We start from the raw sequence: 93,438 nt of genomic DNA, 5'->3' as shown, positions 1-93,438 counted from the left end.
CCCCCCCCCCCCCCCCCCCCCCCCCCCCCCCCCCCCCGCCCCTCTTTAAGAGGGGCTACCGGGGAGGGAGCCGCCCCTATGGGAGATTCAAGGTCGATCAGACGATGTGGCTCTTCTGAACGTAGACAGGGAAGCTCTTGGTGCCGCTCAGCTTCTTGTCGGCGGTGATGCGGACGTTCTTGTCCGTCACGACGCAGTCAAGCTCGACGCCAGCCTCCACCACGGTGTCCTGCATCAGGACGCAGTTCTTGACGACGGCACCCTTCTTGACCTTGACACCGCGGAACAGCACACAGTTCTCGACGGTGCCCTCGATGACGCAGCCGTCGGCCAGCAGGGAGTTGCTGACGTTGGAGCCGGTGACATAGCGGGTGGGGTTGTCGTCGCGGATCTTGGTGTAGACGGGGCTCTTCTTGGGGAAGAGGGCGTTCAGGTTCTTCTCGTCGATGAGCTTCAGGTTCTCGTCGAAGTAGCTCTTCATGTCGCAGACATGGGCCACATAGCCGGTGTATTCCAGAGCATGGATGTTCAGGATGTTGACGTTGTGGGCCAGAATGTCGCGCTCAAAGTAGATGAGGCCGCGGGCAGCAGCGTCCTTGACCAGCTTGATGAGGGTCTGGCGCTCCATGACGTAGATGTTCAGGTCGAGGTTCTGCTTGCCGGGGCGGTAGTCGTTGAACAGCAGCTCAGTCACGCGGCCATCGGCATCGACGGTCAGGGTGTAGTTGTCGTTCTTGCGGCCCTCGGGGATCTCGGTCTTCTGGTAGGCCACGGTGACGTCTGCGCCGCTGGCCTGATGGGCAGCCAGCAGGGCATTGAAGTCATAGTTGATGGCGATGTTGGCATCGCTCATGACCACATAGCGCTCCTTCTGGTTCTCGAGGAAGCTCAGGATAGAGCCAAGAGCCTCGACGCGGCCCGAGTAGATGCGCACACCCTTCTCTGCAAAGGGCGGGACGATGTTCAGGCCGCCATGACGGCGGGCCATATCCCACTCGCGGCCGGTGCCCAGATGGTCCATCAGAGAGTGGTAGTTCTTACGCACCACGATGGACACGTTGGAGATGCCGCAGTTGGCCATGCTGGACAGGACAAAGTCCACCATGCGGTAACGGCCTGCGAAGGGGATCGAGGCCATTGCGCGCTCGGTCACAAGCTCAGGGACGGTATTATCATAGCTGTTGGGGAAAATGATGCCCAACGCATTGTTGTTCTGGCTCAGCATACTTCCTCGCCCTCCTTGACGGAATCAAATACTTTGGCGCCCTCTTTGACGGTAGCGCCTGCGCCGATGGTCAGACCGGTGCCGACATGTGCGATGGGGCCGTCGCCGCCGACCTTGGCACCTGCGCCCACCACGACGTTCTCAGCGAGGATGCAGCGCTTGACCACTGCGCCTGCCTTGACCACGACGCCATCCATCAGGACGGCATCCTTCACCGTTGCGCCCTCTTCCACCACGACGCCGGCGCTCAGGACAGAGTGCTCGACGCGGCCGTAGATCTGGCAGCCCTCGGTGATGAGGGAGTCCTGCACCACGGCGCGGGGGCCGATCTTCTGGGCGGGCAGCACGGGGTTGCGGCTGTAGATCTTCCACTTCTCGTCGAAGATGTCGATGCCGGAGTTCTCGGGGTCGAGGACCTCCATATTGGCTTCCCACAGGCTGTCGATGGTGCCCACGTCACGCCAGTAGCCGTTGAAGTGGTATGCATACATCTTGCGGCCATCCCGCAACAGCGCGGGGATGATGTTCATGCCGAAGTCGTTCTTGGAGTTGGGGTCTGCCTCGTCCTCTTCCAGATACTTCTTGAGGACGTCCCAGTTGAAGATGTAGATGCCCATGGAAGCCAGATTGGACTTCGGGACAGGGGGCTTCTCCTGGAACTCGGTGATCTTGTCGTCCTCGTCTGCGACCATCAGGCCGAAGCGGGATGCTTCCTTCCAATCGACCTCCATGACGGCCACAGAGAACTCTGCGCCCTTCTCCTTGTGGAAGCGGAGGAAGTCGGCGTAGTCCTGCTTGCAGATCTGGTCGCCGGACAGGATGATGACGTACTCCGGGTCATAGCTGTCGATGAAGCTGATATTCTGGTAGATGGCGTTTGCGGTGCCCTTGTACCAGTCGGTGCCCTTTGCCTGCTCATAAGGAGGCAGGGTGTGGACGCCGCCGTACAGACGGTCGAGGTCCCAAGGCTGGCCGTTGCCGATGTACTCGTTCAGCTTCTGGGGCTGATACTGGGTCGCAATACCAACGGTATCGATGCTGGAGTTTACGCAGTTGGACAGCGGGAAGTCCACGATGCGGTATTTGCCGCCGAAGGACACCGCCGGTTTTGCCGTTTTCTGTGTCAGCGCGTACAAGCGCGAGCCACGTCCGCCGGCAAGGATCATTGCCACGATTTCTTTAGCCATAGCTTTATTCTCCCCTTTAAACATTTCCTGATATTTGGTGGAAATGGTTCAACAATGTTGGTCGGTCCGTCTGCCTTATTTTTCGGCCTTATCCGCCTTTTTGGCGCGGGGCTTGCGGGCAGGCTTTGCCTCCTCTGCCTTCTCGGCCTTGGGCTTCCGGCCCCGCTTTGCCGGGGCCTTTTCCTCTGCCGGGGCGGCCTCGGTCTTGGGCTTGCGGCCCCGCTTGGCAGGAGCTTTCTCTTCTGCCGCCGGGGCTGCCTTGGGCTTGCGGGTGCGCTTGGCAGGGGTCTTCTCCTCTGCCTTTTCGGCCTTGGCGGTCTTCGCGGTCTTCTTGGATGCGGCCTTTTCGGTCTTGGCCTCAGCCTTGTCCTCCGCCGTCTTGCGGGTGCGCTTTGCAGGCACCTCAAAGTAGAGCACGCTCATGGGGGGCAGCGTGATGGTGATGCTCTGCTCGAAGCCATGGAGCGGCTTCTTCTTGGAGCGGACAGCCTTGTTGTGGACGCTGCCGGAGCCGCCGAACGCCTCGTCGTCGCTGTTCAGGATCTCCTTGTAGGTGCCGGAGTTCGGTGCGCCCAGCGTATAGCCCTCGCGCAGGACGGGGTTGAAGTTGCAGACCACGAGGATCTGCTTGCCGCTGGCGTCCTTGCGCAGGAAGGCCACGACGCTCTGCCGCGAGTCGTCGGGGACGATCCACTGGAAGCCCTCCCAGCTGTAATCGATCTGCCAGAAGGCGGGATTGTCCTTGTAGAATTTATTCAGGGTCTTGACGTAGGTCTGCAGCTCGGTGTGCTTGTCGTAGCCCAGCAGCATCCAGTCCAGCGGCTTGGCCTCGTTCCACTCGGTGAACTGGCCGAACTCCTGACCCATGAACAGCAGCTTCTTGCCGGGGTGTGCCATCATGTAGCCGAAGAAGGTGCGCAGGTTTGCGAACTTGGCCTCATAATCTCCGGGCATCTTGTTGATGAGGCTCCCCTTGCCGTGGACGACCTCGTCGTGGCTGATGGGCAGCACGAAGTTCTCGCTGAAGGCATAGAAGAAGCTGAAGGTGACTTTGTTGTGGTTGCCTGCGCGGAAGAGCGGGTCGGTCTTCATGTAGCTGAGCATATCGTTCATCCAGCCCATGTTCCACTTGAAGTTGAAGCCGAGGCCGCCGTCCGAAGCAGGCTTTGTGACCATCGGCCATGCGGTGGACTCCTCCGCGATCATGTACTTGTGGGGGTGGCGGCCCAGAACCGTGTTGTTGAGCTTCTGCAGGAAGGCCACGGCCTCAAGGTTCTCCTTGCCGCCGTTCTTGTTCGGCTCCCACTCGCCCTGCTTGCGGTTGTAGTCCAGATAGAGCATGGAGGCCACGGCATCCACCCGCAGGCCGTCGATGTGGTACTGCTCCAGCCAGTAGAGGGCGCTGGAGATGAGGAAGCTCTGCACCTCGCTGCGGCCGAAGTCGAACACCATCGTGCCCCACTCCTTGTGCTCGCCGCGCTTGGGGTTCGGGTCCTCATAGCAGGCCTCGCCGTCGAAGTTGTACAGGCCGAACTGGTCTTTCGGGAAGTGGGCCGGCACCCAGTCCATGATGACGCCGATGCCCGCCTCGTGCATCTTATCCACAAAGGCCATCAGGTCCTTCGGGGTGCCGTAGCGGCTGGTGGGGGCAAAGTAGCCCGTCACCTGATAGCCCCAGCTGCCGTCGAAAGGATACTCCATGACGGGCAGCAGCTCGACGTGGGTGTAGCCCATCTCGGTGATGTAGGGGATCAGCTCGTCGGCCAGCTCGGAGTAGTTGTAGGGCAGGCCGCCCTCCTTCATCTTCCAGCTGCCGGCGTGCATCTCGTAGATGTTCATCGGCCCGTTGATAACGTCCATCTTCTTCTGGGCGCTCTGCCATGCCGTATCGTGCCAGACAAAACCGTTCAGGTCATAGACCTTGCTGCCGTTCGAGGGGCGGGTCTCGGCGTGGAACGCATAGGGGTCGGCCTTGTAGACGAGATCGCCCGAACGGGTGGTCACGCAGTATTTGTATACGTCATATTCCTTCATGCCCGGGATGAACAGCTCCCATACGGAATCGCCGTCCACCTTGCGCATCGGGTGGCTGCCCGGTTTCCAACTATTGAAATCACCTACCACGCTGATGGCCGTCGCGTGCGGTGCCCAGACGCGGAACACCACGCCCGTCTCCCCGGCCCGCTGCTCGATGTGTGCGCCAAAATAGCGGTATGCTTCACAGTTGTTGCCCTGCTTGAACAAATACACCGGAAGATCCGATGGATTGCTGTGGGTCTTTTCCTCAGTCGGTTTCATAAACAGCTCCTCCCCGCACAGGCCGCATGGGCAGCGCTGTGCCTTTTACTCTCTTATATTAAAGAATTTCGTCGGATTTTTCAAGGGTTTTCTTGGAAAATATACCATAATCTTTTCGTTGATATTTTTCTTATATATACAACATCTCCAATTTTAGACAAGAATTATCAGCAAACATGACAGATTCCGGGCAAAAAAGAAGCATCCGCCCCGGTTTTCGCGCATTTGGCACAAAAACAGAGCGGATGCTTTTCCATTCTTTTACTTCAGTTTTTCTCTAGGCCCATCAGCCCACGACATAGACGTTGACGTTGATGGCGCCGTTGATGACCGACTCCGCGTAGGTCTCGTAGAACAGGTCCACGAGGATGCGGCCATCCTGCACGGCGATGCCGGTGTCCGTGGCCACAGCGTAGCCATAGACGAAGCTGCCGTCGGTGGAAGTGATATACAGCAGGGTGCCGTAGGGGATGACACTGGGGTCAACGGCCACGGTGCCGTACCCCAGACCCAGACCGGAGGAGCCTTTGCCGGACTTGGAATAGTAGCCGGTGGCCTTGCCGGTGAGGACTTTGCTGTAGCTGGCGGGGGCGTTGGTGGTGCCGTCCGGGCCGGTCAGGGGCGAGACGGGCGCACCTGCGCCGTAGGTCTTGACCACATGGTCGGTCGGCTCCACGGTGGTGGTCACATCGGTGACGACGCTGTTCTCCAGCTCCCCATCCACCCAGCGCTCGCGGGTAGTGACGGTCTGCTGGCCCTCCGCGCCGTGCTGCATCGTGGTGGCGCGGCCGGTGTTGCGGAAGTAGAGGCTGGTGTAGACATATTCGGTGTCATAGGGGACGGCCTGCGTCTCCACCTTATCCTGATACTCGACACGGTGGACTTCGATCTTGCTGCCCGCCGTGACGCGCGCACTCAGCGCCGGCTCGGTGTAGTCGTCCGCATCCAGCGTGATGCCGGCGCGTTCCAGCGCGTCGGCCACCGTGCCCATCACCATCCGGACGGGGTATTCCTGCCCGTCTGCCTCGATGGTGACGCTGAAGGCACGCTCGATGTTCAGGGATGCCAGACTGCCGGCGAAGGCAGTGTAGTAGACTTCGTCTCCCTCCTCGGCCTCGATGCCGGAAAGGCTCATAACGCGGGCGGGGTCGCTCTCAGAAGTGAGGACCACCTGCCGCGCACCGTGGGAGTCTGTGACGTAGGTCAGCCGCAGATTCGCGGCGGTCACGGCCAGCGTGAACAGAAGGCACACAGCCATGACGCAGAACGCCAGCACACGGGACGAGGCTGCACGGGTGCAGCCAGACAATGCTTTTTTAAATTTGACGGAAGCGATACGAGACAACTCCTCTCTTTTCAGATTTTGGAATGGACAGCGGGCCTGTATCTCAAGGCCCGCCAAACTGTGCGCAGTTACCCCGCACAGCGGGCGCCGCAAATGCGGCTTTTCACTTCACCGTGATGAATTTTATGCGCTGCAACGTGTGTTGAGCGGACGTTATTTTAGCAGACCGGAGCCGTTTTGTCAAATCGGGGGCCTCGGGTTTGATAATTGCTTCACATAGTTTTTTGTGCAATCTGTACATAGTTTTCACTCGATTTCATGAAATTCAATGGTTTCTCTCCGATTTTTTCGCAATTTTCGGCTCTTATCCGTTCATATATTTTTAACATTTCCACCGCGCTTTCCGGGCCGTTTTTTGCAGTATCGCAGAGCATCTTTGCGGCGTCAAACCGGCCTTGACAGGCCCATTTCCGACACAAATTACGGGCTGTTTTTCCCTTATTTTCCGGCCAGAAACAGGGGGTAATTTCTCCCCGAAAATGCCGTTTGGCAAAATGCCGAACCCACCAAATTCCAAATAAAAAAGTGTACTCTCCCACGCCTTGCCGCTCTGCGCTACAATCAGGCCAGATGCAAAACCAAACGAAAGGAGTTTTCACCATGCAGATCAACATTACTGCCCGGGACTTCGGCGGCACCGAATTTCTCGCCCAGCCCCACCGGCTGCATCTGGGCGCGCAGAAGGCCGAAGGCGTGGACTGGCTGGAGTTTGCCCTGCCCCGGCAGTGGGCCGGGTGCATCGTCACCCTCCACATCCGCCACGCCGACGGCACACTGGCCGAGCCTTTGGAGCTGGACGAAGCGGGCCGCGTCCGGGTGGGCCGCAGCTTCACCGGCTGGGCCAGCGGCGAGTGGATGCTGGCCGCCGCCAACGGCGAGGGCTACACCGCCTACACCCGGCCCGGCCAGTACGATGTCCACGACATCCTCCCCACCGAGGGCGGGGGCGAGGAGCTGACGCCCTCGGTCTACGAGCAGTTCATCGCCCGGGTGGTCGCCAGCGCCAACGCCGCCGCCGAGGCCGCCAAGCGGGCGGCCTCCGGCGAGGAGAACGCCAAGCAGAGCGCCAGCGAGGCGGCAGCCTCGGCCCAGCAGACCGCCGCCAGCGCCACACTGGCCGCAGGCTATGCCGAACAGGCAGAGGCCGCTGCCGAGCGTGCGGCCTCCTACGCGCCCAGCGAGGGCGCTGTCCTGAGCGTCAACGGCAGGAGCGGCGCGGTCCGGCTGAACGCGCTGGACGTCTGGGCGACGCCCCGCCCCGTCCTGCCGCAGGCGGGCCAGCTGGTGCGGGTGGTGAAGGTGGATGCCGCCACCGGCGCACTGACCACCGACACCGTGAGCGCCGACCGCCTCAGCGGGCTGGGCAGCGAGGAAAAAGCCCTTCTGCTCAAGCTGCTGGACGCCGCCCACGCCCCTGCCTGAGCCGGACATCATCCCCGTCCAGAAGGTGGCTCTGAGCCAGCACACTCTGGAGCTGCCCCGGCTCAGCTCCGCCGACCTCAGCGTCTCCATCACGCCCCCGGACGCCACCGACCAGACGGTGCTCTGGAGCGCTTCGCCGGAGGGCGTCGTCTCGGTGGAGGCAGGCCGCGTCACCGGCCTCAAGAAGGGCACCGCCGTCGTCACCGCCGTCTCCGACACCAAGAGCGACAGCTGCACCGTCACCGTGACCCCCGCCGTCTACCGCATCGAGACGGCCCACGACGCCAGCGGCAGCATCCCCGCGTGGGACGCCGCTCCCTCCCACGCCGAGTTTTCCATGCCCCTGACCGCCAAAAAGTCCGGTCTCCTGCTCCGCGCGCTGGAATTCCGCATCAAAGGCTTTGTGGCCGGAAAGATGCGGGCCATCCTGCGCCGGTACGGCTCCACCACCCCGCTGGTGGACCTCTCGCTGGAACTCATCCGAGGCTACAACGATGTCGTCCTCGACATGGGCGGTTTTCCGCTGGAAAAAGGCGTGGAGTATCAGCTGTACCTGTCCGCCGTCAACAACTTCTATCCGCCCTCGGTGGAGGCCGGGTGGGTGGAGGAAAACGACTTCATCGACATCGCCCACGGCAGCTCCTACTACGACGGCGACACCACCCTCATCTTCGCGGGCACTGTCGTGCTGCGGGAAGCCGACTGACAACAACACACATATCATGAAATCAGAAAGAGAGGTACTCCCTATGACTCATCACAACATCTCCGCATCCACTCTGGCCCGCACCGCTGCGCTGGCTCTGGCCCTGACCAATCAGGTTCTCAGCGCCGTGGGCAAGCCCATCCTGCCCATCGAGAGCGCCCAGCTGGAGCAGCTCATTTCCAGCGGCCTCACCGTCGCCGCCGCCCTCGCCAGCTGGTGGAACAACAACAGCTTTACCCCCGAGGCCATCGAAGCCGACGACTTCATGACCCGCCTCAAGCAGCAGAAACGCTGAAAACGCAGCAGCGCCCCGGAGCGGTCGGCCCCGGGGCGCTGCTTTTTTATTGGAGAAAGTTATCCCATCCGAAAATGATCAGGTTCGGGAGCCGCTGCCCGTGCCGCTGTCCAGACACTTTGCAAAGACGACCATGTAGTCTTCGGCCTTTTCCTGCGTGTCGGTCAGCTTGGTATCGTTCATGACATCAAAGCCGACTTTCAGCGTGTCGTTGCCATCTTCATCCTTTTCGATGCATCTATTAAGACTATAACTATAAAGAATCGCATCAGCCGGATAACCCCATTTTGTGGAATCCTTTGCATTTTGGGGCATCTTGAGAACGATAACCCGATAATCAGTTTCTTTATAGGTCACACTTGTACTGATGTCAGAAGAGCCTTCCGTCTTCCGCAGCTCATCTATGTCCCAAGCTTTTCCCTTTTCGTTCTTAAAAGCCTTGAATATGCCGCTGGCCTTCTTGCTCAAGCTGTCGCTCTCAGAGACCTTGACTTGATACAAATCGCCCACTGTCTGCAATGCCTTCAGCATCGCATTCTCTTTCGCGGCATCCCCGAGGGCACAGCCGGTCAGCAGGGACAGTGCCATCACACCAGCCAGTGCGGCGGCCGCGAGCTTCCTGAACAGTTTCATGGAAAATTCCTCCTTTATCTGCGTTTTCGTCCGTTGTGGACTGCCTTTTTCGGGCAGTCTCTCTTGTCCGCATTCTACACTTTCTGACCAAACACTGTCAATATTTTTCCGCAGATTCGGAGTTGCGCACAGTTCTCCAAGATTTTCTTTGGCATTTTGACGAAAGCAGAAGCTTTTCGACTCTATTCGTCGCAACTGTGAGGCGTTTTACATAACAATAATACCACTGCCATCATCTTCAGTTACTTGCTTTGTCAGAAAAATGATATATGTTTCGCCCTTCTGGTCATCACTCATCTTGTAATTATGGAGAATTTCAATATACACTCCCAAGTTTCGATCATCTGCGCTACCCCAGAAGCGCCACATCGCCGGCAGCATCTGCGTGCATATATTTTTCCAGTCAATCGTTCCTTTCGGCAACGTGCAGACAGCCGCTCCATAAAGATTATAATCTTCATCATAAAGCTCGATAAAGTAGTCTTGTGCATTCTTTCCACTATTCACATCGTAAACTCTGCCATTTTCTGCTTTGAACAATGCAAGGATCTTGTCGCGTTCGGATGCCAGTTCTTTATTCTCATAGATTCTTGTGTTTCCTTCGGCATCTTCCACCTTATGTGCTTCACCGGCCTGAGTCATCGCATTCAAAACATCCTTCACGATTTTTGCATCACTCTTACCGCATCCCGTCAGGACAGACAGTACCAGAGCTCCCGCCAGAAGCAGGGCCGCAAACTTCTTGAGCTTCTTCATAAGACATCTTCCTTTCGCTTCGTAATATTGGCGTTTCGGGTGCCATTCCCTTCGCACCTCCATCATACCATGTTACCCCCCCCCGGCAATCTTCATTCACGCAGGTTTCACCCCCATTCACGCAGGAAGTGAAAAGACAATCGCTGATTTTTATGGAACTTCCACAAAGCAAAGCTCTCTCTTCGCCTCTCTTATTTTTGAAGAATGAACCACTCAGACGTTCTGCTGAACGTCCTCTGCTGCCACATAGCCCTCCTGCACGCTGATGACAGCGGCGTGGGTATCAGCGGCCTTTGCAGATGCCTTCGGGAAAAGGCCCGTATAGATGGTCATGCCTGCCATCATCAGAACAGCCAGTGCAAGACCGACCAGACGAATCATCAGACTATCAACATTCTCGTTCATGATACCTTCTCCTTTTCCTCTTTTGCGGCCCGGCAGACACCTTTCTGCCGTGGTCCCACATTCCAGTTTTCTTCGCTGCGGACCCCCTCTATCGGCCCGCAGCGAGGCATTTCCCAAGACATTCCAAAGAAAAAAGCCTAGGGTGAACACACCCCAGGCTCCATTGTCTGTCTACTGGCTATAATAGCCTCTTTTTTCGCTTTTGTCAAGAGAGGGAAGGAAGGAAGTTCGATTTTTCTCTTTTGCCCCGCTTCGACAAGGTCTGCGTTCCTTTTGCTGCTGTGTTATACTGGTATCGCTGCCCTTCTCCAAACTGGCATCAGAGAGGAGGTGAGCGCCATGAGTTCACTTATCTGCAACTTCCTCGTAACTGTCGGAGCAAATGTAGTTTCGTACTACATCTGCAAGTGGCTTGACAGCTACCGCAAGGGTAAGTAAGCCCAAAAGAACCCCCTCGGAACGCAACTCCGAGGGGGTTCGCTTTTTGTGAACGTCATGAGCTCACCAGTCAACTTCCTTTGACTACCTTCATTATATGCCAAACAGCAAAAATATCAAGCCATCTGGAAAAAAGTTTACTTTTACGGACATGACAGCCCTACTAAAACCGCATCTCCGGGCAGTCTTCCCCGGGTTGCGGTTCCCAGCGTCTATTTCGGCCCTTGAGCGGGCCTCATATCCTGCTGGCCGCAGCCCCAACAGCTCCTTCCTGTTTCCGCCGCTGGCGGCGGTCGTCGCTGTTGCACTTGCTGAACTGGGGTGCATCGCTGGGGCGGCCCCGCCGCCCACGCGATGCTTGAGCAACGATTTGAAACGCGCGTCTGTCTCGCCCCTTCGGGGCAACCGACAGACCTGCGCAGTCGTGCCCCCCAGTCCAGCAGGAAAAGCACCTAACAAACAAAAACGGCTCTGCCGAAGCAGAGCCGTAAAATCGCAGTATCGGTAAAATCAGCGCTTGCTGAACTGGGGTGCACGACGTGCAGCCTTCAGACCGTATTGCGCGAGTTTTTGAGCTGTTTTCCCTTGATACTCCGGGCTTTTCCGGCTTTCTGCCTCTCAGTTATCCGGTGTGCGGACCATAAAAAACGGTCTTTTTTCATTCAGCAATAGCCTGCTGAAACGCACCATTTACTACCCCAAACAGCTCCTCTGGTTTATTGTACTTCACTTTTGCATAGATGTCCATAGTTGTTTTGCTGTTTTCGTGTCCGGCAAGGTATTGGACGGTCTTTGGATCAACACCAGCATAGAGAAGATTGGTAATGTAAGTGTGCCGCAGCTGATGCGGGGTTACATCAAAGTCCAGCGTATATCTGATTTTGGGTTGATTTTTCTGGGTCATGCCCAGCGTTGGGGTAACCGTGTATTTGATGCTCTGCCCATTCACATACTTATAATAGTTCCGGGGCTTAGTGGAGCGGACAACGACATACTGCCACACTCTTTGAAACTGCGAAGCAGCCAGCGGCTCCCCTTTGCTGTCAGCAATCACATAATCTGATATGGAATTTTCTTTCGTTTCTCTCAGACAATCCACCAAACACTTCGGTATCGGAATATCCCTTTTTGCCGCCGGAGTCTTTAGCACCGTAGAAATCACGGGTCTGTTATGCTCTGTACGCCATGCCCGCCTCACCGATAGATAAGGTGTATCCTCGTCCAGAAATACACAATCCCATTGCAGTGCAAGAATTTCTTCCCGACGCAGACCGGAATACAAACCGAGCATAATAAACAAATATGGAGGAAGTCCCTTGACTGTATCCAGAAGCACGGCTACCTGCTGATCTGTCAATGCTTCCTTCTTTTTTGTCGGTTTTCCGCCTTTACCGGATATTCCCGCACAGGGATTGTGTTCAAGAATTTGATTTCTCTCTGCCGCATAAAAAATGCACTTGAGTAGCATATTGACCTTATTGTATAAGCCTTCCGATTTCTTTGACAATGGAACAAGCGCCAGCCGAATATCGTCAGCAGTCACTTCTTCCATATACATCTCTCCCAGAGGTTTGATGATATAGTTTGTCATATCCCTCGTATAACCTCTGAGTGTAGACGCAGACACCTTTGCCGACTGCATCAGCAGCCACTTCTCGCCATACTCGGCTACTGTCGGATGCTGCCGGTGAAAGATAATTTCTTCCACCTGCTTCCGGGCCTCTAACTGCTTCTCATACAATTCTTCACAAGTTGCGGCATACAAACTCAACTCTTTGCCATCTGCATCCGTAATCCTGGTTCTGTAATACTGGATTCCTTTCAATGTAATGGTCCCGTACTTCGGGATCTGTGTTTTCTTTTTTGCCATCTTTGATCGTCCTTTCTTGATAATGTGTAGTCTCCGTATCTACACTCTCTTTTTATCAGAAAGCCCCGATTTAATCAAAGATACGGCTGAGGTAAAACAAAGAGCGAGACATCCTTGCCTCGCTCCTTCTTCATTTCCTATTTGTTATTACTGTGCTGCATCCCAGCTTGCAAACGCACAGTTCATTGATCTGACCAGCTCATCTGGTCTGTTGTACTTAACCTTTGCATAAATGTCCATGGTAATCTTGCTGCTTTCATGGCCTGCCAGGTATTGAACCGTTTTGGGATCTACCGATGCATGAATGAGATTGGTAATGTAAGTATGCCGCAGCTGATGGGGTGTTACTTCAAAGTCCAGACTGTAAACCACTTTTCCGTTATGAGCAGCCTTTTCTCCCAAGACAGGTGTGACAGTATGCTTTACTCTTTTTCCATCTTCATACCGATAATAGCTCCGCTCCTTGACCGTCCTCGTAACAATATACTGCCAAAGTCGCTTAAACTGCGTGTAGGACAGCGGTTCGCCATCCCGGTTTGAAACCACGTACTCCGAAGTCGAAGTTTCCTTTGCTGCTTTCAAACACTCAGCCAAGCAAACAGGAAGGGGGATATTTCTCTCCGCAGCCTTGGTTTTCAATTCATCCGAAATCACCGGTCTGTTGTGTTCTGTATGCCATGCCCGCCTTACCGTCAGATATGGAGTATCCGTATCCAGATATACTGAATCCCATTGCAGAGCAAGAATTTCTTCCCGGCGCAGACCCGCATACAAACCGATCATGACAAAGACATAAGGCGGCAAATCTCGGATAGCATCCAAAAGTCGCTCCACCTGTTCATCTGTCAAAGCCTGACGCTCCTCTTGAGGAACACCGCCACCTTTTGTTGTCAGATAAATCGTTGGGTTATGGTCAATGATCCTGCTTTCCATCGCTGCGTGAAAGATAGACTTGTAAAGGATCACCACAGATTTATAAACCGATGCAGATTTCTTGGAAACCGGAACAAGGGCAAGTTGAATATCATCCAGACTAACCTCTCCCATCCGTTTATCTCCCAATTCCGCTATAATATGCCGCCTGACCTTTGAGGTGTAATCCGTCAAGGTAGTGGCTCGTACATGAACCGACTGCATCAGCAGCCACTTTTCACAATACTCTGCAACTGTGGGCGTTTTCCGATGAAAAGTAGCATTCTCAATCTGTTCCAACGCAAGCGTTTCTTTGTTATATAGTTCTTCAGGTGTTTTTGCGTAGATAGCTACGAGCTTACCATTCGCGTCTTTGATTCTGGTCCTATAATATAGGACACCTCTTTTCATGACTGTGCCATATTGAGGAAGTATTATTTTTCTATTTGCCAATTCCTCCACCTCCTAAGAATAATCTCCAGCGCTGTACCTTTGTTTTATCAGACCTCTCTGATTCCATCAAGGATACGGACCGGCTCACGATCTTCCGCTTCGAGGTTTACGGTAAGTTGCGCTTCTCTCAACTGGTTTTGCTCTGTGCGTGCATTTTGCGATATACTCCTGGAGACCTGCCGCAGTAAAATACACACAGCCATTCTGAACATACTGCACATAAGAGATCAAGCCGTTGTTACGGGCGGCATCCAGCGTTGCTATGCTGATTCCTAAGATTTCAGCAGCTTCTTTTCGTGTAATGAGCTTTTCCATAGACTATATTCCCTCCAATCTGTCAAGGTTATCATCGTGCTTTCAAAATCACATGAATACGCTGGCAGCCGAAACTGCCAGCGCATGGTATCTGATTTTGAATAGAAAGCGGCCACCCAAAAGAGCAGTCGCTTCCTATTTCAATATGACTCAATTCTCGTCACATTTGCCACGCAACCCTGACGATGGGAACATAACAGGTCTCCGCTGGCGCGGTTGTCATAACTCCGCGGCGTCGTTTTACTCGTGCGCCGCAGGGTTCCCCCCAAGTCTTTGGCGGGCCGTGAGGAAGTATCTTTAAGCCCCCATGCAGTCATCGCGCCGAATCTGCCACAATCCGTTTTATGAAATCGTAGATCGCTCCGAAGCAGTTCTTTCATCACCTCCCTGACTGCTCCATCTTCGCGGCGTTTCATATTCGCTCGTACATGGGTTATGTACCTGTTGTGCTGTCTATTCGATTGTCAATGTACTGATGAAGGAGGAAAACTTGTCCTTCTTATTAACACTGACAAAAAAGGCAAAAAACAGGCGTATCAAATGAAATTTTATCAAAAATATTTTACAAGCTGCTTTAATCCACGGCGGATACTGTCTCGGACACGGCTTGGGTCTACACCTTCTACTTCGGCAATTTTATTTACCGTCATTCCCAGATAGTATCGGGCATAAATCCTCTTTGCCTGTTTCTCCGGCAGCTTCATCACAGCGGCATAGACCTGCTCCTGAAACTGTTTTTCCTCCAGAACCATCTCCGGTGTCTGCGGCTTCAACAACACCGCATTTTCAATGCCATTCTCGCAATCCAGAGAATACTGTGCTTTATAACGATACATCTTTCGCTCATACGCAGCCTCCGCACGTTCAGCTGCTCGAATAGTCTCCATTACTTCCTCTGTCACATCTACAAAAAAGTCTGTTGTATAAACATCAGGATAAAGTTCCCGAAGGTTAATTTTCTTCATTATGTACCTCCATTTCGATTCACGGGTGATTGACGGGTGAATCGAATGGAGGTGGAGACCGACACCGGCAGACAACCGGGTCATCTCCGAAAAAATGGCAACAAAAAACGCCAGATTTCCGTGGGGGAAAACTGGCGCGCCAAGAACAGCCATTATTATACCGAATTACATAGAACGATAATGCCGATACAATATTATACTTGCCCGGAGGAGGAGCAATGCTTTTTTTAACTGATGTAGATCATGTGAGCTTTGAAAAAGCAAACGGGACACGGTAAATTAACCTCCAATCGGCTACCGTGTCCCTGCAAGTCGTCATTGGTTTGTGCAATCGCAAAGAAACGGCGGCTCTGAAAATCAAAGCCGCCGTTTCAAATGGGCGTGTTGATAGGCTGCTGTACGACGGCTTTTTTTCTTTTGCCGTCGTGCGGCAGCTTGTTCCTTTTGCGCTTATCTTAACAAGCAATCCTCACAGAAATGTCACTGACACACGCTATTTCGACAGAATAATGGGCTGAAATCTCACGAACCTGTGAGATTTGAAAAACCGGGAGAATAATCTCCCGGTTTTCATCGCAAATATTTAATTCTGCCGCAGTCTCTCTACAACGCTTTGCTTAACATTTTGCATGAAAGTTATGACGGGGGTTGCCAAGCAGACCAGCAAAACAATAGCTGCGACAACCAACAGAGAAATTACAGGATAGTGAAAAGCTGCATAAGGAACCATTCTTCTAAAGGCTGAGTATATTGGAATATATATCGCTGTTCCCAGTGTGGCAAGCAGTAGGAAAGAAATACTCCAATAATACACGCCTTCCCAAAGCAATACATTTCTAATTTGCTTTTTCGTCATTCCTATACTTTCAAGTGTTGCAAATTCATGTTTCCGAGTATTTACACTAACAACCATTGTGTTAATGAAATTCATAATTCCTATCAGCAAAAATACAGCGGACAACCCTGCGGCTATAATCCTTGAGGTCAGCAAATATCCGGCCATTTCTTGCTGCTTTTCATATCGTGACAGAATCGTAATGCCCGGTGACGAAGCAGTAATGGATTGAAGCTGCTCCATAATCCCTTTGTCATAACTGCTATCAATCGTATCAAAAGCAATCCGAAAGATTTTGGTTTCTCCAGACAACTTCTCTATTGCCTGCTTACTGATATACAAATCAGGGGCAGTACCTCTCTCATTTCCTCGACCACTCTGAAAATCAGCGTCCAGAAAGCCAGTTGCCACTGTAAAGACCTGTTCCCCGGACTCACCGACAACGGTGATTGCTTGCCCTGGCTGAATCAATAGGTTTCCCTCATCATCCGTCATAGCGGACAAAACCACCAACTCTCCCTTTTCAAAGGCGGTTAAGTCAATAGGCTTATCAAGCGTTTTATTAAGTTCTTCGATATATCTGGAATCTATTCCGTAAACGCCGCTCCAAAAATTATCTGTATAGTTTTTTCGTGTTTCCGCATTTGAAAAATCAAGACCTGATACGCCATCCAAGGAATCAATATATTTCCCGAATACATTTTCGTCGTAAATGACATCCATAGTGGGCCACGGTGAAGCAGAATAAGTGACGCGCAGATTTTCAATTCCCTGCATTGTTTCAATTTGCTGCAACATTTCATCAGAGAGCAGGTTTCCTTCTTCGGAAATGCTGTAAGTCAATGCGAAATCACTTTCTCCCCATTGATTTACAAAATTGTCGGGACTTAGGCTTGATAGTAGACCAGCAGAAACCAAAAACAATATTAAGCCTAAAAATAAGGACGCAAAAGTAAGGAAAGCGCTTTTAGGGTTTCTAAAAATATTATCTCGTGCCATCCGAGATAATTTTGTTCTATGGCTCTTATGATCTCGGTAACTCCTTGTATTTGCCTCCGTATAGCGTGAAGCCGCAACAGGAGAAATACTTGCAGCTATTTTCGCTGGTTTCATGCTGCCGATGATTGCAGTAAAAAATGTGAAGATTGCGGCACCCGCAAAAATAATGGGGGAAAAGGACACTATCTCCCCAAGGTCTGTATCGCTTGAGTACATCATATTCATGGCAAACGGAACAAGTCCAAGCGAAACAATACCACCGACAATCAGGCCGCTGGGAATACCGATCACCGCCGTTCTGAATATTTGAGAACGCACGATCCGCTTGATTTGTCTTTTTGTCGTGCCTATCGTTTTAACAAGACTTGCCGGGTCAAAACAATCTGTGGATTTTTCATCAGAATTTTCAAAAGTCGATATTCCAGTGGTGTGAATGTAAGTGGCTTTCCTGATAGAGTAGCACTCATTTCTGAAAAATTGATGGTCAGTATGTCATCCTCATAAGTATCACCACCATATTGTTTTGTCAGCCTCCCTAGCACTACCGCCAGTTTCTTTTGAAAGACACTCATAGGGAAAGGTTTTGTCACATAATCTTCTGCACCCAGCTCATACCCTTTGAGCATATCGCTTTCCATATCATTTGCGGTCAGAAAGATAATAGCGGTATCGGGACGGCGTTCTTTTACCTCCCGGCAGAAGTCAAAACCGTTCCCATCCGGCAAATTTACATCCAGCACAATTAGGTCATAGTCCTGCTCTGTCAAGAAACTACCGGCCGCTGATTTTGTCAGCGCAGAATCCACCGCATAGCCCGCAGTATTCAAGTTATAGCATAAAGTATTATTCAAAAGTCGATCATCCTCGACTACTAAAATTCGCATGGTATCACACTCCTTCATTTTCAGTGTATCACCCAAATGTCACAGAAACCTCACTGAGATTTGTTTTCTTTTCTCCGCCTGTCTACTGGCTTCTCTGCATTTTTAGGAATAAGCCAAATCGTCGCCATTTTTACAGCACCGGGGATGCGCCCAGATGTACACAAATAATTTATCTGGCGCGGCGTAACATTCCATTTTTGGCTTGCCTCTTTTAATGTTATGTAGTCCATTTTGCACCTCCTAAAATATTATATTTCGTCTTCTCGAAGAATACAAGTTTATCCCTACCTATTACTCTACAAAAATCAGCATAATCTTACCGTTCATCAGGCATAATTAGGTTATTCCTTTGCACAAACCAGAACGATACAATGTTATTGAGGTGAACGATTATGCCGATTGATGATTTAACTGCTTTAGGGCAGAAAATGCGGGAAGCCCGAAAGAATAAAGAGCTAACACAACAGGAGCTATCTGATTTGAGCCATGTTTCTGTAAAGCAAATCGCCAATATCGAAAAGGGGAAAATGAATCCTTCTTATTTGATTTTGAGAGCATTGGCCAAGGTCCTGCATATCTCTTTAGATACACTTATAAATCCAGATGTTTCTCTGGAGGATGAAGGTGTCAATCAGATGAAAATGCTTTATTCCAGCTGTCCGCCAGAAATGCGTGACACCCTGCTGCATCACACCCAGGAAACGGTGAAAGAACTGACAGAGTTGTCAAAAAAATTTGAAACGAATTGAGCCAGTGAGTGAAATTTAACGATTCTCTCACTGGTTCTTTTCATTTTCGGAGAAAAGAGGCAAGCAATGCCTGTGTTAATACACACAGGCCCGCAGAGAAGAAAATCCCTCCGTGATTTTCCTCTCCGCTTGCTTGTTGAGGGCAGCGCCCCCAAGCCCCTTTGAACACAGAATTTCATTCTGTGGCTGCGCGTTCTGCGAACGCTTTTGACCAGGACCAGCTTACCGCTGGCCGTGGTCTTTTTCTTTTTCAACATCCTGTTCTACCTCCATTTTCAGCACTCGATCTACATTTGCTTTTGCAGTCAAAAGCTCCCTCATTTCTTCACGGGAGCGCCGATACTCGGAATAAGTCTTTTTCTTTTCTTCCAGCAATTTTGCGTACTCTGTCTGTAACTCTTTGACCTTTGGCAGCTTCTTGACGCCCATCTCATCAAAGGCATTCTTAGCAGCCTGGTGGAGCAGGATTTCTTCCTCATGTGCCTCCCGGAATTTCTTAGAGTAGCCCGCCTTGCGGTATGCCACATAGACCTCACGGGTCTTGGCATAATTTACGATGTGAGTACGCAGAACAGCAATCTCTGCCATGCGCTTTTCAGCCGCTTTGATGTGCGCCGAAAGTTCATTGTGATGTGCCGTGGCAGCCGCAGCCTTTTCTTCCAAAACCGCATACTCCAGCAGGTTATTCTCTGACAGGTAATTCATGGTCTGCGCCATTTGCTTCAGATTGAAAACTTTAGCCCATCGCGCATAGCCAGCACCTTTTCCAGCCTGCAATTTTGCCTGAATGTCCACCAGCAGATTGACCTTCGGCGGCTCTGCCTGTGTGACTGTTTTCTTTCGCGGGGTATGTGCTTTCTTCCCTAAGAGAACTGCCCGCAAATCTTCCAATCCATATCCTTCGCCCAGACTGTCCATGCGGGCGGCTTTCTCCCAACCAGAGAGTTTCAGTCGATACGATTTTCCGCGCTTTGAGACTTCACAACCATATTCTCGCAACAGCTTCAGCAGTTCTTCAAAGTCAGCAGGACTTTGTGATAATGCGTTGTCAATCGCCACACGAAGCAGCTCTCGGTGAGATGGATTTGCCTGATCGCCCAGCCATTTGTTATAGCTCTTTCCGTGAAGTTTCGGATTCTCTACAATGGACAGTCCATTCTCAATACAGATCCTCCATAATAGAATAGCCAGACAAGGAGAAGGTCGGCAACGAAGTCCGGCAACGGGCTTCAAAAAACCTCAAAACCATCTCTGTCTGGCGGTTTGGTTACAATTTATATTTTCTTTTATTTTTCTGTTGCTTTGGTTGCTGATAGGGGAAAAAGCCCGCAGTTACGGGGCTTTCCCCGGCAACCAGCCCGGCAACGGGAGTGCAACAAAGTCGGCAACGGGGTTGGATTTTCAGAAAGGAAGCTCCATCTGCTCTGTGACCTCCACAAATCCCTCCGGGATTTTTTCGGCTCCGCCCTCGGTATTCGTTGCCGGGGCTTCACGCTCCCAGCCCTTTTGCCTGCCGTATTCCGGGAACATCCGGGGATTGGAAAAGTAGTGCCAGCCTGTGACACAGTGGTTCATAATGTCGTTGACCTCCCGGATTTCCCATTGCTTCGGCTCGTCAAAAGGGTGGTTCAGGGCTTCCCGGAAAAGCTGCTTGGAACACACCATGCTGCCGGTATAGCGGTCAAGGTAGGCTTGGATCATCCCGGCCTTGGTATCCTCCGGCATAAAATCCCGCTGGTGTTCTTTGAGATAGCGTACCATTTCGGGGCTGAAAGACAGCTTAAAATCCCCGCTGCGGTAAATGGTCATGGCTTCCGCCCATAGCTGCTCAATGTAGGCTCTGGAAGCGGCTTCATCATCCAAAATGTGAACTTCCGCCTGTTCCGGGTACACCATGACCGGCAGAAAGCGCCGGTTGCCGGATCGGTCAAGGGGCAGGAAGTCAAGGGCATTGGAAGTGCCGCCGAACACGCATTGCCGCAGCCTGTCCTCCGGGTGGGTTTCGTATGGGATTTTATAGACCTCCTTCTGTCGGCTCAAAAAAGACTTGATTTCCTCAATGCTCTTGGCGTTTGCGGTGGCAATCATCTCCGACATCTCAATAATCCAGTGGCCTTGCAGTTTGCGGTACACATTGTCATCGTCCAGCTTGCGAAGGTCATCGGAAAACCACTCGTCTTTCACGGCCAGCAGCCGGAAAAAGGTGGATTTCCCGGCTCCCTGACCGCCCACCAGACAGAGCATGACCTCAAATTTGCAGCCGGGATGAAACGCCCGGTGGATGGCTCCCAGTAGGAACAGCCGCAGGGCTTCATAGGTGTACTGGTCGCTGTCGGCTCCTAAAAAGTGGTGCAGACAGGTACGGATACGCTCGGTTCCGTCCCATGAAAGGCCGTTCAGGTAGTCCCGGATGGGGTGATAGCCGTTTTCATTGGCAGCGATCCCGATGGCGGCTGCAATCTTCTTTTCGCTGGTCAGCCCATAGGTTTCTTCCAGATACAGGAGCAGATAATTCATATCCGTGTCCGTGATGGCGGTGCCGGTACGGTGGTAGCCGATGGGCTTAATGATGTCGGTACGCTCGGTCAGCAGATTTTTGGCGATTGCTCCGGAAAGCAGTGGGTCATTCTGAAAGACGGTCAGGCAGTTGCGGATACTGTTACGGATGCCGCCTTTCTCGGTGCTTTCCAGCATGGCCTTAACTTCCTCAACGCTCCGGGGCGGCGGTGCTTCTTGTATGGTCTGTTCTGCGGCCTGCCGTATCTTCGGCGGCAAGCTCTGCCATTCGTCTTTCAAGATTGCTCACTTCCTTTCCACAGTCGATGATAAGGGCTGCCCGTTCCTCCATGTCCGGGGAGAGCAGCACATCCAGCAGATAGTCCACATAGTCCTGCTTTTGCAGGGCTTCCACAAATAAAGGGTGGAAATCCTCGTCTGGCGTCTTGGGGGCATAGTCCCGTTTCCAGCGGCACAGCAGGTTTCGGTAATCACACAGCACCCGGAAGCAGTAACGCTCCATACGGCGGAACCGCTGTTCCGGGGTTTCCTGCCGGGGCTTCCTCTGGCTTCTGTGGGATAGCTCCTTGTCCTCATAGGGGACGGAAAACGCCTGTGCCAGCATGAGGGCGGCTTCCTTTGGGCTGACAGCTTCCAGACGGGAAACAAAGTCGATCACATCCCCGTCTGCCTGACAGCCGAAACAGTGAAAGCGCCGGTCAACCTTCATACTTGGGTTTTTGTCGGCATGAAAGGGACAGACGCACATCCCGTTCCGTCCCACCCGGATTCCGAAATGCTCAGCAGCCTGCCGGGTGGTAACAGACTGCTTGACAGCTTCAAATACATTCAACTAAATCCTCCTGAAAATAAGAAAAGCGCCTGTCATTCTCGAAAAGAAAATGGCAAGCGCCTGTTAGAGTTCCATATCCTGTTTTTTCTCTGTGTGGGGCTGCTGGCGTTTCTCGGCCTGTTCCTCCCGGATACGCTGTGCCCGGCCTTTGACTGCCTGCTGGATGGATGGTTTCTTGCCCGGCTCGGCAGTCTGGCGGTACTGCTCGGACGGAAGCACCTGATTAAGCCAGTGGCGCACATCCCGGAGAATCTTCACATCCTCCTGCACCGCTGACAGGCGTTCCCTGTACTCGGCCACCTCTCCGGCAAGCTGCGTCCGTTCTTCGTTCAGCTTTTTGGTGCTGTACTTGGTTCCCTCCAAATGCACCTTGAAATAGCGGACAGCGGCATTGTAGGCGTCCAGCTCGTCCCGATGGGCGGCGGCAAACTGTTCCTTTGGTTTCTTAAACCGGATAGCGGCATATTCCGCATGAACCGGCTTGTGAGCTTCAAAGTTAGCGATATGGGAAAGCATGGTGTCAATCTCCTTCATACGCTTTTCCTTCGGCTTCATCTCTGCCCGGATGGAAACGGCCTGCTCACTGACGGTATCCAGATAGGTGTCAAGGCTCTCCACGGTGGACAGCTCCTTTTCCCGCAGATAGCGGATGGCGTCCATAACCTTGTTGAAGTCGTTCACAGTGCCTTTGAGCTGGCCTTTGCTCGTCCAGCCGGTGCGCTCCTCCCGGCGCAAATCCAGATATTTGCCCAGCAGCTCCGGTAGGGTGGGTTCCTTCGCTTCCTGCAAGGCTTCCAGCAGGGCGGCCTTTTTCTCCTTCAGGTCTGCAATCCAGCCTTTCAGGTGGCGCACCATCTGGCGGATTGACTGCATGAGCCGGTTGGCAGCGGTAATGTCCCGGTTCAGGTTGCCGATGTTGGTCTGTATCCCTCGTTTTTCCATCTGGCTGACCGCTGGCCCCATGTGGACGGTGGGGATTTTATCAAGCCCCTGCCGCTCATAGGAACGAAGGTCGAGGCGTTCTGGGCGGTCATTGGCTTCCAGATAGCGGTTGGCGGCAGCCGCCCAGCCCTGCCGCCACATCTCGCCGTACTTCTGGTCGTTCCAGTCTACAGTGTCCTCCTTGTGGCTTTTCCAGTTCCCGGACGGGAGCCGGATACGCTCGCCGTTCTCGTCAAGGTCATAAACCTTCCGGCTCTTGGAAAGCCATTTCCCGGTTTCGTCCATTGCCCGCATGGTCAGCAGGATGTGGGCGTGGGGATTCCCATCCTCCTTATCGTGAATGGCAAAATCGGCAATCATGCCTTTGGAAACGAAAAACTCCCGGCAATAGTCCCGGAGCAGGTCGGCGTGCTGCTCCGGGGGAATTTCCCTCGGTATGGCAAGCACGATTCTCCGGGCAAGCTGGGAGTTCCATTGTTTCTCAATCGCTTCGGCGGCGTTCCACAAGGTATTGCGGTCTGCGTACTCCGGCGGGGCATGGGGCGGCAGCATGATTTCTGTATGGACGATCCCTCGTTTCTCGGCATAGTATTTCTGCTTCTGGTCGTACTCGGAAAACAGCCGTTCGCCGCTCTGGTAAGCTGCGGCGGCTACGGCTGACTGGCGGTTGCTGCGCTGGACGATCTTTATATCATGGTGGGGACAGGGCATAACGGCTTCCTCCTTCCTGTGGCTGATTGGATGGGGTGGTGGTTTGCCACCTCATTTTGGGCAAAAGAAAAGCAGGAAACCGTTTCTGATTTCCTGCTCGGTGGTGCCGCCGGTGGGCGGCTGGTATTCAGTTTTGAAAGTTCGGGTCAGGTTGGCCCGATGATGGAGAGATTGGCAAACTGGAATTTGTAAACTAATTAGTACAAATCACCTTTGAAGATTCATCATTCACAATAATTGCCTGATGATTGCTAATTGGGCAAATGTTCAAATCTGAAAACTCAGCTAATATCTTTTCAGTAACTTTCTTAAATGGTGCGGTAAGATAATGTGGGAGGATATAATAATCAACAAAACTGAGTCCCTTATCATCTTCTTGTGAATAATCTTCTGGTTTCTTATCCATTTGTTCAATATATGTAATTGTAGGAGAACATATAATTGCCCCAGCCGACTCACCAATCATCAGTTTTCCATTCATAATTTCTTTCTTCAGCAACTCATCAATACCCGTTTTTCGTAATTGGTCAATCAGAAAAAATGAATTACCACCAGTAAAATAAATAACATCCGCTTCTTCAAAAGCAGATTTTATCGTCAAATACTCCTCCTTTGAAATATCCATTTCTGTTAAGATTGCTCCTAATTTCTTGAATAATTTCCTGGCAGAATTCACATAACCCGTATAACCTTCGTGAATTGAAGCTGTCGGAACAAATACGACCTTCTTATTTTCAACTTCTTCTTTTATCAGATTTCCTACACTTGAAAAGTGTGAACATAAAAATAATTTCATTTGTAATCTCCTTTATAAATTCTGATTTGTCATTGCTTTCATTATACTTCATCAAGCCGGGTAAGTATAGGATGATTTTGTAAACTTGTCGGACGGGAACAGCCTACCCCGCAAGGTGTTCCCGGGCGGCAAGTCCACAAAGGGGTAGCTGGCGGCAGCCAGCGCAGGGGAAGCGTAGCGTCCCCTGTGATGATTGGAAGCAGCCGCAAGTGTGCTGGCAATCATCCGCTTTCCGCAGGAAGCCCCCGGCAGGGCGCAACGCACCGGCTTGACCGGTGTATAGTTGCGCCCTTACTCCGTAAGGGGTTCCCCGGCTACCCTCCGTTTCACGCTTTCCGCAACAGTTTCCTTCATGCCAGTTTGGGAAAATGCCTGTTTCAGAATGTCCATCACATCATCGTCCGTCAGCACTTCCGGCCTTATCAGAAAACTTTCCAGCATAGCCCCTCTGGTGCAGAGCCGGTGCGTCCGTTCCTTCCGGGTAAGCTGCTTCATTTGGTGTTCCAGTATCTTTTCTTCGTGCTGCGCCCGTCGCAGTCTGGCTTCGCCTTTGGCAAGCTCCCAGTTGAGCTTTTCCAGCTTTTCATTCATCACGGCAGCCCTCCTTCTTGGGGAGCAGCGTGTAAATGCGGTTCGGTTCTCCCACACCCCGGCGCACCCGCAGGATCAGTCCGGCGTCCTCCAATTCTTTCAAGGAACGCTTGACGGTTACGGAGCTTCGGGACAAGGCCGCCGCCAGCTCCACAATGGGGAAACGGACAAACAGTATCCCGTTGGTATCCTCCGTACCCACCGTAAGGGTGGCGTCCAGCAGGCGGGCATACATGACCTTTGCGGTGCTGCTGACCGGCAGCCGCAACATGGCGGGGGGAAGTGGCATACAGGGCGGCAGAACGGTGTCTGCGGTCATAAATTCAAAATCCATTTAAGTGATTTTCTCCTTTCGCTTGGCTCGTTTGGACAGGTAATGGGGGCAGTCGATCACAACAGCCCGGAAGCTCTGTTTGCACTCATGCTGACACTTCCGGCACAGGTCGTTGTAGGCCACACGCCCCCGGTCATTGAGGAAGAAGGACAGCTCCAACTTCCGTTTTTTGCTCATTCTCGGCATGGTGCCTCCTATCATAGAAAATCCGCCCATTTCAGCCGTAACGGTGGAGATGGGCGGATAGCGGTTTTTGGTGTCATGTTTCGGGGCGATTTTCAAGAAAAATACGGCCATAGAGCCGCTTGGAAAAGCCCCATAGTATCACGGACAGGGCAGACTACGCCCTGCCGATTTGTCGTGTTTGGGTAGCGTTTTGGTGTCAGTTCTGCCGGGTTTCCCTGATGTCGTTCCTGCCCCTGAATCTCACAGCAGCGTTTCGTTCCCGTTGGTACGCTCGCTGCGGTCAAGGTTCCTCCAACTCCTTGCCGCAGGTCGTTGCACTACATCGCCAGGGAGCATATCCCATCAGGCCGGTCATTCGATTGGAATAATCCATCGATGAACTGACTTAATCATAGCTCATTTTTGAACCCTTTCCCGTATGTCCAGAAAGTAGGAATACCGCCCCAAAATCGAAAATTTCCACGATTTCGGAACGGTATGGTATAATGACTATATATGCTCGAAAACCACATGGGAAGGGAGTGGCAAACCGATGAAAGACCATGTTTCCTTACAGGAACGCTTGAAAGATTTACGGGTGGAAAAGGGTTTGAAACTGGAAGAACTGGCGGAAAAGACCGGCATTTCAAAATCTGCTTTAGCCAGCTATGAAAATGAAGAAAACCGAAATAAGGAAATCAACCACGGCAACCTTATCACACTGGCAGACTTTTATGAGGTGTCCATCGACTATCTGTTCTGCCGGACGGAAAACCGGGAGCAGATCAACACCCCGCTGTCCGAACTGCATTTGACCGATGAAGCCGTGGCGCTTCTGAAAAGCGGACGGATCAATACCCGGCTGTTGTGCGAGATGATGTCCCACGAAAAATTTACAGAGCTGATGGCTGACGCAGAAATCTATGTGGACGGAATGGCCACCATGCGGTTCCATGACATCAACAGTGCGCTGGCCGCTGTCCGGGCAATGATACTGGAAGAACATCCCGAAGCTGCCGCAGACCGTTCCCTGAAAATTCTGGAAGCCGGTCAGATAGAGGAAGAAGATTTTTTCTGCCATGTGACACACAAAACATGGGACGCTATCCTTCACGATATACGCAAAGCCCATGAGAACGACATGGAGAGTGCGCCGGATACCACGCCCGCCGATGAACTGATAAAGGAAGTCCGAAAGGCCATGCAATCCACCGGCGACAGGGTGCAGGAATTTCTGGAAATCTTCTGCAAGGCGTTCCAGCTAAAATACAAGCGGCTCACAGACGAAGAAAGAACAACCCTGAAAAAGCTGTTCAAAAGATCGCCGCTGATTAAAAATTCCGGAATCAACTTCCGGCGCAGACCGTGGAAATGAAAACAGCCGTTGCGGGATCGGCTCCTGCAACGGCAGCTTTGAATCATACATGAATTTGGAAATCCCGAAACTCAAACAATCCATTTCCCTGTTTGAGTTTTCCAGCTCTCGATAATTTTGCAAATCCGGCTTCAATGTCAGCTATCAAAGAAACAGGAATATCCAACTGGTGGTGTCCGGGCAGAACTTTTTTTATTTTGTATTTCTGTATCCGCCTTATGGATTGATAGAATAACTGCGGGTCGGTAGTTGGGTAAAATGCATCAAGGCTTCCCTTGTATATCAAATCCCCGGAATACAAATAGTTTCGTTTTGGTTCGTAAAAACAACAATGTCCCGGAGAATGTCCCGGCGTGTGAATAACCTGAATTTCTCGCTCGCCTAAATTTAAAAAATCGCCATCATGTAAGATTCTTTGTGGCATACCTTGAAAAATCTGATAAGCGTTAATATCAAAATCTTTTGGGAAATCACAAGGAAGCCTTGTCAAATTATTCTTCACAACTTGCAACGGTATCGGAAACCTGACTGATAACCAGTCCTTTTCCTCTTCATGTACGGCGATATTATCAAAATACTTATGCCCGCCAATGTGATCCCAATGAACATGAGTAGTAACTGCCATAACAGGCAGCTCTGTTAGACTGTCCACAATTTTTCTGATGTTGGAAACGCCTAAGCCTGTATCAATGAGAATAGCGCATTTTTCTCCACATAATAGATAGCAATGTGTTTCTTCCCAGTGTTTGTATTCGCTAATAGAGAATGTATCACGGTCTATTTGCTCAATGGTAAACCAATTATCCATTCTGCATAATTACCTCCAACAACTAAATTTCCCGGCTAAAACCACTTTGCGTTTTCATCTCTGAAATGTGGTATAGTGCCATCTTTATAAGGGTCATATCGATTTTCATTGCAACCAAATTCTTTTAAGAGGGCAATCTTGTCATCTGGTGTCCATTCAATCAGTGATATTCCATCAAACGCTTCTACATTACCGTCGTCCATTTTATTCTTAAAATACCATTCAACGATAGTCTGATTGTCTTTATGGAAAAACTGTTTGATGTCCCATTGTAAGACGGTTCCCCGGGTATTCCATTCCTCAAACCAAAGTATTATCTTCTTTATTTCGTGATATTCCGGCCCCCAGCTTTCAATATAGATGGCATTATTTGAAAAAATATCGGATATACCTAAATCTTTCTTTGTAAGCCACATATCAAACCAAAGTCTGATAATTCTTTCTCTATTGTCCATTTCGCAGAACCTTCCTTGTTAATTTGATATTTCAGCTTCTTCGTCATGCTCTAATTCAATCACATTCAAAATTCCACAGTTCAATGCTTTGCAGATACGCAGTAGTGTTTCCATACTGATATGCTTTCCCTTGCCCATGTTGGCAATCATATTGGTGGTCAGACCGGCGGACAGCCGCAAGTCCTCTTTCCTCATGCCACGTTCTTTCAAAGTGTCCCATAGCGGTTGATAGCTGATGTGCATAGGCTCCCGCCTCTCTTTCCATCGTCAAATGTTCTGTACCCATTATAGCAGAAATCTTGCGTTTCCACAATATTTCTTGACCGCACCGCCGGTTCCGTCTGGATTGTGCTTTTCCTTTCTTCACTTTTATTACATTTAATTAGCCATAAGCTGCTTCATGCCCTGAGATTTAGCGCCAGGGTTGTCGTTGCCGTAACCTTCCAGCAGGTTGATGACACCCCAGATACCAAGACCAGCGCCCAGAGCGATAACGAGAGTCTGAAGAACGGTAATTGCCTGTTCAAAAAATGCCATATAGTTTGTTAGCCGGAATCTGATTAAAAAATAGGTTTGTCATGTTTCATAGGCATACAAAAGCCGGAACAATCTGCCCTCGATATATGAGAGCCTGATTCCGGCTGTCCTCCTTTTTCATTATTTTGTTGATGATTGCCCGCTTTGTACGCCAATGGCCTCAACAGAGGCAGTTGCGGCAAATAGATACGATCACTCCTTTCTCAGCGGAACCGTATTACACGCCCTCCGTGTCTACTTCATATACATCGCAGACCTCATCAGGCTTGAGTTTTAGTCTGGCAGACAAAAATGCTTCAATATCAAAGGTATTTCGCTTGTCTGCATCAGCTGTGTATTTGAAATTAGGGTGTCTGGTAATGTCATACTTGTCTGAAAGAAACGGACGCACACCGCGCAACTGCAAGATGCACTTGCCGCCATCCATAACTGCCAGCTCGTCCTGGCTCATCAGCTCTTTGCCACAATGTCAAGTGATGAATTAAAAAATGGCAGCCACGATCAAAGAATTCCTTTTTGTGGCTGCCATTCTGATAATTATTAGCTTGACTTGTACTGCTTAACTTGTTTTATTCGAGAGTACGAATTATAATATGGCAGTACGGAGGTGCTATATGGATTACATGACTTTGAAAGAAGCAAGCAAGATTTGGGGAGTAACACCCCGTTGGATAAATTACTACTGTTCCGCAGGACGTATCCCAGGAGCGGAAAAAATGGGAACCGTCTGGCTTATCCCTAAGAATGCTACGAAGCCATTGGATGGGCGAAGAAAATCTGCCGGGCAATCAAGAGGAGAACATCATGATTGAAGTTTATTATGCGGAAGATGACGAAACGATTGTGGCGTTCAACTTTCTCTATATTTTCTTGTGCATTTCTTTCCCGGCTTAAAGTCGAGGATGTGTCCCTCAACAACACGGGCATACCGCTTGATTTTGATTTTCCGGCGCTGCTGGTCTTGGAGAGCATTCTGATAGCTGTCCTCTGCAAGAAACAGACGCATTTCATCACCTCTGCTCCCGTAAGCACTACACGGATGGAGAACAACAAACTCAATCATCCATCGGGTGCTGTCCTCAAAGCGTTCCACGGCAAGAATGTTATGTCCTTTCAGCTCCCTTGCTGAAATATCTTTCATAGGCGGCTCCTTTCATCGTTCCTGGTCTCTCTGACGCTTTTTCTGCCATGCCTCCAGCAGCTTGATGATGGTTTCCTGCATCCGCTGGGGCGTATAGCTTTTAGGAAAATACTTCCGCAAGGTGTCAGAGGTAAATGTCACTCGGTCCAGATCGCTTTTCTTTTCCTCACCCATGATGACACGCATCATATCGAGGGTCAGATGCCCCTCCTGACTGTATTTCTTGAGCCGCTGGGCTTGAGAAAGAGAAGGGGTAGCCTGTTCGCTGTCCATCGCGTCCAACAGGTCTACCTGTTCCTCCTTTTTGAGAAAGGACAGCTCATAAGCAGGATTTAAGGCAATTTTCTTTTCATCCACCATGTCCAGCAGTTCGGGAATCAGCTCGGTCAGACGGATAAATCTCTGAATTTGATTCTTACTCTGTCCAACCTGTTCAGCTAAAATATCTCTGGATTTTCTACCATCGGACTTGTGCCCAACTTGGGCACAAGTTAAATCCACTCGCTCTCCCTGGTGCTTCATAGCCTCCAACTTCATTTTATAGGCAAAGGCCCTCTCACTTGGAAGCAGGCTTTCTCGTTGCAGGTTGCTGTCAACCATAATAATTGTGGCAGCGTCATCGTCCAGATCACGGACAATTACCGGCATGGTCTCTTTTTCTGCCAGTTCACTTGCTCTGTGCCGTCTGTGTCCGGCCACCAGTTCATAACCACCCTCCGGGTCAGGGCGGGCAATTGCTGGAACCAGCACACCATACTGCTTGATACTGTCTGCGGTTTCCATCATTGCTTCGTCATCCTTGACTTTGAATGGATGCCCTTTGAACGGGTGCAGTTCCGACAACGGGATTTCTACTACTTTTTCTCTCTGAGCATCGGCACGGCTCTCCTCCGTAGAAAACAGATCATCTACCGATGCCAGCTCTACTTTTTTCGCGCTGCTTTTCAAGTTTCAACACCTCCTTCGTCAGATTTCGATACCCCTCTGCCACCTTGCCGCCAGGGTCATGGGCGAAAATACTTTTTCCCTCTGCACTGATTTCCTTTGCCCGGACAGAATGGGGGATTTCCGTTCCAAAGACTTTGATTTTACTTCCATAGGTGTCCCGCAGCAAAGCAGCAATCTCTTTGGCAAAGTTGGTGCGGTTATCCACCATCGTCAGCAGGATACCGTCAATCTGGAGCTTTGGATTGATCTGCCGTTTCACCTTACTGACCGTAGATAGAAGCTGTTCCAGCCCTTTGGCGGGCAGATACTCTGCCTGAACGGGAATTATGATCCTGTTCGCAGCCGCCAGCGCATTGACCGTAAGCATCCCCAACGAAGGCTGACAGTCAATCAGGATATGGGAATATTGTCCCTTCAGTGTGTCCAGATATTGCCGTAAAATCGTTTCACGGCTCATGGCGTTTACCAAAGAAACCTCCATACCGGAAAGCTGAATATCCGCAGGCATCAGGTCAACGCCTTCTGCATGATGCAGAATACCTTCTCCGGGGCGTATAGGCTGATCCATCAGAATTTTGCCCATTGCATCCGATAGTGTAAATGGCAGCTTGTCTGGTTGCGGATTTCCCAAGCTGATTGTCAGGCTTCCTTGCGGGTCCCCGTCGATCAGAAGCACTTTCTTTCCGGCCTGTGCCAGACCTATTCCCAAGTTCGCACAGGTTGTTGTTTTGCCAACGCCGCCTTTCTGGTTGGCGATGGCGATGATTTGTGTGTTCATGACTTCACCTCATTTCTGATTGTTGCTGTTGTTTCTGGAAATAGAAAAAGCCGCCACTTCAAAATTAACAGTGAAGTGACGGCTCTTTCTATCGCCGGAATACGAGTTCCTGAAATGAAAAAAGCACCCAGCATTTATACTGTGTGCTACATCAAATTCATATTCAATTATTCAAATTAGCTCAAACTATGCCAAACTGCCACAGCCAAAAAACGAGGGGAAGGAGGGCTGAAAAGCACCCCAAAAATCGGCTCTCGGTTAACCACTTTGGGAACCACTTTCCCCTCTTTTTGCCCTATTTTTAGCCAGTTAACCACTTGCGGACCACTAAAAATTGGAGGAAATCGGCTCTCGTTTTGCCAAATTTGGTCAAACCATATCAGCCCGTTTAGATATAGCAAAAGCCCGGAAAACCTTGATTTTCCGGGCTTTTTGAACCATTTTAATATAGTCTGAGCAGTCGATTATCGCTTGCTGAACTGCGGAGCGCGACGAGCTGCTTTGAGACCGTACTTCTTGCGCTCCTTCATACGAGGATCGCGGGTCAGGAAGCCAGCCTTCTTCAGGACAGAGCGGTTCTCATCGCTCTGCTGCAGCAGGGCGCGGCTCAGGCCGTGGCGGATAGCGCCAGCCTGACCGGAAACACCGCCGCCGGAAACGCGGACGACGACGTCATACTTGCCCTCGAGGCCCAGCAGGACCAGCGGAGAGCGGACGATCAGCTTCAGGGTCTCCAGACCGAAGTAGTTGTCGATGTCACGGTCATTGATGGTGACCTTGCCAGTGCCCTGATAAACGCGAACGCGGGCAACGGAATCCTTACGACGACCAGTGCCGTAGAAATAAGGTTTGGTTTCGTACATGTTCGATTGCCTCCTTCTTAGAACTCGATCTTCTCGGGCTTCTGAGCTGCGTGAGCGTGCTCGGCACCCTGGTAGCAGTGCAGGCGGGTCAGGGCCTTAGCACCGATGGTGTTGGAAGGGATCATGCCCTTGACAGCGTAGGTCATGGCCAGATCGCTGTTCTCAGCCATCAGCTTGCTGTACTGGACCTTCTTCAGGCCGCCGATGAACTTGCTGTGGGTGATGTGGAACTTCTGCTCGGCCTTCTTGCCGGTCAGGACAGCCTTGTCGCAGTTGATGACGACGACGTAATCGCCGCAGTCAACATTGGGGGTATAATCGACCTTCTGCTTGCCGCGCAGCAGAACAGCAGCCTCAGCAGCGACGTGGCCCAGGCTCTTGCCGGCAGCGTCGAGCAGATACCACTTGCGCTCGACTTCAGCGGGCTTGACGAGAGTAGTGCTCATATCTATTTCCTCCTGATAAGTGTTTCAACGGTTCAATGCGCCTTTTGGGGGCGCGAGTGTTAGTATACATCCCCGGGAGCCGCCTGTCAACAGCATTTTTCGATTTTTTCGGCTCAGTTTTTTGAATCTCTTATTTTCTCTTATTTTCTCTCGAAATCTCATGTTTTCTCGAATCGTATTTTCAGTCTGCTTTTTGCGGCACGGCGCTACAATTTTGGCGCTGAGTATGTTATACTAAAAAGGATACAGCCCCACCCCGGGGCCGACCCCTACTTTTATAAGGAGGATACCCCCTCATGCCGAAAGACATCCACCAGCGCGACAGCGCACAGCAGCGCTCTTTCCGCCTGCTGCTCGCCATGGGCATCATCGTCCTGCTGGGCGCACTGGCCTATTTTGTTCTGACCCTCGCGGTCAACCGCCGCACCCCTGCTTCTCCCGACACCCGCTATACCGCCGAAAACGGCATCTCGGTCTATTATGAGTCCGCCGTCTGGCCAGTCTGCGAGATGACCGAGGACGCCACCCTTGGCCGTGCGCTGGAGCTGGCCTCCGCCCAGAGCAGCGACGACGCCAACTATCAGGTCGTGCTGCTCCAGAGGGGCACAAAGGACTCCTACGAGGACTTCATCGGCCAGTCGGAGCGCGACCTCAAGCAGGCCTACGGCGTCATCAGCCCCCGGAAGGTCAACCTGAACATCGACGGTGCAGCCGTCACCGCCGTGCGCTGTGACATTCAGGCTTACTACGCCGTTCTGGCCACCATCGAATACGACACCGGCGACGTCATCTATGTCTCTGCGCTGACCAAGCTGGCCTCCATCAGTGACATCGTGAACCTCGTGGAGAGCGTGAGCCTGTCATGAGCGGCACGAAAGCGATGCAGCGGCTCTGCGGCCTGATGCGCAAAGCCGTCCAGCAGTATGAGATGCTTTCCCCCGGCGACCGCGTCCTCGTGGGCGTTTCGGGCGGCAAGGACAGCGTGGCCCTGACGGTGGGCCTTGCGCAGCTGCGGCAGTACCTCGGCTTTTCCTTTGAGGTGACAGCCGTCACCCTCGACCCCCAGTTCGGGGGACAGCCGGTGGACTACTCCGCGCTGGAAGCCCTTTTCCGGCAGTACGGTGTGCCCTACGAGGTGCGCCGCACCCTCATCGGCCCCATCGTCTTCGACTACCGAAAGGAGAAAAATCCCTGCTCTCTCTGCGCCAATCTGCGCCGGGGCGCCCTCCATGCCGCCGCCGAAGAGCTGGGCTGCAACAAGGTGGCGCTGGGCCATCACCTCGACGACGCCATCGAGACCTTTTACATGAATCTCTGGCGGGAGGGCCGCATCGGCTGTTTTTCGCCGGTGACGGAGCTGTCCGACCGGGGCCTGACCCTCATCCGGCCGCTCCTCCTCGCCACCGAGCAGGAGGTGCGCACTGCCGTGAAGGAGTCGGGATTCCCCATCGTGAAAAGCCGCTGCCCCGCCGACGGCGTGACCACCCGGGAGGACACCAAGGACTTCGTCCGGGAGCGCTGCCGCACCGACCGGGCTTTCCGGCAGAAGACGCTCCACGCCTTGCAGGAAAGCGGCATCGACGGCTGGCGTCCCCTGCACCCGGCCCGCACATCAAATAAGGAGGACACTGCCCATGCAGACACCACTCTTTGAAAAACACGTCTGGGCCGAGATCGATCTGGATGCCCTGCGCCACAATTTCCGTATCGTGAAGTCCCGGGCCGGCGAGATGCCGCTGTGCGCCGTCGTCAAGGCGGACAGCTACGGTCACGGCGCAGTGGAATGCGCCAAGGTCTTCGCCGAGGAAGGGGCCGCATGGTTGGCCGTAAGCTGTCTGGCCGAGGCCCGTCAGCTCCGTCAGGCCGGGCTGCGCCTGCCCATCCTCATTCTGGGCCATGTGGAGCCGGGCTGCGCAGCGGTCCTGATGGAGCAGAACATCACCGCCGCCTGCTACTCCCTGTCGCAGGCCAAGGCCCTCAGCGAGGCAGCCTCCGCCGCAGGCGGGACGGTGGATGTCCACCTCAAGGCCGACACCGGCATGGGCCGCATCGGCTTTGCGCTCCGCACCGACTTTGACGCCGCGCTGGCCGGGATGCTGGAAGTCTGCCGCCTGCCCGGCCTCCGGGTCACGGGCCTGTTCCAGCACTTTGCCGTTGCCGACGACGACACCGCCGACAGCATCGCCTACACCAGCGGGCAGCACGCCCTCTTCGTCCGGGCCTGTCAGGGCCTCGCCGAGGCCGGGTTCGAGCCTGCCATCGTCCACTGCGACAACTCCGCCGGGGTGATGCTCCACCCCGACTGGCCCGCCGGCCTGCCCCGCACCCGCTGCATGGCTCGTCCCGGCATCATCCTCTACGGCTTCGACCCCAGCGACGAGGTGCGCTTCGGCGTTTTCCGCCCGGTGATGAAGCTGAAGACCATCGTCAGCATGGTAAAGGAGATGCAGCCCGGCCAGTCGGCCAGCTACGGACGCCGCTTCACCGCCGAAAAGCCCACCAAGGTCGCCACCCTCTGCGCCGGGTACGCCGACGGCTACCCCCGTCTGCTGAGCTGCGGCAAGGGCATCGTGGAGATCAAGGGCAGGCCCTGCCCGGTGCTGGGCCGGGTCTGCATGGACCAGCTGATGGTGGACGTTTCCGCCCTGCCCGACGTGCGGGAGGGGGATGAGGCCACCCTCTGGGGCGGCACGGTGAGCGACAGCGCCGAGACCATCGCCCGCAAGACCGATACCATTTCTTACGAGGTGCTCTGCGGCGTTTCCCGCCGGGTGCCCCGCGTTTATCTGGAAAACGGCGGCGTCAAGGCCGTCGAAGACTGGATCTTATAAATTTCGGAGGAACTACATGGCAAGAGACAACATCCGCAACTTCTGCATCATCGCGCACATCGACCACGGCAAATCCACCCTGTCCGACCGCATCCTCGAGCTGACCAAGAGCGTGGACGAGCGGACGATGGAGGACCAGATCCTCGACAACATGGACATCGAGCGGGAGCGCGGCATCACCATCAAGGCCCGCGCCGTCACCATGAACTACACTGCCAAGGACGGCAAGGTGTACGAGTTCAACCTCATCGACACCCCGGGCCATGTGGACTTTGCCTACGAGGTCAGCCGCAGCCTCGCCGCCTGTGAAGGTGCCATCCTCGTGGTGGATGCCACGCAGGGCGTGGAGGCCCAGACCCTCGCCAACACCTATATGGCGCTGGAGCACGACCTCGAGCTGGTGCCCATCCTGAATAAGATCGACCTGCCCTCGGCCCATCCAGACGAGGTGGCGCAGGAGGTGGAGGATGTCATCGGCCTGCCCTGCCTCGACGCCCCCCGCGTCTCGGCCAAGACCGGTCTGAACATCGATCAAGTGCTGGAGCGGGTGGTCAGCGACATCCCCGCCCCCACCGGCGACCCCGACGCCCCCCTCAAGGCCCTCATCTTCGACAGCATCTATGACAGCTACAAGGGCGTCATCGTCTATATCCGCGTCTTTGAGGGCACGGTGAAGCCCGGCGACACCATCCGTCTGATGGCCACCGGTGCACAGTTCACGCTGGTGGAGGTGGGCCACATGGGTGCCACCAGCCTGACCCCCTGCGCCCAGCTGCAGGCCGGCGAGGTCGGCTACCTGACCGCCAGCATCAAGACTGTGCAGGACACCCGCGTGGGCGACACCGTCACGCTGGCCGACAACCCCACTGCCGAGGCCCTGCCCGGCTACCGTCAGGTCAAGCCGATGGTCTTCTGCGGCATCTACCCCGCCGACGGCGCAAAGTACCCCGACCTGAAGGACGCGCTGGAAAAGCTGCAGCTCAACGACGCCTCCCTGACCTTCGAGCTGGAGACCAGCGCCGCGCTGGGCTTCGGCTTCCGCTGCGGCTTCCTCGGTCTGCTCCACATGGAGATCATCACCGAGCGTCTTGAGCGGGAATTTGACCTCGACCTCATCACCACCACCCCCAGCGTCCGCTACCGCCTGACCCTCACCGACGGCACAGTGGAGCTGATCGACAACCCCTCCAGCTACCCCGACCCCTCCAACATCGTCAAGCAGGAGGAGCCGTTCGTGGACGTCCACCTCTACACCCCCAACGAATATGTGGGCAGCCTGATGGACCTGTGCCAGAACAAGCGCGGCGTCCTCATCGACATGAAGTATCTGGACGACGTCCGCGTGGACCTGCACTACGCCCTGCCGCTGGGCGAGATCGTCTACGACTTCTTCGACGCCATCAAGAGCCGGAGCCGCGGCTACGCCAGCTACGATTACGAGTTCAAGGAGTACCGCGAGAGCGATCTGGTCAAGCTGGACTTCCTGCTCAACGGCGACCCCGTGGATGCCCTGTCCATGATCGTCTTCCGGGACAATGCCTACGCCAAGGGACGCCGCATCTGCGAGAAGCTGCGGGACAACATCCCCCGCAACCTCTTCGAGATCCCCGTTCAGGCTGCCATCGGCGGCAAGATCATCGCCCGCGAGACGGTCAAGGCCATGCGCAAGGACGTGCTGGCCAAGTGCTACGGCGGCGACATCTCCCGCAAAAAGAAGCTGCTGGAAAAGCAGAAGGAAGGCAAGAAGAAGATGCGCCAGCTCGGCTCTGTCTCCCTGCCCAGCGAGGCTTTCACCGCAGTCCTCAAGCTCGACAGCGACGACGATTGATCCACGCACCCTTCCCCTCCCATCCGGAGGGGATTTTTTTGACGGCTTGGCTAAGATTCTTATCCACGAGTATTGACCTTTGCATCAAAATTGTGTAAAATATACATATCATTGAAACAAATTGTCATTTTTTGTCACTTGTAGTAAAATATTTCCACTTTGTATTCCTAGAATCATACATGAAACAAGAAAGAGTTGATGCAACTATGCGGATCGCTATGGTAGGGCACAAGCGGGTGCCCTCACGGGAAGGAGGGATCGAGGTCGTTGTAGAGGAGCTTGCCGCGCGGATGGTGATGCACGGCCACAGCGTCACCTGCTACAACCGCACCGGCCATCACGTCAGCGGAAAAGAATACGACATCGAACACCTCGACGAATACCGTGGCATCCGGCTCAAGCGGGTGCCCACCATCGACCGCAAGGGCCTTGCGGCGGTGACATCCAGCTTCTTCGGCTGTCTTGCGGCGGCGTTCGGCCCCTATGACGTGGTCCACATCCACGCAGAAGGGCCTGCCATGTTCTCCTGGCTCCCCCGCCTCACCGGCAAGCGGGTCGTCCTGACCGTCCACGGTCTGGACTGGGCACGGGACAAATGGAAAGGCTCCTTCGGCTCGTGGTATATCCACACGGGCGAAAAGACCGGCGTCCGGTTCGCCCACGAGATCATCGTCCTCAATCACAGCACGCAAAAGTATTTTCAGGACACCTACGGCCGTGCCACCCGCTATATCCCCAACGGCGTCAACCCTGTGGCCCCTGCGGCCCCGGACATCATCCGGGAGAAGTACGGCCTCGAGAAGGACTCCTACATCCTCTATCTGGGCCGGATGGTGCCGGAAAAGGGCTGTCACTATCTGGTGGATGCGTTCAAGAAGCTCCACACCGACAAAAAGCTGGTCATCGCGGGCGGCTCCTCCGACACCCACTGGTACATCGACCAGCTGAAGGAGCAGGCCGGCGGGGACGACTGCATCATTTTCACCGGCTTTGTGGACGGTGCGCTGCGGGAAGAGCTTTATAGCAACGCCTACCTCTTCGTCCTGCCCAGCGACCTTGAGGGAATGCCCCTCTGCCTGCTGGAGGCCATGAGCTACGGCAACTGCGTCATCACCTCCGACATCGAGGAGTGCTACAATGTCATCCACGACAACGGCATCGTCTTCCGCAAGGGCGATGTGGACGACCTCGCCCAGAAGCTCACCTACGCCCTCGAGCATCCCAATGCGGTGCGGATGTTCAAGTGGCTCGCCGCCGAGTACGTCTGCACCCGCTTCCCGTGGGATAAGATCGTGGTCGAGACGCTGAAACTGTATCAGAAATAACGAAAGGCTGCTGCACAAAACGTGCGGCAGCCTTTTTGGTTCTCTTTACTTTTTCTTCATCCGGCGGTCGCGGCCACTGCGCAGAGTCTGGATGAGGTCGAAATAGGCCAGCGCCAGCCGGTAGTGCCCGCCCTTCAGGATGCACAGGCCCACCCACTGCCAGCTTGAATCCGCCATCTCCCGGCGGCTCTCGGCCAGCCACTTCGCCGCCCGGGGCCGCTCACAGGCCTTTCTCAGCCACTGGATGCGCTCGGCGTTCGGCATCGTGTCCCGGACGAAGGAGAGCTTGCGTGCTGATTCCAGCACGACACACAGTGCCTCCCGTCCGATGAGGTCGTCATACTCTCCGGGCGTCGGGGCATGGCGGCGCACCACGTCGTCGAACTCCGCCCGCCGGGCCGCGGCTTCGTCGCCGAAGTAGGCCTTCTGGAAGCTGGTCATGGTGGAGGAAGGGCGGATATTATAGATGTAATAGGCGCTGCGGAGATAGACGATTCGCCGGAAAGGCGCGTCCAACAGCTGGGTCAAAAAGTGGGCGTCCTCACCCACCCGCAGCGAGGTGAAGCGGATGCTGTATTTTTGCAGGTAGTCCCGGCGGCACATCCGCACCCAAGGTACGGACTCATATTTCGCCTTGCGGAAGTTCTGCCAGAACTCCTCGTAGGTGTACGCGCCGCTGAGGGCGGGCAGATTCGGCCCGCTGCGCTGCTGGGCGTTTCCCTCGCCGTCGAGGAGCTGCTTGTAGTAGCCGTAGCAGACGATGTCAGCGTCCGCCTCCCGGGCGGCGCGGAGGGCGTCTTCCAGCAGATTCGGCAGCACCTCGTCGTCCGAGTCCACATAGCAGATGTACTCGCCCTGCGCGTGGTCGAGGCCGAGGTCGCGGGCCGACCCTTGGCCACCGTTTTCCTTATGCAGCACATGGATGCGGGTGTCCTTGGCCGCAAGCTCGTCGCAGAGCGGTCCCGAGCCGTCGGTGCTGCCGTCGTCCACCAGCCAAACCTCGAAGTCCTGCCACGTCTGGGCCTGTAGGGATGCCACACAGCAGGGCAGCAGCGTTTTAATGTTGTATACCGGGATAATGACCGAAACGTCAGGCATAGCGGACTCCTTATCTCTTCTCGTACACCTTCAGAAAGCGGTCGGCGAGGGCGTCCCATGTATTCTCATGGATGACCGTCTCATAGGCTGCCTGCTCCATCCGAGCCTTTTTCGCCGGGTCGGCGGCGACGTCCAGCAGGGCCTCTGCCCAGCGGGCCGGGTCCGATTTTTCCAGCACGATGCCGTTCTCGCTGCTGCGCAGCAGCATATCCGCGCCGCCGTTGGGGGTGGTCAGCACCACCCGGCGGAAGAACATGGCCTCTAGCAGCACCATGCCGAAGATCTCGTACTCCGTCGGCAGCAGGAAGAAGTCTGCCTGCTGGTAGACCCCCTTCATCTGGTACTGCGGGGCTTTTTTCTGCCAGAAGACCCAGTCCGTCAGCCCCTTTTCCCCAATGGCCGCTTTCACGCTGTCCCGATACGCCTCGTCCCCGTCGCCGATGAGGTAGAGGCAGGCGTCGGGGTCGCTTTTCCGCACCTCGGCCAGCACATCCAGCAGGAAGAAGGGGTCGCGGCGCGGCTCGATACGGCCGATGTAGAGCAGCTTCAGGCCCTTTTTCTGGGCGCGCATCTTCCCTTCCAGCTCGGTCTGCCCGGCGTCCGGACGGTCGTGTAGAAGCTCGGCGTCGATGCCGACGCCCACCGTCGTCACCTGCTCCGGCGAGAGCCGTTTTTCCAGCAGGAACTTCCGGGCCAGCTCGCTCTTGGTCAGAAACCGGGTGCCCCGGCGGCGGTAGCGCCCCACGAAAAAGGCGTCGAACACCCTGCACATCCGGTTATAGTTCTTGTTGAAGGGCGAATAGTAGGGGCCGTGGTAGATGACCGTCTTTTCGGGGTACTTCCCGGCCAGATGCCATGAGAACATCTGATTGTACTCGGCGGTCTGTAAAACATCGTACTGAGCAAAAAGTGCATCCTGCCCGCTGAACCAGACATTCTTGAGCAGGACTTTCCCGTGGCGGTAGAAGACCCGGATGGGCTTGCCGCCCTCTGCCTCCACCTCCACGGTCATCTCATCCCCGTCGGTCCAGAACAGGATGTCGGTAGAGTGGCCCCGCTTGACCAGCGCTTTGGCCAGCCCCACCTCCTGAATGTTGTAGGTGTTCTTGGTCACGTCCAGCAGGCTGGGCCACGGACGAATGATGAGTATCTTCATCGGCTTCTCCCTCACTGTCTGAGCTGGCTTGCAAGATCGGCGTCCACGATCTCCTCGCCGGACTTATGGCGCAGCTGCTCCTGCGAGGCGGCGCTCAGGCCGTTGTTTACCACACAGTTGAGGTCGCAGGTGGAGCAGCGGTCCAGCTCCTCCTTCGTCACCCTGCCGTCGCGGTAGTCGCGGCAGACCTTCAGCTCGTACATACTGTAGGGGGTCTTGGTGAAGAGGGCCTTGAGCTTATGGGTCAGCACCCAGAAGCCCGGCTTCCAGATGTACTTGTGCATGGCGGGCGAGACCGAACCGATCATCCAGCAGGCGCGGTCGCAGTGGCGCACCTTGGCGCGGACCGCGTCGGCCTCGGGGCTGCTCCACAGCTCCTCCCAGCTCTGGGTGTTCAGGTTGCCCATGACCTCCTTGTCCTTGGTGCCGTTGCAGGGCATGACGTCGCCGTAAGGGTCGATGAAGAAGGTGTCGAAGCTCATATCACAGGGCAGCAGACGCTTCTGGCCGTAAAGATAGTTGATAAGTCCATGGTTGAAGTAGGCGCGGAACCACTTCTTGGGCGAATTGCTCCGCAGCAGCTCGTTGATGAGGGCCTCGAAGTTCTTGGCCACCATCGGGCGGTCGTGGATGATGTTCTTGGCCTCCACGAAATAGAAGCTGTTGTGCAGGGTGGCGGTGGCAAACTCCATCCCCATCTCATCCGACAGGCGGTAGAGGGGCACGAGGTCGGGGGCGTTCTTGTCCTGCACGGTCATGCCGAAGCCCACGTCCTTCATCCCCATCTCCCGGAGCTTTTTCAGGGTGGTGTAGCCGCGGTTGTAGCCGTCGGCGAGGCCGCGGATCTCATTGTTGGTCTGCTCGAGGCCCTCGATGGAGATGCGGATACCGATGTCCGGGAACTCCCTGCACAGGTCGAGGATGCGGTCGGTGAAGAAGCCGTTGGTGGAGATGACGATGCGGTCCGACTTCTTCCGCAGCTCCCGCACGATGTCCTTCAGGTCGGTGCGGATGAACGGCTCGCCGCCGGTGATGTTCGTAAAGTACATGGGCGGCAGCTTGCGGATGGTCTCGAGGCTGATCTCTTCCTCGGGCTTCGAGGGGGCCTTGTAGCGGTTGCACATGGTGCAGCGCGCGTTGCAGCGATAGGTGACGATAACGGTTCCGTTCAGTTTCTTGGTTGCCATGATTCCTTCTCCTCCATATTACCCTTGGTACAGGCGCATCAGCTTTTCCGCATACGCCTCCACGGTGTCGAAGCGGGTCTTGCCGCAGGCCTTTGTGTAGGCGTCCAGTCTGGCGCGGTCGCCCCAGAGTGCTCTTATCTTTCCGGCCAGCGCATCGGCGTTCCCGCTCTCGAACAGCTCGCCGTTCTCCCCTGCGTCGATCAGCTCCGGGATGCCGCCGATGTCAGCGCCCAGCACCGGCGTGCCGTACATCAGCGATTCCATCACCGAGAAGGGGCAGTTATCGTAGCATTCCGAAGGGCAGAGCGTCAACCTTGCCCCGGCGATGAGCTTTTGGAGCGCCTCGCCCGACTGGAAGCCCACATTTTTCAGGTTCGGGATACCGGCCAGTTTCCCTTCCAGCGGGCCGCTGCCCGCCGCCACAAAGGAGATGTCCGGCAGAGCTTTACAGGCTTTTGCAAAGGTTTCGACGCCCTTTTCTTTGGAAAAACGACCAAAGTAGAGCACATAATCCTGCTTTTCCACATCCGGCGCCTTTTTTGTGGAAATAAAGTTGTGCAGGGCCACCGTTTTGCCCCGCAGGTCAGGGTTGGTATCCAGCTTCTTTTTCAAAAATGCCGAACAGCAGATGATGACGTCCAGTTTACGGTAAACTTTTTTCCACTTCCAAAACGTCGCTTCTGCACATCCGATGATAGAACGCGCCCGGGAGCCGTGAATGCACCGATGCTTGATGCAGTTTACATAATGTCCACCCAGACACTCTTCACACGGGTGTCCTTCTATCCCCTGATAACACAGATGATCCGGGCAGACCAACTGATGGTCGTGGGCGGTGTAGAGGATGCGGCAGGACTGTCCGCTCTTCCGCCGCCACTTGTCCGCCTCAAGGAGGACGCTGGGCGTCAACTGATAGTTGAAATTGTTGAGATGGATAACATCTGGTCGAAAATCATCCAGCACCAGCCGCAGCTTCTGCCGGGCCTCGGAGGAATAAATGGTCTTGAGCGGGTATGTAAGCTTCGCCAGCCTGCTTCCGCTGTGGAAATCCATGCTGCTGGTGTAGGCCTCCACCCGGTTGCCCACACAGCGGCCCTCGTGCTCCATCCCGAAATACTGCACCTCGTGGCCCATCTTTTCCAGTTGCTGCCCTAACCCAAACATATATGTCTCTGAGCCGCCGTTGGGGTAGAGGAATTTGTTTATCATCAGTATTTTCATTTTATCCGCTCCTCACTATTACATACAGATATGAAAATCGCTCTTTGCCTTTTCCTGCACTTTCCACTTGTTGTTCCCCTTCTGCCGGTGTCCCTCTTGTACCGCCTTCAGCGGCTGCATCTCCGAATCCAGCAAATCGCTATTCTCCGACACCTCGAGACACCACTCCATGATGGCCATACGGTAAAGTACATTGATGGCGTAATAAAACAGGGTGTTATCCGTCAGATAAGTTCCGAACACATACAGGTTCATGGACATCAGCGCATAAGCCGGTATCTCCGTGTAGCGCTCTTCTACTCGATGGATACGGAAAGCCAGTTCAAAAAGTATCCATATCCACCAGCACCAGAACCCGACCTCGATATACGTTTCCATATACACATTATGCAATGCCGTCACTGCAAGATGGTAACTGGGGTCTTCAGTACAGTAGGTATAAATAAATCGGATACCCCTTCCTATATAAGTAGGCACTAGCTCAAAGAAGTCGCTGAAGTAAGTATAAATTATATCCCGGTACATCAGATTGATTTCCAGTTCATTTGCCAGTTTCACAAAGTTGCCGGACTTTATAAACCAAAGATAAAAAAAGATACCTCCGCCTGTCGCCAGCGCCACAATATTGGCCAGTGCCCGGAGATGTTTCGGCTTCCACAGACAAAGAACTATATATAACATTGCCGCACCGACTACAGCAGGGACCGCAATACGTTTGAAGCCCATTGTAAAAAACAGCCAGCTCACCAAAAGGCAGAACACCTGTTTCTTCACATTCTTTTCTTTATGGATTATATAGTAGAGTGCACAGACACCCCAGCCATAGACCATATCGTGCAGCTCCATCGCACGCATTGCTCTACCGGTATCGTCCGCAAAGGTGACGAGCAGACGGATGTATTCCGAGATGAAAGTCCCGATGCTTGCCCAAGCTATAACTTCCAGCGCCACAAGCATATTCGCCAACGCCATACCTATCAGCGTCAGGAGCATGGCATTCCCACCGAACAGATAAACCGCCGCAGCTGCAAAAAGAATGTTTGTTACCATGTAAAAGATGTTCAGCGAACCGCGCAGAATGTAATCAAAAGTCTGCGATTCTGAAATCCAGATAGCTACTGACCACATCCAGAACATCAGGTACGGGAAAAAGAAGAGCGCAAGAAAGCGCATACAGAAGACGGCCCGGTTGAACATAGGCCGGATAAAAAACATCAGAAGAGCCCAGCCCGCCATCATCAGATTGATGCCGTATTTTAGGCCGACAGGCAGCCGATAGCAAGCGCAGTAGAAGCACAGCATTGCAAGCAGGATATAAAATGCTGCACTGGCTAATTTCAAGGGTTTGCTTTTAAAAACATCCATTTGTCTTCCTCGCCGTGGCTCAATTCACATCCACGACCACCAGTTCCGGCTGGTTGAAGATGCGCGGGAACGGCTCCGAATCGCCGAGGCCGCGGCTGATGACCACCTGTGACTCCCCCATCTGGTTGACCCCGCTGGTGTATTTGGGCAGAAAACCCTGACTGGTAGACCAGAGGCCTTGACTGCCGATGCGCACCTGTCCGCCGTGGGCGTGGCCGCTGAGCACAAGGTCGAACTGGTACAGCTCCAGCGATGTGTCCAGAACCTCCGGGCAGTGGCAGATGAGGATGGTGCAGACGTCGTCCAGCTCGTTCGTCTCGCCGTTCATGGCGTCGGCCACTGCGCGGGAGTTTTCCCGTTCCAGCTGGGCGCGGGGCCACTCGAAAAAGCCGCCGATGCGCAGCTTCCTGCCCTTGAATTCCACGTCCTCATAGCTGCCGTTCAGCCAGTGGACGCCGGTGGCCTGAATGTCGTCAAAAAGGGCGTCGCTGCCGCCCGCATACCGTCCCCCCCACTCGTGGTTGCCGGGGGCATAGTATACCGGCGCAATGTCCACCAGCTGGTGCATCAGGTCGAGCACGACATGGTAATCGGTGTCCGTGTCGATGTTCATATCGCCCGCCACCGCGATGAGGTCCGGGGCAAGGTTCTGTATCTTCCGCACAAGGTCGGCGTTGTCTTCGCCGTACTCGTGGAGATGCAGGTCGGACAGCAGAACGATGCGCAGGTCTTCTACCGGCTTATCCACCGTGACCGAATAAAACGTCGTGATGAAGCTCTTATTCATCTGCAGATTGTACAGCAGGATGCCGCCCAGCACAAGCACGACGGCCAGCAGCCCTGCCAGAATTTTTTTACTCATCTTTCCCATAAATCACTCTCAGCTTTCGCTCTTCAGCGGCGACGACTCAGCCGCCTTCCTTGCATTTTCGGCCTCCTGACGGGCCTTTGCGTCCGCGCAGCGGCGGATGGCCAGCCGCAGCAGAGCGCGGATCTCGTAGGCGTCATCCTTCGCCGAGTTGGAGACGCCCACAAAGACGCAGGGGCCAAACACGGCCAGCTCGGTCTTGGCCAACAGATTGCTCAGGCGGTCGACGCAGTTCCTTGCCAAGTCGATGCTGCAATCTTCCAGCAGGACGATGAAGTGTCCCGCGCCGTTGTAGCCCACAAAGCCCAGCGTCCGGAAGACGTATTGCAGCTGGTCGCCCAGCGCCCGCAGCGCCTTGTCGCCGTCGTTGCGGCTCATCCCCGAGAGATCGACCTGAATGTGGATGACGGTGAACTGGCCGTTCAGACGAACGGTGCTGTAGCGGTCCACCATGGCGTCGCACCGCTCGCGGTTGGGCAGGCCGCTCTTTTTGTCCACATAGAGATAGTAGTCCACAAAATCGCCCAGACGTCCGAGGAAGATGGCGCAGAAGCAGCCCAGAAAGAGGAACAGTATCACCGACAGGGCCGCATAGAGCTTCAGGTTGAGCTTCGCGTTGACCACGATGCTGTTCTTCATCTTGATGTTGTCCGCGCCGTTGACCTGATTGAACTCCTCGACGGTCTCGATGGAAAGCTCATACAGGCTGGTGAATTTCTGCACCAGCTCGTCGATGCGGTCGCTGGCCCACAGGGCCTCGGCGCTGGCGGGGTCGGTGTTCCGGGTCACATCGGCGTAGGCGTCCAGGATCTCCTGTGCCTTTCCCTGCGCGATGGCGGCGTCGATGCGCTCAGCGTGGAGGTCGGCGTAATGCCGGATAAGCTTATCGTAGGTGGTGGTGACATCGCCGGAGGGTTGGGTGGTGTAGTCCCGCACCACATCGGTGATGATCTGGGTCTCGCCGCCGTCGGCGTTCCGGTTGGCCGAATAGACCGCTGCGCCGTCCAGCGTCTTGTCGCCGAACTGGTCGATGATGTCCTTGGCCTCAGAGATGTTGTTGTTCAGGCTGTCGATCTGAAGCTGGTAGCGCAGGATGGCGTTCTTCTTGGTGTTGACCAGAAGGTTGTGGTCCCGCACCAGCTTATTGTTGATAACGTAGGCGTAAAGGTCGTTCAGGGCGTTCTGGGTCAGATATTCATACTCCGATACGAGGTCCGAGAAGGAATAGCCCGACTTCACGCTGTAAAAGCCGTATTTCTCTTCTGCCTTTTTTCGCAGAAAAGCCGCACTCTCGTTGGCGTTGTTGCGCAGGATCTCCACGCAATCAATATACTCGTAGTTCGCCACCGAGACGTTGCTGGCATTGTTCGGGAAAATATCCGCGTCCACATGGGTCTCGCTGTAGTACTGAAAGTAGTTCGTCAGCACCGAGTCCAGCACATTGCGGGCGTAGTCGGTGGCGTCCTTGCTGTCCACCGTGAAGGAGACCGCGTAGGTCGTAGGATAATACTCGTATTCGTCGCCGTTGGAAAGAGCCGTCTCCTTTTTGGTCTCTTCGTCCTCCGGGATGACCTCCTGCACCGAGATCCGGGGGCGGATGGACTCGGTGCTGGCCGTCAGGCCCAGATCCTGAATGGTCTTGTTGATGACCGATGCCGAGGTGATCTCGGAAGGGTCGATCCTTGTTCCGTCGGCGTTCAGGCCCTCGCTGACGTTGGGGCCTGCGTACTGGATAACGGCTGTGGCCGTGTACGACTGCCGCGACGAAATAAACTCATACACGCCCAGACAGCCCACTGCCGTGACGAGCATGATGACGAACCACCATTTTTTCAGGTAGCGCAGCAAATCAAAACTTTTCATTCTTCCTCCATCCTGTCCCAGAGACGGATATTATTCGTTCTCCATCCGCTGGCGCTGGCGCCGGACACACACTTGGACGACTGCGCCCAGATAGCAGACCGCACAGACCAGCGCGGCCAGCATCACGCTGCGTTTCACGTTATAGCGCTGCATGAAAGACCTCTGCGGCTCACTGAACATAAGATAGCTGTGGATGCGCTGGGCGTAGCAGTCGGCGTCCAGCTCCCGCGTCGCGCTCACGATGTCCGCGAGTTGCCGGGTGATGTTGTCCACCATGGCCTGTGCCATCTGCACCTCATGCGACTCGGTAGACTGTTCCAGCGCCGTGACCTTGGAGTTGTTGGTGGCGATGCTCTTCTGGGCCTCCACCGCCGAGCTGAGCAGCTCGTTGGCCTGCAGGGCCAGATCGTCGATGCCGATCTTGGTGCGGGACATATAGAACGCACCGTCGTTGTCATAGGTGGGGATGAGCACCGAGGAGACCATCTTGTTGTTGTAGTTGTCCAGAATGGTCATGTAGATCGCGCTCTTCTGGGAGTCACTCATCTCGTCCCACCGCAGGGTGCGGTTCAGCTCGTTGAGGTCGTCGATGCAGCGGAAATTGTTCTTGGCCACGCCTTTTTCCCAGATGTAGCTCTGGTATTCCCGGAGGGTATAGCCCTGCAGGTTCTGTACCTGTTTCTTGATGGCGCTGTAGCTCTGGCCGCTGGCGGAGAGATAGGAGCCGTCCTGATCGTTGCGCACCGTGAGGTAGTTGTTGACCCGGTCGATCATCATGCTGAAGTAGGAGCCGATCTCCTCGTAGTCCATGTCGCTGTAGTCATCGTCGATGTCCAGCGAGGTGGCGTTGACCCGGTAATCTGCGGTGAACCGCTTGAGGTATACTCGGCATATCTCATCGAGGAAGTCCTGCACCGTGATCTTCCCCCAGAGCGTCCACGGCAGCTTGACCGAGAGATAATAGGACGAGCTGATGTAATAATCGTCCTCCTTGGTCACGATCCGGCTGGTGGTGGGGCTGATGGAGATGCAGTCCGCGAGGTCGGCGGTCGTCAGGTCGTCCTGCAGGCCGGTGGCCTGTAAGATGGCCTCGAGATACTCCTGCGTCAGGAACTCCGACTCGCTGAAGCGTGCGCCGTTGGGCGTCTTGCCGGTGACACTCTCCTCGTAGTTCAGGGACATGGTGGTGCTGGCCCCAAAGCTCTTGACGGTGGTAAGTACAAACATGAACCCCAGCGTGCACACCACGCCCACGGCAAAGAGCCAGCGCACCTTCTGCACGAAGACCTCGAACAGAAGGCGGAAGGAGAGAAGGCTGTTGAGGAAGTCGTGAACGGACGAAAAGGCCGGTCTCCTCTTCAGGCGGTGCTTCCAATGTCTGCGGAAGCGTCCTCGCTTTTCCCGGGGGGCTTCTGTCTCCTCGGCTTCGCTGTCCTCTTCCGGCTCGTCGCCCTCTTCGACGATGTTCAGCTCTGCCCAAGCGGCGCTCTCCTGCTCAGGCGGACGCGCCGACCCAGAGCCGCGCCCCTGTCTCTCTTCCGGGCCGACTTTTCTCTCATGCTTCGGTTTTCTTCCCGCAGATCTCATTCGCAGTTTTCCTTTTCACTCTCTTTATGGTCACGCCCTGCTGACAGATGCGTATAATTCAACTATTATATAATACCGCAATTCGTTCTTAATTACAACTACTCCGGAATTTTTCACCTCCGTTCTGCCGCATTTCAGGGCATTTGCGGGGCCGCCGACTGTCTTATCGCTGAGCTTCATGACGCCGTCGATCAGGACATCGCCGCCGCAGTTGGAGAAGAAGGTGCCGAGAACGAGGAAGCAGCCGTCGGGAGCGCCGGGCAGCGGCAGCAGGCCCCCGAAAAAGAGTCCTGAAGCGCACAAAAAGCACCGGCTTTCTCACGAAAACCGGTGCTTTTTCTCATAGTTCTATTCTACGCCCGCGCAGGCAGAGGAAGAGCTCCTCAGCTGCGGTACTCGGCGGGCAGCTGGTCCATGCTCTGCCACTTGGCTATGGCCTCGTCCAGCTTCATGCCCTTGGCCACCGCGTCGCGGCGGCAGGCGTTGACGGCCTGGATCTCCTTCATCTTCTCGCCGGTCAGGGTGTAGCCCTTCATGGCGATGAGGGTGGCGGCCCAAGCCACCATCGGGATGATGCAGAACAGCACGATGACCACCCAGTTCATGCCGGGGGTGTAGGGGTCGTACTGGGTGGGCAGGCTTTCGAGGCCGATGAAGCTCACCGCGATGCCCACGACGGTAGCGGACAGGCTGGACACCAGCTTGTCCACGAGGCTGAACAGGGTGCCCATGATGCCGGGGATGTAGTTGCCGCTGCGGTAGGTCTCATAGTCCGAGCAGTCGGCGACCATCGGGATGGGCATATCGGCGGTGGCGTAGTATGCGCCGTAGCCGATGCCGAAGAAGGCGATGAAGAGGATGGTGTACAGGTTGATGGACAGGCCGTTCTCTCCCATGATGGACAGGGTGAAGGCGTCGCTGCGGCCCCAGAGCAGCAGCAGGACCAGCACGCCGATGTAGCAGATAAATGCCACGCTGACGTACTTCATCAGGCTGGCCTTCTGGCCCTCCTTCTGGCTGGTGCGGACGGTGAGCAGGAAGAAGGGCACGCTGAAGACATAGCCCAGCACCATCATGGGCAGGTAGAGGCCGTCGTAGTTGCCCATCATGCAGCCGTACAGCATACAGAGGACGGTGGTGTTGGTGGCGATGGAGAGGGCCAGCTTGCAGCCGGCACCCGCCACCATCAGGCGCTGCATGGGGTTGTTGTTCTTGATGATCTGAACGTACTCGTGCAGCTTGACCTTTTCGCTGGCCTCGCCGCCGATGCCGAAGTACTTGGGCTGGTCCTTCTCCCAGATGCCGACGATGGCCAGAATGGTGAGCAGGATAGAGATGACGATGCCCACAGGGGCCAGTGTGCGGAAGAAGCCTGCGGAGGCGTAGCCGCCCTCATAGTTCTTAGCGAGGATGGGGGCGAAGAACTGCATCGCGCCCATGCCCAGCAGGCTGCCCACGGTGTTGAAGATGGTAAAGAGGGGGCGCTGCTTGGGGTCGTTGGTCAGGACGGTCTGACCAGAGCGGGTGCAGCTGGTCTGGAAGGTATAGCCGATGACCCAGACCGCATACAGGGCCACAAAGGCGGCGTAGCGCAGGCCCATCGAGCTGGCGGGGATGAGAGGGGTCAAACAGTACAGCACGAGGATGCTGGCCGCCATGATGAGGTTGCCGATGACCATGAAGGGCCGGAACTTGCCAAATCTGCCGTTGGTGCGGTCCATCAACGCACCGATGATGGGGTCGGTAATGGCGTCGAACAGGCGCATTCCCGTGACCATGACCGAAGCGAAGATCATGGACAGGGCCAGCACCTTACTGCCGAAGGTGGCGATGTAGGAAAGCACCAGCACATAGTACACGTTCGTCGCGCCGTTGTTCAGCGGGAACAGCACCAGCTGGTAGGTCTTGGCGCGGTTCAGGCCCGACGCCTTTGCGGTTTGTTCACCCATTTGCGGTGTCTCCTTTTTTACAGAAAACGGCAGCCTGCCCGCCGATTTTGGGGGACAGGCTGCCGTTGGTCTTAACAGTTGCGGAACTCTGTGGGGGAATTACTTCTGGTTCGCTGCGGGAGCGGTATCGACCATACCCTTCTTGGCCTTGGACAGCTGCCATGCGCACAGGATGGTCAGGACGGCCATCACTGCGATGAGCGCATAGATGGCAGTCTGCCACCACGGGGTGACGGTCTTCAGGGTATCGGTGGAAGACCAGCCGTTCATGGCGTTGGAGTTGACCACGGTGTAGAGGATGTGGTGCATAGCGTTGCGCATCTGAGTGACGATGTAGGCATCGTTCTCATAGTTTGCAGCCTTGGTGGTGTGGATCTTGGGCGTCGGGCTGTCCCAGATGTCGGAGCCGGCGATCAGGCCGTCCACCAGATCCATGTACTGGCTGGAGCCGGAGTAGTCGGTGATGCACATGCCGCGCATCCCCAGCTCGCCGCGCAGGTAGCCGGTCAGCAGGTTGGCGTTCGTGCCGCACCAAGTAGCGCCCCAGCGGTTGAAGCCGGTCATGACACACCAAGCCCCACCGTCGGTGATGGCCTTGTCGGCGACTTCCAGATAGATCTCACGGGCGGTCTGCTCGTTGAGCCAGGTGTTGACGCCGCGGCGGCTGGTCTCGGAGTCGTTCAGGGCCACGTGCTTCAAGTAGACGTAGACGCCCTTGGACTGGATGCCCTGCACCTCAGCAGCGCAGATAGTGCCGGCCACGAACGGATCCTCGGAGTAGTACTCGAAGTTACGGCCGGAGTAAGCGGTGCGGTGCATATTGATGCCGGGGCCGTACAGGCCGGAGTAGCCCATTGCAAGGCAGTCCTCGCCGATGCAGCGGCCGACCTCGTTGATGAGGTCCGTGTTGAAAGTTGCGGCCATGACGTCCTCGGAGGTGTAGCACATTGCGGATGCACCGCCGGTCAGGGCAGCGGTCAGACCCTGCGGGCCGTTCTCGTCCTTGGTGGCCGTCTTGCCGATGGAGGCAGCAGCTGCGGTGTTGTGGAAGCCGAGGGTGATGGTCTGGACCATCTCGCTGTAGGTCAGCTGGTCGAGCAGGGTATCCCACTCGGGATCGTCGAAGCTCTTGCCGATCATGGAAGCGAGGGTCAGGCCGTTCTTTGCGCCCAGAGTGGGCATCTCGACGCTGTTGGCCTCAGAGCCGTCGTACTGGGTGAAAGCGAGGCTTGCAGCCAGATGCTCGTTGGCGGTCAGCTGTGCAGGAGCGGTGGGGAAGGTGCCGGTCCAGTCAGAGCGGCTCATCCAAGTGACACTGCCGGGAGCGTCGCTGCTCTTGTTGGGGTCGGACTCGTCAAACAGGTTGGTGATGGCAGTGCCGTTTGCGCTGGTGGCGAAGGTGGTGGTGTCGAGGGTGTCGTTGGTCCACTTCCAGACCAGAGACTCGTCGCCGTTCTCGGTCATGCGGCCGTTGGTGTTCTCGACGGTGTAGCCCTTGGCAGCCAGAATGTTGTTGACTGCGTTGTGGGAGTCGGTGGCAGCAGTGAAGTAGTAGTCACCGGCGTCCACGATGTAGGTCTTGGCGTTGTTTGCGTCGTAGGTGCGCAGCTCGCTCTTCGGGACAGTGATGGTCACATCCTCCGAAGCGCCGGGAGCCAGCACATCGGTCTTTGCAAAGCCGCACAGCTCTGCAGCGGCCTTCTCGATGCCGTTGGCCTTGTCGTAAGCGGTGTAGGGAGACTGGAAGTAGATCTGGACGGTCTCCTTGCCGGAGAAGGTCTTTCCGGTGTTGGTGACCTTCAGGGTGACGGTGAAGGCATCGTCAGACTCGGTCACATTGAAGTTGGAGTATGCGAAGGTGGTGTAGCTGTCGCCGTAGCCGAAGGGGTAAGCAACAGTGGTAGCCCAGTTGTAGTCGCCGGCCTTGGCGGTGCCCATGACGACGTCCTCGTAACGGGTCTCGAAGTAGCGGTAGCCCAGATAGATGCCTTCCTGATAGACGCTGTACATGCCCTGCACGTCAGCACCCTCGGTCAGCAGGTTGTACTCTGCTGCGTTGGGGTAAGCCTGGGTGTAGAAGTTGTACATGGCGGGGTTGGCCATGTTGTCGTACAGGTAGGTATCGACCAGAGAGCCGGAGGGGGTGACAGCGCCGGAGAGCAGCTGGCCCACGCCGTTGATACCGGTCTGGCCCACGTCACCGATCCACATTGCAGCGTCGATGCCGTAGTCCTCACCGCAGATCGCGGGGTTGAGGAAGTCCAGCTCGATGGCGTTGGAGCTGTTGATCAGGACGATGATGTTCTTAAAGGTGCCGTTGTCTTTCAGAGCCTTCAGGTTCTGGAGCAGCTCGATCTCCTCAGCGGACAGGGCGAGGTAGTTGCCGTCGCCCTCCTGACCGGAGATCCAGCTGTCGTTGGTGCCGTTGGCACCGCTGGGGAGGTCTGCGCCCTCGCCGCCGGAGCGGGAGAGGACCACGATGGCAGCGTCGCCGTACTCGGCAAAGCTGCTCTCAGCGCTGGACAGAGCGCTCCAGGGAGCCTCGTTGACCGCATACTGGGTGTTGGCTTCCAGCGTATCAGAGATGGAAGCAGGGGTCATGCGGCTGTACTTGCTCATCATGCTGTCGGACTTGTACAGGTCCCACAGGGTCTGGTTGATGGTGATGCCCTGAGCCTCCAGAGCATCCTTCAGGCTGGGGGCCTTGCTGGTATCGACCGAGCCGGAACCGGTGCCGCCGTACATCAGGTCCACGGAACCGTGGCCGAACAGGCTGACCTTAGCGCCGCTTGCCAGAGGCAGGGCGTTGTTCTCGTTCTTCAGCAGGGCAGCGCCCTCGGCCTCGACCGTCGCGCACAGTTCGGCCTCGTAAGCCTCACGCTCCTCATCGGAAGCAAAGCCCTTCTTGAAGTATTCGGTATCTCCGGTGGTTTCGCCCTTGATGATCTTGTAGGTAGATGCATTCAGGGCGACGTTGAGGGTGGTAGCGTACTGGTTTGCGATGATGTTGCCCACGATGGCAGCGACGGTCAGGATGGCCGTCAGACCGGTGAGAACAGACCACAGCCGTACTTTCGGTTTGGTGTTTTTCACGGATTCTCCTCCTTATTTTCTATACAACAACCGCCAACCGGCGGAATGTTTCACGGAACATTATCAGACCCAGTTTGCGCTCTTGGATTTGGTCTTGACCAGCTTGTAGCTGGGGTTCGGGGTGTCCACATGGCGGAAGGACGCGGTATCGATGCAGTCCCCGGCCACGGCCTTGACCTCGATGCTGCCGGTGAGCGGCACACGGAACCGGAAGACGTGCTCGCCCGTCTGCTCCGAGAGCTTCTTCCCGTTGCAGTAGAGGGCGACGGACTTCTGGTTGGAGTAGACCTTGACCTCGATCTCGCTCTCGGTGCGGTCAGTGAACCGCTTGGAGCAGATGTGGACGAAATTCTCTTCGCTCCACCATGCTTTATAAAGGTAGAAGCTGTCCTTCTTGGTCTTCCGGTCGAAGGTGACGAGGCCCTTGTGGTTCATGCCCGGCTCACCGCCCTGATCGCGGGCGTCGGCTGCAAAGTCGAACATATTCCAGACGTGGGTGGCCCACATCCACTTATGCCGGTCGAAGCAGCGGAGCATATATTCGTGGTAGACGGCCTGATACTCCTCGGTGTGATCGCCGCGGCGGGGCTTCGCGCTGTGGAGGTTCGGCATACCCTCGGCACCGTACTCGGAGAAGCCCAGCGGACGGTTGGGGTAGACCAGATGGAAGAAGTCCATCCACAGGTCGTTCAGGAACAGGCCCGGCACATACCAGCCGAGGTAGAGGTTCCAGCTGACGAGGTCGGTGATGTGGGCCACTGGGTTGAAGGGACCGCACATGGCATAGCAGGCCAGCGTGGTCAGGCGGGTGGGGTCCATCTTGTGGCACAGGTCGTTCAGCTCCCGGTGATTGTCGAGCATATCGGCCTTGTCCTTGGTGGAGATGGTGATCTCATTGGAGACGCCCCAGCAGACGATGCAGGGGTGGTTGTAGTTCTGGCAGATCAGCTCTTTCATCTGGCTGATGGTGTTGGCACGGCCATTGGGCAGATGCTCGGAAATATAGGGGATCTCCGCCCAGACCACCATGCCGTACTGGTCACAGAGGTCGTAGAAATACTGGTCGTGCTGGTAGTGGGCCAGCCGGACGGTGTTCGCACCCAGCTCCCGGATGAGGGCCATATCCTCGTCGTGCATCGCGCGGGTGATGGCGTTGCCCACGCCCTTGCGGTCCTGATGGCGGGAGACGCCGTGGAGCGGGTAGGGACGGCCATTGAGGAAGAAGCCGTTCTTGGCGTCCACCGAGAAGGTGCGCAGGCCTACGCGGGTGGACACCTCATCCACCACCCTGCCGTCCCGGCTCAGGCGGACGACGCAGGTGTAGAGGTAGGGGTCCTTCACGCCGTCCCAGAGGTGGGGCGTCTCGAGGTGGAGCTTGGCGTCTGCACCCTCGGCGGTGGCGACAATGTTTCCGGCCGCATCCAGCAGCTCAACGGAGAGGACGCCCTCGCCCTCGACCAAGGTCTCGACCCGGATGTCGGCCTTGCCGTCCTTGAGGGCCGGGGTGATCTTCACGCCGGTGTCGCCGAAGTGGCCCAGCGCGATGTGGTCTTTCGGGACCACCATCAGGCTGACGTCGCGGTAGATGCCGCCGTAGAAGGTAAAGTCAGCCTTCTGGGGGTAGATGCGGTCGTTGATGCTGTTGTCCACCTCGACGGTAAGACGGTTATCCTTTTCCAGCAGCTCAGAGATGTGGACACGGAAGGTGGAGTAGCCGCCGTCGTGGGCGCAGATGGTCCTGCCGTTCAGCAGGACCTTGGCGCTGGAGTTGACGCCCTCAAACTGGAGCCAGACCTGCTGCGAAGCCGCGTCGAACGCCGGGGCGGCGAAGGCGGTGCTGTAGGTGCAGGTGCCGCGCCAGTAGTCGTTGCCGCCGTCCTGACCGTCCTTCGCGTTCCATGTGTGGGGCAGCACGACGGCTGCCGTGGAGCCGTCCGGCCCGGTGAACTGCCAGTTCTGCATAAGCTTGGCAATGCTTCGCATTCGTTTTCCTCCCGTGTGTATCGTGGTGTTTTCTCTGTTGTGCGGTCGTTTTTTGATTTCGCTATTATTTTATCAAAGACTCTTTCTTTCGCAAGAGCGTTGCGATAATCGGTCGGATGGCGGGGATATTCGGTTTTGCGCTGCCAAATCAAAACTAATATATTTGTGCATCTCTCACAAATAGATGGATACAACAGTTCAACACGAAACTTTGCGGCAGAACAAAAAAAGCCTCTCCCTTTGGGAGAGGTGTCAATGCCCTGCATTGACGGAGAGGGCAAGCCTGTTATAAAAGAGTCTCCATACAGCGATGAGCAGGGCCTTTCGCAGATGGAGAGCATATCGCTGCGCTCTATGCTCATGGTCAGCGGCCTTGCCCTCTCAGTCTCGCATTCGCTCGCCAGCTCTCCCAAAGGGAGAGCCTTTACGAGTGGATGGTCGGAAAAATGATCTTCACCGCAAAGAAGCCGTTCTGGCTCTCGGTGGTCAGAGTACCTTTATATTTCTGGACGATGCGGTTCGTCACTTTGACGGCGTAGTGGGTGGCGCGGGTGTCAGCGGCCTCCGGCGGACGGTCGGGGCTGATGACGTTCACCACCACGAAGCTCTGACGGGTGCAGACCAGCAGGTCGATGCAGCGGCGCTCCGGCTCGGGCACCTGCACGGCGCTCTCGATGGCGTGGTCGAGCATATTGGCAAAGAGGGCGTAGAGGTCGCTGGCTTCAAAAAAGCCCAGACAGCTGCCGTCCGTCACCGCATTGAGCTGGATGCGGCGGGATTCGCAGAGCAGCGATTTTTCGGTGAGCACCACGTCCAGCACCTCGTTGCCGGTGTTGCGGCTGGCGTCGTAGAGCTGTGCCGCCTTCTCGGCCTCGTCGATGTGGGCCTTCAGCTCCGGGTCGGGCGGGTCGGACGCCGCGCCCGACATCTGGCGGAGGGCGGCGATCTGAAGCTTCAGCTCATGGCAGCGCTTGTTGATGATCTGGACGTTCTGCCGCGCCACCTGATACTGCTCCCGCTGGCGCTCATATAAAAGGTTGAGGGTGTCCATCTCCTTCTGCATGGCCGATTTCTTGAACACCTCGGTCTGGAAGTAGAGCAGGGTCAGGAAGTAGAACTGTCCGATGAGCACCGTGCCCGCAAGGCTGGCGGGCATCTCGAACATCTCTCTGCTGCTCAGCAGCGCAGCTTGGAACATGAAGAGGATGCCGATGAAAAAGGCGCTGGTCAGCTGGCGCGGGCCGATGTGGTACTCTCCTTTATAAGACATCTTCCGGGAGAGGGCGTTACAGATGACAAAATAAAAGACCGCACCTGTGGTGAGCTGGGCCAGCCGGACCGGAAGCCCATCGATGTCGAGGGGGGTGCCGCGGCACTCAAAGAACACCTCCGCCAGCCGCCAGCCCTCATAGGCCGTCTGGGAGGTGAGCAGGCTCCACACCGCGCAGTAGAGTGCCCCCTTCCGGTCGATCTCGACGCAGGCGTAGATCATCATGCCCAGCAGGACGAAGAAGGACACATAGAGCGCCAGCAGCGAGAATTGAAGCTCGTGGAGGTTGGTGCTCTGGGCCGAAGGATCCAGCACATAGGTCAGGCCCATCAGCGGCAGCAGCATCCCCAGTGCACGGAGGCGGAAGCCGGGCCGGTGTTTGAGCGGCAGACAGAAGGCCAGCGCCGCACCCCAGCGCAACAGCGCCCGGAAGATGACATGGTGGAAAACGATGCTCACAGCACACCTCCGATGTAGGACGCCACCGCCGTGAGGAAGGCCGCGCGCTGGCGGCGGCTGATCTCCAAGCGGTCGGTGTTGACGTGGACGAAGTCGTTCTCCACGGCCTTGACGTATTGCAGGTTGACCAGATAGCACTGGTTGCAGCGGGAGAAATGGTACTGTGCCAGCTGCTTTTCGGCGCTGGCGAGGCTGGCCCGGACCGAAAACTCCCCTTTTGCAGTGTGATACCAGAGCAGCCGGTCACGGGTCTCCAGATAATAGATGTCGTTGGTGGAGAGCACCTGCATTCCGCCGCCTGCCAGCTGCAAAACGACCTGCCCGCCCCGGCGGCGCTCCACCCGCTGGACGGCCCGGGAGAGCTTGGTGCAGAACTGGTAGTAGTTCACCGGCTTGAGCACATAGTCCAGCGCATCCACCTCATAGCCCTTGATGGCGTACTGCGCCATGTTGGTCACGAACACCAGCACGGCATCCCCGTCCACGGCCCGTATCTTTTCCGCCGCGCCGAAGCCGTCCAGCCCTGGCATCTCCACGTCCATAAAGATGATGTCCCAGCCCGGCTCGTAATGGGCCGCGATGACCGCCCCGTCCTCGATGGGCACGGCCTCCACCTGCAGGCTGTTTTCGGCGGCGTACTTCCGGATGAACCGGCACAGCTCATCCCGCACCTCCTGCTGGTCTTCGACAACCGCGATCTTCAGCATCCCGCAGCCTCCTTTTCCCCGTTCTGACTCATTTTTATCGCAATTTTCAAAAGCAGTGCCTATCAAAACGGCATATTTGCGATATGCAGTTTGCGGATGTTGCTTGTGCATTCAAAACGCAAACTGCTATTCACTACTTTTTATTGAAACATACTTTCGGGCGAAATGCAACGGAGAAGACGCAAAAAGCCCCCGGCTTCTGAAAACAGAGACCGGGGGCTTGTCATGCAATGGTAGCGCAGCTGCGTTTTTATTAGCCGCCCAGAACAGCGGGCAGGAATTCCGCCAATCCAGGGATAGTGAAGGTCAGAATCGCCATGAGTGCCACCGTGCCGATGACGTACAGCGTATCGGGAAAAGCCTCGTCCACCTTCATGCCCAGCACACGGCAGGAGGTAAACAGGTTGACCGACAGCGGCGGGGTCAGGCTGCCGACCATCAGGGTCATCAGCAGGGCGATGCCGAAGTGGAGCGGAGTCAGGCCGACCGATACCGCGATGGGCAACAGGATGGGGGTGGTCAGGATGATGATGCAGACCGTCTCCATGAACATACCAAGGATCATCAGCAGCAGGAAGATGAAGGCGAGGATAAGGAACTTGGAGTCGGTGATGCTCATCAGCCAGCTTGCAAACATCTGGGGCACCTTCTGAGTGGACATGAGCCAGCCGAAGGGAGAAGCGACGGAGATGATGAGCATGATGACGCCGGTGGAAACGACAGCGTCAGCAGACACCTTGAAGAAGTCCTTCAGGGTCAGCTCGCGGTAGACGAACACGGCGAGGAACAGCGCGTAGACCACAGCCACGACAGCGGCCTCGGTAGCGGTGCACAGACCGGAAAAGACGCCGCCCAGAATGGCCACGGGCATCAGCAGGGGCAGCAGAGCATCCAGAATGATCTTCATGCGCTCATTGACGGTGTACTCGTGGGGGTCCTTGTTCTCCTTCTTCTGCCGACGGACAGCGAAGAAGCTATTCAGGGCGATGAGGGCGATGATGGTCAACAGGCCGGGGGCCACGCCGCCGAGGAACATATCGCCCACGGAGACGCTGGCCGACTGGGCGTAGACCACCATGACGATGCTGGGCGGGATGATGCAGGCCATCGTGCCGCCGGCTGCGATAAGGCCGGCCGTCAGGCCCTTGGGATACCCCTCCTCCAGCATGGAGGGGCCGATGATCTTGCCGATGGCGGCAGCAGAGGCGACACCGGAACCGGAAACGGCACCGAAGAAGCCGCAGGCAGCCATAGCCGTTGCACCCAGACCACCGGGGAATTTACGAAGCAGCATATTCGCCAGCTTTATCAATCGCGGTGTACTGCCGTAGACCATCAAGGCACCGGCAAAGATGAACATGGGCATCGCCAGCATGTTAAAGCTCTTTGCGCCGCTGACCATGCGCTGCAGCAGAATGTCCATCGAGGGGCCGCCGTTGACGCAGAGCAGAGTCATGCAGCTGATGCCGATGGAGAATGCGACCGGCACGCCGATGAGGAGGCAGACCGCCAGCGCAACAAACATCAGGATCAATCCAGTATTCATCGATTCAATTCCTCCTCTTCCTTAGAGGTATCCCTGCCCATCAGCTTCATCAGGTGCAGAATGGCCCAAACCACATAGAAGACGATCATCAGCACGCAGCCCAGCAGGATGGCCAGATAATTGATACCCTGAGGCAGACGGAGGGCGGGGGTCTGCATGGACCAGCTGGTCAGCATCTGCTTATAGGCAATGGTGGACACGATGACAAGGAACACGATGCAGATGACGTCGTCGAGCAGTTCGAAAGCGTTATACACCGGGGTCGGGAGCTTGCGGATAAAGAAATCGATGCGAGTATTGCCGTTGTTGATGGTAGCCATTGCCGCGCCCAGATAGGTGATGAAAACCATCGCCATGCTGGCCACTTCCTCCACCCAAGTAAATGAGTGGTCAAAGAAGTTGCGGTTGATGACCTGCATGAACACGATGACCACCAGCAGGCAGATGGAGACGCAGCTGATGAGCCGCAGCAGGAATTTGATGGTATCGAGAAGCTTCTTTGCCAAAGTCTATTCCTTCCTTTCTCTCGGAGGCCGACAGGCTCTTATCTTTACTTATTAAAAGAGGTGGCCAAGTCGATCCAGCTCTGGCCGTCGGCGTACTGAGAGGCGTAATCGGCCCATACGCCGTCCATTTTGGCCTGGAAGGCGGCCTTATCGACCTCGTTGACCTCCATGCCTGCTTCCTTCAGCAGGTCGAGGTACTTGTTTTCATCGTTCTCTTCCAGATCGATCTCACGGGCGTTCTTGGCCTCTTCCATCAAGATTTCCTGATACTCGGTGGGCAGGCTGTTGAACCAGTCCATATTGCAGACGAAAGGAGCGGCGTCATACATGTGGCCGGTGAGGGACAGGTATTTCTGCACGTCCTGAAGAGAAGAAGAGTAGATGTTGGACAGCGGGTTCTCCTGACCATCGATGGTGCCGTTCTGCAGGCCGGTGTAAACATCAGAGAAGGCCATGATGACGATGGAAGCGTCCAGTGCGTCGTACATGGCGACCTTCATGCTGTTCTCGTTGGTGCGGAACTTGATTCCCTTCAGATCCTCGGGCTTTTCCAGCGGGCGGGTGTTGTTGGTCATGTGACGGTAGCCGCTCTCCCAGATGGACAGGACCTTGAATCCCATGGGCTCAATGAGCTTCTCGGCGAACTGAGCGCCGAAATCGCCGCCCCATGCATTACGAGCATTGTCCAGACTGGTAAACAGGAAGGGCAACAGGGCCACGTTGACCTCTGCGTTGATGCCCTCGAAGTTTGCAGCACCCATCTGCATGCAGGCCTCTGTGGAACCGCCACGCACCTGCTCAATCAGGTCGCTCTCACCGCCCAACGCGCTATCAGTGTAGATCTCGACCTGAATGCCGCCGTTAGTGCGCTCCTCAACAGCCTTTTCAAAGCTCTGCAGCGCGACGATGGAGGGGTGAGATGCACTCATGACCGAGCCGATATTCATCGTATAAGTAGTGCCGGGAGCTGCCGCTGCGGCAGTCGATGCTGCGCCGGAGACAGCAGCGCTGGTGGAAGAAGAACCGCCGCAGGCTGCCAGAGCGCCTGCCATTGTTGCAGAGCCAAGAACCTTCAGGAAATTTCTGCGAGAGATTTTCATAATCGATGTCCTCCTAAATTTTCTTATTCCTTTTTGAACCTGCGGAGTCTTTCTCAACAGGTCGGGTTCAGTGTATTTGCTGCGCGCAGGCTATATCTCGCTCTAAAATTTTAAATTTTTAGGTAAATATTAGAGCGAAAAGACCCTTTTCTATTCAGGTCTCCTGCATTTGATCCAAAAATAAAAATCAATCTGTATCAAACTTCGTATTTTGCTTTCAGCGCCTTGATACGGGCAGCCTTGGCACGGCATTCGTCATCGGTGGCGTAGTCGTCGGTGGCGCGGGCGATGTGGCGGGTGACTGCATTGATGAAGCGGGCAGAGTCTGCAGCCGCGATAGCATCCACGATGGCCTGATGCTCCATGAGGTTGCACTCCAGTGTACTCAGCTTGAGCGGAGTATGGTTGACACCGAGATAGGCCAGAAATGTGATGCGGTTGGTCCCAAGGTCTTGGTGCATTTTGACCACACGGGCGTTGCCGCAGTAAAGCATATAGCAGCGATGAAACCGCACCTCATTTGCGACCCAATCGGCGTTGAAGTGTTCGCCGCGCTCCGCCACCAAACGGCGGGTCGTTGCCATCACTTCCTTCAGCTCCTTCACCAGCTCAGGGTGTCCTTTTGACATCTCAATAATCGCATCTGCGTAAAAAATCTCGCACATCATGCGAGCTTCCAGCGCATCCAGCAGTTCGGCGTTCGTGTAGGTACGCACCACCATGCTACGGCGGGGCAGCGCCTCCACATAGCCCTCGGAGATGAGACGGTTCAATGCATCCTTCACTGGCGTATGGCTCACACCAAATTCCTCGGACAGTTCCCGGACGATAAGCTTCTTGCCGGCCTCATACTTGCCGGTATAAATATTCTGCCGGATCTTGTCTGCCACCACATCTACTAAAGAGGTATTGACCAGCAGGCTGAGATCCGTAACGCACTCGATGTTCTGTACTGTGTTCATGAAACTTCCCCAAATTTACCTAAAGATTTTGCTGGCCTTATCATATCACACTTTCGCGCAGTGGCACAAGATGTCTTTTTCACAAGAAAATCGAAAATTTCTTGTGGATATTGCCAATCCGACGGCCTCCTTCGCGTCGTTTTGTGCAAATCGCTTCGAGAAAGGCCACCATTTTGAGCGTTTTGCCGCTTGCGTTTTGTCCTGCAACTTGCTACAATCAATTCAGGATTTACCTAAAAATTTTTGCTTCCATTTCACGTTTCATTGCCGGGCCTCCCGTCCGGCCCTATCCTGTGCCTTTTCTGTCTTGTACTCGCGCGCGGCGCGTCTTTTATGGTATAGTATAGAAGGGCACCGAAAAAGAAAGAGGCTACTTTTATGAACCATACTGGCTCTGTACAGCTTTTTCTTGATACCTGCCACCTCATCCACGCCAAGGGGCTGGTCAGCGGCTCCGGCGGCAACATCAGCCTGCGCTGCGACGACGGCATACTCATCACCCCCTCCGGCCGGAGCTTGGAATCCTTAAAGGAAGAAGACCTCGTCCTGCTGCAGATGGACGGAAGCTACACCTGCCCCAACGGTGGCATCCCGTCGAAAGAGTGGCGGATGCATCTGGCCTGCTACCGCGCCCGCCCGGACGTCTCGGCCCTCGTCCATGTCCACAGCAGCAATGCTGTAGCCGTTTCCTGTATGAAGAATGCAGACTCCTCCTGCGCTATCCCGGTGTATACCCCCGGCTACAGCATGCGCGTGGGCGAGCTGCCCATCCTTCCTTATATGACGCCCGGTTCGGTAGAACTGTGCGACCACGTCTTCCCTCTCATCGCAGAGCGCAACTCGGTGCTTCTGGCAAATCACGGTCCTTTGGCCGTGGGCCGCAGCATGGAGGAGGCGCTGAACATCATCGAGGAGATTGAGGACGAGGCGAAGCTTTTCCTGCTTCTGGGTGACCGTGGCATCGCTATGACGAAAGCACAGCAGGATGCTCTGCCCTCCCACGGACTGCGCTTTTGATTGGTAAAGGAGGAGAGCCACGGATATGACTCAAAACGAAACATTGCTGCTGGGCATCGACATTGGCACTACCGGCACGAAATGTGCGATCTATGACCTGAAGGGTGAGCTTGTCGCCCACGCCTATCAGGAGTACTCCATGATACACCCTCAGCCGTCCTGGACCGAGCAGGATCCCCATCGCTGGTGGAACGCCGTCCAGACGAATCTGCACAACTGCTTTGAGCAGCAGGGCATCGACAGCAGCCGCATCGCCTCCATCGGCCTGAGCTGCACCAACGCCATGACGCTGGTGGACGAGGCAGGCGAGCCGGTGTACAACGCCATCGGCCACCATGACAAGCGCGCCGACCCGCAGGTGGCGTGGCTGCGTGAGCGTGTCGGTGAGGATCTCGTCCTCCGCGTTACGGCGAACAAACTGGACAAGGGCTCGTTCTGTCTGCCCTCCCTGCGCTGGCTCATCGACAACCGCCCCGAGTTGGTGGCTCGGGCGTATAAAATGCTGATGCCCAGCGGCTACATCATCCAGAAGCTCACCGGAAAGTTCTCCATGAACCGCCCCCGGATGAGCCTCACCTCGCTGTCCGACATCCGCACCGGCGAGTGGAGCCGCGAGATCGCCAAAAAGGCGGAGATTCCCTTCTCGCTGCTGCCTACCCCTTACGACCCCTGCGACATCGTGGGCGGCGTCACCGAGGAGGCTGCCCACATCACCGGATTAAAAGCCGGTACACCGGTGTCTGCCGGTTGTCTGGACAGCGTAGTGGCCACATTGGGCGCAGGCGCTGTGCAGGAGGGCGATGTCGCCCTCACCATCGGCAGCAGCGGCCGCATCTGCTACATCGGCAGCGAGCCCATCTACGATAAGCGTCTGCTGAACTGCCGCAGCCCCTATCAGGGCCTGTACACCATTTTGCAGACCACCGACAACGCCGGCATCTCCCTGCGCTGGTTCCGTGATGTCTTCGGCGACGCCGTCCAGCAGAAGGCCGAGGCTGCGGGCCTGTCCGTCTACGATTACATGAACACGCTGGCTGAGAAGGTTCCCGCAGGCTGCAACGGTCTGGTCTATCTTCCCTATCTGGCCGGTGAAAAGTCCCCCATCTGGGACTCCGACGCCCGGGGCGTCTTCTTCGGCATGAGCCTTTCCACCGATTACGGTGCTTTCGTCCGCGCCATCATGGAGGGCGTCGCACTCTCTATGCGGGACTGCATGGAAATTATGCCTGCTGCCAAGAAGTCTATTTCCCCCATTCCTCTGGGCGGCGGCGCAGCCAACAGCCGCGTCTGGTGTCAAATTTTCGCCGACGTGCTGAACCGTCCCATCGTCCGCCTCAAGAGCGGTGAGACGGAAACTCTGGGCGATTTTATCATCGCCGCCGAGAGCGTCGGCCTTACCGACGTCACCCGCGACTTCGGTAAGAAGCTAGCCGCTGAGAGCGAAGTCCTCTACCCCGATTCTGCGGCGGCATCGGTCTATGATAAGGCCTATCAGAAGTATAAGGCTGTTTATCAGAACACGAAAACGCTATTCTAAGTTACCTTCTTCATTTTTCATTCTCCCTTTTCTCCTTGCCCCGGCTTTCTGCGCAGATGCAGGATGGCCGGGGTATTTCTTTGTACAAAAAGGACTCCCCGGGGGAGCTGTTCCGCTTCCCGGGGAGTCGATTCTGATTCAGTTTAAGAGTTTTTATTCAGCAGAGACCCGAACCATGCGCGGGCCTCCTGCTTCTTCTGAAGCTTATTGTGCATTTTGACGGTCTTTTCGTAGACCTTCTCGCTCATCTTGTTGCTTGCAGTGGTGGCGGCAGCCTGCTTTGCTTCCTTCGTATCGGCAGCAGCGACAGCAGCCTTCATCTCTGCAAACTCCTCCATGATGTCCTTCTGGAGGGCGGCATAGTCTGCCTTGGCCGCAGCCTTGTCCTTCTCGGAGACATCGCCGTAGGTCAGCAGGTTCGACAGGGCATCCCGTGCGCCGTAGAAGGACTTGGTCCAGTCCTCCGGGTAGGTGTAGTATCTGCCCTTCTGGTCCTTGTACCAGACGCCCTCGGTGGGCTGCTCGTCCGAGCGGACGACCTTCGCGGGAGAGTACTTGTATACATCTGCCGTGTCGGTGGTCAGCAGCGGATAGTACGGGACGAAGGCGTTGTACACGTCGTCGTCAAAGGCCGTCCACTCGACGATGGCAGTATCCAGCTCGCCGGTGGAGCTGACCTGAAACAGGTGGGTCTCGACGTTGTTGGTCTTGCCGATGGGTTCGACCTTAAAGAAGTTGAGCGCGTCTTCGACGCCGAATTTCTTGGTCAGCTTGATGTTGGAGTAGAGCGGGACGATGCCGCCGTCTCCTCCGATGTTGCTCATCGCGTAGTCTGCTTCGGTGTAGTTGTCCTCGGTGTAGGTATCGACGCCGTTCAGATAGTTCAGGCCGGCCGGCATCCGGGCGTTGTCCTCGTTGTTATAGGAGGCGTTCCAGTCGATGACGTTCGCCGCTGCATCGCCCACGAAAGTCCCGGCCTCCTGTGCGACGGAGATGGCATCTGCCGATGCGATGACGTTATCCGTGTCGTCGAGGTCGATCTTGCCGATGGCCGAGACGTTCGGCTGCATAAACACGACGCTGTCCGGAAGCTTGAGGGCGACGTAGGTGTGGCCCGTCAGGTTCTCGACGAACCACGTCTCATTCTGGTCGCCGATGAAAATGCCGGAACCACCGGCTGCACCGGCGTTTTCATAGATGGATGTCAGCAGGGCGACGCCTTCGCGGGCCGTGCCTGCCTCGCTGAGCAGGACCGTGGTGATCTCGGCCTCCTCGATGCCGTCGTCCACATAGGGGTCAACCGCAAGGGCAGCGTCCTTGCCGTACAGCGACTCGGTGGCAGAGACCATGACGCCCTTCTCGTTGGTGCCAGCCTCCTCATACGGCGTGTGGTCGTGGGTGCCGTCACAGTCCGGGCAGACGCCCGAGGTATTGTCGTCACGGCGCGCGGTGTAGCTGTAGCTGTCGTGGGTGAAGGTGTAGGTGAAGCCGTAGCAGCCATCGTAGACCTCGCCTGCCTTGTGATTCCCGGCTGCGCTGACATAGAACAGCTTGTTGTTGTCGTTGGTTCCCAGATCCTCGATGCGGCCGAACATCGTCGTGCCGTCCTCCGTGAGGTCACTGCCGACGTAAAGCGCCGTGCAGGCAAAAGCCGAAGGCACTACGGCCAGCGTCATGGCAGCCGCCATGACCGCCGCAGCGATTTTCTTAAAAGACATCATGTTCCAATCCCTCTCTCGTTTATTGTCGGCGTATGACGTCGATAGAGGGATAATACACCTTTTGCGCGAAAAATGCAAGTATATATTCGCATTTTCTTAGCTTTTATTCGCATTTACTAGAATATATGCATAATACTGGTTATGAATCAGATCTGACCCGCCGGGTCTGCCGATACTCGGATGCACGACCGCCCCGCAAGACCGACGGCGTTCTGCTGGAACCAGAAATACCCCCGCATATGCGGGGAAAAGTCGGGTCAGGCCCCATCCAATCAGAAGCACCTTTGCAGGGCAAAAAAGCGGCAGCTTCACTATCCTCTGTCCCGCTTACTGCACCAAAAATACGCCTCTGTCCTTCTGCTGTCAATGGCCCGGCACAAATTCGTCAAAGCCCCAAAATCGTGCCTTCTTTTTTGTGCAAAAACGCCCCGGCTTCCTGTTGCGGAAACCGGGGCGTTTATAATATTTTATTGAGCCTTATGCTCTCAGCGCCTCACGCAATCACTTGCGGGGGTTCTTGATCGCAGCCTGCGCAGCAGCCAGACGTGCGATAGGCACACGGAAGGGAGAGCAGCTGACGTAGTCCAGACCAACATTGTGGCAGAACTCGACGCTGGAGGGATCGCCGCCGTGCTCGCCGCAGATGCCCAGACCCAGATCAGCACGGGTCTCACGGCCATCGTGGGCAGCCATCTTGATCAGCTTGCCGACGCCGACCTGATCCAGATGCTGGAACGGATCGCTCTCGTAGATCTTGTTCTCGTAGTAAGCGCCGAGGAACTTTGCAGCATCGTCACGGCTGAAGCCGAAGGTCATCTGGGTCAGGTCGTTGGTGCCGAAGCTGAAGAACTCAGCCTCCTTGGCGATATCACCGGCAGTCAGAGCTGCACGGGGGATCTCGATCATGGTACCGACCAGATACTTCATGTCAACACCGGAGGCAGCGATCAGCTCGTCAGCGACCTTGACGACAACGTCCTTGACGAACTTCAGCTCCTTGACCTCGCCGACCAGCGGGATCATGATGTGCGGGGTGATGACGTAGCCGGTCTCAGCAGAGACGTTCAGAGCTGCCTTGATGACAGCGCGGGTCTGCATTGCTGCGATCTCGGGGTAGGTGACAGCCAGACGGCAGCCGCGATGGCCCATCATGGGGTTGAACTCGTGCAGAGAAGCAACGACATTCTTCAGGTCATCGAAGGTCATGCCCATATCGGCAGCCAGCTCCTTGATGTCCTCGTCCTTGGTGGGCAGGAACTCGTGGAGAGGCGGATCCAGATAACGGATGGTCATCGGGCGCTCACCCATGATGCGGTACATCGCCTCGAAGTCGCTCTGCTGGAACGGCTCGACCTTGGCCAGAGCAGTCTCGCGCTCCTCCACAGTACGGGCGCAGATCATCTCGCGGACAGCCTTGATGCGGTCCTCTGCGAAGAACATATGCTCGGTACGGCACAGGCCGATGCCCTCAGCACCCAGATCCACTGCCTGCTGTGCGTCGCGCGGGTTATCCGCATTGGTCATGACCAGCAGCTGACGAGCAGCGTCTGCCCAGCCCATAAAGCGGTTGAAGTTCTTGTTGCCGGTAGCGGCGACGGTTGCGACCTGCTCGCCGTAGATGTTACCGGTGGAGCCGTCGATGGAGATCCAGTCGCCCTCGACGAACTTGTGGCCGTTGATCTCGAAGGTCTTAGCCTCTTCGTCGATCTTCACCTCGTTGTCGTTGCCGCAGCCGGAGACACAGCAGGTGCCCATACCACGGGCAACAACGGCTGCGTGGCTGGTCATGCCGCCGCGGACGGTCAGGATGCCCTGAGACACCTGCATACCGACGATGTCCTCAGGAGAGGTCTCCAGACGGACCAGAACGACCTTCTTCATCTTGCCGGACTTGACCATCTCCTCAGCCTCCTCGGCGGTGAAGACGATCTGGCCGCAGGCAGAACCGGGAGAAGCTGCCAGACCCTTGCCGACGACCTCGGCAGCCTTCAGAGCAGCAGCATCGAACTGGGGATGCAGCAGGGTATCCAGCTGCTTGGGCTCAACGCGCAGGACAGCCTCCTGCTCGGTGATCATGCCCTCGTCCACCAGATCGCAGGCGATCTGCAGGGCAGCCTGAGCGGTACGCTTGCCGTTACGGGTCTGCAGCATATACAGGTGGCCGTCCTCGATGGTGAACTCCATATCCTGCATATCGCGGAAGTAGTTCTCCAGACGGGTTGCGATCTCAACGAACTGATCGTACACCTCAGGCATCTGCTCGTGCAGGTGGCTGATGGGGGACGGAGTGCGGACACCAGCAACGACGTCCTCGCCCTGTGCATTGATCAGATACTCGCCCATCAGCTTCTTTGCGCCGGTGGCGGGGTCACGGGTGAATGCGACGCCGGTGCCGGAGCGGTCGCCGGAGTTGCCGAAGGCCATCTGCTGGACGTTGACAGCGGTGCCCCACTCGTAGGGGATCTCGTTCATCTTACGGTAGACGTTTGCACGGGGGTTGTCCCAGCTGCGGAAGACAGCCTTGACGGCCTCGATCAGCTGATCCTTGGGATCCTGCGGGAAGGGTCTGCCCTCGTTGTCCTCGTAGATCTTCTTGAAGGTGCCGACCAGCTCCTTCAGGTCCTCGGCAGTCAGGTCAACGTCGTTCTTGACGCCCTTGGCTTCCTTCATCTTATCGATCTCGACCTCGAACAGGCTCTTCGGGACCATCATGACGACGTCGGCGAACATCTGCACGAAGCGGCGGTAGCAGTCGTATGCGAAACGGGCGTTGTTGGTCTTCTTGGCCAGACCCTCGACTGCCTCGTCGTTCAGGCCAAGGTTCAGGATGGTGTCCATCATGCCGGGCATGGACTGACGTGCGCCGGAGCGGACGGAGACCAGCAGCGGGTTCTCGTTATCGCCGAAGGTCTTGCCGGTGATCTTCTCGAGGCCCTTGACGTGCTCGAAGATGTCAGCGGTGATCTCGTCGTTGATCTGACGGCCGTCTGCGTAGTACTGGGTGCAGGCTTCCGTGGTGATGGTGAAGCCCTGCGGGACCGGCATACCGGCTGCAGTCATCTCAGCCAGACCAGCGCCCTTGCCGCCCAGAATGTTCTTCATGGTGACCTTGTCGCCGCCAAAGGCATCGTTGCCTTCGCTGAAGTAGTACAGATACTTTTTGCTCATGCGTGTTTACCTCCCAAATGATGGCCCCCGGCGCGATGCTCCGGCGGTCTTATCGATGCTCTGTCTTGTCATACGATAAACATTTCTCTGTGAATGCTAAACTATTATACCAGAATTTCGCGCCCATTCCATCGGGCAAATCACCGAATTTGTTTGATATTTTTTGTGCAAACTCTTGCATTTTACTCTCTTTTTCGGTAATATAAAATGGGAAAGATTTGAAGAGGATTTTCGAGTTTTGACGCCACTTTTGGGCAGTTGGATACAACTTTCTATCCATTAAACTCATTGCCCCTTTTGTTTGTCTTTCTTCTTTTCGAGTTTCTTTTATCTTGGATACAACAATCCCTCTTCCGCAGAGGCCGTCGCAGTCTGTTTGGCTTCTGCGAAAGGCAGAGTTGGAGGAGGTTTTTCCTTATGCAGAATATCGATGCATCCGCACTGGCCGCCGCAAAGGCCAAGCTCGACGCCGCCGAGGCACAGCGTGAAGAGGTGCTGCTGCGCCACATCGCAAACGGCGTGGACATCCGCAGCCGCAGTGTCGAGATCGACCCCGAGGTCGTCATCGCCCCGGGCGCTGTCATCCTCGCGGGCACCATCCTGAAGGGCCGGACGGTCATCGGCGCAGGCTGCGTCATCGGCCCCAACACCCTCATCGAGGACAGCACCGTGGACGAGGGCACCTCCGTCAACGCAAGTCAGGTCTACAGCAGCCATCTCGGCCCCCACAACAACATCGGCCCCTTTACCCATGTCCGCATCAACACCGTCACCGGCTACGGCGTGCATCTGGGCGCTTATGTCGAGACGAAGAACTCCAGCTTCGCCCGGGGCAATACCGTCAGCCACCTGACCTACATCGGCGACAGCGATGTGGGCAAATACTGCAACTTCGGCTGCGGCACCGTCACCTGCAACTACGACGGCAAGGATAAGTTCCGCACGACCATTGGCGACTACTGCTTCATCGGCTGCAACACCAACCTCGTGGCCCCCGTCACCATCGGCGACGGAGCCTACACCGCCGCCGGCAGCACCATCACCAAAGACGTGCCCCCGCAGGCACTTGGCATCGCCCGCGAGCGCCAGACCAACCTCGACGGCTGGGCCGAGCCGAAGATGGAAGCGTACATTGCAAAAAAGCAGAAACTGGAACAGGAGCAGGGCTGACCCCCGCTCCCCACGCCGCCGTGTCGCCCGCACGGCGGCTTTTTTGCGCTTTTTGTGTATCTTTTTGCGCGCGCGTATGTTATAATAATATACTGTTCGAAAAACAGCTCAGACACAAAAAGGCAGAATACAGTATGAATACCAATGACATCTGGCTCATTGCCGGCCTCGGCAACCCGGAGCCAAAATACGACGGCACCCGCCACAACGCAGGCTTTTCCGCGCTGGACGATCTGGCAGGCAGATGGGGCATCTCCGTCTCCAAGACCAAGTTTCAGGGTCTGTGGGGGCAGGGCGAGGTGGACGGCCATAAGGTCGTGCTCCTCAAGCCCCTGACCTATATGAACCTCTCGGGCGACTCCATCGCCCCGCTGGCGGGCTTCTTCAAGATCCCCGCCGACCACGTCATCGTCCTCTGCGACGACATCACCCAAAGCCCCGGCAAGCTGCGCATCCGGCCCTCCGGCTCGGCAGGCGGCCACAACGGCCTCAAGAGCATCATCGCCCGCCTCGGCGGCGAAAACTTCCCCCGCATCCGCATCGGGGTGGGCGCAAAGCCCCGCCCGGACTACGACCTCGCCGACTGGGTGCTGGGCAAGTTCCCGCCCGACGACGCCAAGGCCCTCGCCGACCGCCTGCCCGACCTCGAAGCCGCCGCCAAGCTCATCATGGACGGCAAGCTCGGTCTGGCGCAGAGCAAGTATAACGGATGAATCAAAGGCTCTCCCTTTGGGAGAGCTGGCGCGAAGCGCCTGAGAGGGCAAGGCCGCGGGCAAAGAGGCACGAACGCAGCGATAGCCTCTCTCTGACAAAGAGCCTGCTTGTCGCTATGCAGCGGCCCTATCGTCCCGTCCTTGCCCTCTCCGTCACCTGCGGTGACACCTCTCCCAAAGGGAGAGGCTTTAACCAGAAAGGAGGTCTCCCATGTACGAAGCGCTCCTGAAAAGCACCCCCGAATACCAGAAGATCGCGGCCAGCCTTGCGTCGCCGGGGCCGGCAGCACTGTTCGGCCTGCCTCCGGCGGGCCGGGCGCTGCTCTACGCCTCCCTCCAGAAGGACACAGGCCGCGTCCTCTGCATCGTCACCCCCGGCGAGGCCGAGGCTACCCATTTTGCCGACGACCTCAAGACGCTGGGCCTTTCGGCGGCGGTATTCCCGCCCCGGGACTTCATGCTCCGCCCCGTGGAGGGCGCGGGCCGCGAGTACGAGTACCGGCGGCTGTCGGTGCTGGGCGCACTGGCGGGCGGACGGCTGCAGGCCGTCTGCGTCCCCGCCGAAGCCCTGCTCCAATACACGGTGCCGCAGGATGAGTTCCTGAAAAACACCCTCACCCTCAAGCCCGGCATGGTCTATAACCGGGAAGCGCTGGTGGAGCGGCTCTTCGCCGCCGGGTATGTGCGGCGCAGTCAGGTGGACGGCCCGGGCCAGTTCAGCGTCCGGGGCGACATCGTGGACATCTACGCCCCGGATATGCACCAGCCCGCCCGTGTGGAATACTGGGACGATGAGATCGACTCTCTGGCCTCCTTCGACCTGCTGACCCAGCGGCGGGACGGCGCACTCGAGAAAATTTATCTTTCCCCTGCCCGTGAGGTGCTGTTCGGCAGCACCGCCGACACGGCGGACGCCCTCCGCGCCGCCCAGAAAAAAGCCCGGGGCAAGCACCGCACCGCCCTTGAAAAGGCGATGGAGGCCGACCTTGCCCAGCTGGACAGCGGCGTCATGCCCGAGGCCATGGACAAATACTACGGCCTGCGGTATGAGACGCCCGCCACCCTCCTTGACCATCTCCGCAGCCCCATCTTCATCCTCGACGAGGTGGGCGGCATCCGGGACGCCCAGAAGGCCACCGAGTTCCGCCGCAGCGAGGAGCTGACCGGCCTGCTGGAAGAGGGTGTCCTCTGCCCCGGCCTCGATGTGCTCTACCAGACCATGGACGACCTCGCCATCGCAGCCCAGAAACAAAGCACCCTGCTCTGCGAGAACTTCCTGCGGGGCATGAATGAGTTCAAACTCAAAGACCTCATCAACGCCGAGGCCTTTGCTGCCCCCAACTGGGGCGGCGACCTTGCCTCCCTGCGGGAGGATCTCGACCCGCTGGTGGCGCAAGGGTACGCGGTCGTCCTCTTTGCCGGTACGCCCAAGGGCGCGGCGGCCCTCACCCGGGACCTCGCGGACAAGGGCTACGCCGTCAGCATGAGCCGGGACGTCCGGCCCACAAAGGGGCTGGTGCAGGTCCTGCCCGGCCACCTCACGGCAGGCTGCACCTTCCCCTTCGCCCATGCCGCCGTCCTCTCGTCCCGGCGCCACGGTCTGGGCGACGAGGCCGCCGAGGCCAAAAAGCGCAAGAAAAATAAGAACGCCCTCTCCAGCCTGTCGGACATCAAGCCCGGCGACTATGTGGTGCATCAGAGCCACGGCATCGGTATGTATGCGGGCATCCAGCGCCTTGAGGTACAGGGCGCGATAAAGGATTACCTCAAGATCCAGTATTCCGGCTCGGACGTGCTCTATGTGCCCGTCACCCAGCTGGACCTGCTGAGCCGCTACACCGCCCCCGGCGACGAGGAAAAGGTGAAGCTGGCCAAGCTGGGCGGCACCGAGTGGCAGCGCACCCGCGCCAAGGTGAAAAAGGCCACCGAGGAGATGGCGCAGGAGCTGATCGAGCTTTACGCCCGCCGACGGCAGGCCACGGGCTACGCCTTCCCTGCCGACGGCGACTGGCAGAGCGACTTTGAATCCCGCTTCGAGTACGACGAGACGGACGACCAGCTCAACGCCACCGCCGAGATCAAAAAGGACATGGAAAAAGGCTGGCCCATGGACCGCCTGCTCTGCGGCGACGTCGGCGTCGGCAAGACCGAAGTCGCCCTCCGGGCGGCCTTCAAGTGCGTTATGGGCGGCAAGCAGTGCGCCATCCTCGCCCCCACCACCCTGCTGGCGTGGCAGCACTACAACACCATCATCTCCCGCATGGAGGCTTTCCCGGTGAAGGTCGGGATGCTCTCCCGCTTCCGCACCGCAAAGCAGCAGAAGGAGACGCTGCGGGGCTTACAGTCCGGCAGCGTGGACATCGTCGTCGGCACCCACCGTCTCCTCTCCAAGGACGTCCGCTTCCACGACCTCGGCCTTGTCATCATCGACGAGGAGCAGCGCTTCGGCGTCAAGCATAAGGAGAAGCTGAAGGAGAACTTCATCGGCGTGGATATGCTGACCCTCTCGGCCACCCCCATCCCCCGCACCCTGAACATGGCCATGAGCGGCATCCGCGACCTTTCCACCATCGAGCAGCCCCCCATCGAGCGCCAGCCTGTGGAGACGTTCGTGCTGGAATATAACGACGTCATCCTTGCCGAGGCCATGAAGAAGGAGCTGGCCCGGGGCGGTCAGGTCTACTATCTCCACAACCGTGTGGACAACATCGAGTCCACAGCCGCCCATGTCAGCCAGATGGTGCCCGGTGCACGGGTGGGCATCGCCCACGGCAAGATGACCGAGGAGGAGCTGAACCCCGTCTGGCAGCATCTGCTGAACGGCGAGATCGACATCCTCGTCTGCACCACCCTCATCGAGACGGGCATCGACGTGCGCAACTGCAACACCCTCATCATCGAGGATGCCGACCGGATGGGCCTCGCCCAGCTGTACCAGATCAGAGGCCGTGTGGGCCGCTCTGGCCGGAAAGCCTACGCCTACTTCACCTTCCGGCGGGACAAGACCCTCACCGACATCGCCCAGAAGCGCCTTTCCGCCATCCGGGAGTTCACAGCCTTCGGCTCCGGCTTCCGCATCGCCATGCGCGACTTACAAATTCGCGGCGCAGGCAGTCTGCTGGGCCACAGCCAGCACGGCCACATGGAGGCCGTGGGCTACGACCTCTATGTCAAGATGCTGGGACAGGCCATCGCCCGGGCCAAGGGCGAACCCATCCAGCGGGACAAGAGCGAGTGCCTCGTGGACCTGCGGGTAGACGCCTTCATCCCCGAGAAGTATATCGCCGACGGCCCGGGCCGCATCGAGGCCTACAAGCGCATCGCCGCCATCCAGACCCCCGAGGACGCCGCCGACGTGCTGGACGAGCTGATCGACCGCTACGGCGACCCGCCCCCCTCGGTCAGCGACCTCGTCAGCGTCTCGCTGGTGCGGGTCCAGGCCGCCGCCGTGGGCGTCTACGAAGTCACCCAGAAGAAGGACACCCTGCTCTTACAGGTCGAGACGCTGGACGTCGGCATGATACGCGGCCTGCTCATCGCCTTCAATGGCCGGGTGACGGCAGGCGCGGGCACCAAGCCCTACCTCTCAGTGGTCCTTCAGCCCGACGAAAAGCCGCTGGAACTGCTGCAAAGCATCCTCCGGGCGATGGCGGACATCCTTGCCGCCCCGCAGGAGGAAGCCTCCGGCAAAAAATAAACTTTATCAGGAGTACACTTATGAAAAAGAAACTCATCGCGCTCGTCTGCGCCCTCGCACTGGCCGTCGGCCTCGTGGGCTGCAGCCTCTCCACCCCGGATTCCGTCGGCACCATCGGCGATGTGGACATCCCCTCCGGCCTCTATCTGCTGGCCCAGTTCGACGCCTACCAGACCGCCGCCGACCTCGCCTCCGACGAGCAGGATGCCTCCAAGGTGTCCAGCTTCCTCAAAGCCACCATCACCGTCGATGATGCCACCGGCGAGACCGCCGTGGTCAGCGACTATGTGGCCCAGAAGACCCTCGAGAACCTCGAGTCCTACGCCGCCATCGAGACCCGCTTCGACGCGCTGGGCGGCGTGCTGACCCCCGACGAGGAGGCGCAGGCCGACAGCTATGCCTCCCAGCTGATGGAGCAGAACGGCGACCTCTATAAGGCCAACGGCATCGGCCTCGACACCCTCAAGCGGTTCGAGCGCATCCTCATCAAGAGCAGCGACCTGCTCACCCTCTGCTACGGCACCGACGGCGAGACCCCCGTCTCCGACGCTGAGCTGACCAGCCACCTCGAGGACGATATGGTCTACATCCGCTACACCGTCATCCCGCTGTACAATACCAGCACCTTCGCCTTCGCCGACGACGACCAGAGCACCCAGATGCTGGAGCTGGCCCAGACCGCCGCCGAGAGCTACAACGCCGCCGTCCACGCTGACGCCGCAGCGCAGACCTCCGCCTTCGGCGCTGCCGTCTCTGCCGCTCTGCCCGACATCTACGCCGTGCTGGACGGCACGCCGTCCTCCGACGCTGCTTCTCTCTCCACCGCCCTGCTGGGTGCTGCCGACATCGACTCCACCTTCTCTGAGGAGGGCGCTGCCGACGCCGTCCGTGCCCTGAAGCCCGGCGAGGCAGCTGCGGTGCAGTACTCCGGCTATGCGCTGATGCTCCTCGTCCGCCTCGACCCGCTGGAGGCCGACACGCTGGACGCTCTCCGCGCACAGGCCCTCTCCGACATGAAGAGCAGCGAGCTGCAGGACAGCATCCAGTCCTTCGGCGCTTCGCTGCCTCATGCGCTGGACACCGCCGCCACGAAGAAGCTTCCGGCCTCCAAGATCAAGAACACCCAGAGCGACCAGTAATTTTTCCGGAATAAGATGCAAAAAACTCCGAGGGCATTCCGGCTCCCGGAGTTTTTTTGCTGTCAGGATACGACTTTTTCAAATTCCGCTTCCAGCGCCTCATTGACGGCCCGGATGGCAGCGGCCTCGGGCTTGATGGCCCGGCGGTCGTAGGTGAACAGGCCGTTCACCTCATCCTCCACATCGGTCAGCTGCGTGTATACCAGCGCCGAGAGGCCCTTTCTCAGCTGGGGCAGAATGGTCTTGAGCTGCAAGTCACGGTAGCGTCCGGTCAGCTCGGCCCGGCTTCTGACTGTGCCGTAGCCGTAGGTCTTCCGGGGCGGCTCATGGCCGGGCATGGGCCACGCGATGCCGCCGTACTCGCTGAGGGCCACCGTCCGCGCTTTCGGGCGGATGCGGAGCGGATAGAAGTAGTTGTGGATGGAGTGGACATCTCCCCCGCCCCGGTCGAACCAGCCGCTGGCCTCATCCACCAGACGGGTCGGGTCGAGGGCGCGGAGGGCCTTCGTCGCTTTCTCTGCGTCGAACTGCCCCCAGCCCTCATTGAAGGGCACCCAGCATCCGATGGAGGGGTGCTGGCCCAGCGCGGCCACCGTGTCGGCCAGCTCCCGGCTGTACTCCTCCCGGCTGCGTGCGCTGCCCCGGCCCAGCAGGCCCCAGAGCAGCTTCCCGTCCGGGGCATAGCGCAGCAGCGGCTGCAAAGCGTTCGTCAGATAGGTGACGTACCACATGGGGTAGGCCCCGCCGCCGTTCACCATGTCCTGCCAGACGATGATGCCCAGTTTATCGCAGTGGTAATACCACCGCTCCGGCTCGATCTTGGCGTGCTTGCGCAGCAGATTGAAGCCCAGCTCCCGCACAGTGTGCAGCTCGTGCTCCACTGCCCCGTCGGAGGGCGGCGTATAAAGGCCCTCGGGCCAGTAGCCCTGATCCAGCAGGCCGTTGAGGAGGATAGGCTTTCCGTTCAGGAAAAAGCGCTTGATGCCCCGCCTGTCCTCCCTGCACTCCCACTTGCGGAGGGCGAAGTAGCTGTGCACGGTGTCGAACCCCTCCTCTTCGCCCTGCGTCGTGCCCACGGTCAGGTCGTAGAGGAAGGGGCTGTCGGGACTCCACGGGAAGAAGTGCTCCTCGGAGATATTCAGGGTCACTTCGCCGTCTTGGTCGGCCTCGTCGCTGCCCCAATCCTCGGCGATGGTCACGCCTCCGGCCCGGACAGCCGCCCAGACATTTACCGCGCCGCCGGGCTTCGTGGTATGGACTCTGACCGTCACAGTCCGGGCGTCATAGTCCGGGATGACGGTGAGGCTTTCGATATAGTTTTCCGGCACCCGCTCGAGCCAGACGGTCTGCCAGATGCCGCTCTGGGCCGGGTAGAACATCCCGCCGGGCTTGAGGGTCTGCTTGCCTCTGGCCTGCGTGCCCGCACCGGTGGGGTCTTGGACTGCCACCCAGAGAGTATTGTGCCCCTGCGGGCGGAGCAGGTCGGTGATGTCCAGCGTGAAGGGCCAGTAGCCGCCTCGGTGTCCCCCGGCCAGACGGCCGTTGACCTCTACCGCGCAGGCATAGTCCACCGCCCCGAAATGGAGCAGGACCCGCCCGCCCTCGCCCGCCGGGGGCGTGAAGCTGCGGTGGTAGTGGAGCCACTGGCCGGGCTGCAAGGTGCGGCTCACACCGGAGGCCCTTGCCTCGGGCGAATAGGGCACGAGGATGCTGCCGTCCCACCGGGCCGGAAACTCCGGGCTTCTGGTGATGGCGTAATCCCACAGGCCGTTCAGATTCAGATAGCTGTCCCGGCGCAGGCTGGGACGGGGATATTCGGGGAGCGGATGCATTTTATTTCCTCACTTATAGGCCGCAGCCAGCTTTTCCAGCGCAGGCAGGCTGCGCTCCACCTTCTCGGTGTCGATGCAGTAGGCAAAGCGGACATAGCCCTTGACGCCGAAGGTGTCGCTGGGCACCAGCAGCAGGTCGAACTCCCGGGCCTTGAGGCAGAAGGCATTGGCGTCCTCTTCCAGCGCCTTCGGGAAGATGTAGAAGGTGCCGCCGGGGCGCTCCACCTCGAAGCCCAGCTCTGTGAGCTTGTCGTAGAGCAGGTTCATGTTCGTCTCGTAGACGGAAAGGTCGCTGGTCACGTCGAGGCACTGGGCCACGGCGCGCTGGATGATGCTGGGCGGGCAGTTGTGGCCGGTGAAGCGGGAGATCTGGGCCATCATATCCACCAGCAGCTCCTCGCCCTCGCAGCCGGGCCGGACGGCTACATAGCCCAGACGCTCGCCGGGGAGGCTCAGGCTCTTGGAGAAGGAGAAGCAGGTCAGGGTGTGGGGATAGAATGCCGCCGGGTAGGGCACCTTTCTGCCATCAAACGCGATGTCGCGGTAAGGCTCATCGCTGACGAGGAAGATCGTGTGGCCGAAGGCCCTGCTTTTCTCGGTCAGGATGTCAGCCAGCCGGGTCAGCGTCCCGGCAGAGTAGACCACGCCGGTGGGGTTGTTGGGGGTGTTGATGAGGACGCAGGCGACATTCTCGTTCAGCATCGCCTCAAAGGCGTCGAGGTTCGGCTGGAACGCCGGGGCCTGCGGGGGCACGACCTTCAGGACCGCGCCGGTGCCCCCGACATAGGGGCCGTACTCCGGGAAATAAGGTGCGAAGGTCAGCACCTCGTCGCCGGGCTTGGTCACAGCGCGGATGGCGTGGGCGATGGCCCCCGCCGCACCCGTGGTGGGGAAAATATCCTTCTGCTCGTAGGGCAGGCCGAAGGTCCCGGCCAGATGGGCCGCCACAGCGGTGCGGAAGCCCGGGTCGCCCTGACTGGGGCAGTAGCCGTGGAGGGCCACCGGCTCCTCCTCGGCCAGCAGGGTCTGCATGGTCTTGGTGAACTTGTCCGGGCAGGGCACGCTGGGGTTGCCCAGCGAGTAGTCGAACACGTTCTCATAGCCGATCTCGGCGGCGCGCTGTTTGCCATACATGAAAGTCTCGCGGATGACGCTCTTATGGCCCAGCATGGCGCGGTAAGTCTCGTTCAGCATAATACTTTCCCTCTTTTTCTTATTGTTCCTCTTCGGGCGGGGCAGACGCATAGCTCTGCTCCACCTTTATGACACAGCAGTATTTCGGGTCCTGCTCCTTGACGAAATTGCACATCTCGGCCAGCCGGGCATCCTTATCCCCGGTGTAGCCCGCCGGGAAGACAAGGTCGAACAGAACATTGGTGTGGCTGTCTCCCGGCACGATGCGCAGGTCATGGACGGACAGGCGCGGGTCCATCTGGCGGGCTTTCTCCATCAGACGGCTGCGCAGGACGCCCACGGCGGCGTCCGACGTCACGATGGGGTCGTAGTGGATGGTGACCTGCAGGCGGTCTTTTTCCATAAACTCCCGCTCGATGTTGTCGATGATGTCGTGGGCCTCCAAGGGGTCGGCCTCCGCCGGGAACTCGATGTGGAGCGAGGCGAACTGATGCCCCGGGCCGTAGTCGTGGACCATCAGGTCGTGGACGCCCAGCACGCCGGGATAGCTCATGACGGTGCGCTCGATGTGCTCCACCAGCTCAGGCGAGGGGCTTTCGCCCAGAAGCGGGCTGAGGGTATCCATCATCAGCCCCCACCCCGACCAGAGGATGAACCCGGCCACCGCCACGCCCATGAGGCCATCCAGCACATCCCAGCCCGTCAGGCGGGAGAGGACGGTGGACAGGAGGACGGCGCTGGTGGTCAGTACGTCGTTCCGGCTGTCGGCGGCGGTGGCCATCAGGGTCTCAGAGCCGATGCGCTGGCCGATGGTCTTGTTGAAACGGCTCATCCAGAGCTTGACGCCGATGGACGCCGCCAGCACCGCCACGCTGAGCCAGCTGAACACCACCGCCGTGGGGTGGAGCACCTTCAGGACCGATTCCTTCAGCAGCGAAAGCCCGATGGCGAGGATGGTGACGCAGACCACGAGGCCCGCGAGGTACTCATACCGGGCGTGGCCGTAGGGGTGCTTCTCGTCCGGGCCTTTGGCTGCCAGCCGGAAGCCCACAAGGCTCACCACGTTGGAGGAAGCGTCCGAAAGGTTGTTCAGTGCGTCGGCCATAATGGCGATGGAGCCGAAAAGGGTGCCCGCCGTCAGCTTGCCCAGACAGAGCAGAATGTTGCAGGCCATGCCCACAAGGCTGGCCAGATTGCCGTAGGCCGTGCGGACGGCGGCGTCCTTCGTGTCCTCCGGGTGCCTGATGAACAGGCGGATAAGCAGTCGTGTCATAAATATTTCCTCTCAGCAGATGTACCAATGCTATCAGTATAGCACTGCACTTTATGGTTTTAAAGCATTTCTGCAAATTTTTCGGGTGCAGAAAGCCCCCGGCGGGGAAGTTCCCTGCCGGGGGCCGAGGGTTCAGCGTGGAATGCCTTATTTATCCGAAGGCTTGCTCAGGTCGATGCTGCGGATGATCTTGCGCACGGGCAGCACGCTCTTGGCGTTCATGGACAGCTCATCCACGCCCATCCGCAGGAAGGTCTCGGTGAGGGCGGTGTCTGCGCCCAGCTCACCGCAGATGCCCACCCAGATGCCGTGGCGGTGGCCCGCGTCGATGGTCATCTTGATGGCCCGGAGGACAGCGGGGTGGTGGGGGTTGAAGAACGGCTCCAGCTTTGCGTTCTGACGGTCCAGCGCACAAGTGTACTGGGTCAGGTCGTTGGTACCGATGGAGAAGAAGTCGCACTCCTCCGCCAGCTCGTCCGCGATGAGGACGGCGGCAGGCGTCTCGATCATGGTGCCCACTTCCATCTTCTCGTCGAACTTTTTGCCCTCTGCACGCAGCTCGGCGCGGCACTCGTCCAGCACGGCCTTGGCGTCCTGCAGCTCCCGCAGGCTGGTGATCATGGGGAACATGATGCTCATGTTGCCGTAGGCCGAAGCCCGCAGCAGCGCACGCAGCTGGGTCTTGAAGAAGTCCTTCCGGGTCAGGCAGATGCGGATGGCGCGGTAGCCCAGTGCGGGGTTGTCCTCGTGGTCCAGCTTCATGTAATCCACGGTCTTGTCCGCGCCGATGTCGCAGGTGCGAACGACCACCTTGCGGGGCGCAAGGCTCTCCAGCACCTGCTTATAGGCCTCGAACTGGTAGTCCTCCGTCGGGAAGTCCTTGCAGTTGAGGTAGACGAACTCGGTGCGGAAGAGGCCGACGCCGCCGGCGTCGTTCTGCTGCACCGCCCCCACATCGCCCATGCCGCCGATGTTGGCAAAGACGTTGATGGTCCTGCCGTCAAGGGTGGTGTTGGGCTTGCCCTTCAGCTCCTGTAAGAGGGCCTGCTTTTTCTGGTCCTCCTGCTGGCGCTTTTTCAGGCTCTTGAGCAGGTCGGGGGTGGGGTCAACGTAGACGCAGGCATTGTAGCCGTCCACGACCGCCATCTTGCCGTCCCAGTCGTCCTGAATGTCCTTGCACTGGATGAGGGCGGGGATGTTCATGCTGCGGGCGAGGATGGCGGTGTGGCTGTTGGAGCTGCCCTCCCGGGTGATGAAGCCCAGCAGCAGGCTCTTGTCCATCCGGACAGTCTCGGAGGGGGCGAGGTCCTCTGCCACGAGGATGCTCGGCTCGGTGCCCTGCAGCGTCGCGTTGTCCACCCCCTGCAGAATATCGAGGATGGCCTGCGCGATGTCGATGACATCGGCGCTGCGGGCCTGCAAATAGGGGTCGTCCATGGCCGCAAAGACGGCGGCCTGATTGTCTCCGGCGGTCTTGACGGCATACTCGGCGCAGCGGTGCTGGCCGTTGATGATCTCTTTGATGGCGTCCACGAAGTCGTCGTCGTCCAGCATCATGGCGTGGATGTTGAACACCTCGGCGATGTCCTCGCCGGCCTCAGCCAGAGCCTTCTCGTAGAGGGCGGTCTGCTGGTCGATGGCCTTGGCGCGGGCATCCTCAAAGCGCTGGAGTTCAGCGGCGGTGTCGGCCACCTCAGCGGCGGAGATAACGGTATTCTTTTTCTTATAGATCTTCAGCTTTCCGATGGCAATGCCATTCAGGATGCTTTTACCGGTGCCTACCTGCATTGCATTTTCTCCTTATTTCATCGTTTTCATTTTCGTAACAAAAAGCCCCCGCAGGCATTCCCCGCAAGGGCTTCTCATCACACTGGGCGATCAGACGTTCTCGCTCAGGAATTTCTGGATCGCTTCGGCGCAGGCGGCCTCGTCGTCGCCCTCCACCTTGATGGTCACGGTGTCGCCCTGCTTGACGCCCATGCCCATCAGGGCCATCAGCTTGCGCAGGTCGCAGGTCTTGCCTGCCTTTTCGAGGGTAGCGGTGCTTGCAAAGCCCTTGGCCACCTTAACGAGCAGGCCGGCGGGACGTGCGTGGATGCCGCAGGCATCCTTAACGGTGTACTGGAATTCCTTCATGATCATTTTCTCCTTACTTCATCCGATCCTCCCGGGCAGCTCACCCTGCCCATCGGGACACAGCACTCGAACCTTCTGGCTGCTGGATGTCTATTTCTATTATAAACCTTAGTCGTTCTTTTTTCACCCTTCCATATTGCCGATTTTTTATCAAAAATTTTAGTAACATTGAACAGAATATTTTTCCAGAAATACCACTATTGCACATCTTTTCTGCTTCACCGCATTTTTTCGTGCAAAATGACACCTATTCGACGGGGTATCCCTCGGCGTCCAGCGGCAGGTCGGTATACTGCACGGGCTGGCTCTGTGCATTTTCCGGCTCTCCGGAGGTCTGCTGTGCCTGTTCACTGGTCAGCTCTTCGTCGTGGCGCTCGCCCCAGTCCCCGCTGAAATCCTCGCCCGAGGTCTGCCGGGCCTGTTCGTCGGTCAGCTCCTCATCGTGCCGCTCTCCCCAGTCGCCGCTGAAGTCCTCGCCGGACACCTGCTCGGCCTCCTGCAATGCCATGGCGGTCTGAGCGTCCTTCAGTCCCGTGACGACGCCGGAGGGCTTTTCCAGCAGATACGCCCCGACGGCCTTCTTCCGGTAGACCAGCAGCACGCCGTAGCTGCTCACGTCGCCCCGGCTGGCGGCGGGGATGAGCGCCGTCCACTTTTCCACCGTCTTGCCCTTGTAGCGGGTGAGGTCCATCCCGCTCTGCTGCACCACCCCATTGAAGGCCGAGAAGCTGTCGTCCCACTTCCGGGGGATCTTGACCTTGTCGGCGGTGATGGACGCCCCATCTACGTCCAGCCCGTAGCCCGTGAACCACGTCTGGATGTCCTGTGCACTTTCGATCTTATTGTTCGCCGCTGCGACGGCCACCGTGCGGGTGCTGATGTAACGCCCCAGCATGGCGCTGAACACCACCAGCGCACAGCACAGTGCCCCAACGCCCGCCTTCTTGACGCTTGCCTTACTCAGTGTGACCACAAACATACCCATGCCTCCCACCCATTCAGTTTTGTCCGTACAGCATACGCAAAGCGGGGCAGGATTATGCAAAAAACGGGGCCGCTTTGCAGCAGTCCCGTTTCACGGTTCAGGATTCAGTTTCCGGCGGCGGGCGTCGTGCGGTAGATGCCGAGGCTGTTGTCCGGCATCGGCATCTCCACCCGGGAGGCCCGGTCGTTCACGGCCACCATCAGGGCGGCCATCCCGGCCAGCACCGCAGCGATGATGAGCCATTTTACAAAGTCAGGCAGTTTTTTCATCGGTCACATCCTCCGTCATGCCGGGCGGCAGAGGGCGCGGGCGCGGGCCAGCAGTGCCGCCGCCTCCGGCCCGGAGAGGGCACGCACCCACGCCGGACGCTCTGCCGCGCCCGGGCCGGCGCTGTCGGCCTCGGCGAAGGTGGCGAGACCGGTGTCCGTGCGGTCGTTCCACGCGATGAAGCCTTCCGGGGCGATGTGGGCGCCGAGGCGGCAGTCCAGCACCGCCGTCTTCCCCTCGGGACGCCACGGACGGCCCAGATAGACGCTGCCCGCCGGGCAGTCGGAGACGAAATCGCAGTTCCAGAACACGAAGCCCAGCCCGTCGGCTTTGCCCGACGGGGCGGTGACATAGCTGTGGGGGATGTGGTTGTCCACGGTGCGGAGGGTGCAGTTCTCGAACAGCGCGTCTCCGCCGCCGAAGATGAAATCGATGTCCCCCGCGATCTCGCATTCGGTATAGTACTGGGCCGTCGGGCGGCGGGGCGCAAGGCCCCTCGGGCCGAGGAAGCCGTCCTTCTCCCGCTCCTTTTCGGGCAGCGGGGCGCAGAAGAGGGTATCCTGATTGCCCAGCAGCTTCACCCGCCGGAACACCGCCCGGGCGCTGTCCACATAGGCCGCGACGGCCTGCCCGGCCTGTGCGCCCGGCCCGGCGTCATTCTCGATGGTCATGTCCTCCACGCAGAGCGTCCCGCCGCTGAAAAAGGCGGTGTAGCTGCGGAAGGTGTGGGTAGGGCGGCCGTCCTTGTGGGGCAGCTTTCCGCCGTCGCCCCACACAAGCCGTGTCCGGTCTGCGCCCGCCCCCCGCAGGGTGATGCAGCGCTTCTCGCAGATCAGCTTTTCCCGGTAAAGCCCGGGGCCGACCTGCACCAATGCTTCCTCCTCATAAGGTACGGCCAGCACCGCCTCCGCGATGGATGCGAAGTCGCCGCTGCCGTCCTGTGCAACTGTGATCGTCAGCATGATAATCTCTCCTATGGTCAGTTGGGATACTTTTCAGTATACCCCCTTGCCGCCCAAAAAGCAATCTCAACTGTTCTCGAGCCGGAGCACCGCAGCGGTGATGTCGTCGGGCCTGCCCCGCTGGACAGCACGGGCACGGGCCGCCTCCACCAGCTTTTTCGCCAGCAGGTCGGGGGCTTCGGCCTTGGCAGCGGAAAGCTCCAGCTGCTGGAGCACCCAGCCCGGGCCGTCTGCCAGCAGACCGTCCGACACCAGCACCACATAGTCCCCCGCTGCCAGATGCACCACCCGACTCTGGCCGCTGACGCCCCCGAGAATGCCCATGGGCAGGCTGGCTTCGCCCACGGCCCGGGCCTTGCCCCCATGGACGAGGAAGCCCGGGGCCGCGCCGGCCTTGAAGAGCCGTGCCGTGCCGGTGTAGAGGTCCACGCTGACGAGGTCAAGGGTCGCACCGCTCTCCTCGTCGCTCTTGAGGGCCAGCGCCACATTCACCAGCCTCGCCGCAAGCTCGGCGGTGAAGCCCGCTTTCAGCAGCCGGGCCGTCAGCTCTGCGGCCAGATTGCCGTCCACTGCCGCAGGGCGTCCCGTCCCCATGCCGTCGCAGAGGATCATCTGCGCGGCTGCAGCGCTGCAGAACTGCTGCACTGCGTCGCCGGATATTTCGCCCCGTGCCGCTGCGCCCGCCGTCCCGAACACGGCCCGCAGCAGCGGCTTTTCCGCAAAGAGCAGGGTGGTCATTCCCTTGCAGGAGAGCACCTGCGGCGGCTCAAGGCTGCGGCGGCAGATGCGCCCCACCTCCCCGGCCAGCGCGGCCAGCTCCTTTTCGCTGAAGCGGGTGCGGGGCAGCGTCACCGCCGCCCGGGTGCGGCCCAAGTCATCCAGCGTGACGGCGCATTCCAGCGGCGGCGTGCCCAGCTGGGCAAACAGCGCCGCCACCCGGCCCGATTTATACGGCTCGGGGCTTCCGGGACGGCCCAGCTGCTCGCTGAGGACGCCCAGCGCATCGGCCACCGCGCTGTACTGCTCGGTGAGGGCCGTCCGCATGGCCTCGGAGTGGACGCGGGCCTCCCGGCGGCTGCGGTAGAGGGCAAAGGCCCTGTCTCCCGCCGCACAGAGCGCCGCCGGGTGGATGCACCGGGCCAGCTGTCCGGGCAGGAGCATGGTCTCCAGATGGCCCCGCTCTTCCAGAATGGGGCGCAGGGCCTCCATCCCTTCCAGCGTGGCGGCGTGCTCCTGCTTCCAGCAGACCTCCCGCCTCCCGCAGTTGGCGCAGAGGCTGTCGTGGATGTTGTCGATGACCCAGCGGAAGTCCTCGCACCGGCGCGGAAAGGCGTCGTATACCTCGTTCACCGTCTCCGCCAGCGAGGAGAGGCTTTCGGCCACCGCTTCCAGCCGGGTCGCGGCGGCGGAGAGGCGGGGCCGCTCGTCCCCGGGCGGGTCATCGTTCTTGGCGGCAGGGGCCAGCCAGCCCGCAGGCAGCAGGGCGCAAAGTCCCGCGCCCGCCCCGGCGCTGAGCAGGAAGCCGAATGCCCCGGCCAGCGGCTGGACGCAGAGCACCCCCGCCACACAGCCGCCTCCGTAGGCCGCAAGCCCCTCGATGCGCCTTGCCGGGGCAAGCACCGCCGCAGCGGCACACCCGCAGGCCAGCCCGGCGGCGGCAGGGGCAAGAGAAGGGTCGGCGGAAGCCAGCGCCGCCCCCGTCACCCCGCTGAGGGCCAGTGCCGCCAACGGCAGACCCTTGCAGCAGAGGGCCAGCTCTGCCGCCGCACAGACCAGCACCCCGGGCAGGAGAAGCCCGAAGCTCACCCCGCCCCATGCGGCTGCCACGGCGGCCGCCAGCAGCAGGCTGCCCATCCCCGGCTTTTCGGGCGGGAAGCGGCGGAGGCCCAGCCCCAGCGCCGCCGCCAGCAGGGCGTCCCCGCCGCAGAGCAGCAGGAGCTGAACGCCGTTCTCCTCCCCCGCCGCGAAGCAGACGGCGCTCCCCGCCAGCGTGCCGCAGCCTGCCAGCACCGCCGGGCCGAACCGGCCCGGCCAGAGCCACCGCGCAGCCACTGCCGCGCCCAGCCCGCAGAGCAGGCAGATGCTCTCCACCGTCAGCGCACCGAAGCTCCGCGCCAGCAGCCCCAGCGCTGCCCCGGCAGCCCCCACGGCAAAGCAGTCCTCCCCAAAGCCCAGTGTCAGCCCCAGCCCGAAGGGCATCAGCGCCCCGTACAGCACGGCCCAGCCTCCGGCCAGCCCCAGCAGAAATGCACACCCCTGCCGCAGGGCGGGCCGTACCGCCGCCCGCGCCCGGAGCGCGCCGCCCACCGGCTTTCTGCCCGTAGAGGTCTGGATGGTCCGAAAAGACACCTGCATAGAAAAATCCCCGCTTTCCGGCGGGGATCTTCTGCAATATCACGTTGTGCTGTTCTGTTTCCCACGCCTGTTGCATATACTCTAGCCCAGACGCGGCGCGGTTTTTGGCGGGGTGATGGGATGGGATAAAATCTCAGCAGAAATAGTGTGCTTCGCCAAAAAAGCTCGTCCATTTTGCGACGACCTCGGCGCTTCGTGCTTCGATAATGGCCATGATGTTGCGCAGGACACTCTTAAAAACCTGCGGCATTTTCGACGCCTCCCTCTTTGGAGAACTGCAAGATCAGATGCGCTGTGGACTCCACAAGCTCCTGATACCGGGCGATCTCCGCCGGGGTAAAGCCGTTGATGTCCTCCCACTTATAGTCTGGGAGATAACACACCGCAGAATGGAAGCAATCCTTCGCATCCGGCTTCTCGAAATAAACCTTGACGCGATGGTCCGGGAGCATTTCTGAATGGACGACCTCGGTGTTATCGTCCAGCGTCATGAACGGATACATCATACAGACTGCCTCCTTACGTTTTTATAAGGTCTTTTTACCCATTCAGCTTCCCGATGGCGGTCTTCACCCGCTCGAGGGTCTTTTCGCGGCCCATCATGCAGGCGAGGTCGGTGCCGCCGCCGGGGGTGCGCTGCTTGCCCGAGAGGGCGATGCCCAGCGGGTAGAGCAGCCAGCCGTTCTTCTTGCCCAGCTCTTCGGCCTTGGCCTTGCAGGCGTCGAAGACGGTGTCACGGTCGCCAAAGTCCAGCGCCTCGTCGCTCAGGACGGGCAGCAGGGCCTCCAGCGCCTCCTTGGCGGACTCGGGGGTGGTCTTCTGCTTCTTGTTGGCGTAGAGGCTCACGTCATACTCGGGCATGACGTCGAAGAAGTCCAGCTGCTCGGGGATCTCGCCCAGCACCTCGCAGCGGGGCTGAAGGTTTGCGCAGAGCAGCTTCTTGTCGATGGGGGTGTGGACGGCGCTGTCGATCCACGGCTCGGCCTTGGCAAGGAACTCCTCGGGAGACAGACGGCGGATATACTCTGCATTGATGGCCCGCAGCTTGAGGGGGTCGAAGATGGCGGGCGACTTGGAGATGCCGTCCGGCGTCCAGATCTTGACCAGATCTGCCAGCGAGAAGATCTCCTGCTCGGCATACTCCCCCTTGGGGCTCCAGCCCAGCAGGCAGATGTAATTCAGGATGGCCTCGGTCAGGTAGCCCTTGGCCACGAGGTCCTGATAGCTGGCATCGCCGTTGCGCTTGGAGAGCTTGTTCTGGGCGTCCTTCATGACCGGCGGGCAGTGGATGTAGTTCGGGATGTCCCAGCCGAACGCCTGATACAGCAGGTTGTACTTCGGGGTGGAGGACAGGTATTCGCTACCGCGGATGACGTGGGTGATGCCCATGAGGTGGTCGTCCACCACATTGGCGAAGTTGTAGGTGGGCATCCCGTCGGTCTTGATGAGGATCTGGTCGTCCATCTCGCTGTTGTTGACCTCGATGTGGCCGTAGACCATATCGTCGAAGCCGGTCACGCCCTCGCGGGGGATCTTCTGGCGGATGACGTACGGCTCACCGGCGGCGAGGCGCTTTTCCACCTCTTCCTTCGGCAGGTCGCGGCAGCAGCCGTCGTAGTGGGTCATCTCGCCGTGGGCGCGCTGCTCGGCGTGGAGGGCCTCCAGACGCTCCTCGGTGCAGAAGCAGTAGTAGGCCTTGCCCTCTGCCACCAGCTGTTCGGCGTACTGCTTGAACATCCCCATCCGCTCGCTCTGGACGTAGGGGCCGACGGGGCCGCCCACATCGGGGCCTTCGTCCCACAGCAGGCCGGTCTCCCGCAGGGTGTTGTAGATGACGTCCACAGCGCCCTCGACGTAGCGGCCCTGATCGGTGTCCTCGATGCGGAGGATGAAGGTGCCGCCGTCGTGCTTGGCCATCAGGTAGGTGTACAGCGCAGTGCGCAGGTTGCCAACATGCATATAACCCGTGGGCGAGGGGGCAAATCGGGTGCGGATCTTCGGATTCGGCATAATGATTTCTCCTTTTTATCTATCATAGGCAAATGAATTGCAATTATCTCTGCCTAAGTTTACCCTCTCCGGCCCTGTTTGTCAACGGAGACAGCAAAGAGGGGCGTCCCCGGAAGCGCCTGACCCTGATTTTGCGGTTTCTTTGAGAAGTTTTTGTCGAAACTCCGCGTTTCGGTTGACGAACGGCTCAACTTTTTGTATACTGAGTAGGAAAGAAGTTGGCAGTTTTTTCCTGTTTTTCCTGCGCAGGAACATTTTTTGCGTCGCATCGTCGCAATCAGTGCCATATCTGCCATTCTTCCGGACACACTACCAAAGGAGAAATGAATATGAAAACAACTGGCATCGTTCGTGGCATCGACTCTCTGGGGCGCATCGTCCTTCCCAAGGAACTGCGCACCAATATGCACATCGACAAGGACTCGAAGCTCGAGATCTTCGTGGAGGGCGATCAGATCATCCTCAAAAAGCACCGTCCCGCCGGCAGCTGCGACTTCTGCGGCGAGCTGGTGGCCGGCATGGCCCAGTATGAGGGCTACTGCATCTGCCCCGCCTGCCGGGCCAAGATCGCCGCGCTGTAAGCGGAAAAGGAGAATCCTCACATGAGTCAGATGACCGACTTCACCCTCCCCTCCTGCGTGCCGGGCCGGACGCTCCACGCATTCCGCTGTGTGCCGGAGGGCAGGGTGCGGGCCGTCCTGCAGCTATCCCACGGCATGGTGGAGTTCATCGACCGGTACAAGCCGCTGGCCGAGCATCTGGCCGGGCAGGGCATCCTCGTCACCGGCCACGACCATCTGGGCCACGGCGGTTCCATCCGCACAAAGGATGACTACGGCTTCTTCGCCCAGCCGGACGGCAACCGTGCCGTCCTCAACGACCTCCACGCCCTGACCGTCCTGACCAAGCAGCTCTACCCCGGCGTCCCCTATTTCCTTCTGGGGCACAGCATGGGGTCGTTCTACGCCCGCCAGTACCTCTGCGAGTGGGGCGGCGAGCTGGACGGAGCCATCCTCATGGGCACCGGCTTCCAGCCCAAGGCTCTGGTCGCCGCAGCGAAAGCCCTCTGCCGGGTGCTGGCCGTCTTTTTCGGCTGGGAACACCGCAGCCGGCTCGTGGCCAGCCTTTCCTTCCTCGGCTACAACAAGGGCCTCGAGGGCCGCACGCCCCACGACTGGCTCAACCGCGACACCGCCGAGGTGGACAAGTACCGTGCCGACGAGCGCTGTATGTTCACCTTCACCCTGAACGCCTACTACAGTATGTTCTCCGGCATCCTGCGGCTGTACGACCCCGCCGTTCTGGCCGGGATGCCCAAGGATCTGCCCCTGCTCTTCCTCGCCGGTGACGCCGACCCTGTAGGCGAGCGCACCGCCGGAGTCCGGCGGGCCATCCAGAGCCTCCGGGACATCGGCGTCCGGAACATCGAGGCGAAGTTCTATCCCGGTGCCCGCCACGAGCTGCTGATGGAGACGAACAAAGCCGAAGTGTTTGCGGACATCGCCGGCTGGCTCGAAAAACAGCTGCATCCTTGAATCCAAAGCTCCTTCATCGGCCTGACGATGTGGGGGCTTTTTCTTCTGGACTACGGAAAAGCGCCCCGCCGGGCGGCCCGAAAGCCGCCTGACAGAGCGCTTATAGATCCATTTTTACTTTCTGGCTGCCCAGCCGTCCACGACAGCCACAAGGGCCTTGCCCCGGCGGCCCAGAATTTTAGGCAGCAGGATGCGGGCCATGCCCCAGACGCCGGAGAAGTTGTACAGGATGATGAGGGCAGTGATGAGGCCCGTCCAGAGGCCGTACAGGGGCGTCTCTGCCAGCAGCACGAAGGCCTCGAACACCAGCGCAGCGGCGTTGACGAGGACACGGCCCGGATGGACACGCATCCCGATCATGCCGTGGGCGTCGATGGCGCGGAGGGTGAACACCAGACCAAGGCCGAGGAAGGACGCATAGGTCGCACCCACAGGGCCCCACCACTTGATGAAGAAATAGTTCATGATACAGTTGCTCACGGCGCCTGCCATCATCGTGACCATGCTCCGCTGGGACTTCTTGTTCACGACGTAGACGCTGTTCATGAACTGGTTGAAGCAGCTGCAGGTGGAGGCCATCACGAGGAAGGGCACGAAGTGCCACGCATAGTAATAGTTGGCCTTCATGATGTGCATGACCGGGCGGCAGAGCCAGATGATGCCCGCCGCGCAGCAGAACAGCACGCTGGAATAGGTGTGGAAGATCTGGGTGAAGAATTTGGCCCTTCCCTCCTCCTCCGTCACCGCCGACAGCTGCCATGCATCGTAGAAGATGAGGCCCAGCGTGGTGAGGATGGTGGGCAGGAAATAGCCGGTGGAGAGCAGGCCGCTCCATGCATCGCCGCTGTGGCCGTCGAGGCCGTCGCACATCTCGCGCACGAAGAACAGGTCTGAGGCGTTGATGATCCAGAAGCTGATCTGGGCCGGGATCATGGGCAGCGAGAAGCGGAGCATCTGCTTCCAGAGGGTCTTGTTGAGGCCCTTCAGCTCGATAAAGTTCCAGAGCTTTCCGGTCAGCATCAGGAAGAGCACGCTGACGAAGTCGCCGCTGATGATGGCCAGCAGGTAGCCGTTCGCGCCCCAGCGGAAGCCCACCAGATAGAGCACATAGAAGGCCATGGTCGCCACCGTGCAGAGCACGCCGTCCACAGCCACCAGCTTGTTCCACTGGCGGCTGCGCACGAACTGGGTGCAGAGGGTGCGCAGACAGCTCATGAGGACGTAGATATAGATGAGCAGGCCGTACTGGGCCATGTCCGGCAGGAACTGCGCCACTGGCCAGCAGAGCACGAGGATGCCGAAGCCCCCGAGGATGGTGAGCAGGCCGTTGGTGAACACCTGCTTTTCGCTGTTGCCCTTATCGAGGCCGAAGCGGATGATGGCGTTGGACATTCCCATTGACACGAAGGGGATGAGCAGGTTGGCGTACTGGCTCAGGATCTTGGACAGGCCGAGGTCGGAGATCTCGGCCATCGCATAGGTCAGAAACGGCTGGACGATGAGCGTCAGCAGCTTGGATGAGAAGCTGCTGATGGCAAAGATGATGGTGTTTCCGGCGAGCTTCGAATATTTATCGCCGCCGGCCTTTTTTTCGTTTTCCAATGACGTATTCCTCTTATTTTTCAGTGGCTTGCCCTCTCAGTCAGACCCTTCCGGGTCTGCCAGCTCCCCCAGAGGGGGAGCCTTTCTGCCTCTCCCCTTGGGAGAGATGTCACCGAAGGTAACAGAGCGGGCTAGGCCGTTATCTTTTCAACAAATCTCTCCGGGCCTTCCAGTCCGGCATCAGCTTGGCCACCTCGGCCCAGAACGCCGGGCTGTGGTTCGGCTGCAAAAAGTGGCAGTACTCATGTACTACCACATAGATCTGCGCCGCCTCGGGCATATTGTAAAGCTGGAGCGCAAAGGTGATCTGGCGCTTGGCCATATGGCAGACGCCCCAGCAGCTGGTCATG

Annotated in this window: 85 protein-coding genes and 3 pseudogenes (1 of these 88 only partly in view); 21 read left to right on the top strand and 67 right to left on the bottom strand. The window is 57.5% G+C overall.

Annotated features, from left to right (window positions below; translation table 11 throughout):
- Window positions 1-97: 97 nt before the first annotated feature.
- From glgD to LKD23_RS02420, 5 genes are all read right to left on the bottom strand, one after another.
- Window positions 98-1,225, bottom strand: coding sequence for a glucose-1-phosphate adenylyltransferase subunit GlgD (gene glgD / locus LKD23_RS02440; RefSeq protein ID WP_227620189.1), 1,128 nt, complete (start codon window positions 1,223-1,225; stop codon window positions 98-100).
- Window positions 1,219-2,412, bottom strand: a complete 1,194-nt coding sequence (locus tag LKD23_RS02435; RefSeq protein ID WP_227620188.1) for a glucose-1-phosphate adenylyltransferase — start codon at window positions 2,410-2,412, stop codon at window positions 1,219-1,221. The genes glgD and LKD23_RS02435 overlap by 7 nt, the downstream gene beginning before the upstream one ends.
- Before the next feature lie 75 nt (window positions 2,413-2,487).
- Complete coding sequence (gene glgB / locus LKD23_RS02430) at window positions 2,488-4,710, bottom strand: 1,4-alpha-glucan branching protein GlgB (protein ID WP_227620187.1); 2,223 nt, start codon at window positions 4,708-4,710, stop codon at window positions 2,488-2,490.
- 286 nt (window positions 4,711-4,996) lie between these two features.
- Window positions 4,997-6,019 (bottom strand): resuscitation-promoting factor, encoded by a 1,023-nt coding sequence (locus tag LKD23_RS02425; protein ID WP_227620186.1) that lies wholly within the window; start codon window positions 6,017-6,019, stop codon window positions 4,997-4,999.
- A gap of 248 nt (window positions 6,020-6,267) precedes the next feature.
- A complete protein-coding gene (locus LKD23_RS02420) occupies window positions 6,268-6,669 on the bottom strand; it encodes a hypothetical protein (protein WP_227620185.1) in 402 nt (133 codons plus the stop codon).
- Between LKD23_RS02420 and LKD23_RS02415 the strand changes: the two genes are divergently transcribed.
- Genes LKD23_RS02415 through LKD23_RS02405 form a run of 3 tightly spaced genes read left to right on the top strand, consistent with a single transcriptional unit; the run spans window position 6,656 to window position 8,478 of the window.
- Entirely contained in the window at window positions 6,656-7,477 is an 822-nt protein-coding gene (locus LKD23_RS02415; RefSeq protein ID WP_227620184.1) for a hypothetical protein, read from the top strand. The two genes, LKD23_RS02420 and LKD23_RS02415, sit on opposite strands and share 14 nt — an antisense overlap.
- 25 nt (window positions 7,478-7,502) lie before the next feature.
- On the top strand, window positions 7,503-8,183 hold the full coding sequence (locus LKD23_RS02410; protein WP_227620183.1) for an Ig-like domain-containing protein: 681 nt from the start codon (window positions 7,503-7,505) through the stop codon (window positions 8,181-8,183).
- A 43-nt stretch (window positions 8,184-8,226) separates the two neighbouring features.
- Entirely contained in the window at window positions 8,227-8,478 is a 252-nt protein-coding gene (locus LKD23_RS02405) for a phage holin (protein WP_227620182.1), read from the top strand.
- Window positions 8,479-8,556: 78 nt separating this feature from the next.
- Here LKD23_RS02405 and LKD23_RS02400 read toward each other — a convergent pair whose 3' ends face one another.
- The 7 genes from LKD23_RS02400 to LKD23_RS02370 all read right to left on the bottom strand — a co-directional run bounded on the left by LKD23_RS02400 (window position 8,557) and on the right by LKD23_RS02370 (window position 15,225).
- On the bottom strand, window positions 8,557-9,111 hold the full coding sequence (locus tag LKD23_RS02400; protein WP_227620181.1) for a hypothetical protein: 555 nt from the start codon (window positions 9,109-9,111) through the stop codon (window positions 8,557-8,559).
- Between the two features lie 207 nt (window positions 9,112-9,318).
- A complete protein-coding gene (locus LKD23_RS02395) occupies window positions 9,319-9,867 on the bottom strand; it encodes a hypothetical protein (protein ID WP_227620180.1) in 549 nt (182 codons plus the stop codon).
- A gap of 213 nt (window positions 9,868-10,080) precedes the next feature.
- Window positions 10,081-10,272, bottom strand: coding sequence for a hypothetical protein (locus LKD23_RS02390; protein WP_227620179.1), 192 nt, complete (start codon window positions 10,270-10,272; stop codon window positions 10,081-10,083).
- A 1,096-nt stretch (window positions 10,273-11,368) separates the two neighbouring features.
- Entirely contained in the window at window positions 11,369-12,580 is a 1,212-nt protein-coding gene (locus LKD23_RS02385) for a tyrosine-type recombinase/integrase (RefSeq protein WP_007882176.1), read from the bottom strand.
- Between the two features lie 147 nt (window positions 12,581-12,727).
- Entirely contained in the window at window positions 12,728-13,945 is a 1,218-nt protein-coding gene (locus LKD23_RS02380; protein ID WP_227620178.1) for a tyrosine-type recombinase/integrase, read from the bottom strand.
- A gap of 84 nt (window positions 13,946-14,029) precedes the next feature.
- A complete protein-coding gene (locus LKD23_RS02375; RefSeq protein ID WP_009321998.1) occupies window positions 14,030-14,260 on the bottom strand; it encodes a helix-turn-helix domain-containing protein in 231 nt (76 codons plus the stop codon).
- A 551-nt stretch (window positions 14,261-14,811) separates the two neighbouring features.
- Entirely contained in the window at window positions 14,812-15,225 is a 414-nt protein-coding gene (locus LKD23_RS02370) for a sigma-70 family RNA polymerase sigma factor (RefSeq protein ID WP_015516006.1), read from the bottom strand.
- 299 nt (window positions 15,226-15,524) lie between these two features.
- Here LKD23_RS02370 and LKD23_RS02365 point away from each other — a divergent pair, with 299 nt between their 5' ends.
- Window positions 15,525-15,743: a hypothetical protein gene (locus LKD23_RS02365; protein WP_227620177.1), complete on the top strand. Its 219-nt coding sequence runs from the start codon at window positions 15,525-15,527 to the stop codon at window positions 15,741-15,743.
- A 65-nt stretch (window positions 15,744-15,808) separates the two neighbouring features.
- Here the strand turns inward: LKD23_RS02365 and LKD23_RS12950 are convergent, their stop codons facing one another.
- Genes LKD23_RS12950 through LKD23_RS02350 form a run of 3 tightly spaced genes read right to left on the bottom strand, consistent with a single transcriptional unit; the run spans window position 15,809 to window position 18,173 of the window.
- Complete coding sequence (locus LKD23_RS12950; protein ID WP_227620176.1) at window positions 15,809-17,377, bottom strand: ABC transporter permease; 1,569 nt, start codon at window positions 17,375-17,377, stop codon at window positions 15,809-15,811.
- Between the two features lie 29 nt (window positions 17,378-17,406).
- On the bottom strand, window positions 17,407-17,943 hold the full coding sequence (locus LKD23_RS02355) for a response regulator transcription factor (RefSeq protein WP_431834221.1): 537 nt from the start codon (window positions 17,941-17,943) through the stop codon (window positions 17,407-17,409).
- A gap of 50 nt (window positions 17,944-17,993) precedes the next feature.
- Window positions 17,994-18,173, bottom strand: coding sequence for a hypothetical protein (locus LKD23_RS02350; RefSeq protein ID WP_005335797.1), 180 nt, complete (start codon window positions 18,171-18,173; stop codon window positions 17,994-17,996).
- A gap of 162 nt (window positions 18,174-18,335) precedes the next feature.
- Between LKD23_RS02350 and LKD23_RS02345 the strand changes: the two genes are divergently transcribed.
- Window positions 18,336-18,692 carry a helix-turn-helix domain-containing protein gene (locus LKD23_RS02345; protein ID WP_005335798.1) on the top strand — a complete coding sequence of 119 codons (357 nt, stop codon included), beginning with the start codon at window positions 18,336-18,338 and terminating at the stop codon, window positions 18,690-18,692.
- A gap of 222 nt (window positions 18,693-18,914) precedes the next feature.
- Here the strand turns inward: LKD23_RS02345 and LKD23_RS02340 are convergent.
- From LKD23_RS02340 to mobQ, 4 genes and pseudogenes are all read right to left on the bottom strand, one after another.
- Window positions 18,915-19,862 (bottom strand): annotated as a pseudogene (locus tag LKD23_RS02340) (relaxase/mobilization nuclease domain-containing protein); the annotation flags it as partial.
- Between the two features lie 231 nt (window positions 19,863-20,093).
- Window positions 20,094-21,386 carry a virulence-associated E family protein gene (locus tag LKD23_RS02335; RefSeq protein ID WP_117570422.1) on the bottom strand — a complete coding sequence of 431 codons (1,293 nt, stop codon included), beginning with the start codon at window positions 21,384-21,386 and terminating at the stop codon, window positions 20,094-20,096.
- A gap of 13 nt (window positions 21,387-21,399) precedes the next feature.
- On the bottom strand, window positions 21,400-22,041 hold the full coding sequence (locus tag LKD23_RS02330) for a CHC2 zinc finger domain-containing protein (RefSeq protein ID WP_024738133.1): 642 nt from the start codon (window positions 22,039-22,041) through the stop codon (window positions 21,400-21,402).
- A 63-nt stretch (window positions 22,042-22,104) separates the two neighbouring features.
- Window positions 22,105-23,694 carry a MobQ family relaxase gene (mobQ, locus tag LKD23_RS02325; RefSeq protein WP_024738132.1) on the bottom strand — a complete coding sequence of 530 codons (1,590 nt, stop codon included), beginning with the start codon at window positions 23,692-23,694 and terminating at the stop codon, window positions 22,105-22,107.
- Between the two features lie 18 nt (window positions 23,695-23,712).
- Here mobQ and LKD23_RS02320 point away from each other — a divergent pair, with 18 nt between their 5' ends.
- The gene (locus tag LKD23_RS02320) at window positions 23,713-23,886 is read left to right on the top strand and encodes a hypothetical protein (RefSeq protein WP_207666438.1); all 174 of its coding nucleotides are present in this window, start codon (window positions 23,713-23,715) and stop codon (window positions 23,884-23,886) included.
- A gap of 1 nt (window position 23,887) precedes the next feature.
- On the opposite strand, the gene LKD23_RS02315 is transcribed toward LKD23_RS02320, so the two are convergent.
- The 4 genes from LKD23_RS02315 to LKD23_RS02300 all read right to left on the bottom strand — a co-directional run bounded on the left by LKD23_RS02315 (window position 23,888) and on the right by LKD23_RS02300 (window position 25,601).
- A complete protein-coding gene (locus tag LKD23_RS02315; protein ID WP_024738131.1) occupies window positions 23,888-24,490 on the bottom strand; it encodes a Type 1 glutamine amidotransferase-like domain-containing protein in 603 nt (200 codons plus the stop codon).
- Between the two features lie 291 nt (window positions 24,491-24,781).
- On the bottom strand, window positions 24,782-25,081 hold the full coding sequence (locus LKD23_RS02310) for a DUF3847 domain-containing protein (protein ID WP_024738130.1): 300 nt from the start codon (window positions 25,079-25,081) through the stop codon (window positions 24,782-24,784).
- A complete protein-coding gene (locus tag LKD23_RS02305) occupies window positions 25,074-25,415 on the bottom strand; it encodes a replication initiator protein A (protein ID WP_024738129.1) in 342 nt (113 codons plus the stop codon). The genes LKD23_RS02310 and LKD23_RS02305 overlap by 8 nt, the downstream gene beginning before the upstream one ends.
- Window positions 25,416-25,601 (bottom strand): hypothetical protein, encoded by a 186-nt coding sequence (locus LKD23_RS02300; RefSeq protein WP_024738128.1) that lies wholly within the window; start codon window positions 25,599-25,601, stop codon window positions 25,416-25,418. It abuts the gene before it with no gap.
- 532 nt (window positions 25,602-26,133) lie between these two features.
- On the opposite strand from LKD23_RS02300, the gene LKD23_RS02295 reads away from it, so the two are divergent.
- Entirely contained in the window at window positions 26,134-26,955 is an 822-nt protein-coding gene (locus LKD23_RS02295) for a helix-turn-helix domain-containing protein (RefSeq protein WP_024738127.1), read from the top strand.
- A 43-nt stretch (window positions 26,956-26,998) separates the two neighbouring features.
- Here the strand turns inward: LKD23_RS02295 and LKD23_RS02290 are convergent, their stop codons facing one another.
- The 5 genes and pseudogenes from LKD23_RS02290 to LKD23_RS02270 form a co-directional block, all read right to left on the bottom strand.
- Window positions 26,999-27,763 carry an MBL fold metallo-hydrolase gene (locus LKD23_RS02290; RefSeq protein WP_024738126.1) on the bottom strand — a complete coding sequence of 255 codons (765 nt, stop codon included), beginning with the start codon at window positions 27,761-27,763 and terminating at the stop codon, window positions 26,999-27,001.
- 35 nt (window positions 27,764-27,798) lie between these two features.
- Complete coding sequence (locus LKD23_RS02285) at window positions 27,799-28,218, bottom strand: nuclear transport factor 2 family protein (RefSeq protein WP_024738125.1); 420 nt, start codon at window positions 28,216-28,218, stop codon at window positions 27,799-27,801.
- An 18-nt stretch (window positions 28,219-28,236) separates the two neighbouring features.
- Window positions 28,237-28,461, bottom strand: a complete 225-nt coding sequence (locus LKD23_RS02280) for a helix-turn-helix domain-containing protein (RefSeq protein ID WP_015536482.1) — start codon at window positions 28,459-28,461, stop codon at window positions 28,237-28,239.
- A gap of 141 nt (window positions 28,462-28,602) precedes the next feature.
- A pseudogene (locus LKD23_RS02275) lies at window positions 28,603-28,755 on the bottom strand (Maff2 family mobile element protein); the annotation flags it as partial.
- A gap of 217 nt (window positions 28,756-28,972) precedes the next feature.
- Window positions 28,973-29,218: pseudogene (locus tag LKD23_RS02270) on the bottom strand (VirD4-like conjugal transfer protein, CD1115 family); the annotation flags it as partial.
- Window positions 29,219-29,369: 151 nt separating this feature from the next.
- Here LKD23_RS02270 and LKD23_RS02265 point away from each other — a divergent pair.
- Entirely contained in the window at window positions 29,370-29,567 is a 198-nt protein-coding gene (locus LKD23_RS02265; protein ID WP_227620175.1) for a helix-turn-helix domain-containing protein, read from the top strand.
- Window positions 29,568-29,605: 38 nt separating this feature from the next.
- Here LKD23_RS02265 and LKD23_RS02260 read toward each other — a convergent pair whose 3' ends face one another.
- The 5 genes from LKD23_RS02260 to rplM all read right to left on the bottom strand — a co-directional run bounded on the left by LKD23_RS02260 (window position 29,606) and on the right by rplM (window position 32,931).
- Window positions 29,606-29,896, bottom strand: coding sequence for a DUF5720 family protein (locus tag LKD23_RS02260; RefSeq protein ID WP_227620174.1), 291 nt, complete (start codon window positions 29,894-29,896; stop codon window positions 29,606-29,608).
- Between the two features lie 12 nt (window positions 29,897-29,908).
- Complete coding sequence (locus LKD23_RS02255) at window positions 29,909-30,844, bottom strand: ParB/RepB/Spo0J family partition protein (RefSeq protein WP_227620173.1); 936 nt, start codon at window positions 30,842-30,844, stop codon at window positions 29,909-29,911.
- Window positions 30,801-31,622, bottom strand: coding sequence for a ParA family protein (locus LKD23_RS02250; RefSeq protein WP_066562181.1), 822 nt, complete (start codon window positions 31,620-31,622; stop codon window positions 30,801-30,803). Before LKD23_RS02250 ends, LKD23_RS02255 begins: the two co-directional genes overlap by 44 nt.
- A gap of 464 nt (window positions 31,623-32,086) precedes the next feature.
- The gene (rpsI, locus tag LKD23_RS02245) at window positions 32,087-32,485 is read right to left on the bottom strand and encodes a 30S ribosomal protein S9 (RefSeq protein ID WP_227620172.1); all 399 of its coding nucleotides are present in this window, start codon (window positions 32,483-32,485) and stop codon (window positions 32,087-32,089) included.
- A 17-nt stretch (window positions 32,486-32,502) separates the two neighbouring features.
- Window positions 32,503-32,931: a 50S ribosomal protein L13 gene (gene rplM, locus LKD23_RS02240; protein ID WP_227620171.1), complete on the bottom strand. Its 429-nt coding sequence runs from the start codon at window positions 32,929-32,931 to the stop codon at window positions 32,503-32,505.
- A gap of 296 nt (window positions 32,932-33,227) precedes the next feature.
- Here rplM and LKD23_RS02235 point away from each other — a divergent pair, with 296 nt between their 5' ends.
- The 5 genes from LKD23_RS02235 (at window position 33,228) to LKD23_RS02215 (ending at window position 38,915) form a co-directional block, all read left to right on the top strand.
- A complete protein-coding gene (locus LKD23_RS02235) occupies window positions 33,228-33,797 on the top strand; it encodes a hypothetical protein (protein WP_227620170.1) in 570 nt (189 codons plus the stop codon).
- On the top strand, window positions 33,794-34,585 hold the full coding sequence (locus LKD23_RS02230) for a tRNA 2-thiocytidine biosynthesis TtcA family protein (protein ID WP_227620169.1): 792 nt from the start codon (window positions 33,794-33,796) through the stop codon (window positions 34,583-34,585). The genes LKD23_RS02235 and LKD23_RS02230 overlap by 4 nt, the downstream gene beginning before the upstream one ends.
- Window positions 34,566-35,762, top strand: coding sequence for an alanine racemase (gene alr / locus LKD23_RS02225; protein ID WP_227620168.1), 1,197 nt, complete (start codon window positions 34,566-34,568; stop codon window positions 35,760-35,762). Before LKD23_RS02230 ends, alr begins: the two co-directional genes overlap by 20 nt.
- A gap of 16 nt (window positions 35,763-35,778) precedes the next feature.
- A complete protein-coding gene (gene lepA, locus LKD23_RS02220) occupies window positions 35,779-37,590 on the top strand; it encodes a translation elongation factor 4 (protein WP_227620167.1) in 1,812 nt (603 codons plus the stop codon).
- A gap of 206 nt (window positions 37,591-37,796) precedes the next feature.
- Window positions 37,797-38,915: a glycosyltransferase family 4 protein gene (locus tag LKD23_RS02215; RefSeq protein WP_227620166.1), complete on the top strand. Its 1,119-nt coding sequence runs from the start codon at window positions 37,797-37,799 to the stop codon at window positions 38,913-38,915.
- 45 nt (window positions 38,916-38,960) lie between these two features.
- On the opposite strand, the gene LKD23_RS02210 is transcribed toward LKD23_RS02215, so the two are convergent.
- From LKD23_RS02210 to LKD23_RS02125, 18 genes are all read right to left on the bottom strand, one after another.
- Window positions 38,961-40,013 (bottom strand): glycosyltransferase family 2 protein, encoded by a 1,053-nt coding sequence (locus tag LKD23_RS02210; protein WP_227620165.1) that lies wholly within the window; start codon window positions 40,011-40,013, stop codon window positions 38,961-38,963.
- A 10-nt stretch (window positions 40,014-40,023) separates the two neighbouring features.
- On the bottom strand, window positions 40,024-41,169 hold the full coding sequence (locus tag LKD23_RS02205; RefSeq protein ID WP_227620164.1) for a glycosyltransferase family 4 protein: 1,146 nt from the start codon (window positions 41,167-41,169) through the stop codon (window positions 40,024-40,026).
- An 11-nt stretch (window positions 41,170-41,180) separates the two neighbouring features.
- The gene (locus LKD23_RS02200; RefSeq protein ID WP_227620163.1) at window positions 41,181-42,356 is read right to left on the bottom strand and encodes a radical SAM protein; all 1,176 of its coding nucleotides are present in this window, start codon (window positions 42,354-42,356) and stop codon (window positions 41,181-41,183) included.
- 18 nt (window positions 42,357-42,374) lie between these two features.
- Window positions 42,375-43,565: a glycosyltransferase family 4 protein gene (locus LKD23_RS02195; RefSeq protein ID WP_368670609.1), complete on the bottom strand. Its 1,191-nt coding sequence runs from the start codon at window positions 43,563-43,565 to the stop codon at window positions 42,375-42,377.
- A gap of 30 nt (window positions 43,566-43,595) precedes the next feature.
- Window positions 43,596-44,942, bottom strand: a complete 1,347-nt coding sequence (locus tag LKD23_RS02190) for a hypothetical protein (RefSeq protein WP_227620161.1) — start codon at window positions 44,940-44,942, stop codon at window positions 43,596-43,598.
- A 19-nt stretch (window positions 44,943-44,961) separates the two neighbouring features.
- Window positions 44,962-45,804: a metallophosphoesterase gene (locus LKD23_RS02185; RefSeq protein WP_227620160.1), complete on the bottom strand. Its 843-nt coding sequence runs from the start codon at window positions 45,802-45,804 to the stop codon at window positions 44,962-44,964.
- Window positions 45,805-45,822: 18 nt separating this feature from the next.
- Window positions 45,823-47,673 carry a hypothetical protein gene (locus tag LKD23_RS02180; protein WP_227620159.1) on the bottom strand — a complete coding sequence of 617 codons (1,851 nt, stop codon included), beginning with the start codon at window positions 47,671-47,673 and terminating at the stop codon, window positions 45,823-45,825.
- Between the two features lie 30 nt (window positions 47,674-47,703).
- Window positions 47,704-49,260, bottom strand: coding sequence for a hypothetical protein (locus LKD23_RS02175; protein ID WP_227620158.1), 1,557 nt, complete (start codon window positions 49,258-49,260; stop codon window positions 47,704-47,706).
- Between the two features lie 30 nt (window positions 49,261-49,290).
- Complete coding sequence (locus tag LKD23_RS02170; protein ID WP_227620157.1) at window positions 49,291-49,563, bottom strand: hypothetical protein; 273 nt, start codon at window positions 49,561-49,563, stop codon at window positions 49,291-49,293.
- Window positions 49,564-49,643: 80 nt separating this feature from the next.
- Window positions 49,644-51,209, bottom strand: a complete 1,566-nt coding sequence (locus LKD23_RS02165; protein ID WP_227620156.1) for an MFS transporter — start codon at window positions 51,207-51,209, stop codon at window positions 49,644-49,646.
- A 99-nt stretch (window positions 51,210-51,308) separates the two neighbouring features.
- A complete protein-coding gene (locus tag LKD23_RS02160) occupies window positions 51,309-54,302 on the bottom strand; it encodes a glycoside hydrolase family 3 protein (protein ID WP_227620155.1) in 2,994 nt (997 codons plus the stop codon).
- Window positions 54,303-54,365: 63 nt separating this feature from the next.
- Window positions 54,366-56,285, bottom strand: a complete 1,920-nt coding sequence (locus LKD23_RS02155; protein WP_227620154.1) for a glycoside hydrolase family 2 protein — start codon at window positions 56,283-56,285, stop codon at window positions 54,366-54,368.
- Window positions 56,286-56,709: 424 nt separating this feature from the next.
- Window positions 56,710-58,014, bottom strand: coding sequence for a GHKL domain-containing protein (locus tag LKD23_RS12945; protein WP_227620153.1), 1,305 nt, complete (start codon window positions 58,012-58,014; stop codon window positions 56,710-56,712).
- Window positions 58,011-58,721, bottom strand: coding sequence for a LytR/AlgR family response regulator transcription factor (locus tag LKD23_RS02145; protein ID WP_227620152.1), 711 nt, complete (start codon window positions 58,719-58,721; stop codon window positions 58,011-58,013). Before LKD23_RS02145 ends, LKD23_RS12945 begins: the two co-directional genes overlap by 4 nt.
- A gap of 253 nt (window positions 58,722-58,974) precedes the next feature.
- Window positions 58,975-60,267 (bottom strand): TRAP transporter large permease, encoded by a 1,293-nt coding sequence (locus LKD23_RS02140; protein WP_227620151.1) that lies wholly within the window; start codon window positions 60,265-60,267, stop codon window positions 58,975-58,977.
- Window positions 60,264-60,773 (bottom strand): TRAP transporter small permease, encoded by a 510-nt coding sequence (locus LKD23_RS02135; RefSeq protein ID WP_227620150.1) that lies wholly within the window; start codon window positions 60,771-60,773, stop codon window positions 60,264-60,266. Before LKD23_RS02135 ends, LKD23_RS02140 begins: the two co-directional genes overlap by 4 nt.
- 44 nt (window positions 60,774-60,817) lie before the next feature.
- On the bottom strand, window positions 60,818-61,873 hold the full coding sequence (locus tag LKD23_RS02130; RefSeq protein WP_227620149.1) for a substrate-binding domain-containing protein: 1,056 nt from the start codon (window positions 61,871-61,873) through the stop codon (window positions 60,818-60,820).
- Between the two features lie 197 nt (window positions 61,874-62,070).
- Window positions 62,071-62,835: a GntR family transcriptional regulator gene (locus tag LKD23_RS02125; protein ID WP_227620148.1), complete on the bottom strand. Its 765-nt coding sequence runs from the start codon at window positions 62,833-62,835 to the stop codon at window positions 62,071-62,073.
- A gap of 378 nt (window positions 62,836-63,213) precedes the next feature.
- Between LKD23_RS02125 and LKD23_RS02120 the strand changes: the two genes are divergently transcribed.
- Together LKD23_RS02120 and LKD23_RS02115 are read left to right on the top strand one after the other, a co-directional pair.
- Window positions 63,214-63,852 carry a class II aldolase/adducin family protein gene (locus LKD23_RS02120; RefSeq protein ID WP_227620147.1) on the top strand — a complete coding sequence of 213 codons (639 nt, stop codon included), beginning with the start codon at window positions 63,214-63,216 and terminating at the stop codon, window positions 63,850-63,852.
- Window positions 63,853-63,877: 25 nt separating this feature from the next.
- Window positions 63,878-65,389, top strand: a complete 1,512-nt coding sequence (locus LKD23_RS02115; RefSeq protein ID WP_227620146.1) for a xylulokinase — start codon at window positions 63,878-63,880, stop codon at window positions 65,387-65,389.
- A 143-nt stretch (window positions 65,390-65,532) separates the two neighbouring features.
- On the opposite strand, the gene LKD23_RS02110 is transcribed toward LKD23_RS02115, so the two are convergent.
- The 3 genes from LKD23_RS02110 to LKD23_RS02100 form a co-directional block, all read right to left on the bottom strand.
- Window positions 65,533-67,110, bottom strand: coding sequence for a C69 family dipeptidase (locus LKD23_RS02110; RefSeq protein ID WP_227620145.1), 1,578 nt, complete (start codon window positions 67,108-67,110; stop codon window positions 65,533-65,535).
- 501 nt (window positions 67,111-67,611) lie between these two features.
- Window positions 67,612-70,278, bottom strand: a complete 2,667-nt coding sequence (ppdK, locus tag LKD23_RS02105; protein ID WP_227620144.1) for a pyruvate, phosphate dikinase — start codon at window positions 70,276-70,278, stop codon at window positions 67,612-67,614.
- A gap of 49 nt (window positions 70,279-70,327) precedes the next feature.
- A complete protein-coding gene (locus LKD23_RS02100; protein ID WP_227620143.1) occupies window positions 70,328-70,567 on the bottom strand; it encodes a hypothetical protein in 240 nt (79 codons plus the stop codon).
- Between the two features lie 128 nt (window positions 70,568-70,695).
- Between LKD23_RS02100 and LKD23_RS02095 the strand changes: the two genes are divergently transcribed.
- The 4 genes from LKD23_RS02095 (at window position 70,696) to LKD23_RS02080 (ending at window position 76,997) form a co-directional block, all read left to right on the top strand.
- Window positions 70,696-71,448: a DapH/DapD/GlmU-related protein gene (locus LKD23_RS02095; protein WP_227620142.1), complete on the top strand. Its 753-nt coding sequence runs from the start codon at window positions 70,696-70,698 to the stop codon at window positions 71,446-71,448.
- Between the two features lie 134 nt (window positions 71,449-71,582).
- Entirely contained in the window at window positions 71,583-72,161 is a 579-nt protein-coding gene (gene pth, locus LKD23_RS02090) for an aminoacyl-tRNA hydrolase (RefSeq protein WP_227620141.1), read from the top strand.
- Between the two features lie 211 nt (window positions 72,162-72,372).
- On the top strand, window positions 72,373-75,858 hold the full coding sequence (gene mfd, locus LKD23_RS02085) for a transcription-repair coupling factor (RefSeq protein ID WP_227620140.1): 3,486 nt from the start codon (window positions 72,373-72,375) through the stop codon (window positions 75,856-75,858).
- A 20-nt stretch (window positions 75,859-75,878) separates the two neighbouring features.
- Entirely contained in the window at window positions 75,879-76,997 is a 1,119-nt protein-coding gene (locus LKD23_RS02080; RefSeq protein WP_227620139.1) for a foldase, read from the top strand.
- 62 nt (window positions 76,998-77,059) lie between these two features.
- On the opposite strand, the gene LKD23_RS02075 is transcribed toward LKD23_RS02080, so the two are convergent.
- The 11 genes from LKD23_RS02075 to gltX all read right to left on the bottom strand — a co-directional run bounded on the left by LKD23_RS02075 (window position 77,060) and on the right by gltX (window position 89,951).
- Complete coding sequence (locus tag LKD23_RS02075) at window positions 77,060-78,829, bottom strand: glycoside hydrolase family 2 protein (RefSeq protein WP_227620138.1); 1,770 nt, start codon at window positions 78,827-78,829, stop codon at window positions 77,060-77,062.
- 9 nt (window positions 78,830-78,838) lie between these two features.
- Window positions 78,839-80,023 (bottom strand): pyridoxal phosphate-dependent aminotransferase, encoded by a 1,185-nt coding sequence (locus LKD23_RS02070; protein WP_227620137.1) that lies wholly within the window; start codon window positions 80,021-80,023, stop codon window positions 78,839-78,841.
- A gap of 19 nt (window positions 80,024-80,042) precedes the next feature.
- Window positions 80,043-81,236 carry a cation diffusion facilitator family transporter gene (locus LKD23_RS02065; RefSeq protein WP_227620136.1) on the bottom strand — a complete coding sequence of 398 codons (1,194 nt, stop codon included), beginning with the start codon at window positions 81,234-81,236 and terminating at the stop codon, window positions 80,043-80,045.
- Window positions 81,237-81,383: 147 nt separating this feature from the next.
- Window positions 81,384-83,024 (bottom strand): phosphoenolpyruvate--protein phosphotransferase, encoded by a 1,641-nt coding sequence (ptsP, locus tag LKD23_RS02060; RefSeq protein WP_227620135.1) that lies wholly within the window; start codon window positions 83,022-83,024, stop codon window positions 81,384-81,386.
- 90 nt (window positions 83,025-83,114) lie between these two features.
- Window positions 83,115-83,378, bottom strand: coding sequence for an HPr family phosphocarrier protein (locus LKD23_RS02055; RefSeq protein ID WP_227620134.1), 264 nt, complete (start codon window positions 83,376-83,378; stop codon window positions 83,115-83,117).
- Window positions 83,379-83,619: 241 nt separating this feature from the next.
- Window positions 83,620-84,351: a DUF4830 domain-containing protein gene (locus tag LKD23_RS02050; RefSeq protein ID WP_227620133.1), complete on the bottom strand. Its 732-nt coding sequence runs from the start codon at window positions 84,349-84,351 to the stop codon at window positions 83,620-83,622.
- A 110-nt stretch (window positions 84,352-84,461) separates the two neighbouring features.
- The gene (locus tag LKD23_RS02045) at window positions 84,462-84,626 is read right to left on the bottom strand and encodes a hypothetical protein (protein WP_227620132.1); all 165 of its coding nucleotides are present in this window, start codon (window positions 84,624-84,626) and stop codon (window positions 84,462-84,464) included.
- 15 nt (window positions 84,627-84,641) lie between these two features.
- A complete protein-coding gene (locus LKD23_RS02040) occupies window positions 84,642-85,586 on the bottom strand; it encodes a pectinesterase family protein (protein WP_227620131.1) in 945 nt (314 codons plus the stop codon).
- A 66-nt stretch (window positions 85,587-85,652) separates the two neighbouring features.
- Window positions 85,653-87,941 carry a SpoIIE family protein phosphatase gene (locus LKD23_RS02035; protein ID WP_431834220.1) on the bottom strand — a complete coding sequence of 763 codons (2,289 nt, stop codon included), beginning with the start codon at window positions 87,939-87,941 and terminating at the stop codon, window positions 85,653-85,655.
- A gap of 233 nt (window positions 87,942-88,174) precedes the next feature.
- Window positions 88,175-88,447: a hypothetical protein gene (locus LKD23_RS02030; RefSeq protein WP_227620130.1), complete on the bottom strand. Its 273-nt coding sequence runs from the start codon at window positions 88,445-88,447 to the stop codon at window positions 88,175-88,177.
- Window positions 88,448-88,481: 34 nt separating this feature from the next.
- The gene (gltX, locus tag LKD23_RS02025) at window positions 88,482-89,951 is read right to left on the bottom strand and encodes a glutamate--tRNA ligase (RefSeq protein WP_227620129.1); all 1,470 of its coding nucleotides are present in this window, start codon (window positions 89,949-89,951) and stop codon (window positions 88,482-88,484) included.
- Between the two features lie 329 nt (window positions 89,952-90,280).
- On the opposite strand from gltX, the gene LKD23_RS02020 reads away from it, so the two are divergent.
- Window positions 90,281-90,532 (top strand): AbrB/MazE/SpoVT family DNA-binding domain-containing protein, encoded by a 252-nt coding sequence (locus tag LKD23_RS02020; protein ID WP_227620128.1) that lies wholly within the window; start codon window positions 90,281-90,283, stop codon window positions 90,530-90,532.
- Between the two features lie 21 nt (window positions 90,533-90,553).
- A complete protein-coding gene (locus tag LKD23_RS02015) occupies window positions 90,554-91,486 on the top strand; it encodes an alpha/beta fold hydrolase (RefSeq protein WP_227620127.1) in 933 nt (310 codons plus the stop codon).
- Window positions 91,487-91,600: 114 nt separating this feature from the next.
- Here the strand turns inward: LKD23_RS02015 and LKD23_RS02010 are convergent, their stop codons facing one another.
- Together LKD23_RS02010 and LKD23_RS02005 are read right to left on the bottom strand one after the other, a co-directional pair.
- Window positions 91,601-93,088: a lipopolysaccharide biosynthesis protein gene (locus LKD23_RS02010; protein WP_227620126.1), complete on the bottom strand. Its 1,488-nt coding sequence runs from the start codon at window positions 93,086-93,088 to the stop codon at window positions 91,601-91,603.
- A gap of 139 nt (window positions 93,089-93,227) precedes the next feature.
- A protein-coding gene (locus LKD23_RS02005; protein WP_227620125.1) for a M48 family metallopeptidase crosses the window boundary here: on the bottom strand, window positions 93,228-93,438 show its final stretch. The gene runs 338 nt beyond the window's last position; only the last 211 of its 549 coding nucleotides appear in the window; its start codon lies beyond the right edge, outside the window; it ends in the stop codon at window positions 93,228-93,230.

The sequence above is a fragment of the Faecalibacterium butyricigenerans genome (assembly GCF_020687345.1).
In the GTDB taxonomy this organism is placed as follows: Bacteria; Bacillota; Clostridia; order Oscillospirales; family Ruminococcaceae; genus Faecalibacterium; species Faecalibacterium butyricigenerans.
The sequence above is the reverse complement of the archived record's forward strand: the minus strand, read 5'-3'. Positions and strand labels throughout refer to the sequence as shown.

Bases quoted from the DNA above. Each gene is read 5' to 3' on its own strand.
- alr (WP_227620168.1), top strand. From the start codon at position 34,566: ATGCAGACACCACTCTTTGAAAAACACGTCTGGGCCGAGATCGATCTG.
- pth (WP_227620141.1), top strand. From the start codon at position 71,583: ATGAATACCAATGACATCTGGCTCATTGCCGGCCTCGGCAACCCGGAG.
- LKD23_RS02355 (WP_431834221.1), bottom strand. From the start codon at position 17,943: ATGCGAATTTTAGTAGTCGAGGATGATCGACTTTTGAATAATACTTTA.
- LKD23_RS02195 (WP_368670609.1), bottom strand. From the start codon at position 43,565: ATGATAAACAAATTCCTCTACCCCAACGGCGGCTCAGAGACATATATG.
- LKD23_RS02350 (WP_005335797.1), bottom strand. From the start codon at position 18,173: ATGGACTACATAACATTAAAAGAGGCAAGCCAAAAATGGAATGTTACG.
- LKD23_RS02095 (WP_227620142.1), top strand. From the start codon at position 70,696: ATGCAGAATATCGATGCATCCGCACTGGCCGCCGCAAAGGCCAAGCTC.
- LKD23_RS02235 (WP_227620170.1), top strand. From the start codon at position 33,228: ATGCCGAAAGACATCCACCAGCGCGACAGCGCACAGCAGCGCTCTTTC.
- LKD23_RS02385 (WP_007882176.1), bottom strand. From the start codon at position 12,580: ATGGCAAAAAAGAAAACACAGATCCCGAAGTACGGGACCATTACATTG.
- LKD23_RS02050 (WP_227620133.1), bottom strand. From the start codon at position 84,351: ATGTTTGTGGTCACACTGAGTAAGGCAAGCGTCAAGAAGGCGGGCGTT.
- LKD23_RS02175 (WP_227620158.1), bottom strand. From the start codon at position 49,260: ATGAGATCTGCGGGAAGAAAACCGAAGCATGAGAGAAAAGTCGGCCCG.
- LKD23_RS02040 (WP_227620131.1), bottom strand. From the start codon at position 85,586: ATGCTGACGATCACAGTTGCACAGGACGGCAGCGGCGACTTCGCATCC.
- LKD23_RS02420 (WP_227620185.1), bottom strand. From the start codon at position 6,669: ATGTTGATCTGCATGGTGAAAACTCCTTTCGTTTGGTTTTGCATCTGG.
- LKD23_RS02315 (WP_024738131.1), bottom strand. From the start codon at position 24,490: ATGAAATTATTTTTATGTTCACACTTTTCAAGTGTAGGAAATCTGATA.
- LKD23_RS02285 (WP_024738125.1), bottom strand. From the start codon at position 28,218: ATGGACAATAGAGAAAGAATTATCAGACTTTGGTTTGATATGTGGCTT.
- LKD23_RS02070 (WP_227620137.1), bottom strand. From the start codon at position 80,023: ATGCTGAACGAGACTTACCGCGCCATGCTGGGCCATAAGAGCGTCATC.
- ppdK (WP_227620144.1), bottom strand. From the start codon at position 70,278: ATGAGCAAAAAGTATCTGTACTACTTCAGCGAAGGCAACGATGCCTTT.
- LKD23_RS02030 (WP_227620130.1), bottom strand. From the start codon at position 88,447: ATGATGTATCCGTTCATGACGCTGGACGATAACACCGAGGTCGTCCAT.
- LKD23_RS02145 (WP_227620152.1), bottom strand. From the start codon at position 58,721: ATGCTGAAGATCGCGGTTGTCGAAGACCAGCAGGAGGTGCGGGATGAG.
- mobQ (WP_024738132.1), bottom strand. From the start codon at position 23,694: ATGCCCTGTCCCCACCATGATATAAAGATCGTCCAGCGCAGCAACCGC.
- LKD23_RS02185 (WP_227620160.1), bottom strand. From the start codon at position 45,804: ATGAGTAAAAAAATTCTGGCAGGGCTGCTGGCCGTCGTGCTTGTGCTG.
- LKD23_RS02100 (WP_227620143.1), bottom strand. From the start codon at position 70,567: ATGAGTTTAATGGATAGAAAGTTGTATCCAACTGCCCAAAAGTGGCGT.
- LKD23_RS02110 (WP_227620145.1), bottom strand. From the start codon at position 67,110: ATGATGTCTTTTAAGAAAATCGCTGCGGCGGTCATGGCGGCTGCCATG.
- LKD23_RS02015 (WP_227620127.1), top strand. From the start codon at position 90,554: ATGAGTCAGATGACCGACTTCACCCTCCCCTCCTGCGTGCCGGGCCGG.
- LKD23_RS02280 (WP_015536482.1), bottom strand. From the start codon at position 28,461: ATGCACATCAGCTATCAACCGCTATGGGACACTTTGAAAGAACGTGGC.
- LKD23_RS02205 (WP_227620164.1), bottom strand. From the start codon at position 41,169: ATGAAGATACTCATCATTCGTCCGTGGCCCAGCCTGCTGGACGTGACC.
- LKD23_RS02130 (WP_227620149.1), bottom strand. From the start codon at position 61,873: ATGAAAATCTCTCGCAGAAATTTCCTGAAGGTTCTTGGCTCTGCAACA.
- rpsI (WP_227620172.1), bottom strand. From the start codon at position 32,485: ATGTACGAAACCAAACCTTATTTCTACGGCACTGGTCGTCGTAAGGAT.
- LKD23_RS02075 (WP_227620138.1), bottom strand. From the start codon at position 78,829: ATGCATCCGCTCCCCGAATATCCCCGTCCCAGCCTGCGCCGGGACAGC.
- ptsP (WP_227620135.1), bottom strand. From the start codon at position 83,024: ATGCAGGTAGGCACCGGTAAAAGCATCCTGAATGGCATTGCCATCGGA.
- LKD23_RS02120 (WP_227620147.1), top strand. From the start codon at position 63,214: ATGAACCATACTGGCTCTGTACAGCTTTTTCTTGATACCTGCCACCTC.
- LKD23_RS02335 (WP_117570422.1), bottom strand. From the start codon at position 21,386: ATGCTGGAAAGCACCGAGAAAGGCGGCATCCGTAACAGTATCCGCAAC.
- glgB (WP_227620187.1), bottom strand. From the start codon at position 4,710: ATGAAACCGACTGAGGAAAAGACCCACAGCAATCCATCGGATCTTCCG.
- LKD23_RS02115 (WP_227620146.1), top strand. From the start codon at position 63,878: ATGACTCAAAACGAAACATTGCTGCTGGGCATCGACATTGGCACTACC.
- LKD23_RS02310 (WP_024738130.1), bottom strand. From the start codon at position 25,081: ATGAATGAAAAGCTGGAAAAGCTCAACTGGGAGCTTGCCAAAGGCGAA.
- gltX (WP_227620129.1), bottom strand. From the start codon at position 89,951: ATGCCGAATCCGAAGATCCGCACCCGATTTGCCCCCTCGCCCACGGGT.
- LKD23_RS02370 (WP_015516006.1), bottom strand. From the start codon at position 15,225: ATGAAGAAAATTAACCTTCGGGAACTTTATCCTGATGTTTATACAACA.
- LKD23_RS02080 (WP_227620139.1), top strand. From the start codon at position 75,879: ATGAAAAAGAAACTCATCGCGCTCGTCTGCGCCCTCGCACTGGCCGTC.
- LKD23_RS02035 (WP_431834220.1), bottom strand. From the start codon at position 87,941: ATGCAGGTGTCTTTTCGGACCATCCAGACCTCTACGGGCAGAAAGCCG.
- LKD23_RS02300 (WP_024738128.1), bottom strand. From the start codon at position 25,601: ATGCCGAGAATGAGCAAAAAACGGAAGTTGGAGCTGTCCTTCTTCCTC.
- LKD23_RS02395 (WP_227620180.1), bottom strand. From the start codon at position 9,867: ATGAAGAAGCTCAAGAAGTTTGCGGCCCTGCTTCTGGCGGGAGCTCTG.
- lepA (WP_227620167.1), top strand. From the start codon at position 35,779: ATGGCAAGAGACAACATCCGCAACTTCTGCATCATCGCGCACATCGAC.
- LKD23_RS02290 (WP_024738126.1), bottom strand. From the start codon at position 27,763: ATGGATAATTGGTTTACCATTGAGCAAATAGACCGTGATACATTCTCT.
- LKD23_RS02215 (WP_227620166.1), top strand. From the start codon at position 37,797: ATGCGGATCGCTATGGTAGGGCACAAGCGGGTGCCCTCACGGGAAGGA.
- glgD (WP_227620189.1), bottom strand. From the start codon at position 1,225: ATGCTGAGCCAGAACAACAATGCGTTGGGCATCATTTTCCCCAACAGC.
- LKD23_RS02295 (WP_024738127.1), top strand. From the start codon at position 26,134: ATGAAAGACCATGTTTCCTTACAGGAACGCTTGAAAGATTTACGGGTG.
- LKD23_RS02415 (WP_227620184.1), top strand. From the start codon at position 6,656: ATGCAGATCAACATTACTGCCCGGGACTTCGGCGGCACCGAATTTCTC.
- mfd (WP_227620140.1), top strand. From the start codon at position 72,373: ATGTACGAAGCGCTCCTGAAAAGCACCCCCGAATACCAGAAGATCGCG.
- LKD23_RS02140 (WP_227620151.1), bottom strand. From the start codon at position 60,267: ATGAATACTGGATTGATCCTGATGTTTGTTGCGCTGGCGGTCTGCCTC.
- LKD23_RS02155 (WP_227620154.1), bottom strand. From the start codon at position 56,285: ATGCGAAGCATTGCCAAGCTTATGCAGAACTGGCAGTTCACCGGGCCG.
- LKD23_RS02305 (WP_024738129.1), bottom strand. From the start codon at position 25,415: ATGGATTTTGAATTTATGACCGCAGACACCGTTCTGCCGCCCTGTATG.
- LKD23_RS02165 (WP_227620156.1), bottom strand. From the start codon at position 51,209: ATGGGTGAACAAACCGCAAAGGCGTCGGGCCTGAACCGCGCCAAGACC.
- rplM (WP_227620171.1), bottom strand. From the start codon at position 32,931: ATGAGCACTACTCTCGTCAAGCCCGCTGAAGTCGAGCGCAAGTGGTAT.
- LKD23_RS02190 (WP_227620161.1), bottom strand. From the start codon at position 44,942: ATGGATGTTTTTAAAAGCAAACCCTTGAAATTAGCCAGTGCAGCATTT.
- LKD23_RS02260 (WP_227620174.1), bottom strand. From the start codon at position 29,896: ATGAAAGATATTTCAGCAAGGGAGCTGAAAGGACATAACATTCTTGCC.
- LKD23_RS02250 (WP_066562181.1), bottom strand. From the start codon at position 31,622: ATGAACACACAAATCATCGCCATCGCCAACCAGAAAGGCGGCGTTGGC.
- LKD23_RS02390 (WP_227620179.1), bottom strand. From the start codon at position 10,272: ATGAACGAGAATGTTGATAGTCTGATGATTCGTCTGGTCGGTCTTGCA.
- LKD23_RS02180 (WP_227620159.1), bottom strand. From the start codon at position 47,673: ATGAAAAGTTTTGATTTGCTGCGCTACCTGAAAAAATGGTGGTTCGTC.
- LKD23_RS02045 (WP_227620132.1), bottom strand. From the start codon at position 84,626: ATGAAAAAACTGCCTGACTTTGTAAAATGGCTCATCATCGCTGCGGTG.
- LKD23_RS02200 (WP_227620163.1), bottom strand. From the start codon at position 42,356: ATGGCAACCAAGAAACTGAACGGAACCGTTATCGTCACCTATCGCTGC.
- LKD23_RS02400 (WP_227620181.1), bottom strand. From the start codon at position 9,111: ATGAAACTGTTCAGGAAGCTCGCGGCCGCCGCACTGGCTGGTGTGATG.
- LKD23_RS02055 (WP_227620134.1), bottom strand. From the start codon at position 83,378: ATGATCATGAAGGAATTCCAGTACACCGTTAAGGATGCCTGCGGCATC.
- LKD23_RS02210 (WP_227620165.1), bottom strand. From the start codon at position 40,013: ATGCCTGACGTTTCGGTCATTATCCCGGTATACAACATTAAAACGCTG.
- LKD23_RS02435 (WP_227620188.1), bottom strand. From the start codon at position 2,412: ATGGCTAAAGAAATCGTGGCAATGATCCTTGCCGGCGGACGTGGCTCG.
- LKD23_RS02405 (WP_227620182.1), top strand. From the start codon at position 8,227: ATGACTCATCACAACATCTCCGCATCCACTCTGGCCCGCACCGCTGCG.
- LKD23_RS02020 (WP_227620128.1), top strand. From the start codon at position 90,281: ATGAAAACAACTGGCATCGTTCGTGGCATCGACTCTCTGGGGCGCATC.
- LKD23_RS02265 (WP_227620175.1), top strand. From the start codon at position 29,370: ATGGATTACATGACTTTGAAAGAAGCAAGCAAGATTTGGGGAGTAACA.
- LKD23_RS02065 (WP_227620136.1), bottom strand. From the start codon at position 81,236: ATGACACGACTGCTTATCCGCCTGTTCATCAGGCACCCGGAGGACACG.
- LKD23_RS02345 (WP_005335798.1), top strand. From the start codon at position 18,336: ATGCCGATTGATGATTTAACTGCTTTAGGGCAGAAAATGCGGGAAGCC.
- LKD23_RS02125 (WP_227620148.1), bottom strand. From the start codon at position 62,835: ATGAACACAGTACAGAACATCGAGTGCGTTACGGATCTCAGCCTGCTG.
- LKD23_RS02230 (WP_227620169.1), top strand. From the start codon at position 33,794: ATGAGCGGCACGAAAGCGATGCAGCGGCTCTGCGGCCTGATGCGCAAA.
- LKD23_RS02375 (WP_009321998.1), bottom strand. From the start codon at position 14,260: ATGGAAAAGCTCATTACACGAAAAGAAGCTGCTGAAATCTTAGGAATC.